The 115024-nt window shown below is 70.5% G+C and carries 98 protein-coding genes, 1 tRNA gene and 3 pseudogenes (2 of these 102 cut by a window edge); 64 read left to right on the forward strand and 38 right to left on the reverse strand.

Annotation, left to right across the window (positions count from 1 at the left end; all coding sequences use genetic code 11):
* The 5 genes from ACIPK3_RS11180 to ACIPK3_RS11200 form a co-directional block, all read left to right on the forward strand.
* On the forward strand, positions 1–157 hold the end of the coding sequence (locus tag ACIPK3_RS11180; RefSeq protein WP_402568339.1) for an acyltransferase. Its footprint begins 1043 nt before the window's first position; the window shows 157 of its 1200 coding nt (coding positions 1044–1200); its start codon lies off the left edge, out of view; the stop codon is at positions 155–157.
* 85 nt (positions 158–242) lie between these two features.
* A complete protein-coding gene (locus ACIPK3_RS11185; RefSeq protein WP_402568669.1) occupies positions 243–1670 on the forward strand; it encodes a sensor histidine kinase in 1428 nt (475 codons plus the stop codon).
* Positions 1667–2332 (forward strand): response regulator, encoded by a 666-nt coding sequence (locus tag ACIPK3_RS11190; RefSeq protein ID WP_402568341.1) that lies wholly within the window; start codon positions 1667–1669, stop codon positions 2330–2332. The genes ACIPK3_RS11185 and ACIPK3_RS11190 overlap by 4 nt, the downstream gene beginning before the upstream one ends.
* Positions 2333–2375: 43 nt before the next feature.
* Positions 2376–3599, forward strand: coding sequence for a cytochrome P450 (locus ACIPK3_RS11195; RefSeq protein ID WP_402568342.1), 1224 nt, complete (start codon positions 2376–2378; stop codon positions 3597–3599).
* 87 nt (positions 3600–3686) lie between these two features.
* Positions 3687–4289 carry a Uma2 family endonuclease gene (locus tag ACIPK3_RS11200; RefSeq protein ID WP_402568344.1) on the forward strand — a complete coding sequence of 201 codons (603 nt, stop codon included), beginning with the start codon at positions 3687–3689 and terminating at the stop codon, positions 4287–4289.
* Here the strand turns inward: ACIPK3_RS11200 and ACIPK3_RS11205 are convergent, their stop codons facing one another.
* Both ACIPK3_RS11205 and ACIPK3_RS11210 read right to left on the reverse strand, forming a co-directional pair.
* Complete coding sequence (locus ACIPK3_RS11205) at positions 4290–5864, reverse strand: ABC transporter permease (RefSeq protein ID WP_402568345.1); 1575 nt, start codon at positions 5862–5864, stop codon at positions 4290–4292.
* Positions 5861–6760: an ATP-binding cassette domain-containing protein gene (locus ACIPK3_RS11210; RefSeq protein WP_402568347.1), complete on the reverse strand. Its 900-nt coding sequence runs from the start codon at positions 6758–6760 to the stop codon at positions 5861–5863. The genes ACIPK3_RS11205 and ACIPK3_RS11210 overlap by 4 nt, the downstream gene beginning before the upstream one ends.
* Positions 6761–6833: 73 nt before the next feature.
* Between ACIPK3_RS11210 and ACIPK3_RS11215 the strand changes: the two genes are divergently transcribed.
* Complete coding sequence (locus ACIPK3_RS11215) at positions 6834–7310, forward strand: GbsR/MarR family transcriptional regulator (protein ID WP_402568348.1); 477 nt, start codon at positions 6834–6836, stop codon at positions 7308–7310.
* A gap of 24 nt (positions 7311–7334) precedes the next feature.
* Here ACIPK3_RS11215 and ACIPK3_RS11220 read toward each other — a convergent pair whose 3' ends face one another.
* Entirely contained in the window at positions 7335–8210 is an 876-nt protein-coding gene (locus ACIPK3_RS11220) for a diacylglycerol kinase (protein ID WP_402568349.1), read from the reverse strand.
* Between the two features lie 197 nt (positions 8211–8407).
* Here ACIPK3_RS11220 and ACIPK3_RS11225 point away from each other — a divergent pair, with 197 nt between their 5' ends.
* The 8 genes from ACIPK3_RS11225 (at position 8408) to ACIPK3_RS11260 (ending at position 16454) form a co-directional block, all read left to right on the forward strand.
* On the forward strand, positions 8408–9691 hold the full coding sequence (locus tag ACIPK3_RS11225; protein ID WP_402568350.1) for an adenylosuccinate synthase: 1284 nt from the start codon (positions 8408–8410) through the stop codon (positions 9689–9691).
* 33 nt (positions 9692–9724) lie between these two features.
* Positions 9725–9994 (forward strand): hypothetical protein, encoded by a 270-nt coding sequence (locus ACIPK3_RS11230; RefSeq protein WP_402568351.1) that lies wholly within the window; start codon positions 9725–9727, stop codon positions 9992–9994.
* Between the two features lie 157 nt (positions 9995–10151).
* Positions 10152–11534, forward strand: coding sequence for a hypothetical protein (locus tag ACIPK3_RS11235; protein WP_402568352.1), 1383 nt, complete (start codon positions 10152–10154; stop codon positions 11532–11534).
* Between the two features lie 17 nt (positions 11535–11551).
* Entirely contained in the window at positions 11552–12934 is a 1383-nt protein-coding gene (locus ACIPK3_RS11240) for a hypothetical protein (RefSeq protein WP_402568354.1), read from the forward strand.
* A gap of 20 nt (positions 12935–12954) precedes the next feature.
* Positions 12955–14364: a hypothetical protein gene (locus tag ACIPK3_RS11245; RefSeq protein WP_402568356.1), complete on the forward strand. Its 1410-nt coding sequence runs from the start codon at positions 12955–12957 to the stop codon at positions 14362–14364.
* Between the two features lie 126 nt (positions 14365–14490).
* Positions 14491–15483, forward strand: coding sequence for a helix-turn-helix domain-containing protein (locus ACIPK3_RS11250; RefSeq protein WP_402568358.1), 993 nt, complete (start codon positions 14491–14493; stop codon positions 15481–15483).
* 118 nt (positions 15484–15601) lie between these two features.
* On the forward strand, positions 15602–15898 hold the full coding sequence (locus ACIPK3_RS11255) for a hypothetical protein (protein WP_402568360.1): 297 nt from the start codon (positions 15602–15604) through the stop codon (positions 15896–15898).
* A 37-nt stretch (positions 15899–15935) separates the two neighbouring features.
* Entirely contained in the window at positions 15936–16454 is a 519-nt protein-coding gene (locus ACIPK3_RS11260) for an RICIN domain-containing protein (protein WP_402568361.1), read from the forward strand.
* A gap of 13 nt (positions 16455–16467) precedes the next feature.
* Here ACIPK3_RS11260 and ACIPK3_RS11265 read toward each other — a convergent pair whose 3' ends face one another.
* Both ACIPK3_RS11265 and ACIPK3_RS11270 read right to left on the reverse strand, forming a co-directional pair.
* A complete protein-coding gene (locus tag ACIPK3_RS11265; protein ID WP_402568363.1) occupies positions 16468–16710 on the reverse strand; it encodes a DUF397 domain-containing protein in 243 nt (80 codons plus the stop codon).
* The gene (locus tag ACIPK3_RS11270; protein ID WP_402568364.1) at positions 16707–17534 is read right to left on the reverse strand and encodes a Scr1 family TA system antitoxin-like transcriptional regulator; all 828 of its coding nucleotides are present in this window, start codon (positions 17532–17534) and stop codon (positions 16707–16709) included. Before ACIPK3_RS11270 ends, ACIPK3_RS11265 begins: the two co-directional genes overlap by 4 nt.
* A gap of 207 nt (positions 17535–17741) precedes the next feature.
* On the opposite strand from ACIPK3_RS11270, the gene ACIPK3_RS11275 reads away from it, so the two are divergent.
* On the forward strand, positions 17742–18113 hold the full coding sequence (locus ACIPK3_RS11275; protein ID WP_402568365.1) for a hypothetical protein: 372 nt from the start codon (positions 17742–17744) through the stop codon (positions 18111–18113).
* Here the strand turns inward: ACIPK3_RS11275 and ACIPK3_RS11280 are convergent.
* The 4 genes from ACIPK3_RS11280 to ACIPK3_RS11295 form a co-directional block, all read right to left on the reverse strand.
* Positions 18106–18756, reverse strand: coding sequence for a hypothetical protein (locus ACIPK3_RS11280; protein WP_402568366.1), 651 nt, complete (start codon positions 18754–18756; stop codon positions 18106–18108). The two genes, ACIPK3_RS11275 and ACIPK3_RS11280, sit on opposite strands and share 8 nt — an antisense overlap.
* Before the next feature lie 22 nt (positions 18757–18778).
* Positions 18779–21229 carry a dolichyl-phosphate beta-glucosyltransferase gene (locus tag ACIPK3_RS11285; RefSeq protein WP_402568367.1) on the reverse strand — a complete coding sequence of 817 codons (2451 nt, stop codon included), beginning with the start codon at positions 21227–21229 and terminating at the stop codon, positions 18779–18781.
* The gene (locus ACIPK3_RS11290; RefSeq protein WP_402568368.1) at positions 21226–21930 is read right to left on the reverse strand and encodes a GntR family transcriptional regulator; all 705 of its coding nucleotides are present in this window, start codon (positions 21928–21930) and stop codon (positions 21226–21228) included. Before ACIPK3_RS11290 ends, ACIPK3_RS11285 begins: the two co-directional genes overlap by 4 nt.
* A gap of 99 nt (positions 21931–22029) precedes the next feature.
* Positions 22030–23868, reverse strand: coding sequence for a serine/threonine-protein kinase (locus ACIPK3_RS11295; protein ID WP_402568369.1), 1839 nt, complete (start codon positions 23866–23868; stop codon positions 22030–22032).
* Positions 23869–24106: 238 nt separating this feature from the next.
* Between ACIPK3_RS11295 and ACIPK3_RS11300 the strand changes: the two genes are divergently transcribed.
* Positions 24107–25462 (forward strand): aspartate aminotransferase family protein, encoded by a 1356-nt coding sequence (locus ACIPK3_RS11300; protein WP_402568670.1) that lies wholly within the window; start codon positions 24107–24109, stop codon positions 25460–25462.
* Positions 25463–25694: 232 nt separating this feature from the next.
* On the opposite strand, the gene ACIPK3_RS11305 is transcribed toward ACIPK3_RS11300, so the two are convergent.
* Entirely contained in the window at positions 25695–26408 is a 714-nt protein-coding gene (locus ACIPK3_RS11305; protein WP_402568370.1) for an SLATT domain-containing protein, read from the reverse strand.
* Between the two features lie 234 nt (positions 26409–26642).
* On the opposite strand from ACIPK3_RS11305, the gene ACIPK3_RS11310 reads away from it, so the two are divergent.
* The 7 genes from ACIPK3_RS11310 (at position 26643) to ACIPK3_RS11340 (ending at position 32917) form a co-directional block, all read left to right on the forward strand.
* Complete coding sequence (locus ACIPK3_RS11310; RefSeq protein ID WP_402568371.1) at positions 26643–26987, forward strand: YbaB/EbfC family nucleoid-associated protein; 345 nt, start codon at positions 26643–26645, stop codon at positions 26985–26987.
* A gap of 58 nt (positions 26988–27045) precedes the next feature.
* On the forward strand, positions 27046–27645 hold the full coding sequence (gene recR, locus ACIPK3_RS11315) for a recombination mediator RecR (RefSeq protein WP_402568372.1): 600 nt from the start codon (positions 27046–27048) through the stop codon (positions 27643–27645).
* Positions 27638–28300 carry a DUF5063 domain-containing protein gene (locus ACIPK3_RS11320; RefSeq protein WP_402568374.1) on the forward strand — a complete coding sequence of 221 codons (663 nt, stop codon included), beginning with the start codon at positions 27638–27640 and terminating at the stop codon, positions 28298–28300. The genes recR and ACIPK3_RS11320 overlap by 8 nt, the downstream gene beginning before the upstream one ends.
* A gap of 177 nt (positions 28301–28477) precedes the next feature.
* Entirely contained in the window at positions 28478–29755 is a 1278-nt protein-coding gene (locus ACIPK3_RS11325) for an aspartate kinase (RefSeq protein WP_402568376.1), read from the forward strand.
* A 13-nt stretch (positions 29756–29768) separates the two neighbouring features.
* On the forward strand, positions 29769–30827 hold the full coding sequence (locus ACIPK3_RS11330) for an aspartate-semialdehyde dehydrogenase (RefSeq protein WP_402568378.1): 1059 nt from the start codon (positions 29769–29771) through the stop codon (positions 30825–30827).
* 345 nt (positions 30828–31172) lie between these two features.
* Positions 31173–31775: a SigE family RNA polymerase sigma factor gene (locus ACIPK3_RS11335; RefSeq protein ID WP_402568671.1), complete on the forward strand. Its 603-nt coding sequence runs from the start codon at positions 31173–31175 to the stop codon at positions 31773–31775.
* Entirely contained in the window at positions 31772–32917 is a 1146-nt protein-coding gene (locus tag ACIPK3_RS11340) for a hypothetical protein (RefSeq protein ID WP_402568380.1), read from the forward strand. The genes ACIPK3_RS11335 and ACIPK3_RS11340 overlap by 4 nt, the downstream gene beginning before the upstream one ends.
* Here ACIPK3_RS11340 and ACIPK3_RS11345 read toward each other — a convergent pair.
* Positions 32887–33681 carry an SURF1 family protein gene (locus ACIPK3_RS11345; protein WP_402568382.1) on the reverse strand — a complete coding sequence of 265 codons (795 nt, stop codon included), beginning with the start codon at positions 33679–33681 and terminating at the stop codon, positions 32887–32889. The genes ACIPK3_RS11340 and ACIPK3_RS11345 overlap by 31 nt on opposite strands.
* Positions 33682–33727: 46 nt before the next feature.
* On the opposite strand from ACIPK3_RS11345, the gene ACIPK3_RS11350 reads away from it, so the two are divergent.
* The gene (locus tag ACIPK3_RS11350; RefSeq protein WP_402568384.1) at positions 33728–35515 is read left to right on the forward strand and encodes a prolyl oligopeptidase family serine peptidase; all 1788 of its coding nucleotides are present in this window, start codon (positions 33728–33730) and stop codon (positions 35513–35515) included.
* An 18-nt stretch (positions 35516–35533) separates the two neighbouring features.
* Here the strand turns inward: ACIPK3_RS11350 and ACIPK3_RS11355 are convergent, their stop codons facing one another.
* Positions 35534–37459, reverse strand: coding sequence for an NAD-binding protein (locus ACIPK3_RS11355; protein ID WP_402568385.1), 1926 nt, complete (start codon positions 37457–37459; stop codon positions 35534–35536).
* Positions 37460–37633: 174 nt separating this feature from the next.
* On the opposite strand from ACIPK3_RS11355, the gene ACIPK3_RS11360 reads away from it, so the two are divergent.
* The 8 genes from ACIPK3_RS11360 (at position 37634) to ACIPK3_RS11395 (ending at position 46456) form a co-directional block, all read left to right on the forward strand.
* Positions 37634–38638, forward strand: coding sequence for a permease (locus ACIPK3_RS11360; RefSeq protein ID WP_402568387.1), 1005 nt, complete (start codon positions 37634–37636; stop codon positions 38636–38638).
* Positions 38635–39384, forward strand: a complete 750-nt coding sequence (locus ACIPK3_RS11365) for a TIGR03943 family putative permease subunit (protein ID WP_402568389.1) — start codon at positions 38635–38637, stop codon at positions 39382–39384. Before ACIPK3_RS11360 ends, ACIPK3_RS11365 begins: the two co-directional genes overlap by 4 nt.
* A 176-nt stretch (positions 39385–39560) precedes the next feature.
* The gene (locus tag ACIPK3_RS11370; protein WP_402568391.1) at positions 39561–40289 is read left to right on the forward strand and encodes a Crp/Fnr family transcriptional regulator; all 729 of its coding nucleotides are present in this window, start codon (positions 39561–39563) and stop codon (positions 40287–40289) included.
* A gap of 112 nt (positions 40290–40401) precedes the next feature.
* A complete protein-coding gene (locus tag ACIPK3_RS11375) occupies positions 40402–41136 on the forward strand; it encodes a hypothetical protein (protein WP_402568393.1) in 735 nt (244 codons plus the stop codon).
* Positions 41129–43429, forward strand: coding sequence for a hypothetical protein (locus tag ACIPK3_RS11380; RefSeq protein WP_402568394.1), 2301 nt, complete (start codon positions 41129–41131; stop codon positions 43427–43429). Before ACIPK3_RS11375 ends, ACIPK3_RS11380 begins: the two co-directional genes overlap by 8 nt.
* Positions 43426–44505 (forward strand): hypothetical protein, encoded by a 1080-nt coding sequence (locus ACIPK3_RS11385; RefSeq protein ID WP_402568396.1) that lies wholly within the window; start codon positions 43426–43428, stop codon positions 44503–44505. The genes ACIPK3_RS11380 and ACIPK3_RS11385 overlap by 4 nt, the downstream gene beginning before the upstream one ends.
* Positions 44498–45805 (forward strand): DUF4407 domain-containing protein, encoded by a 1308-nt coding sequence (locus tag ACIPK3_RS11390; protein WP_402568398.1) that lies wholly within the window; start codon positions 44498–44500, stop codon positions 45803–45805. The genes ACIPK3_RS11385 and ACIPK3_RS11390 overlap by 8 nt, the downstream gene beginning before the upstream one ends.
* A gap of 144 nt (positions 45806–45949) precedes the next feature.
* On the forward strand, positions 45950–46456 hold the full coding sequence (locus ACIPK3_RS11395) for a Pycsar system effector family protein (RefSeq protein ID WP_402568400.1): 507 nt from the start codon (positions 45950–45952) through the stop codon (positions 46454–46456).
* Positions 46457–46481: 25 nt separating this feature from the next.
* On the opposite strand, the gene ACIPK3_RS11400 is transcribed toward ACIPK3_RS11395, so the two are convergent.
* Positions 46482–47324, reverse strand: coding sequence for a DUF4365 domain-containing protein (locus ACIPK3_RS11400; protein ID WP_402568402.1), 843 nt, complete (start codon positions 47322–47324; stop codon positions 46482–46484).
* A gap of 77 nt (positions 47325–47401) precedes the next feature.
* Positions 47402–47467: pseudogene (locus ACIPK3_RS11405) on the reverse strand (flagellar motor protein MotB); the annotation flags it as partial.
* Between the two features lie 43 nt (positions 47468–47510).
* Between ACIPK3_RS11405 and ACIPK3_RS11410 the strand changes: the two are divergent.
* Positions 47511–47723: a hypothetical protein gene (locus ACIPK3_RS11410; protein WP_402568692.1), complete on the forward strand. Its 213-nt coding sequence runs from the start codon at positions 47511–47513 to the stop codon at positions 47721–47723.
* A gap of 324 nt (positions 47724–48047) precedes the next feature.
* Here the strand turns inward: ACIPK3_RS11410 and ACIPK3_RS11415 are convergent, their stop codons facing one another.
* From ACIPK3_RS11415 to ACIPK3_RS11450, 8 genes are all read right to left on the reverse strand, one after another.
* Positions 48048–48911, reverse strand: a complete 864-nt coding sequence (locus ACIPK3_RS11415) for a LysR family transcriptional regulator (RefSeq protein ID WP_402568404.1) — start codon at positions 48909–48911, stop codon at positions 48048–48050.
* 209 nt (positions 48912–49120) lie between these two features.
* Positions 49121–49495: a cupin domain-containing protein gene (locus tag ACIPK3_RS11420; RefSeq protein ID WP_402568406.1), complete on the reverse strand. Its 375-nt coding sequence runs from the start codon at positions 49493–49495 to the stop codon at positions 49121–49123.
* Between the two features lie 47 nt (positions 49496–49542).
* The gene (locus ACIPK3_RS11425) at positions 49543–50880 is read right to left on the reverse strand and encodes an MFS transporter (protein WP_402568408.1); all 1338 of its coding nucleotides are present in this window, start codon (positions 50878–50880) and stop codon (positions 49543–49545) included.
* A 174-nt stretch (positions 50881–51054) separates the two neighbouring features.
* A complete protein-coding gene (locus ACIPK3_RS11430; RefSeq protein ID WP_402568410.1) occupies positions 51055–51465 on the reverse strand; it encodes a VOC family protein in 411 nt (136 codons plus the stop codon).
* Positions 51466–51475: 10 nt separating this feature from the next.
* Positions 51476–51892 carry a cupin domain-containing protein gene (locus ACIPK3_RS11435; protein ID WP_402568412.1) on the reverse strand — a complete coding sequence of 139 codons (417 nt, stop codon included), beginning with the start codon at positions 51890–51892 and terminating at the stop codon, positions 51476–51478.
* Positions 51893–51932: 40 nt separating this feature from the next.
* A complete protein-coding gene (locus tag ACIPK3_RS11440) occupies positions 51933–53801 on the reverse strand; it encodes an FAD/NAD(P)-binding protein (protein ID WP_402568414.1) in 1869 nt (622 codons plus the stop codon).
* Positions 53798–54649: an N-acyl homoserine lactonase family protein gene (locus ACIPK3_RS11445; RefSeq protein WP_402568416.1), complete on the reverse strand. Its 852-nt coding sequence runs from the start codon at positions 54647–54649 to the stop codon at positions 53798–53800. Before ACIPK3_RS11445 ends, ACIPK3_RS11440 begins: the two co-directional genes overlap by 4 nt.
* A gap of 5 nt (positions 54650–54654) precedes the next feature.
* Positions 54655–56019: a KamA family radical SAM protein gene (locus ACIPK3_RS11450; RefSeq protein ID WP_402568418.1), complete on the reverse strand. Its 1365-nt coding sequence runs from the start codon at positions 56017–56019 to the stop codon at positions 54655–54657.
* Positions 56020–56275: 256 nt separating this feature from the next.
* Here ACIPK3_RS11450 and ACIPK3_RS11455 point away from each other — a divergent pair, with 256 nt between their 5' ends.
* The 4 genes from ACIPK3_RS11455 (at position 56276) to ACIPK3_RS11470 (ending at position 63804) form a co-directional block, all read left to right on the forward strand.
* Positions 56276–56905 (forward strand): hypothetical protein, encoded by a 630-nt coding sequence (locus tag ACIPK3_RS11455; protein WP_402568672.1) that lies wholly within the window; start codon positions 56276–56278, stop codon positions 56903–56905.
* A complete protein-coding gene (locus ACIPK3_RS11460) occupies positions 56902–58101 on the forward strand; it encodes an MFS transporter (protein ID WP_402568419.1) in 1200 nt (399 codons plus the stop codon). The genes ACIPK3_RS11455 and ACIPK3_RS11460 overlap by 4 nt, the downstream gene beginning before the upstream one ends.
* Positions 58102–58660: 559 nt before the next feature.
* Positions 58661–63514: an RICIN domain-containing protein gene (locus tag ACIPK3_RS11465; protein WP_402568421.1), complete on the forward strand. Its 4854-nt coding sequence runs from the start codon at positions 58661–58663 to the stop codon at positions 63512–63514.
* Positions 63511–63804: a hypothetical protein gene (locus ACIPK3_RS11470; RefSeq protein ID WP_402568423.1), complete on the forward strand. Its 294-nt coding sequence runs from the start codon at positions 63511–63513 to the stop codon at positions 63802–63804. Before ACIPK3_RS11465 ends, ACIPK3_RS11470 begins: the two co-directional genes overlap by 4 nt.
* Before the next feature lie 730 nt (positions 63805–64534).
* Here ACIPK3_RS11470 and ACIPK3_RS11475 read toward each other — a convergent pair.
* The 3 genes from ACIPK3_RS11475 to ACIPK3_RS11485 form a co-directional block, all read right to left on the reverse strand.
* Positions 64535–64608, reverse strand: a tRNA-Pro gene (locus tag ACIPK3_RS11475).
* 32 nt (positions 64609–64640) lie between these two features.
* Entirely contained in the window at positions 64641–65432 is a 792-nt protein-coding gene (locus tag ACIPK3_RS11480; RefSeq protein ID WP_402568425.1) for a Pr6Pr family membrane protein, read from the reverse strand.
* 67 nt (positions 65433–65499) lie between these two features.
* Positions 65500–66432: a metallophosphoesterase gene (locus ACIPK3_RS11485; RefSeq protein ID WP_402568427.1), complete on the reverse strand. Its 933-nt coding sequence runs from the start codon at positions 66430–66432 to the stop codon at positions 65500–65502.
* Positions 66433–66614: 182 nt separating this feature from the next.
* On the opposite strand from ACIPK3_RS11485, the gene ACIPK3_RS11490 reads away from it, so the two are divergent.
* Entirely contained in the window at positions 66615–67082 is a 468-nt protein-coding gene (locus ACIPK3_RS11490) for a GatB/YqeY domain-containing protein (protein WP_402568429.1), read from the forward strand.
* 119 nt (positions 67083–67201) lie between these two features.
* Here the strand turns inward: ACIPK3_RS11490 and ACIPK3_RS11495 are convergent, their stop codons facing one another.
* Complete coding sequence (locus ACIPK3_RS11495) at positions 67202–69535, reverse strand: transglycosylase domain-containing protein (protein ID WP_402568430.1); 2334 nt, start codon at positions 69533–69535, stop codon at positions 67202–67204.
* A 569-nt stretch (positions 69536–70104) separates the two neighbouring features.
* Between ACIPK3_RS11495 and wblA the strand changes: the two genes are divergently transcribed.
* Entirely contained in the window at positions 70105–70443 is a 339-nt protein-coding gene (wblA, locus tag ACIPK3_RS11500) for a transcriptional regulator WblA (protein ID WP_067046754.1), read from the forward strand.
* A gap of 213 nt (positions 70444–70656) precedes the next feature.
* Here wblA and ACIPK3_RS11505 read toward each other — a convergent pair whose 3' ends face one another.
* On the reverse strand, positions 70657–72036 hold the full coding sequence (locus ACIPK3_RS11505; RefSeq protein WP_402568432.1) for an ArsA-related P-loop ATPase: 1380 nt from the start codon (positions 72034–72036) through the stop codon (positions 70657–70659).
* Positions 72033–73010 carry an ArsA family ATPase gene (locus ACIPK3_RS11510; RefSeq protein WP_402568434.1) on the reverse strand — a complete coding sequence of 326 codons (978 nt, stop codon included), beginning with the start codon at positions 73008–73010 and terminating at the stop codon, positions 72033–72035. Before ACIPK3_RS11510 ends, ACIPK3_RS11505 begins: the two co-directional genes overlap by 4 nt.
* Positions 73011–73082: 72 nt before the next feature.
* On the opposite strand from ACIPK3_RS11510, the gene ACIPK3_RS11515 reads away from it, so the two are divergent.
* The 4 genes from ACIPK3_RS11515 (at position 73083) to ACIPK3_RS11530 (ending at position 75488) form a co-directional block, all read left to right on the forward strand.
* Entirely contained in the window at positions 73083–73238 is a 156-nt protein-coding gene (locus ACIPK3_RS11515; RefSeq protein ID WP_402568436.1) for a hypothetical protein, read from the forward strand.
* Positions 73235–73699 carry a RidA family protein gene (locus tag ACIPK3_RS11520; RefSeq protein WP_402568438.1) on the forward strand — a complete coding sequence of 155 codons (465 nt, stop codon included), beginning with the start codon at positions 73235–73237 and terminating at the stop codon, positions 73697–73699. The genes ACIPK3_RS11515 and ACIPK3_RS11520 overlap by 4 nt, the downstream gene beginning before the upstream one ends.
* A gap of 83 nt (positions 73700–73782) precedes the next feature.
* Complete coding sequence (locus ACIPK3_RS11525; RefSeq protein WP_402568440.1) at positions 73783–74661, forward strand: NUDIX hydrolase; 879 nt, start codon at positions 73783–73785, stop codon at positions 74659–74661.
* The gene (locus tag ACIPK3_RS11530) at positions 74658–75488 is read left to right on the forward strand and encodes an MBL fold metallo-hydrolase (RefSeq protein WP_402568442.1); all 831 of its coding nucleotides are present in this window, start codon (positions 74658–74660) and stop codon (positions 75486–75488) included. The genes ACIPK3_RS11525 and ACIPK3_RS11530 overlap by 4 nt, the downstream gene beginning before the upstream one ends.
* A 130-nt stretch (positions 75489–75618) precedes the next feature.
* On the opposite strand, the gene ACIPK3_RS11535 is transcribed toward ACIPK3_RS11530, so the two are convergent.
* Positions 75619–76293 carry a Crp/Fnr family transcriptional regulator gene (locus tag ACIPK3_RS11535; protein ID WP_402568444.1) on the reverse strand — a complete coding sequence of 225 codons (675 nt, stop codon included), beginning with the start codon at positions 76291–76293 and terminating at the stop codon, positions 75619–75621.
* Positions 76294–76629: 336 nt separating this feature from the next.
* Here ACIPK3_RS11535 and nth point away from each other — a divergent pair.
* The 3 genes and pseudogenes from nth to ACIPK3_RS11550 all read left to right on the forward strand — a co-directional run.
* Positions 76630–77421 (forward strand): annotated as a pseudogene (nth, locus tag ACIPK3_RS11540) (endonuclease III); the annotation flags it as partial.
* Positions 77422–77497: 76 nt separating this feature from the next.
* The gene (locus ACIPK3_RS11545; RefSeq protein ID WP_402568674.1) at positions 77498–78259 is read left to right on the forward strand and encodes an NUDIX hydrolase; all 762 of its coding nucleotides are present in this window, start codon (positions 77498–77500) and stop codon (positions 78257–78259) included.
* A 12-nt stretch (positions 78260–78271) separates the two neighbouring features.
* The gene (locus ACIPK3_RS11550) at positions 78272–79471 is read left to right on the forward strand and encodes a MarP family serine protease (protein WP_402568446.1); all 1200 of its coding nucleotides are present in this window, start codon (positions 78272–78274) and stop codon (positions 79469–79471) included.
* 49 nt (positions 79472–79520) lie between these two features.
* Here the strand turns inward: ACIPK3_RS11550 and ACIPK3_RS11555 are convergent, their stop codons facing one another.
* The 6 genes from ACIPK3_RS11555 to ACIPK3_RS11580 all read right to left on the reverse strand — a co-directional run bounded on the left by ACIPK3_RS11555 (position 79521) and on the right by ACIPK3_RS11580 (position 88139).
* Positions 79521–79700: a hypothetical protein gene (locus tag ACIPK3_RS11555; RefSeq protein WP_402568448.1), complete on the reverse strand. Its 180-nt coding sequence runs from the start codon at positions 79698–79700 to the stop codon at positions 79521–79523.
* A gap of 139 nt (positions 79701–79839) precedes the next feature.
* Positions 79840–80769 carry an alpha/beta fold hydrolase gene (locus ACIPK3_RS11560; RefSeq protein ID WP_402568450.1) on the reverse strand — a complete coding sequence of 310 codons (930 nt, stop codon included), beginning with the start codon at positions 80767–80769 and terminating at the stop codon, positions 79840–79842.
* Positions 80766–81269, reverse strand: coding sequence for a phage holin family protein (locus tag ACIPK3_RS11565; RefSeq protein ID WP_402568452.1), 504 nt, complete (start codon positions 81267–81269; stop codon positions 80766–80768). Before ACIPK3_RS11565 ends, ACIPK3_RS11560 begins: the two co-directional genes overlap by 4 nt.
* A gap of 112 nt (positions 81270–81381) precedes the next feature.
* Positions 81382–82833, reverse strand: a complete 1452-nt coding sequence (nhaA, locus tag ACIPK3_RS11570) for a Na+/H+ antiporter NhaA (protein ID WP_402568676.1) — start codon at positions 82831–82833, stop codon at positions 81382–81384.
* Between the two features lie 211 nt (positions 82834–83044).
* Complete coding sequence (acs, locus tag ACIPK3_RS11575) at positions 83045–85000, reverse strand: acetate--CoA ligase (protein WP_402568454.1); 1956 nt, start codon at positions 84998–85000, stop codon at positions 83045–83047.
* Between the two features lie 271 nt (positions 85001–85271).
* Entirely contained in the window at positions 85272–88139 is a 2868-nt protein-coding gene (locus ACIPK3_RS11580) for a SulP family inorganic anion transporter (protein WP_402568456.1), read from the reverse strand.
* 339 nt (positions 88140–88478) lie between these two features.
* Here ACIPK3_RS11580 and ACIPK3_RS11585 point away from each other — a divergent pair, with 339 nt between their 5' ends.
* Positions 88479–89747 (forward strand): hypothetical protein, encoded by a 1269-nt coding sequence (locus ACIPK3_RS11585; protein ID WP_402568458.1) that lies wholly within the window; start codon positions 88479–88481, stop codon positions 89745–89747.
* A gap of 3 nt (positions 89748–89750) precedes the next feature.
* Here ACIPK3_RS11585 and ACIPK3_RS11590 read toward each other — a convergent pair whose 3' ends face one another.
* Positions 89751–90731, reverse strand: coding sequence for an ATP-binding protein (locus ACIPK3_RS11590; protein ID WP_402568459.1), 981 nt, complete (start codon positions 90729–90731; stop codon positions 89751–89753).
* 100 nt (positions 90732–90831) lie between these two features.
* Here ACIPK3_RS11590 and ACIPK3_RS11595 point away from each other — a divergent pair, with 100 nt between their 5' ends.
* Positions 90832–91656 carry an oxidoreductase gene (locus ACIPK3_RS11595; RefSeq protein ID WP_402568461.1) on the forward strand — a complete coding sequence of 275 codons (825 nt, stop codon included), beginning with the start codon at positions 90832–90834 and terminating at the stop codon, positions 91654–91656.
* Positions 91657–92089: 433 nt separating this feature from the next.
* Here ACIPK3_RS11595 and ACIPK3_RS11600 read toward each other — a convergent pair whose 3' ends face one another.
* Positions 92090–92923, reverse strand: a complete 834-nt coding sequence (locus tag ACIPK3_RS11600) for an HAD family hydrolase (RefSeq protein ID WP_402568463.1) — start codon at positions 92921–92923, stop codon at positions 92090–92092.
* Between the two features lie 585 nt (positions 92924–93508).
* Between ACIPK3_RS11600 and ssd the strand changes: the two genes are divergently transcribed.
* The 7 genes and pseudogenes from ssd to ACIPK3_RS11635 all read left to right on the forward strand — a co-directional run.
* The gene (gene ssd, locus ACIPK3_RS11605; protein ID WP_402568465.1) at positions 93509–94612 is read left to right on the forward strand and encodes a septum site-determining protein Ssd; all 1104 of its coding nucleotides are present in this window, start codon (positions 93509–93511) and stop codon (positions 94610–94612) included.
* Positions 94609–95832, forward strand: a complete 1224-nt coding sequence (locus ACIPK3_RS11610; protein ID WP_402568467.1) for a TadA family conjugal transfer-associated ATPase — start codon at positions 94609–94611, stop codon at positions 95830–95832. The genes ssd and ACIPK3_RS11610 overlap by 4 nt, the downstream gene beginning before the upstream one ends.
* Before the next feature lie 31 nt (positions 95833–95863).
* A complete protein-coding gene (locus ACIPK3_RS11615; RefSeq protein ID WP_402568678.1) occupies positions 95864–96715 on the forward strand; it encodes a type II secretion system F family protein in 852 nt (283 codons plus the stop codon).
* A complete protein-coding gene (locus tag ACIPK3_RS11620) occupies positions 96712–97497 on the forward strand; it encodes a type II secretion system F family protein (protein WP_402568469.1) in 786 nt (261 codons plus the stop codon). The genes ACIPK3_RS11615 and ACIPK3_RS11620 overlap by 4 nt, the downstream gene beginning before the upstream one ends.
* Before the next feature lie 101 nt (positions 97498–97598).
* Complete coding sequence (locus ACIPK3_RS11625) at positions 97599–97799, forward strand: DUF4244 domain-containing protein (protein WP_402568471.1); 201 nt, start codon at positions 97599–97601, stop codon at positions 97797–97799.
* A 37-nt stretch (positions 97800–97836) separates the two neighbouring features.
* Positions 97837–98175 (forward strand): TadE family type IV pilus minor pilin, encoded by a 339-nt coding sequence (locus ACIPK3_RS11630; RefSeq protein WP_402568680.1) that lies wholly within the window; start codon positions 97837–97839, stop codon positions 98173–98175.
* Between the two features lie 173 nt (positions 98176–98348).
* A pseudogene (locus ACIPK3_RS11635) lies at positions 98349–98546 on the forward strand (Rv3654c family TadE-like protein); the annotation flags it as partial.
* Between the two features lie 40 nt (positions 98547–98586).
* Here ACIPK3_RS11635 and ACIPK3_RS11640 read toward each other — a convergent pair.
* A complete protein-coding gene (locus tag ACIPK3_RS11640; RefSeq protein WP_402568473.1) occupies positions 98587–101139 on the reverse strand; it encodes a DEAD/DEAH box helicase in 2553 nt (850 codons plus the stop codon).
* 82 nt (positions 101140–101221) lie between these two features.
* Here ACIPK3_RS11640 and bldG point away from each other — a divergent pair, with 82 nt between their 5' ends.
* From bldG to ACIPK3_RS11685, 9 genes are all read left to right on the forward strand, one after another.
* Positions 101222–101563, forward strand: a complete 342-nt coding sequence (gene bldG, locus ACIPK3_RS11645; protein WP_010986038.1) for an anti-sigma factor antagonist BldG — start codon at positions 101222–101224, stop codon at positions 101561–101563.
* A gap of 177 nt (positions 101564–101740) precedes the next feature.
* Positions 101741–102178, forward strand: a complete 438-nt coding sequence (locus ACIPK3_RS11650; RefSeq protein ID WP_402568475.1) for an ATP-binding protein — start codon at positions 101741–101743, stop codon at positions 102176–102178.
* Between the two features lie 303 nt (positions 102179–102481).
* Entirely contained in the window at positions 102482–104890 is a 2409-nt protein-coding gene (locus tag ACIPK3_RS11655) for a sodium-translocating pyrophosphatase (protein ID WP_402568477.1), read from the forward strand.
* A 231-nt stretch (positions 104891–105121) separates the two neighbouring features.
* The gene (locus tag ACIPK3_RS11660) at positions 105122–105694 is read left to right on the forward strand and encodes a small secreted protein (RefSeq protein ID WP_402568479.1); all 573 of its coding nucleotides are present in this window, start codon (positions 105122–105124) and stop codon (positions 105692–105694) included.
* Positions 105695–106131: 437 nt separating this feature from the next.
* Positions 106132–107661 carry a methyltransferase gene (locus ACIPK3_RS11665; RefSeq protein WP_402568481.1) on the forward strand — a complete coding sequence of 510 codons (1530 nt, stop codon included), beginning with the start codon at positions 106132–106134 and terminating at the stop codon, positions 107659–107661.
* Between the two features lie 211 nt (positions 107662–107872).
* The gene (locus ACIPK3_RS11670) at positions 107873–108070 is read left to right on the forward strand and encodes a hypothetical protein (protein WP_402568483.1); all 198 of its coding nucleotides are present in this window, start codon (positions 107873–107875) and stop codon (positions 108068–108070) included.
* Positions 108071–108313: 243 nt separating this feature from the next.
* Entirely contained in the window at positions 108314–111142 is a 2829-nt protein-coding gene (gene topA, locus ACIPK3_RS11675) for a type I DNA topoisomerase (protein ID WP_402568485.1), read from the forward strand.
* Positions 111143–111275: 133 nt separating this feature from the next.
* Positions 111276–114530 (forward strand): dTMP kinase, encoded by a 3255-nt coding sequence (gene tmk / locus ACIPK3_RS11680; protein ID WP_402568487.1) that lies wholly within the window; start codon positions 111276–111278, stop codon positions 114528–114530.
* A gap of 104 nt (positions 114531–114634) precedes the next feature.
* A protein-coding gene (locus ACIPK3_RS11685; protein ID WP_402568488.1) for a DNA polymerase III subunit delta' crosses the window boundary here: on the forward strand, positions 114635–115024 show its 5' end (the start). Its footprint extends 816 nt past the window's final position; the window shows 390 of its 1206 coding nt (coding positions 1–390); the start codon lies at positions 114635–114637; its stop codon lies off the right edge, out of view.

Here is a 115024-nt window from a genome sequence, read left to right on the forward strand (position 1 = left end):
GCTCCCGCTGTTCGCCGTCGGGCTCGCCGTATGCTGGGCAGCCTTCCGTGTCCACGAGCAGGGCCCCCGACGCACCGCGAACCGCAGGCCCTCGCGGGTGATCCGCCGCCAGGACCGTAATCACGTGGTACTGGCCGGGTCCCGGCGTAGTACCTGAGACGGACCCCCGAGAACCCCCCTCCGTGGTGACGCCTCCCGCACCACACCCGCCTACCTTTTTCCATGTGACGGAAGCGACCGAGATGACCGACCCGCAGCCGCGACCGCGCGGCGCAGCCAGAAGCACGGCGCACACCGAACGGCGAGGCACCCTGCGGACCACCACCGCCGACCGGCCCCCGGAGTTCCGGCTGGCCGCGGACGCGCTGGAGGGGCTGCGGCAGGACCTGTTCCACGACGTCTCCGCCTACCGTCCGCTGCCCCGCACGGAGCCGCACGGCCGCCTCGCCCGCCGGTTCCCCCGGGTGCGTGAGCTCGCGCCCTGGAAGCGGCACATCCTGGTCGTCGCCCTCGCGGGGCTGACGATGCTGATCGGCTTCGCGGGCGTGACCCCGGGCGAGGGCGGTCCGGCGTTCCCGCTGAGCGGGCTGCTGGCGGCGGGGCCGGTGCTGCTGACCCTGGTGCGTCCGGTGGCCGCGTTCTGGTTCTCGCTCGCCGCGACCACGGTCACCTCGGTGATCGACGGGGCGTACGGCATGGACTGGCCCTGGGGCATGGGCAGCTTCGTGTCCCACCTTCTCGTGCTGACGATCGTCGCCCTGCGCACCCGTCCGCGCACCGCCGGCTGGATGTGGGTGATGACCGCCCTCTACGGCTTCGTCTACGCGAGCGTCACGGGCCGGTACGGCTACGACAGTGACGTCACCCAGATGATGATCATCTCCGCGCTGATCCTGCTGGCCGTCACCGTCCGGCACGTCCGCACGGAGGCGCGCGAGGAGGTGACCGCCGCCCACCAGGAGGTCACCGCCCAGCTGACGGTGACCGAGCACGAGCGCTCCCGCCGCACCCTGCTGGAGGAGCGCACCACCATCGCCCGCGAGCTGCACGACGTGGTCGCCCACCACATGTCGGTGGTCGCCATCCAGGCGGAGGCCGCCCCCTACCGGGTGGAGAACCCGCCGCCGGAGCTGGAGAAGGCGTTCGTCACGATCCGGGAGAACGCGGTGGCGGCCCTGGCCGAGCTGCGCCGGATCCTCGGTGTGGTCCGCGCCGAGGACTACGAGGCGCCGGAGGCCCCGCAGCCGACCCTCGCCGACCTGGACGAGCTCATCGCCAACGTGCGGGAGACGGGTCTGGACGTGACGAAGACGGTGACCGGCGCGGTGCGCGAGCTGCCGCAGGGCATCGAGCTGTCGGCGTACCGGATCGTGCAGGAGGCGCTCAGCAACACCCTGCGGCACGCGCCTGGCGCGGTCGCGAGCGTCGAGATCGGATACGTCCTCGGCGGCCTGGGCCTGCGCATAGTCAACGGCCCGCCGCCCGCCCCGGACCTGATCAAACCCTCGCCCGGCGCGGGCCACGGCATCACGGGCATGCGCGAGCGCGTGTCGATGCTGGACGGCGAGATGACGGCGGCCGCCACGGCCGACGGAGGATACGAGGTGTCGGTGTTCCTGCCGGTGCGGGCAGCCGACGACCGCAGAGACGAAAACGAAGGTGCGGCATGACGATCCGCGTACTGATCGCGGACGATCAGATGATGGTGCGTGAGGGCTTCTCGGTCCTGCTGAACGCGATGCCGGACATCGAGGTCGTGGGCGAGGCCGTCAACGGCCGCGAGGCGGTCCAGCGGGTACGGGAGCTCGCCCCGGACGTCGTGCTGATGGACATCCGCATGCCCGAGCTGAACGGCCTGGAGGCGACCCGGGAGATCGTCGCGGCGGACGGCACGTCGAAGGTGCTGGTGCTGACCACGTTCGACCTGGACGAGTACGTGTACCAGGCGCTGCGCGCGGGGGCCTCCGGGTTCCTGCTGAAGGACGCGTCGGCGAGGCAGTTGGCCGACGCGGTGCGCGTGGTGGCGGCGGGCGAGGCACTTCTCGCCCCCTCGATCACCAAGCGGCTGATCACGGAGTTCTCCCGCCTGTCCGACACACCACGGCTGATGCCGTCCGCGCAGGCGGCGTACGGCGAGCTCACGGAGCGGGAGACGGAGGTCCTGGTCCTCATCGCGCAGGGCCTGTCCAACATGGAGATCGCCGAGCGGCTGGTGGTGGCGGAGTCCACGATCAAGACGCATGTGAGCCGGATCCTGGTGAAGCTGGGCCTGCGGGACCGTACCCAGGCGGCGGTGTTCGCCTACGAGGCGAGACTGGTCACGCCGGGCTGAGACCCCCCTGGTCAGCAGGGGGCCTGGCGGGTAGCGTCCGCCCATGGCAGCAGCAGCGACCGACCTCGCCTTCGATCCCTGGGACCCGGAGTTCCTCGCCGACCCGTACCCGGCCTACGCCGAACTGCGGGAGCGCGGCCGGGTGATCCACTACGAGGCGACGAACCAGTGGCTGATCCCGCACCACGCGGACGTCTCGGCGCTGCTGCGCGACCGCCGCCTCGGCCGCACCTACCAGCACCGCTTCAGCCACGAGGACTTCGGCCGCACCCCGCCCCCGGCGGAGCACGAGCCGTTCCACGTCCTCAACGACCACGGCATGCTCGACCTCGAACCGCCGGACCACACCCGCATCCGGCGCCTGGTCTCGAAGGCGTTCACCCCGCGCACGGTGGAGCGGCTGGTGCCGTACGTCCGCGAACTCGCCGGGGAGCTGGTCTCGGGGCTGGTGAAGGCGGGCGGCGGCGACCTGCTGACGGATGTCGCGGAGCCGCTGCCGGTCGCGGTGATCGCCGAGATGCTGGGCGTCCCGGAGGCGGACCGCGCGCCGCTGCGCCCCTGGTCGGCGGACATCTGCGGGATGTACGAGCTGAACCCGTCCGAGGAGACGGCGGCGCGGGCGGTGCGCGCCTCGGTGGAGTTCTCCGACTACCTCCGCGACCTGATCGCGGCCCGCCGCAGGGCTCCCGGCGACGACCTCATCTCGGGCCTGATCGCCGCCCACGACGAGGGCGACCGGCTCACCGAACAGGAAATGATCTCCACAGCGGTCCTCCTGCTGAACGCGGGCCACGAGGCCACGGTGAACGCCACCGTCAACGGCTGGTGGTCCCTGTTCCGCAACCCCGCCCAACTGGCCGCCCTCCGCGCGGACCACTCCCTCGTCCCGACGGCGGTGGAGGAGCTGATGCGCTACGACACCCCCCTCCAGCTCTTCGAGCGCTGGGTCCTCGACGACATCGACATCGCCGGTACGACGATCCCGCGAGGCGCGGAGATCGCCATGCTCTTCGGCTCCGCCAACCACGACCCGGCGGTGTTCACCGACCCCGACCGCCTCGACCTCACCCGCGAGGACAACCCCCACATCTCCTTCAGCGCGGGCATCCACTACTGCATCGGCGCCCCCCTGGCCCGCATCGAACTGGCGGCCTCGATGACCGCCCTGCTGGAACAGGCCCCCACCCTGAAACTCACGACAGAACCGCACCGAAAACCAAACTTCGTGATCCGGGGCCTGGAGGGTCTGAGCGTCGTCGTGGGGTGATCACCCGTTCGGATGATCACTGGATGATGCCGGCCCTTCGGTGTCGGCGGGTGGCCAAGCTGGTGCTCGCCTGCGGAGGGAGGCACCATGACGGTTATGGCAGAGCGCGCGTCGCAGACGTTCCAGATGTCGGTGGAGGAGTTCGAGCGGATCGCCCGGTTCGCGGCCAGGGAGACCGACGACGCCGTCAGGTTCGAGTTCATCAACGGACGGATCGGGGTCAAGAAGGTGGCCGACGGGGACCACGACACCATTGTCGTGTGGCTGACCAAGCGCTGCATGCAGGCCAGGCCCGACCTGGACATCTACCAGGGCCGAGGGCTGCGCGTCGAGAAGTACCGTGACGGCAGGGCCCGCCCGGATGCCGTGCTCGTACCCGAAGAACACTTCGCCGGGCACGGGGAGTGGGCCGACCCGAGCGGCGTGCTCCTGGTGGCCGAGGTCACGTCGTACGACTCCGACACCGACCGGAGGGACCGGCACGAGAAGCCCGTCGCGTACGGGGCGGCGGGCATCCCGTTCTACCTGCTGGTCGATCGGGACGCCTGCACGGTGACGTTGTACAGCGAGCCGGACCCGGGCATCGGGTACGGCGCGAGCCGGACGGTGCCCTTCGGGGCCGGGCTTCTGCTCCCCGCGCCTCTCGACATCGACCTCGACACGGAGAAGCTGAAGCAGTACGTCGACTGATCACCCACCCCCCAAGTCCCGTCGCCGCACCCCCGCCAGGCCTCCGGCCACCGCCACCCCCGCCAGCGCCGTGAGAGCGGTCACCGGGGCCCACCGCATCGTTCCGCCCGGCAGATCGGGCAGGTGGGTGAAGGGGGACAGGTCCAGGATCGGTTGAGGGGCGTTCAGGGCCGGGCCCACCCAGCCGATCAGCAGGACGGTCACGGCGTTGCCCCAGGCGGCGGGGGCGAGCCGGGGGGCCACGCCGTGGAGCAGGACCGCCGATCCGCCGACCGTCCACACCGCGGGGAGTTGCACCAGGCAGGCGCCCAGGACCGGGAGGACATCCTCGCCGTATCCGGCGGCCAGGCCCAGGCCCGCCAGGAGCAGGAGGAGGGCCGAGCCGCCGAAGGCGATCACGAGGTGGCTCGCGGTCCAGCGCAGCCGGCTCACCGCGCACGCCAGCACCGGTTCGGCGCGGCCCGAGGTCTCCTCGCCGTGCAGCCGCAGTACCGACGAGACGATGTACAGCGTCGCGACCAGCCCGAGCAGCCCCGTCATCGAGGCCAGGAACGCGTCCGTCAGGCTGCCCGGGCCGCCCATCCGCTCGACGATCTCCCGCGCCCGCTCGTTGTCGCCGACCAGGTCCGCCGCGCCGTCCGCGAGCCCGCCGAAGACGACACCGGTGAGGAAGAAGCCCGCCGACCAGCCGAGCACGCTCCCGCGTTGCAGCCGCCAGGCCAGCGCGCCCGCCGTACCGAGGCGGCCCTCGGCTGGTCCCGGCCGGGTGGGGAAGAAGCTCATGCCCACGTCCCGGCGGCCCGCCAGCACATGGGCCACCGCGCCCTGCGCGACGACGGCCGCCGCGAACAGCAGCAGCACCCACCACCGTTCGTCCGCGAACGACCGCTGCTCCTCCAGCCAGCCCAGCGGTGACAGCCAGGTCAGTAGGGAGGAGCCGTCGTCCGTCGCCGAGTCGCCCGCCGCGCGCAGCACGAACGCCGCTCCGAGTACCGCCGCCGTCAGGCCCCGGGCGAGACGCGCGCTCTCCGTCAGCTGCACGGCGATCGCCGCCGTCGTGGCGAAGACCATGCCGACGCCCGCCAGTCCGAGCCCGAAGGACACCGCCCCGGCGATCCCCTGTCCGGCCAGCCCCGCCGTGACCAGCACCGCCAGCACGCCGTTCGCCACGGCCGCCGTCAGCAGCGCGGCCGTGAGGGACGCCCGGCGGCCCACCATTCCGGAGGCCACCAGCTCGTGCCGGCCGCTCTCCTCCTCGTCCCGGGTGTGCCGTACGACGACCAGCACGCTGGTCACGGCGGCGAGCGCACCGGCGTACACGCCCACCCGCCAGACCGTCAGGGCGCCCAGCGAGGTGTCGAAGGCCGGGCCGATCAGGGCGCGGAGGGATGCGTTGGCGGTCAACTGGCCGACCAGATCGACGCGTTCGGCCTCCGTGCCGTACATGGACCTCAGCGTGCCCGGCATGGTGAGGATCATCAGCGCGTTCACCGCCACCCAGGCCGGGATCAGCGCCCGGTCCCGGCGCAGCGCGAAGCGCAGCAGGATGCCGGTGGAGGCCATGGGCGAGGTCATGAGCGTGCCTGGTAGTGCCGGAGGAAGAGTTCCTCGAGGGTCGGCGGCGACGAGGTCAGCGACCGCACTCCCGACTCACTCAACTGCCTCAGTACGGCGGTGAGTTCGGCGGTGTCGACCTGTAGCCGCACCCGGTTGCCGCGCACGTCGAGGCCGTGGACGCCGGGCAAGTGCGCCAACCCGTTGACGGGACCGGCCAGTTCGGCGGTCACGCTGGTCCGGGTCAGATGACGCAGTTCGGCGAGCGAGCCGGTCTCGACGGTACGGCCCCTGCGGATGATGCTCACCCGGTCGCACAGCACCTCCACCTCGCCGAGGATGTGCGAGGACAGCAGCACGGTCCGCCCCCGGTCGCGCTCCTCCTCGACGCAGCGCCGGAAGACCTCCTCCATCAGCGGATCGAGGCCCGACGTCGGCTCGTCGAGGATCAGCAGGTCGACGTCGGAGGCGAAGGCGGCGACCAGGGCGACCTTCTGCCGGTTCCCCTTGGAGTAGGTGCGGCCCTTCCTGGTCGGGTCCAGCTCGAAACGCTCGGTCAGCTCCGCCCGGCGGGCCCTGTCGAGTCCGCCGCGCAGACGGCCGTAGAGGTCGATGACCTCGCCACCGGTGAGGTTGCGCCACAGGGTGACGTCACCGGGGACGTAGGCGATGTGCCGGTGCGCCTCGACCGCGTCGGCCCACGGGTCGCGGCCCAGTATCCGGGCGGTGCCCGAGTCGGCGCGCAGCAGGCCGAGCAGGACGCGGATCGCGGTGGACTTGCCGGCGCCGTTGGGGCCCAGGAAGCCGTGCACCTCGCCGGCCTCCACCTCCAGGTCCAGGCCGTCGAGCGCGTGCGTCCGGCCGAAGGACTTGTGGAGCCCCGAGACGCTGATGGCCGCCGTCGTTGCCTTCGTCATGTTTCGGAACGTACGCTACTTTCAGAAATTTGTGAAGTTAAGGAAGCGTGAAAACCATCGATAGGATGGGCTCATGACGAAAGACGCCGAGGCCGTGTCGAAGTTCGTCGAGTCCTTCGCCGCGCAGCTGGTCGAGGCCGGGATGCAGCGGATGCCCGCCCGGATCTTCGCCGCGCTCCTCTCCTCCGACGAGGGCGCGCTGACCTCCGCCGAACTGGGCGAGCGGCTCCAGGTCAGCCCGGCCGCGGTCTCGGGCGCGGTGCGCTACCTCGCCCAGCAGCACATGGTCTCCCGCGAACGCGAGCCCGGCTCACGCCGCGAGCGCTACCGCGTCGACAGCAACCAGTGGTACGAGGCCCTGACCAGCCGCGAGGCCGTCATCAAACGCTGGGAGCGGGCCCTGCGCGACGGCGTCACCAGCCTCGGCCCCACCACCCCGGCCGGCCGCCGCCTGTCGGAGACCCTCGCGTTCTTCGAGTTCGTGGACGAGGAGATCGCGGCGATGATGGAACGCTGGCGCGTCCACCGCGAGAAGACCTTCGGCACCTGAGGCCGCGTGAGGGTGCGTATGGCCCTACGGCGAAGCCGACCCCGGCACCGTGAGCCCCCAAGCCCCCTCCACCACCCGCCAGGTGCGTCTGCGCACCGGGCCGGTGACCGCTGCGTCCGCGCGGTAGCGGAAGTCCGTGCCCGTCACGGTGACCGTGTGCCCCGAGGCCAGTAGCGGGGACGCCTCCGCGCCGACCGACACGGGCCGTACCTCGACCTCGGCCAGGCCGGAGCGGCCCGGGGTCACGGAGACCCCGGCGACCGGTTGGTCCAGGTCGACCACCGTCTCCCCGTCGACCTCCACCCGCAGCCGCGCGGGCGGCCCGGGAGCGGGCACCGGCAGGGCGGGCCGGGCGGCCAGGGTGCGCACCAGCGACCGGTACGTCGTACGCAGCCACGGACGCCCGGGAGCCCCCTCCGGGCCGCCCGCGCCACCCGCCCCGTCCAGCTCGGACTCCCGCACCGCGAGCGGCGGAATCCGCAGGCCGCCCAGCACCACCCCGTCGCTGTCGTCCACGAGCAGGTCCAGCCGCCGTTCGACGCCGTCCAGCACCGCCCGCGCGGCTGCCACCGCCCCCGTCGGCACCCCGAGGCTCCGCGCCAGCGCGAGCCCGCCGCCCACCGGCACCATCGACAGCACGCATCCGGCCAGCTCCCGCTGCCGGTGCAGCAGGGCCACCGCGCGGACCAGGGCCCGGTCGTCGCCGACCACCACCGGCCGCCGGGACCCGCGCCGCGCCAGCGCGCGGGCGAACTCGTCGGGCCCCTCCGGCAGGCACACTTTCGTCGCCGCACCCGCGCTGAGCACGTCTTTCACGATCCTGACGGACTCGCCGTCCGTCCGCCGTGCGACCGGGTCGATGACCACCAGCAGCTGATCGGACGTCGCGAAAGTCGCCACCTCGGTCCTGCCTCGCTTCCTCGGGTAGCATCTTTGTGCAAGAGCCCCTTGCGCTATTGCGCCAGGGGCTTCGTCTATTCCGGGGCATCCGGTCCGACGGTTGTGCGACCAACGGCGGTCGCTGCGGTGTGCGGCGCTGTACCTTACGCCCACGCCCCTGACCTTGGACATGCCCCGCCCGGAAGGGGTGTACGCGCGTGCCCGCACTTGTGCTGCTCGGTGCTCAGTGGGGTGACGAGGGCAAGGGGAAGGCCACCGACCTGCTCGGCGGCTCGGTGGATTATGTAGTGCGCTATCAGGGCGGCAACAACGCCGGCCACACGGTCGTCGTGGGCGACCAGAAGTACGCACTCCACCTCCTTCCTTCCGGCATCCTCTCGCCCAGCTGTACGCCGGTCATCGGAAACGGTGTTGTCGTCGACCCCTCGGTCCTGCTCTCCGAGCTGAGCGGTCTGAACGAGCGCGGCGTCGACACGTCGAAGCTGCTGATCAGCGGCAACGCGCACATCATCACGCCTTACAACGTCACTGTCGACAAGGTGACGGAACGCTTCCTCGGAAAGCGGAAGATCGGCACCACCGGCCGCGGCATCGGCCCGACCTACGCGGACAAGATCAACCGCGTCGGCATCCGGGTCCAGGACCTGTACGACGAGTCGATCCTGACGCAGAAGGTCGAGGCGGCGCTCGACGCCAAGAACCAGATCCTCACCAAGCTGTTCAACCGGCGTGCGATCGACGCGCAGCAGGTGGTCGAGGAACTGCTGGGCTACGCCGACAAGCTAGCCCCGTACGTCGCCGACACGGTCCTGGTCCTCAACCAGGCCCTGGAGGACGACAAGGTCGTCCTGTTCGAGGGCGGTCAGGGCACCCTCCTGGACATCGACCACGGCACCTATCCGTTCGTCACGTCCAGCAACCCCACCGCGGGCGGCGCCTGCACCGGTGCCGGTGTCGGCCCGACGAAGATCAGCCGGGTCATCGGCATCCTCAAGGCCTACACCACCCGCGTCGGCGCGGGCCCGTTCCCGACCGAGCTGTTCGACGAGGACGGCGAGGCGCTGCGCCGGATCGGCGGCGAGCGCGGTGTCACCACCGGGCGGGACCGCCGCTGCGGCTGGTTCGACGCGGTCATCGCCCGCTACGCCACCCGCGTGAACGGCCTGACCGACTTCTTCCTCACCAAGCTGGACGTGCTGACCGGCTGGGAGCAGATCCCGGTGTGTGTGGCCTACGAGATCGACGGCAAGCGCGTCGAGGAACTCCCGTACTCGCAGACCGACTTCCACCACGCGAAGCCCGTCTACGAGACCCTGCCCGGCTGGTCCGAGGACATCACCAAGGCGAAGTCCTTCTCCGACCTGCCGAAGAACGCCCAGAACTACGTCAAGGCGCTGGAGGAGATGTCCGGCGCCCCGATCTCCGCGATCGGCGTGGGTCCGGGCCGGGACGAGACGATCGAGATCAACTCGTTCCTGTAGGTGTGCCGGGCCCCCGTCACGGAGAATCGGAGCATGAGCGCTCTGTGCCGGGGGCCGTACGGCGGTGACGACGACCGGGACGGCCCGCACGGCCGAGGTGACCGGCACGACCGGGTCGACCGGTACGACCGGCCCGGCGGCACGGACTGCCGCGACCCGGCCGTCTTCGAGGTCGCCCGGCACCGGAAACCACCGCTGCGGGTGTGCCCGGTCCACCTGGGCCCTTCGCTGCTGATGGCGTCCGGCGTCCTCTGGCCCCCGGCCGTCACCCTCATCGCCCGCACACCCGGCCTGCGGCCGTAGCGGCCTTTAGCGGCTCACCCTCACCCGGACGGACCAACCAGCACGCTCGGGGTGCTGTTGTGCCCCATGTCTGGTTTGTGACTGTCTGTCAGGAGTTACGTATTCCTCGCCGTCCGGGCCGGACGGCGGCAGCCTCGTGCGGTGGAGGAATACGGCGATGAGAAGACGGATCTGTGCCGTGGTGGCCGGACTCCTGCTGGCGGGGATGGCGTCGGTCCCGGCGCACGCGGCGACGGACGTGGACTGCAATGAGCAGGCCCTGCGGGACGCGATCACGGGGTCGAACGGGTCGATGACCGGCGACACGCTGAACCTGACGCCGTACTGCGTGTACACGCTGACCAACGACAATGGCCAACTCCCCGAGGTCACCGCGCCACTGGTGATCCACGGCAGGCACGCCACGATCCGGCGTGAGCCGGGCGCCGCCAACTTCTACCGGGTCTTCCGGGTCGGTGCCGTCCCGCTGGCCTTGGACACGCTGAGCGTCATGAACGGCTCGGCCGTCGACAACGGAGGAGCCGTCTACCTCAGCGCCTCCGGCGCTTCCCTCACCGCCACCGACGTGGACTTCCTCGGGAACGCGGGCGACTTCGGCGGCGCGATCGCCACCGAGGACGGCGCGACGGTCTCCCTCACCCGGGGCACGGTCGGCGACAACCGCGCAGTCACCAACGGCGGCGGCCTCTACGCCGTCGGGACGACCGCGGTCACCCTGGACTCGGTCAAGGTGACGGGCAACCGCGCCAACGTCTACGCCGCGGGCCTCTACATCAGCACCAACGCACCGGCGATCATCAACAACAGCACGATCAGCCGGAACACGGCCAGGTTCGCCGCCGGCGGCATCTACTACACCGGCATCGTCTCGCTGGCCGTCACCGGCAGCACCATCGCGAACAACAAGGTCACCGACAGCCTCGAGAGCGGGGCCGGAATCCTGTACAACGCGAGTGCGGGCACCGGGACGATCACGGACTCCACGATCAGCGGCAACACCGTCACCGGCTTCACCACGGACGACACCGCCTCGAACGGAGGCGGCGGCATCACGATGGAGACCGGCCCGCTCACCCTGGACAACACCAGGGTCACCGGCAACCAGGTGATCGGTGCCTCCGCGCACGGCGGGGGTATCGCGGTGAACGCCATCTTCGGTACGCCCCCGCCCACCCTGACGCTCCAGAACAACACCAGGGTCACCGGCAACCTCGCCTCCGGCCGCTACTCCCAGGGCGGCGGGCTGTACGCCAACGCGCTCGCCGCCCCCGTGTCCGTCTCGGTGAGCGGTTCCCACATCGACGGCAACAAGGTCACCGGCACCGGTTCCGTCTCCGGCGGTGTGTACAACATCGGCGGCACGTTCTCGTTCGGCAGTGCTTCCAGCGTGAACAACAACATCGCCCCGAACGCCCCGGCCCCCGGCGGTGTGTACACCGACACGGCGATCACGACCGTGGACGGTGCGACCACGTTCACCGGCAACACGCCGACCAACTGCCTGCTGAGCCCGGTGGCGGTCACCAACTGCGTCAACTGACGACTAGGAGCAGGACGATGAAGAAGCGGAGTTTTGCCGTCACGGTGGCGGTGCTGCTGCTCGCGGGGGCCGTGTCGGCGCCGGCCGGGGCCCAGGCGCGTGCGCTGACGTTCGTTGGGTGTTCGGAGATGGCGCTGCGGAACGCGGTCACGGCGTCGAACGGGATGATGGGCGGCGACAGCCTGTCGCTGATGCCGTACTGCGTGTACACGCTCACAACCCCGCTGCCGACGCTCACCGAACCCCTCGGCATCGACGGTCATCACGCCACGATCCGCCGTGACCCGACCGTCGGCGCCTTCGGCATCTTCGACGTGGGCCCGGTCGGTCTGGGGATGCTGGACCTGACCGTCATGAACGGCAGCAACAGTGACGGCGGCGGCGCGGTGGCCCTCACCGTCCCCGGCGGCTCCCTCACCACCACCGACGTGGACTTCCTGGGCAACACGGGCGGCAGCGGCGGCGCGATCCTCGCCGGGGAAGGCACGATGCTCCACCTCACCGGCGGCACGGTCGGCGACAACCGTGGCGTCGTCGGCGCGGGCGGCATCGCGGCCAGCGGGGAGAGCACCACTGTCACCCTCCAATCCGTGACCGTGTCGGGCAACCGCAGCGCCGGCTACGGCGGCGGAATCTCCCTCGGAATCGGCGGCCAGACGACGCTTGTGAACACCACCATCCGCGCCAACACGGCGCAACAGGCCGCAGGCGGGATCTACTTCACCGGGGCCGGGCCCATGGTCGCCAGCAACGTGAGAATCACCGACAACCGGGTGAGCAACAGCGCGGAGGGCGGCGGCGGAATCCTCCTCAACACGGAGGGCACCGCGCCCACCGCCCAGTTCACCGACTCCACCATCAGCGGCAACACCGTCACCGGGTTCGGCACGGCCGACGATCTCAACAGCCGGGGCGGCGGCGTGTTCGTGGAGAACGGTGTGGTCGTCCTGGACGGCACCACGGTCGCCGGCAACCAGGTCATCGGCGCGGGCGGTGCCGGCGGGGGAGTCGCCGTACGGCCGACCGCCGGTCAGAACGCGCTCGCCCTGTCAGACAACAGCACGGTCACGGGGAACCTGGTCTCCGGCCGGTACGGCAAAGGCGGCGGCATCTTCGTCGACAAGGGCGCCTTCACGTCGTTCCTTTCCGTGGACACCTCCCACATCGACGGCAACAAGGTGACCGGCACCGGCTCGGTCTCCGGAGGCGTCTACAACATCGGCGGCACGTTCGCCTTCAACGCGGCCAGCGTGAACAACAACATCGCCCCGAACGCCCCCGCCCCCGGCGGCGTCTACACCGACACGGCGATCACGAACGTCACGACGACCACCTTCACCGGCAACACCCCCACCAACTGCCTGTACAGCCCGGTGACGGTCACCAACTGCATGAACTGAAGCGGAAGAGGAACAACACGATGAGCAAGCGGGGTTACGCCGTCGTGGCGACGGCTGGGATACTGCTGGCAGGGGTGGCGTCCGTCCCGGCGCATGCTGCGGACGTGGGCTGTTCGGAGATGGAGCTGCGGGACGCGATCACGGCGTCCAACGGCATGATGGGCGGCGACACCCTGGAGCTGACGTCGTACTGCGTGTACACGCTGACGGACGCCCACGGTTCGCTGCCGACGGTCATCGAGCCGCTGGTGATCCAGGGGCACAACGCCACCATCCGCCGCGACCCGGCGGCGGCCACCCAGTTCCGGATCTTCCAGGTCGGCGAGACCTCGCTGAAAATGGACACCCTCACCGTCATGAACGGCGATGCCGGCGGCGGATTCGGCGGCGGGGTGGAGCTGTCCACTCCCGGTGCGTCCCTGGACGCCACCGACGTGAACTTCCAGGGAAACGCGGGCGAATACGGCGGTGGGATCGAAGCGGGGCCGGGCACGACGCTCTCGCTCACCCGCGGCACGATCAGCGACAACCACGGCAACAGCGGAGGCGGCGGCATCGACAACACGGACGCGGACGCGGTCACCCTGGACTCGGTCACCGTGACCCGCAACCGCACCGGCACAGGCACCGGCATCGGCATCGGCGATGTCGGCGGCGGCATGTACCTCGACACCGTCACGTCCGCGGACATCACCAACAGTACGTTCAGCAACAACACCGCCGAGACCGGCGGCGGGGGTCTCTTCATCAGCGACACCACCTCGCTGTCCGCCGCCGGTGTCAAGGTCACCGACAACCGGGTCACCAACAGCACCGCCGGCGGCGGCGGGCTTCTGGTCGATCTGGATTCGACGTCGAACGTCCTCACGTTCACGGACTCTACGATCAGCGGCAACACCCTCACCGACAGCACCGGTGGCGTGGCGGAAGGAGACGGCGGTGGCATCCTCCTGGCAGGCGGCGCCATCACCCTGGACGGCAGCACGGTCCGCGGCAACAAAGTCGTCGCGGAAGGCGCGAGCGGCGGCGGGATCGGCGTACAGGGCGGCGACGGCGGCAGTCTGCTGACCCTCCGGAACGGCACCACGATCACCGGCAACCTGGCCTCGGGCCGCAACGCTCAGGGCGGCGGACTCCACGTCGACAACAGCCTCGGTGCCTCGACCGTGGACGTGAACTCCTCCCACATCGACGCCAACAAGGTCACCGGCACCGGTTCCGTCTCCGGGGGTGTGTACAACCACGGCGGCACACTCTCGTTCAGCAACGCCTCCAGCGTGAACAGCAACATCGCCCCCAACGCCCCCGCTCCCGGAGGGGTGTACACGACGGTGGCCATCCCGACTGTGGACGGTGCGACCACGTTCACCGGCAACACGCCGACCAACTGCCTGCTGAGCCCGGCGGCGGTCACCAACTGCACGAACTGAGCGGCGCTTCGAGCGCTCGCACGTGACGGAGACGACGACTCGCGACGCCACGCGGGAAACCCTGCGCCCACGGGGACCCGTCGCCGCATCCTGTACCCGACGAAGATCAATTCTGAGGGGGACACGATGTGGTCAGTGGCGTCGTCGAGCGAACTGCCCGCGAGAGAGCGCTTCGACTGGTTCGCCGACATGGTGTCGCGTGAGGTGGTGCCCACCGCGATCAGCAGCGAGCGCCCGGCCGAGTTCCAGGCCGAGGCCGCCGTGCTGGACCTGGGAGGGCTCCGTATGTCGAGGCTCGCCTACACACCCCTGCGCTCGTGGCGCACACCCGCGTTGATCGGGCGCGGTGACCCGGAGCAGTACCAGTTGGCCCTGGTGACCAAGAGCGCCATGCGGATGATCCAGAACGGCAACGACTGCGCTGTCCCCACGGGCGACCTCGTGCTGTGGGACACCTCCCGGCCCTCCGACGCCCAGTCGCCCTCCCGGGCGGGCGTGAGTGAGCTGCTGGTGCTGCAACTTCCCCGGACGAGCGTCCCGCTGCGCCCCCGCCACTTCGACCGTCTGCTCGCCCGCCGCATACCCGGCCGTCACTCCATGGCCGCGGTGCTGACCTCCTTCATGAAGTCCCTCCTGGACAACGGCGAACGCTGCACACCGGCTCAGCTGAACCACCTCGGCACCGTGGCCGCCGAGCTCGCGGCGGCCTGTCTCGCTCAGCAGCTCGACGCCGAGGAACAGCTCCCCGCCGAGGTCCGCGCGCAGGCCCTGCTGCGTCAGATCCACGCCTTCATCGAACACAACCTCAGCGACCCCGGACTGACCCCCGCCGTCATAGCGGCCCACCACAACATGTCGGTCCGCGGCCTCCACCAGCTCTTCCACGGCACGGACGACAGTGTCCACGCCCGGATCCGCCGGCGTCGCCTGGAGCGGTGCCGCTCCGACCTCGCCCGCCCCGACCTCCGCGCCCACCCGGTGCAGGCCATCGCCGCCCGCTGGGGCTTCAGCGGGCCGGCCGTCTTCAGCCGCTCCTTCCGCGAGGCGTACGGAATGAGCCCCACCGAGTTCCGTGCGCGGACGGTCAAGGAACCCTGCGCCGAGCGCACACCGCGGTGACGGCGCCTTTCCTAGGCTCGCCGGTGACCGATCAACCGCAGTACCGGGGGAGGACACCATCCTTACGAAGCGTCTTGCCGTCCATCTGACGGCGGGCCTGAGCCTGGCCGCCGCCGCGGTGCTGACCAGCACCGGAACGGCCGCCGCCGGTACCAACGGCCAGCAGGTGACCGTCTCGACCCGCTGGTCCGACCAGATCCGGATCTGCGGCCGCAACCAGGCCGACGAGGAGTCCTGCACCGGCTGGATCGCCTCCCCCGACGACTGGACCCCGCTGGCCGGCTGGTGGTGGAAGGGCGAGCTGGTGATCCAGGGTCTCCAGAACGAGAACGGGGAGTACCGCATCGGCTACTGCGACGTCCCGGCCTCCCAGCCCGGTGACTGGACCAAGTGCAACCTCTACGGCACGCTCTGACGCGCTTTCTGCCAGGGGAAACAGAAGGAGAACGAACATGAGTCTGAAGTCGAAGATCCGCAAGACCGCCGTCGTGGCCGCCGCCGTACCCGCGCTGGCGCTCGCCACGACGGGCAGCGCGCACGCCGACGGGCACGGCATCACCTGGGTACAGAGGGCCACCGACCACTGCCTCATGTGGCACCAGAGCAGCAGCGGCTACTCGCTCAGCGGCGACAACTTCTGCTGGAACGACGGCTCGGTGCAGGGCATCAAGTGGGACGACGTCACGAGCGGCCTGGAGAACCAGACCGGCGAGTACTGGGCGGAGAAGGTGACGAACACCGGCGTCTGCCTCACCGCCTACTGGGCGCCCTCCGGCTCCAACAAGGGCCCGGCGTACCTGGAGCCGTGCAGCGGCCCCGTCAACTACTACGAGCAGTGGAAGGAAGTCTCGGTCGGAAACGGCTTCCAGCTGGTGAACCGCATGACGGGCTGGTGCCTGGACGCCAACGGCTCCGGTGAGGTGTACACCATGCCCTGCCAGTCGGGCAACAAGTACCAGATCTGGTACTGACGGACGGCTCCCGTCACTCCGCCGCGTGGGCCAGGAACTCGGTCCACGTGGTGGAGGAGACGGTGAGGAGGGGGCCTTCGGGGTTCTTCGAGTCGCGGACGTGAACGACTGCGTCGAGGCAGGGCGCCACCTCGACGCACCGGCCCTCGCTGCTGCCGCTGTACGACGACTTGTGCCAGGAGTAGGCGGTTTCGAGGCACTGGCCGCCGCTGCTGCCGCTGTAGCTCGACTTGAACCACCGCAGGGTGCTGCTCATGGTTGTTCTTCTCCCGCCAACTTCCGGATGAGGCTCAGCGATTCGTCCGGGCTCAGAGCCTGTGCCCGGATCTTCCCATACCGGTGAGTGAGGCGAACCACCTTTCCGGGGTCGCTGATGAGGATGCTCTCGTCCTCGATCTCCAGGTACGCCAAGCGCTGGTGGCTCTTTGTCGTCACCAGCACCATGTTGCCCTCGGCGCCCGCGTGGTCTCCCCGCAGTCCCCGGTCCATCGACAGCACCTGGATGGTGACGTTGTCCCGCTGTGCGTCCGCTGCCAGTGAGAGCAACTGGGCTCGCATGATCTCCGGGCTGCCGATGGGCCGTAGCAGTGCCGACTCGTCCAGGATCAGCTCGATCACGGCTCCACCGTCGAGGAGCGCCCTCCGCGCGATACGCGCCTTGACCAGTTCCTCGACCTTCTCGTCGGACAGTTTGGGGAACCCGCCGCCGATCAGCGCCCGTGCGTACTCCGGCGTCTGAAACAGGCCGTCGATCACATACGTCTGGTACGAGGCCAGGGAGACCGCCTCCGCCTCCTCCATGGCGAAGTCCTTGAACTGCGGCGGGTACTTCTCCTTGAGCATGAGTTTGCGGCCGTCGTCGAAGCCCCCGCCCCCGAACTCGCGCTCCAGCGCCACCAGCATCTCGGGGCTCGCGGGCTGTGCGCAGGTCTCGGCCGCGCTGATCGCGGCGCCGCTGTAGCCGATCCGTTTGCCCATCTGGGGCTGTGTGAGTTTGAGCTTCTCGCGCGTGGTCTTGATGAGGGCGGCGACGAGTCGTGCCGTGGGACTCGCCGTTTCCTTGTTCTCGTTCCGCGCCATTGCGGTCACCCCCGAACTCAACCGAACTCAACCGGTCACTACCGTGTCCGGCCATTCCATACCGTCGCCGACCATCGACGGAGAGTCATGGAAAAGGTACCCGCCGCCACTGACACTGGTCCCATGAATACCCAAAGTCACGTTGGAATCGGATGGGTTCCACCCGACGGAATTCAACTCCGCAGGGCCGGAGTCCAATTCGACGCCGTGCGGATCGACGGCGAGCTCGGCCGGGAGGTCGCGGACCGGCTGGCCCGGATGACCGGGGGTGATCCGGGGCCGGTCGTGGAGTCGGACAGCGGGCGGCGCTGCGTGTACTTCCTCGTCGCGCCGGGCAGCACCGCACGCCACTCCTGGCCGCGCACGGTGACCCGGCTGGTCAGCGGGCCGTTCCAGGTCAGCTTCATCCCGGTGCCCGCGATGCGCGGCCTGACCTGGCCGCTGGGCTGGCGCTACCCGCCCAGCGCCGCCGACCGCCGGGTGCACACCCTGCTGCTGCGCAACGCCCTCAGTGAGGCGGGCGCCTTCGAGGGCGGCGCCTTCGAGGACGGCGTGGGAGACGGAGTCGAGCTCAGCTGAAGACGATCATCGAGCCCTGCGCCAGGCTCCGGGTCGCCGCCGCGTGCAGCCCGAGCCAGACGTGCCGCTCACGGGCGAAGGGGCTCGGGTCGTACGGCGCGGGCACCGCCGGCTCCTCCAACTCCGTCGGCGTGCGCGGCGGCTCCGGTGCCATGGGCGGGTTGGCCGGGTCGATGCCGATCGACGGCGCCACGTACTCCAGCTCCCGCAGCAGGGCCTGCGAGGAGCCCAGCGGGCCGCCGCCCGCGAGGAGTTCGTCGCTCGACAGGGGCTGCGGGAAGTCGACGGGGACGTAGGCGCCCGCGTGGTCGTAGTGCCAGACGAGATGCGACTGCTGGGCCGTCGTCTCGAACATCTCCAGCAGTTGCTCGTAGTCGCCGCCGAGGTCGTCCACCGGGGTCACCGGCAGACCGCACAGCTGCAACAGGTACACCCGGCGCAGGAAGTGCAGCGCGTCGTAGTCGAACCCGGCCACCGGGGCGACCTCGCCCGAAAGGCCTGGCATGTACTGATACACCGGCACCGGCGGCAGCCCGGCTTCGGCGAGCACCTTGTTGTACTGCGCGAGTTCCTCGGCGAACGGATTGTCGGGGGTGTGGCACAACACATCCACGAGCGGCACCAGCCACAGGTCACAGGCCAAGGAGGGCTCCTCACAGCAAGGCTCAGGGAACGGAAGAGTAGTCGGTGCGGTGCAGGTCCCATACCCATACTCCGCCCGTCCACCTGCCCGCCCGCCCGGTCAGTTTCTCCAGAGTCTCGCGCAACGCCCCGTCGTGGGTCTGTGGGGGCACCACCAGAACGCCCGCGTGCCAGTAGGAGAAGTCCCGCCGGGCCCGCTCCCGCCAGGTCTTGTCGATCATGGGCACCACGCCGTCGCCCGCCACCTGCCGCAGCATGTTGGAGGTGTAGCGGGGCGAGGCGCCGTAGATGCCGATACGGTCTTCGCCGTACGGGCCGTTGAAGTAGCCGCCGGGCAGTTTGAAGCCCAGGTGTGCCGCCGTCTGCCAGTGCAGCGCCTCCGCGACGCCCGGGTCGGGCAGCGGCACCGGGACCAGGGTCTCGCCGTCACCGACGTACTGCTTCCACATCCCGGCCGTGATGAACTCCGGCACCGGCGCCCGGTCCACGGCCTTCAGCGGCGCCGGGACGATCGGCAGCAGGGCGAGCGCGATGCCCACGAAGCCCAGGTACTGCGTGCCCGGCGACCGGGTCAGCGACAGCCGGTCCGCGCCGAGCGCCAGCAGCATGCCCAGCACCGGCGCGCAGATCATCGCCACCCGGCCCTCGATGACCGACTCGAACAGCGGCCGGTGCGCGAGCGCCGCCCACGGGCCGGGGAAGACGATGTCCGTGAGCGGAATGCGGATCCTCGGGCCGAGCGACAGCAGCGCGGCGGCCGCCCCGGTGAACGCCAGCGCCCTGGCCAACGGCCGCTCCCACAGCCGTACCGCGATCGCGAGGGCGACCAGCAGCAGCGGCCAGCCGTAGAACGCGTTCTGCTCGGTGGGGTTGGCGGAGAGCGCGTTCGCCGTCTGCTCGTCGCCCGCGAGCAGGGAGCGCTCCGCGAACGCCAGCAGGGAGAGGGGGCTGTTGCCCGCGTCGCTGTGCAGCACGCTTCGGTAGCTCTGCGGGCCCGCGAACTGCCAGTACAGCGGGTAGGCGACCAGCGGCAGGCAGACCGCCGCGCCGATCAGCAGCCCCTTGCCCAGCGGCCGCCAGGCGCTCCTCGCCACGTCGGGCCGTACGACGGCGTAGGCGGCCGCGAACAGCGTCATGCCGACGGCGGCGATGAGCAGCGGCTCCTCGCCGAGGAAGACCTGATAGGCGGCCATGAGACCGAGCACAACCCCGTCCCGCACCGGGCGGGTGCCCGCGCAGAGCCGGAGCGTCCGCTCGATGATCAACGGGACCATGAAGAGGATCACGAAGTTGGGGTGCGCGTTGGCGTGGCTGACCATCGGGGGCGCGAACGCGGCCAGCGCGGCGCCGGTGAACGCGGCCGGCCGCCAGGCCGTCACCCGGCGCACGATCAGCCGGTACCAGGCGGCCGCGGTCGCCGCCAGCCCCAGCGTCATGCACAGGCTCAGCGCGACCGCCGGGCCCGCGAGCAGGGTGACGGGTGTGAACGGCCCGGACAGGCCGAGCATGACCGTGTTGGCCATCAGGTTCACGCCGTCGGGGAAGCCCTGGAGGTCGCTGAAGAGCGGGTTGTGCAGATGGGCGATGTTGTCCGCGGTCACCGCGAAGAACCACTCCCACTGGTTCTGGTCCTGGAGGGAGTCGGGGAGATAGCGGTGGGACGGGTCGAAGAAGCGCCCCGAGTACAGGGCGACCGACATCAGCAGGAAGAGCGCGACCGCGAGGAGGTCGGCGGGCCGGATCCGGACGGCGCGTATCGCGCGGGCCCGGATCCGGACCAGGTCCCCGAGCACCCGGGCGTAGTCGAGCGGCCCCACCTTGGAGCCCGGCTGATGACTCCAGTGGACCGGGACCTCCGTGACCGTCCAGCCGGAACGGCGGAAGTGCAGCAGCACCTCCACGTCTATGCCCCAGCCGTCCAGCCGGGACGCGCCGAACGCCTCCCGCGCCTTGTCGCCGTCGAACAGCTTGAAACCGCACTGGGTGTCCCGTACACCCGGTACCGCCGTCGCCTGTATGAGGAGGTTCCCGGCCCGGCCGAGCAGCTCACGGACCCGGTGCTGGTGCCGCCCGATCGCCGCCCCCGGCACCGAACGCGAGCCGATCGCCGCCGCGTGCCCCTCGCTGAACGCCTTGTCGAGCCGCTCCAGCTCCTCGATCGGCGCCGCGAGATCCGCGTCGGTCACCAGCACCCGCCGCCCCCGGGAGGCCGCCACGCCGAGCCGCAGCGCGCTGCCCTTGCCCCGGTTGCGGTCGCCGGTGACGAGCCGGACACGCGGGTGCGTGAGGGCGGGGACGTCGCGGGTGCCGTCGGTCGACCCGTCGTCGGAGACGATGATCTCCCAGTCGCCCTCCCGGCTGCCCTCGTTCGCGTCGAGGTAGCCGGTGATCGCGTCGATGGTGGCCCCGAGCCGCTCCTCCTCGTTGAAGGCGGGGACGACCACGGAGAGGTCCACGGTGGTGCCGTCGCTCATCCGGCGGCCAGCGTCTCGATGAGCTCCAGGGAGTGCGCGTTGTAGGCGGCCACGACGTCCCGGGCCGCGCCGAAGTCCTGCCGCGCGAGCGCCTCGACCAGCTCGCGGTGCCCCGCCCACAGCCGCCCGCGCAGGTCGGTCAGGTCGGTCACCCGACGCAGGTGCTGCACCGCGCACACCCAGGACCGGACGCGCAGCCGGTGCAGGAAGTCCGCGAGGTAGGGATTGCCGAACAGATCGCTCAGCTCGCGCCAGAACCGCAGGTCATAGCCGATCAGCACGCTCACGTCCCCGGCGGCCGCCGCGCGCTGCGCCTCGTCGCCCCGCCTGCGGACGGCGGCGAGCGCGGCCGCCGTACGCGGGTCGTCCGGATCCCGGAAGGCCGGGTGCTGCCCGCCGAGGAGCGCGTGGAACATTCCGTCGGTGATCAGACTCCGTGCCTGGACCATGCCCCGGTAGTCGTCGAGGGAGTACTCGGGAACCTTGAAGCCCCGGTGCTGGTCGGCCGCCAGGATCCCCTGCGCGGACAGATCGACCAGCGCCTCCCGGACCGGCGTCGCGGACACCCCGTACTGCTCCGCGATCTCCTTCACCGTGAACTCCCGCCCCGGCTGGAGCCGGCCCGCGAGCACCTCGTCGCGCAGTGCGTCCACGATCTGCTGGCGCAGCGTACTGCGCGTCACAGCGCCGTTCCCGGGCATGGTCGCGGCCTCTCCTCACACGTTCGGGTGCGTACCCGCAAGTATCTGCGTATGTACGAGCACGACACCATACGCGTTCGAGGCGGACGTCCTGTGCCCTCAGCTGCGGTTGTACGTCAGGCTCTCCCCGCCCCCGCTGGTCTTCGACCTGCGCAGCTTGTCGTCCCCCAGGAGCGTCACTTCCGTGGCCTCGCCCGGGGAGCATGAGGACCGGGGTTCGCCGGAGGTGACGGTGGACGGGCCGATCCGGAGGGGGCCGCCGGCGGTGGGCTTCGCGGAGAGCTTGGCGGAGAAGGAGCAGTGGTAGGTGCCGCCGTCCTCGGTGGGGCCGTCGGCGAGCAGGGTGAGGACCGTGTCGCCGACCTCGCCCTGCCGGATGGTCAGCTCACGGGTGCTGGGGCCGCCGATCCTGCCGGTGCTGTCGAGCGAGGTGCGCCAGGTGCCCAGGAAGGCCGTCGGGACCGCGCCGGACGCGGGCGGGGACGTGGAGGGCGATGCGGAGGGGGACGGCGAGGGCGTCGGGTTCCCGGCGTCGCCCGTGACCGCCGGGGACACGCGTGCGGGCCCGCCGCCCTTGTCGTCGGTGTCGCCGCCGCCCTGCATCAGCGCGTACACCGAGCCGCCCGCGGCGAGCGCGACGACCGCCGCGACGGCCACCAGCAGCGCCGTGGACCGTCCGTTCCGGGCGGGCTCCGGCGGTGGGCCGTACAGCGTGTCCGCGGCCGGGACGGGGGGCGGGGTCGGGCCCTGACCGCCCGCGTACGGGTTGTACGGCGTGGGTTGCGGGTGCTGCTGCGGATAGCCGTACGCCGGGTGCGAGGGCGTCCGGCCCGCGATCAGGGTGGGCAGCGGGTGCGCCCCCGGCGCGGGCGGCTCGGCGGCGGCCGCGTGCTCGGGCGAGGACGACGGCGACGAGTGGTGCGACGACTGGTGCGGGGACTGGTGCGACGAGTGGTGTGAGGACGGGGGTGGGGACGAGGGCGGGGACTGCCGCTGGGAGTGGGGCGGGCCCGTGCCCTCCGGGTCCTCCGAGTCCAGGAGCCGTACCGCGTGCCGGCCGAGCGCGGCCACCAGGGCCCCCGGCAGCCACGGGTCGCGGGAGCGGCCACCGGCGACGGTGTCCTCGGCGCCGCTGCGCTCCAGGATGCGGGCCAGGGACGGCCGGGTCGCGGGATCCTTGCGCAGGCAGTCGCGGACCAGGTCGGCGACGCCCTCGGGCACGCCCGCCAGGTCGGGCTCCTCCTGGGCGATACGGAACATCAGGGCGTGCACCCCGCTCTGCGCGGCGCCGAAGGGCAGCTTCCCGGTCGCCGCGTAGGCGAGCACGGAACCGAGGCAGAAGACGTCGCAGGCGGGCGTGATCCGGTCGCCGCGCACCTGCTCGGGCGACATGAAGCCCGGCGAGCCGACCATCGAGCCGGTGCGGGTGAGCCAGTCACCGGTCAGGGTCTCCATCGCCCGCGCGATACCGAAGTCGATGACGCGCGGCCCGTCGATGGTGAGCAGCACGTTGGACGGCTTGAGGTCGCGGTGGACGATTCCGGCGGCGTGGATGTCGCCGAGGGCGTGCGCGAGGCCCGCGGCGAGGATCCGTACCGAACGCTCGGGCAGCGGCCCGTGGTCGCGGCCGACGACCTGCTGGAGGCTCGGCCCGGCCACGTATCCGGTGGCCACCCAGGGCACCGCGGCCTCGGTGTCCGCGTCCAGCACCGGGGCCGTCCAGTAACCGCCGACCCGGCGGGCGGCCAGCACCTCGTGCCGGAACCTCGCCCGGAACTCCTCCTGCGCGGCGAGCTCCGCGCGCACCAGCTTCACGGCGACGGTACGGCCCCGGTCGGACCTGGCCAGGTACACCTGCCCCATACCGCCCGCCCCGAGCCGCGCCAGCAGCCGGTACGCCCCGATCCGCTGCGGATCCCCCGGACCCAGCTTCTGCACCCCGCCCCGCCCTTCCCCGCCCCCCGACATGTGCGACGGATCGAGAATAATGCGGCCCTTCGGGAGTCGTACGCGGCAAGGTCTACCGGTTCCGTAACGGCGCCCGCGCGATGATCACCGCACCCCCGCCCCGACAACCTGTCGCGGAATCCCCCCGAGCACGGAACAGGACGCCGATACCGCGTCCGAATCGCGGACATCTACCCTCGCCCGCATGACGACCCCGATGACGCCCCCCATGTCTCCCCAGCCCGACCCCGCAGCCGGTGCCGCCGTGAAGGCCGCGGACCGGGCCCATGTGTTCCACTCCTGGTCCGCGCAGGAACTGATCGACCCCCTCGCCGTCGCCGGTGCGCAGGGGTCGTACTTCTGGGACTACGACGGCAGGCGCTACCTGGACTTCACCAGCGGGCTCGTCTACACGAACATCGGCTACCAGCACCCGAAGGTCGTCGCGGCGATCCAGGAGCAGGCCGGGCGTCTGACGACGTTCGCGCCCGCGTTCGCCGTCGAGGCCCGCTCGGAGGCGGCACGGCTGATCGCGGAGCGTACGCCCGGCGACCTGGACAAGATCTTCTTCACCAACGGCGGCGCGGACGCGGTCGAGCACGCGGTGCGGATGGCCCGGCTGCACACCGGCCGGACGAAGGTGCTGTCGGCGTACCGGTCGTACCACGGCGGCACCCAGCAGGCGGTGAACCTCACCGGTGACCCGCGCCGCTGGCCCTCCGACAGCGGCTCAGCCGGTGTCGTCCGCTTCTGGGCGCCGTTCCTCTACCGCTCCCGCTTCTACGCCGAGACGGAGGAGCAGGAGTGCGCCCGCGCGCTGGAGCACCTGGAGACGACCATCGCCTTCGAGGGGCCGGCCACCATCGCCGCGATCATCCTGGAGACCATCCCGGGCACCGCGGGGATCATGGTCCCGCCGCCCGGCTACCTCGCCGGGGTGCGCGAGCTGTGCGACAAGTACGGGATCGTCTTCATCCTGGACGAGGTCATGGCCGGGTTCGGCCGCACCGGTGAGTGGTTCGCGGCCGACCTCTTCGACGTCGTGCCCGACCTGATGACCTTCGCCAAGGGTGTGAACTCCGGCTACGTGCCGCTCGGCGGCGTCGCCATCTCCGGCGCGATCGCCGACACCTTCGGCAAGCGCCCCTACCCGGGCGGTCTGACCTACTCCGGCCACCCGCTGGCCTGCGCCGCCGCCGTCGCCACCCTCGGTGTCATGGCGGAGGAAGGCGTCGTCGACAACGCCAAGCTGCTCGGTACGTCCGTCGTCGAACCCGGGCTGCGCGCGCTCGCCGAGCGGCACCCCAGCGTCGGCGAGGTGCGTGGCGTGGGCATGTTCTGGGCGCTCGACCTGGTGAAGAACCGGGAGACCCGCGAACCCCTGGTCCCCTACAACGCGGCGGGCGAGGCCAACGCGCCGATGGCCGCCTTCGGCGCGGCCGCGAAGAAGCACGGGCTGTGGCCGTTCATCAACATGAACCGCACCCATGTCGTGCCGCCCTGCAACGTCACCGAGGCGGAACTGAAGGAGGGCCTCGCCGCCCTGGACGCCGCCCTCACCGTCGCGGACGAGTACACGGCCTGAGGCCCTGAGGCCCCGAGGCCTGAGGCCCTGGGGGCGCTGAGGGCGGCGCTTCGGACGGTGGCTCCGTCACCTCGGCTCGGGCGGCCGGGCCTGAGGGCCTGGGAGGCCTGAGGCCCTGGGGGTCCTGAGGGGCGGCGCTTCGGACGGTGGCTCCGTCACCTCGGCTCCGGTGGCCGGGCTTGAGGCCCTGGGGGCTTGAGGCCCTGGGGCCGGCGGCCCGGACGGTGCTCCGTCACCTCGGCTCGGGCGGCCGCTGGCGGGGCATGTTCGGGCGGGTCGGCGCGGGTCCCGGCGGGAGGGGGAAACGTCCCTGGAAAGGGGCCGTGTCCGCCCGGGGCGGTGACGCAACCGCGGACTGGATGCCGAGGGGCGCCGACCCGGTGCGGAACTCCACCATCCAGTCCGCCGTCTCCGTGCGGACCAGTTCCGTCACGTCCTCCGAGAAGCGCCGCAGCACGGCGAGGCACCGCTCCGTCGCCTCGCTCGCCGTGCCCTCCGCCGGGCCGAGAACCTCCCGGACGCACTCCGACGCCCAGTCGAACTGGAGCACCTGAAGCCTGCGCTGCACCGCCTGCGCCGTGGCCACGTCCCGCATCCAGCCGGACGTCAGCCCGAAGTAACGGTCCGCGGCGGCGCACGCCAGGCCGAGCGTCAGCGCCAGGTATCCCCACACCGAGGTCCCGTCCACCGCGCCGGTCAGCTCCAGCAGCGGCAGCGCCGCCCCCGACACCGCGCCCACCGCGGCGCCGACCCGCAGCACCCGCGCCGCCTGCCGCTTCCACACCCGGTCCGCGAGATACCAGGCCGCCGTCTCCAGTGCCCGGCGCTCCACCCAGCGGAACAGCTCGTCCAGCCGCTCGGCGGGCTCCCCCCAGTCCCCGAGCGGGAACGCCCGCCCGGTCAGATCACCCGGCGGACCCTCGGGCTGCATCTCCGGCTGACCCACCCGGCACTCCCTACTCAACGAACCCAGCGAACTCGACGACCCGCCCCCTTCCTACCGCCCAATGGGTGGCGAAGAAGTAGCTTTCCGCTCTTTTCCGCCCGATAGGGGGCCTTGATCAGGTATAGACCCCGTGAAGATCTCACTCGAAAGAGTGGCGGGGCGATGGCCGCGTGGACCACGTAGGCTCGTGCACAACGGAGGAAAAGACCTCAGACCGATCTTCAGGAGCTGATCGTGATTCCCGGTGGTGGCCAGCCCAACATGCAGCAGCTGCTCCAGCAGGCCCAGAAGATGCAGCAGGATCTCGCGAGGGCGCAGGAGGAGCTGGCCCGCACCGAGGTGGACGGCCACGCGGGCGGCGGACTGGTGAAGGCCACCGTGACCGGCTCGGGCGAGCTGCGGGCCCTGGCCATCGACCCCAAGGCGGTCGACCCGGAGGACACCGAGACCCTCGCCGACCTGATCGTCGCCGCCGTCCAGGCGGCCAACGAGAACGCCCAGACCCTCCAGCAGCAGAAGCTCGGCCCGCTGGCGCAGGGACTCGGCGGCGGCAGCGGCATTCCCGGTCTGCCTTTCTAAGACGGGCGGCGGCCAACTACGGTACGTACCGGAAGACTCCAGAAAGGGCGGCGGTCCGTTGTACGAAGGCGTGGTCCAGGACCTGATCGACGAGCTGGGGCGGCTGCCCGGCGTCGGTCCCAAGAGCGCGCAGCGGATCGCCTTCCATATCCTCCAGGCGGAGCCCACGGACGTACGACGGCTGGCCCATGCCCTCATGGAGGTCAAGGCCAAGGTCCGGTTCTGCGCGACCTGCGGCAACGTCGCCCAGGAGGAGCTGTGCGGGGTCTGCCGGGACCCGCGCCGCGACCCCTCGGTCATCTGTGTGGTCGAGGAACCCAAGGACGTCGTCGCCGTGGAGCGCACCCGCGAGTTCCGCGGCCGCTACCACGTGCTCGGCGGCGCGATCAGCCCGATCGAGGGCGTGGGCCCGGACGATCTGCGGATACGAGAGCTGCTGGCCCGCCTCGCGGACGGCACGGTCACCGAGCTGATCCTGGCCACGGACCCGAATCTCGAAGGCGAGGCCACGGCGACGTACCTCGCTCGCATGATCAAGCCCATGGGCCTCAAGGTCACCCGCCTGGCCAGCGGCCTCCCGGTGGGTGGCGACCTGGAATACGCGGACGAGGTCACCCTCGGCCGCGCCTTCGAGGGGAGACGACTCCTAGATGTCTGACGCCACGCTGCACGCCACGACGCAGAACCCGGACGACTTCGCGGTGCAGATCGCGGACCAGGTGGAAAGCTTCCTGGTCGCGGTCACCGAGGTCGCGAAGGGCGACGAGCCCGGCTCCGCGGTGCCCTTCCTCCTCCTGGAGGTCTCCCAGCTGCTGCTGGCCGGGGGCCGGCTCGGCGCGCACGAGGACATCGTTCCCGACGAGCGCTACGAGCCCGATCCCGGTCCCGAGCTGGACGTGGACCCGCTCCGGGAGAACCTGGCACGCCTTCTGGAGCCGGTCGACGTCTACTCGGAGGTCTTCGACCCCTACGAGCCGCGCACCGCGCCGGTCCCGGCCCGGATCTCCGACGACCTCGCCGACGTCATCGCCGACCTGCGGCACGGCATGGTCCACTACCGCGCGGGCCGTACCACCGAGGCCCTGTGGTGGTGGCAGTTCTCCTACTTCTCCAACTGGGGTTCGACCGCCTCGGCGACCCTCCGGGCGCTCCACTCGGTCCTGGCCCACGTCCGCCTGAACCAGCCCCTGGAGGAGCTGGACGGCCTGGACACCGACCAGGGCGTGGGCGACGAGACCCTGGAGTTCGAGGCCGGACGGGTGATGGAGCAGGAGATCGCCGAGCCGCTGGGTATGCAGCACCCGGGCCGCTGACCGGCACTGACGTCTACGTCACAGTCGCCACAGTCTTCACCCGCGCCACTTTGGGCAGGGGAGTCTCCGAGCGGGAACCGCGACGTTACGACGATGTCTCACGATGCGGTATCCCGAAGGCAACATTCGGACGCTCGATAGACTGAGCGCACAACGACGGACGAGCGAGGAGCGCACGTGGGCCTTGTCGTGCAGAAGTACGGAGGCTCCTCCGTAGCCGATGCCGAAGGCATCAAGCGCGTCGCCAAGCGAATCGTGGAAGCGAAGAAGAACGGCAACCAGGTGGTTGTCATCGTTTCCGCGATGGGCGACACGACGGACGAGCTGATCGATCTCGCCGAGCAGGTGTCACCGATGCCTGCCGGACGCGAGTTCGACATGCTGCTGACCGCCGGAGAGCGGATCTCCATGGCCCTGCTGGCCATGGCGATCAAGAACCTGGGCCACGAGGCCCAGTCCTTCACCGGCAGCCAGGCAGGTGTCATCACCGACTCGGTCCACAACAAAGCGCGGATCATCGACGTCACGCCGGGCCGCATCCGGACCGCCCTGGACGAGGGCAACATCGCCATCGTCGCCGGTTTCCAGGGCGTCAGCGCCGACAAGAAGGACATCACCACCCTCGGGCGCGGCGGATCCGACACCACGGCGGTGGCCCTCGCGGCCGCGCTGGACGCCGAGGTCTGCGAGATCTACACCGACGTCGACGGCGTGTTCACCGCCGACCCGCGCGTGGTGAAGAAGGCGAAGAAGATCGACTGGATCTCCTTCGAGGACATGCTGGAGCTCGCCGCCTCCGGTTCGAAGGTGCTGCTCCACCGCTGTGTGGAGTACGCCCGCCGCTACAACATCCCGATCCACGTCCGCTCCAGCTTCAGCGGACTGCAGGGCACGTGGGTCAGCAGTGAGCCGATTCAGCAAGGGGACAAGAAGGTGGAGCAGGCCATCATCTCGGGTGTCGCACACGACACCTCCGAGGCCAAGATCACCGTCGTCGGCGTACCGGACAAGCCGGGCGAGGCCGCCGCGATCTTCCGGGCCATCGCCGACGCCGAGATCAACATCGACATGGTCGTGCAGAACGTGTCCGCCGCCTCCACGGGCCTGACGGACATCTCCTTCACCCTCCCGAAGACCGAGGGCCGCAAGGCCATCGACGCCCTGGAGAAGAGCCGGGTCGGCATCGGCTTCGACTCACTGCGCTACGACGACCAGATCGGCAAGATCTCGCTGGTCGGCGCGGGCATGAAGACCAACCCGGGCGTCACCGCCGCCTTCTTCGAGGCGCTGTCCGACGCGAGCGTGAACATCGAGCTGATCTCGACCTCCGAGATCCGCATCTCGGTCGTCACCCGCGCCGACGACGTGCCGGAAGCCGTCCGCGCCGTGCACACCGCCTTCGGCCTCGACTCCGACACCGACGAGGCCGTGGTCTACGGCGGCACCGGCCGCTGAGGGAGATCCACTGATGGAGTCGACCGTCCGTCCGACGCTCGCGGTCGTGGGAGCGACTGGTGCCGTCGGCACGGTCATGCTCCAGATCCTTTCGCAGCGCAAGGACATCTGGGGTGAGATCCGCCTGATCGCCTCGCCGCGCTCGGCCGGCCGCAAGCTGACCGTGCGCGGCGTGGAGGTCGAGGTCGTGGCGCTGTCGGAGGAGGCCTTCGACGGCGTCGACGTCGCCATGTTCGACGTACCCGACGAGGTGGCCGCGCAGTGGGCGCCGGTCGCCGTGGCGGCCGGCGCGGTGGTGATCGACAACTCCGGCGCCTTCCGGATGGACCCGGACGTGCCCCTGGTGGTGCCCGAGGTCAACCCGCACACCGCGCGGGTACGGCCACGGGGGATCATCGCCAACCCCAACTGCACCACGCTCTCCATGATCGTCGCCCTGGGCGCGCTGAACGCCGAGTTCGGGGTGCGCGAGCTGGTGGTGTCCTCGTACCAGGCGGTCAGCGGCGCCGGACAGGCCGGCGTCGACACCCTGCGCGCCCAGCTGTCCCTGGTCGCGGGCACCGAGCTGGGCACCAGCCCCGGCGACGTACGGCGCGCCGTCGGCGACAACACCGGGCCGTTCCCGGAGCCGGTCGCGCTGAACGTCGTACCGTGGGCCGGGTCGCTCCGGGAGGACGGCTGGTCCTCGGAGGAGATGAAGGTGCGGGACGAGACCCGCAAGATCCTCGGCCTGCCCACCCTGCCCGTGGCCGTCACCTGCGTCCGCGTCCCGGTGGTCACCACGCACTCCCTCACCGTGCACGCCCGCTTCCAGGGCGAGGTCACCGTCGACGGCGCCCGCGAGATCCTCGCCACCGCGCCCGGCGTCGTCCTCTTCGACAACCCGGCCGCGGGCGAGTTCCCCACCCCCGCCGACGTGGTCGGCACCGACCCCACCTGGGTCGGCCGGGTGCGCCGGACCCTGGACGATCCGACCGCGCTCGAACTCTTCGTCTGCGGCGACAACCTGCGCAAGGGCGCGGCCCTCAACACGGCCCAGATCGCCGAACTGGTGGCCGCGGAGCAGTCCTGACCCCGCGTGCGACGCCGATGTGAGCCGCATGTGACGGTGTATGTGGTGGGGACCATGGTCGAATCCACTTGTACCCGGCACCTTCCACGTTCGAAGATTTCACTTCCCGCACTCCGCAACCAGCGCAGCGCGGGAAGCGTCTTCGCGTACGCCCTTGACCGGGGCCCCGGAGCCGCGACGACCGGGCGTGGGGACATGGAAAACAGTGGAAGAGCGGGGACGCATGACGGAAACACCGTCGGTGACGCCCGGCGCGTACAACCCTCACGGGCACAAGCGCGTCCAACTGACGTGGCACAGGTACTCGAACTCAGTGCGCCGCCCCGCGCGGTGCTGCGGCCCCGCATGCCCGGTGTCCCCGGCGGCATGCCGGTGATCGCGCCGATGCCCGCAGCGCGGCCCGCCCGCATCCCCAGCCAGCGCGACGGCGCCGAGGAGTCCGCGTCCGCGGTGGCCGGCACGACCGTCGACCACCTCACCGAGACCTACCGGACGCACTACCGCTCGCTGCTCGGCCTCGCGGCCCTCCTCCTCGACGACACCGCCTCCTGCGAGGACGTCGTCCAGGAGGCCTTCATCCGCGTCCACTCGGCCCGCACCCGGGTCCGCGAGCCCGAGAAGACCCTCGCCTACCTGCGCCAGACCGTCGTCAACCTGTCCCGCTCCGCGCTGCGCCGCCGCATAGTCGGCCTGAAGCTGCTGTCCAAGCCGATGCCGGACATGGCGAGCGCCGAGGAGGGCGCCTACGACCAGCTGGAGCGCGACTCCCTCATCAAGGCGATGAAGGGCCTGCAGCGCCGCCAGCGCGAGGTCCTCGTGCTGCGCTACTTCGCGGACATGACGGAGGCCCAGGTCGCCGAGACGCTCGGGCTCTCGCTGGGCTCGGTCAAGGCGTACGGCTCACGCGGCATCGCCGCCCTGCGGGTGGCCATGGAGGCCCCGGCATGACCGGCGGCGGCACGATCGAGGGCGCCGGGGGAGGCGAGCCCGATGAACGCCACACGCACGAGCACACGCACTCGCACGCTGGGAACGGAACTGTGAACCACGGCCCCGACGGCAAGGGCCCCGAGGAGCTCGGCTCGGACGAGCTGGCCCTGCGCCGGATGCTGCACTCGGCCGTCCAGGACATGGAGCCGCGCGACGGCACCCTGGACCATCTGCGCCGGGCGGTGCCCGCGCGCCGGGCCCGCAGGCGGCACGCGGCCGTCGGCATGGCGGCCGCCGCCGTCCTCCTCGCCACCGCCGTCCCCGCCCTGGTGCACGTCACCCACTCCGGCGACTCCGACCCCAACACCTCCATGGCCGGCCAGGCCTCCCAGGCGCACGACGGGACGAGCCACGGCACGGACCAGGACGGCTGGTCCGGCACCGGCGACGGCTCCGGCGACCAGCCCTCCGGCCAGGACAGGAGCGACCTGAAGGGCGGCGGCAAGAGTGACGCCGACGGCGCCGGCACCACCGGACCCACCGACGGCGCCCACTCCTCCGCCTCCGCCGGCAGCCGCTTCCCCGGGTGCACCGCGACCCAGTTGGGCTCCCCGGTGGCGACCGTCGACGCCCCCGACTCGGCGGGCGTCGTCTACGGCACCTTCCGCGTCGCCAACGTCTCCACCACCGCCTGCGGTGTCGGCGGCGCGGGCAACGTGAACGTCCAGGCGCAGGGAGCCGCCGACGCGGGCAAGGTCAGCGCGGTACGGCACACGGCCGGGGACGCGGCGGCCGGACTGCCCACCCCCTCCGAGGAGGCCACCGGCCTGACGCTGAAGCCCGGCGAGGCCTACGAGGAGAAGTTCGCCTTCGTGCCCGCCCAGAGCTGCCCGGCCGACGGCGGCGGCGACAACGGCGGCACCGGCCCCGGCGAGCCGTCGTCCGACCCGACCCCCAGCCCGGACACCGGCGCCGGCACCGACGCGGGCAACGGCGTGGCGGGCGACTCTCCCCAGCTGACCCGGAAGGACGGCAGCCCGGTCGACGGGAGCGTCGTGGTGTCCCACACGCCCGAGGCGGGTTCCCCGACCGGCACGGCCACGGTGACCGGCGCGTGCGCGGGCACGGTCTACTGGACCGGAGTCCTCTCGGCCTCGTAGGCCTCGGCCGTGGGCAGGCCCAGCGCCGCGTCCCGGAGGAACTCCACCTCGCGGCGCAGCAGCCGGAACCACATGAAGACGACGAAGCCCGCGAAGACGAACCACTCCCCGGTGTAACCGAGGTTCTGGAACGCCTTCAGGTCAAGACCGGAGCCGGCGGGCGCGCTCGCGGGTACGGCCCGCATCCCCGAGTCACCCTTGTCCAACGTCATCCACGCGTCGTACATCCGGTACGGCACCAGGTTGACGAGGGAGGACGAGCTGATCGCCGCCGTCTGCCCGGACGGCAGCCCGCCCCGCGCGCTGACCCCGTTGTCCCCGGGTGTCTCCGAGGCCTGGAGCACGCCGGTGACGGTGACCTCGCCGGACGGCGCGGCCGGCGCCTTGGCGGCGTCCGCGCGCCCCGGCAGCCAGCCGCGCACCACCGGCAGCGCCCGGCCCGCGTCGGTGCGCAGCAGCGTCAGCACGTAGTAGCCGCTTTTGCTGTGCAGTTCCCGGTCGGGGACGAGGAGCTGCTCGCCGTACCGGCCGGTCGCGGTGACCCGCCGTCCCACCGTGGACTTGTCGACGGGCAGCAGCTCGGCCAGCGGCCGGGCCGCCTCCGTCCGCACGGACGCGGCCCGCTCGGTCGCGGTCCGGTGGTCCTGCACCCGGCCCTCGAACCGGCCGAGCTGCCACGACCCCATGAAGACGCAGAACGGCACGGCGAGCAGCACGAAGACGTTGATGCCCCACCAGCGGGGAGTCAGCAGAAACCGGTACACGACGACAACGGTACGGCGGCCGGGAACCGCCCCCCACAATGGGGCCATGAGTGAGAGCAGCATGCCGGAGTGGGAGAAGCGTTTCCGGGCGCCGAGGGTGTCCCTGCCGGACTGGGCCGAGGACGCGCCGCACCGCTCCCTGTTCGTGTCGAACGCGACCGGGACCTACGAGCTGTACGCGTGGGACCGGACGACGGGCGCGCAGCGGCAGGCGACCGACCGGCCGAACGGCACGACCGACGGGACGCTGTCCCCGGACGGCGCGTGGATCTGGTGGTTCGACGACAAGGACGGCGACGAGTTCGGCGTGTGGCGCCGCCAGCCGTTCGCGGGCGGCGCGGACGAGCCCGCCGTACCCGGTCTCGCCCCCTCCTACCCGGCGGGCCTGGCCCTGTCCCGGGACGGCCGCACGGCGGTCGTGGGCCGCTCCACGGACGAGGAGGGCACCACGCTGCACCTCACCCGCGACGGCGCCGACCCGGTCGAGTTCTACCGCCACCGCGAGTCGGCCTACGTGGGCGACATCTCCCACGACGGCACGCTGATCGCGATCGAGCACACCGAACACGGCGACGCGATGCACTCTGCGCTGCGCGTCCTGCGCCACGACGGAACCCAGGTCGCCGAACTCGACGACTCCAGGGGCGGCGCCGAGGCACTCGGCCTGGAGGTGCTGGGCTTCGCCCCGGTCGAGGGCGACACCCGGCTGCTCATCGGCCATCAGCGGCGCGGCCGCTGGGAGCCGCTGGTGTGGGACGTGGCGACCGGCGCCGAGACCGACCTGGCCCTCGACCTGCCGGGCGACGTGAGCGCCGAGTGGTACCCGGACGGCTCCGCCCTGCTGATCGCCCACGGCTTCGAGGCCCGCAGCGAACTGTTCCGCCACGACCTCGGCACGGGCGAGCTGTCGGCCATCCCGACCCCGCCGGGCACCGTCTCCGGCGCCACCGCCCGCCCCGACGGCAGCGTGGAGTTCCTCTGGTCCTCCGCCGCCGAGCCGCCCGTGGTCCGCTCCACCACGGGCAAGGTGGTCCTCGACCCGCCCGGCATGAAGTGCCCCGGCTCGGTGCCGGTCGAGGACGTGTGGGTGGAGGGCCCCGGCGGCCGCATCCACGCCCTGGTCCAGAAGCCCGCGGGCGCGACCGGCCCCCTGCCGACCGTCTTCGACCTGCACGGCGGCCCCACCTGGCACGACAGCGACGCCTTCGCCGCGGGCCCCGCCGCCTGGGTCGACCACGGCTACGCGGTCGTCCGCGTCAACTACCGCGGCTCCACCGGCTACGGCCGCGCCTGGACCGACGCCCTGCGCCACCGAGTCGGCCTCATCGAGCTGGAGGACGTCGCCGCGGTCCGCGACTGGGCCGTGTCGTCGGGCCTGGCCGACCCCGCCCGGCTGGTCCTCACCGGCGCCTCCTGGGGCGGCTACCTCACCCTCCTCGGCCTCGGCACCCAGCCGGAGGCGTGGGCCCTGGGCATCGCGGTGGTACCGGTCGGCGACTACGTCACCGCCTACCACGACGAGATGGAAACCCTGAAGGCGATGGACCGCACCCTCCTCGGCGGCACCCCCGAGGAGGTCCCCGAACGCTTCGAGGCGTCCTCGCCGCTCACCTACGTCGACCAGGTCAAGGTGCCCGTGTACATCTCGGCGGGCGTCAACGACCCCCGGTGCCCGATCCGCCAGGTCGAGAACTACGTGGACCGGCTCGCGGAGCGGGGCGCGGTGCACGAGGTGTACCGGTACGACGCGGGGCACGGGTCACTGGTGGTGGAGGAGCGGATCAAGCAGGTGAGGCTGGAGATGGACTTCGCGGGGAGGCACTTGGCGGGGTAGCGCTCATACTCCCTGGGCCTACCGGGACGGCTGGGAGGGTGGGAAAGCGGGGTCCGGGGGCGGAGCCCCTGGCGGGGTCCGGGGCGGCGCCCCGGGACGTCCGAGCAACTCGGCCAGCCCCCGCCGGGTGGCGGCGAGAACGACCCGCTCGCCACCCCGCAGCACATGCCCCGCCGGCACCGACAACCGCCCCTCCAACGCCAGCACCCGCCACGCCCCGGCACGGAACGCGTCCCCCACCGTCCGCCCCTCCAACTCCGGATGCCCGCTCACATCCAGCGCGGCGAACAGCAACACCCGCCGCTCCACGGGAATCGCCCCGAGAATCTGCCGCCCCTGCATCGCCCCGGCGAACGCGGGCGCGGCCAGATGGGACACACTCCGGCTCCGCGTCACCGCCCGCGGATGCGCCGCCCGCAACGTCCGGTACACGGCGTTCGCGAAGTCGTCGTCGTACAGCCGCAGCACCACCCTGAGGTCCGGCCGCACGGACCGCGCGTAGAGCACCGCCTCCAGATTCGTCGTGTCCGCGCTGGTCACCGCGAGCAGTACATGGGCCCGATGGATCTTGGCGGCCTCCAGCACCCCCTCCTGGGTCACGTCACCCAGCACCACCGGCACCCGCAGCCGCCGGGCGGTGGCCAGGCCCCGGGCCTCGGGGTCGGCCTCCACGCACACCACGGGAATGTGCAGTTCCCGCAGCCGGGTCAGCACCCGCGTGCCGATCTTCCCGAGTCCCAGCAGCACCACATGCCCGCCCAGTCCGCGCGGCGGCTTGCGCAGGGCGGACGCGGTCCGGAAGGTGCCGAGTCCTTCGAGGACGGCGGCCAGCAGTACCGGCAGCAGCAGTAAGCCGACCAGCCCGGACAGCAGTTGAAGGATCTGCCGGCCGAGCGGAGCCCCGAGCGCCGGATCGTCGATGGCGAACAGGTCCAGCAGCGTCAGATAGAACGCCCCCAGCGGATGGATCCCGGTCACCAGCGACAGCGCGACGGCGAGCGCGATCACGCACCCCGCGAGCCCGGCGAGGGACCACCGCAGCCGCCGGGAGAACAGCGACGCGAACGGTGGCACGATCCCGGTGCGCCCCGCGGGCATCGGCGGCCCGGCGGCGTACGACACCTGCTCCAGTACGACGGTGCCCCGCCCGTCGGCGGCCCGCACCTCCGCGTCGTCGGGCAGCAGCCGCGGCCCGCGCTCCCCGCTGCCCTCGGCGCCGTCCGAGCCCGCGGGGTCGCTGCTGGTCGCCGACAGCAGGGCCAGTGTGCACAGCCCCGGTTCGGTGGGCAGCCCCACCCGGGCGGGCGGCCGCTCCACCGCCTGCAGCAGCAGTCCGTCCGTCTGGACGACCTTGCTGGTCCCGGCGACCGAGGTGGCGGCCAGCGCGGGCGCGGCGGTGTCGGCGTCGGACAGCACGGTCGTGGAGGCGCCGTCCCCGCCCTGCCCGTCCCCGTCCCCGGCGGCCAGCGTGGCGGCCTGGTCGAGGAGTTCCTCGATGTGCTGGCCGAGGCGCCGGTTGTAGAGGCGCAGGACGAGCCGCAGGCGGGGGTTGAGGCGGCGGGCGGTGAGCGCGGCGCGGATGTTGGTCTCGTCGTCGTCGTACACGAGCGCCAGCGCGGCGGCCCGCTCCACGCCCGCGACGGCGAGCACGGCCTCGGTCGGCTCGGCGGCCTCCAGCAGCCGTTCGCCGCGCCCCGTTTCCCCGGAGCCGTTGCCGCCGCCATTGCCACTGCCGTTGCCGTTGCCGCCCGCCGTGCCCCGCCCCACGGCCGCGCTGACCATCCGGTCGAGCAGCGCCGCGGAGGCGGCCCGGGCCCGCCCGACCGCTGGTGGCCGTGCCGTACGCTCACCCGGCGGCACGACGAGCGTCACCTGCTCGCCGTACACTCCGCGCAGTTCGGCGGCCAGCCGATGGGCCAGCCCGTCGTCACCGCACACCACCATGTGCTCCGGTGCGCCACCATGTCCGCCTTGATAAGGAACGCTCCCCACAAGGGCAAAGACTGCCCCAACAGCACGAGCGGTTCCAGTGCCCGGCTGAACGCGGGTGCCGGAACGGCCGTACCGCAGGGGAGGGAGCACAGCGAAGCAGCGCCGTACGCCGGAGGTACGCGACCCGTGGCCGTAACCGAAGAAGCCCCGCCCGCCACCGAACGGCGGCCGGAGCGGGACGGCTGGCACCTCAACTCCCCGCTGGCGCTGACCCTGCTGCTGGTCCTGGTCGTGGCGTTGCAGGGCCCGGTCCGCGGGGCACTGGGCACACCGGTGATGCAGAGCTGGATGACGGTGTTCGTGGCGGTGGTCGTACAGGCGCTGCCCTTCCTGGTCCTCGGTGTGCTGCTGTCCGCGGCGATAGCGGTCTTCGTCCCCCCGTCCTTCTTCGCCCGCGCGCTGCCCGCCCGTCCCGCCCTGGCCGTGCCGGTCGCGGGGCTCGCGGGCGCGGTGCTGCCGGGCTGCGAGTGCGCGTCCGTGCCGGTGGCCGGGGCGCTGGTACGGCGTGGAGTCACGCCCGCCGCGGCCATCGCGTTCCTCCTCTCCGCCCCCGCGATCAACCCGATCGTGCTGACGGCGACGGCGGTCGCCTTCCCCCGGAACCCCGAAATGGTGCTGGCCCGTTTCGCCGGGAGCCTCCTGGTGGCGTGCGCGATGGGCTGGCTGTGGCAGCGCCTCGGCCGCACCGACTGGCTGCGCCCGCCGACGCACCACGGACCCGAGGGCCGGACGAGGGCGGAGGCCTTCTGGGACTCGGTACGGCACGACATGGTGCACGCGGGCGGCTTCCTGGTGCTCGGCGCGATGGCGGCGGCGACCCTGAAGGCGGTGGCCCCGGCGAGCTGGCTGCGCACGGCGGCCGACAACCCGGTGTTCTCGGTGCTCGCGCTGGCCGTGCTCGCCGTGGTGCTGTCGATCTGCTCGGAGGCGGACGCGTTCGTGGCGGCGTCGCTCACCCAGTTCTCGCTCACGGCCAGACTGGCGTTCCTGGTGGTCGGCCCGATGATCGACCTGAAACTGTTCGCGATGCAGGCGGGCACCTTCGGGCGCGGCTTCGCGCTGCGGTTCGCCCCCGCCACCTTCGCGCTGGCCGTCACGGGCGCCGTCGTGACCGGGGCGGTGCTGCTGTGAACCGGCAGGCGCAGTCGGCGGTCCTGTTCCTGACCGGCGCGGCCCTGCTGCACGCGGGCTTCACGGACCTCTATCTGCGGTATGTGAAGGCGGGCCTGCGCCCGCTGCTGCTGGCGGCGGGCGCGGTACTGATCGTGACGGCGCTGGCGACGGCCTGGTACGAGTGGCGGCGGGCCCGTCGCGGTGGCGGGGCCGGTCGCGATCACGGTCACGACGGCGAACAAGGTCACGCCCATCGGGAGCCCCGGGTCTCCTGGCTGCTGGTCCTGCCGCTGCTCGCCCTCATCCTGGTGGCCCCGCCCGCACTGGGCTCGTACAGCGCGACCCGTACCGGCACGGCCCTGCAACAGCCCTACGGCTACGCCAAGTTGCCCACGGGCAACGGCACGATCCCGCTCAGCCTGGCCGACTACGCGGGCCGCGCGGTATACGACCACGGCCGCTCCCTGCACGGCCGCCCCGTACGGATCACCGGTTTCGTCGCCCTGGACGGCGCGGGCAAGCCCTATCTCGTCCGCATGGCCCTCAACTGCTGTGCCGCGGACGCCCAGCCGGTGAAGATCGGCCTCACCGGAGAGGTCCCGCCGGTCCTGCGCCCGGACGGATGGCTGGAGGTGACGGGCACCTACACCACCGAGCAGACCCGGGACCCCGTCAACAACGGCCCGATTCCCTACCTCAGGGTCACCGCGTCCCACCCGGTGTCGGAGCCGAGGGACCCGTACGACGAAACATGGAACAACTGACGTAACAGCCAACCGCTCCGACGACCGCTCCGACGGGTCCGTATGTTCGATCAATTTGAGCTGCGGTGCGCGTAAACAGGCCATGTTGTCCGACGGTGTCATGCCGGCCGGGTCGCGAAGGCAGCATGGACGGGTCACCTGGCGGCGTATTCCGCCGCGGAATGTGATCTTCGGGGGTGCCGGTGAATTACCAGGTGTGTGACGACTGGCCGCCGTCCACTTTTCTCAGCAGGCTCCGGCGGGAGACCCGGGACGAACTGCTCCGGCAGGGAGTCGAGAAGACCTATCTGCCGCATCAGCCTCTTCTGCAACAGGGCGATTCGAGCCGCCATGTCCTGCTGCTCACCAGCGGGGTGGTCAAGGTGGCGGCCACCTCGGAGAGCGGCGAGGACGTGCTGCTCGCCATACGAATCGCGGGCGATCTCGTGGGCGAGATGGCGGCGTTCGAGGAACTGCCCCGGTCCGGCACGGTGCTTGCGTGCGGGGACGTGACGGCCAGGATCATCCAGCTGTACGCCCTGGAGGACTTCCTGACCCGCCATCCCGAGGCGATGAAGGCCGTACTGCGCATGCTGAGCGCCCGGCTGCGCTGGGCCAACCGCCGCCGGATCGACTACCGGGCATACGACGCGGTCACCCGGTTCGCCCGGGTGCTGGCCGAGTTGGGCCAGACGTACGGCAGGCCCGCGCGGCCGGGTGACCGGACCCGGTGCGTCCTGAGTGTCACTCTGTCCCAGAAGGAGCTTGCGTCCCTGGCCGGCCTCGCCCTGCCCACGGCCGAAAGAAGCCTGGCCACCCTGACAGGACTGGGTCTGGTGCAGCGCAGTTACAGAAAAATAACCATCTGTGACGTTCCGAAGTTGCTGGAATTCGCCAAACTCGCAGGCGAGATTCCGTACTCGTAGGGGATTGGATCCAGCCGACTCTCCTAGCCTCTGGTCAGCTTGCCTTGCCTGCCCAGAGAGGAATGATCGGGTGGCTGAGTGGCCCGGGTTTTACCCCTGCACCTGTTTCGCCGTGGACGTACAGTCCTACGGGAGCAAGAACGATCGAGCGCAGTCAGAAACGCAACACGATCTGCCAAGACTTCTCGATGAAGCGGCCAGGAAATGCGGACTCGACCGCACGTCCTGGCACATCCAGTCCAAGGGCGACGAGCAACTCGCCGTCACCCCCATGAACGGCGACGAACCGCGTCTGGTGGACGACTACGTACGGCACCTGGTGGCCGGGCTCGGCCACTACAACGCGCAACGCGTCCCGACGGCCCGTATGCGACTGCGCGCCGCCCTGCACCACGGCCCCGTCGCCCTCGCCGACAACGGCTTCGCCGGCACCGCCGTGGTCGTCACCGCCCGGCTGCTCAACTCCGGGCCGCTGTACGGCGCGCTGGACGCACACCCCGAGGCCGACCTGGCACTGATCCTGTCCGACGACATGTACCGCTCCACGGTGGCCGGCGGCCACACCACGCTGGTGCCCTCGGACTTCAGCCGGGTGGCGGTCAGCGTGAAGGAGTACGAGTCGGCGGCGTACATCACCGTCCCCACGCTCGGCGCCCCGGCCGCCACGGGCAACTCCCTAACGGGCACGACAGGTACGGGCACGACAGGTACGGGCACGACAGGTACGGGCACGACAGGTACGGGCGCCGGTCACGACTACCGCGCCGACCGGATCAACGTCACCCACATGAACGGTCCGGTGGACGCGCGCGGCGCCGTGTTCGGGTTCGGGAGCGCCGATGCCTGACCAGGACGAGAGCGACAGCGCCGTACCCCCCCTCCCGCCGGAACCGGCGGCCGAGGAACCACCCGACCCGGGCGAGCCGCCTGTGCAGGACCGGAACGGGCGCAAGGACAAGGAGAGGGGAGGAGCAGACGGAGCAGAAGGGGAGGACGGCAGCGGGTACGACGACCTGCGCAAGGCCCAACAGCAGGTCTACAACAACTTCTACGGCTCCGTGGACGCCGCGGGCGCGGCCTTCGGCTTCGGCACCCGCCCGGCGACGCCCGGACTCGCCCCGGGCCTGGTCGCCCCCGAGGCCGTCGCCGCCGCGCTCCGCTTCCACCTCCGCCCCGAGCCCTGCTTCACCGAGGCACTCGGCCGGCTGCGCGCCGAGCACCTCGTCGTCCTCATCGGCCCCGACGGCTGCGGCCGGGGCGCCGGCGCCCTCGCCCTGCTGCGGCGGACCGCGGGCGAGGGCATCCCGCTGCACAGCCTCTCGCCCGCCAACGCCCTGGCCGACCTCGCCACGACGGCCCACATCAAGGAGGGCCGGGCGTACGTCATCCGCGACTACGTCGGCGAGGCCAACGTCGAGGCCGTCCAGGCCTACGAGATCGGCCGCCTGAGCGAGGAACTGCGCCGAAAGAACGCGTACTTGGTGATCACCGCGGACGAAGGCACCCGTCTGCGGCTGGCGTTGAAGGACCGCTGCGTGCAGTGGCACGCCCCGGAACCGGTGGAACTGTTCCGCCACTGCCTCGGCCTGCTGCCGTCCAGCGGCACGGCACAGCCGGGGCCGGGGCCGGGGGCGGGGCCGGAGACGGAGCCGGGGCCCGAGCTGCTCGCGAGCGTGGCCGAGCAACGCCGGCCCGCCGACGTCGTGGCCGCCGCGGTCGCGTTCGCCAAGGACCCGGCCGCGGCCGTCGAGACCCTCCGCGACCGCGACAGCGAGAGCGTGCGGGACTGGTTCCGGGTGAAGCCGTCCGCCGACGACCTGGTGCCCCTGGCCGCGCTCGCGTTCCTGGAGGGCGTCCCGGAGCGGACCTTCGAGAGCGCCTGCGCACTGCTCTTCGCCCATGTGCGCAACTGGGAGCTGCACGGGGAGACACTCGCCGAGACACCCGCCGCCGAGCCGGAGAGCACCGCCGCCACCGGCACCTCCCGCGGCTCCGCCTTCGAACAGTCCCGGGCCCGCTGGAACGACCGCGCGGTCGGCCTCGTCCACGTGGAACGCCGCCCCGGCCCGGGACAGGACGCCGACCGGGGCGAACGCCGCCTCGTCTTCGCCTCGCCCCGCATCCGCGAACTGGTCATCGGCGAACTGCACGGCCTGTACGGCTACGAGCTGTGGTACCCGCTGCGCCAGTGGCTCGGCGACCTGTCCCGGCTCAGCGACCTCGACGCCCGCCTGGAACTCGCCCGCGGCACGGCCGTACTCGCCCGCTACGCGCTCACCGAGGTCGAGGAACACCTGCTGCGGGTCTGGGCCGACGGGCTCACCGGCCAGCGGGTCACCGCCGCGCTGACCCTCCAGTTCATGTGCGAGGCCGAACACCTCGCGCCGCAGGCGCTGAACATCGCCCTGCGCTGGGCGGATAGGGACAGACCCAACAGAGCCGTCACCACCGCCATGGCGTTCACCGGCCGCCTCGGCTCCCTCTACCGACTGGAGGCGCTCAACTGGATCTGGTTCCTCATCGGCCGGGGCGAGCGCATCGCGTTCGCCGCCCGCCGCTCCCTGGTCCTGCTCCTCCAAACCGCGGAACAGGAACCGGAACGCGCCCTGCTCACCCTGCGCTACGTCCGCACCCGCGTCGAGTCGGCCTCCCGGCGCTCCGCCGAACGCCACGCCGCGCTGCTCCCCACCGTCCAACTCCTCGAAGCCGAAAGGCTGGAGGGAACCTCCCCGGTACCCGCCGCACTCCTGCGGAACATCCCGGAGAGCGCCCGCCACCTGGGTGCCCTGTGGACGGCGGCACTGCTCAGCCCGTTCCGCGGCCGCGCGGTCACCGCGCTGTGCCGCACCCTGGTCGACCTGCGCGAGGACCCCGCCGCCACCGACGTCGTGAGCCGTCTCGGCGAGGCCATGCAGTCCGCGATGAACGACACCGAGTGGCGGGCGCTCAGCCACGCCCTGAGCACCGCGCTGCGCAACCCCGACTTCGCGATACCCGGCACCCGGGAACTGGCCCGGGTGCTGGTGGGAGCGCTGCGCGGCGGCCGCCCGGGCCCCCTCTCCCGGACCGACTCCGTCTCCCGGCCCAACTCCGTCTCCCAGCCCGGTCCGCTCTCTCTGCGAGGAGGCAGAAGCAAGTGAACTACCCCGTCATCACCGAACAGGTCCTGGACCGGGTCGAGGGCAGCTGGTGGTCCCGCCGTCGGCGTCGCGACGACGTGCCGTCGCTGCCGCCCGGCGCCGTCCACGTCTTCCGGGTCGGCGGCAACTACCGCGCGTTCCCGGAGGGGATGGTCTTCGACCCGGCCCACCCCGACGTACTGGACGCCTCCTCGGTCACCCTGGTGGACACCCGGGCGCGCCTGGTGGAGGTCGAACGCACCCTCCCCTCGGTGAGCGAGGCCGACACCTTCAGCGTCCGGGTCTCCTTCACCTGCCAGGTGAGCGACCCGGCGGTCGTCGCCCGGCAGGGCGTCATCGACGTCGCCGTACCGCTGCACGCCTACCTGCTCGGCGACACCGACCTGCCGAAGGCCGGCGCGGGACACCGGGTGGAGGAGATCAACGCGGTCCGGGACGAGGTGGCCCGCCGAATGATCGCGTACACCGCGGTGGTTCCGCCGCGCGTGCCCGGGATGAGCGTGGAGTACGTCAGCGCCGAGGTGAAGGTCTCGGAGAGCCTGCGGGCCTGGGAGGAGACCCTCCGCAACGAGCGCCGCACCAGCCAGCTCACCCAGTTCAAGCTGGACCAGGAGACCCAGACCGCCGCACGGATCGCCGAAGTGTTCGCCCAGGGCTCCAACCACGTGGACGCGCTGTCCGTGGCACGCCAGGAGACCGAGGTCAACCAGGTCGCCGCCCGTATCCACCGCATCGAGCAGGAGGAGACGACCCGCCGGCACGACGAACGGACCGCCGACCGGACGCACGCGCGCGGGATGGAGGTGGCGGCGGCCCAGATGCGGCGCGACACGGTGCTGGCCCTCCTCCGCCAGATGGGCGGCAGCGGGGACTACGTCGACTACCACCAGGTCCTCGAACAGGTCCTGCGGGACACCGGCGGCGGCAGCACCGGCCTCACCTCCGGACTGTCCGACGCCCCCATGGTGGAAGCGGGCCCGTCCGGCCACCCGGAACCCGAACAGCGCCACCGGGGCAAGCAGTCGCAGGACCGGCGCGACGGCTTCGTACAGAGCGAGGAAGATCTTCTTGACTGAGCACCGTTCGACCGAGCACCGTACCCACCGCGCACCATCACTGTCCCGCCGGCTGCGCACGCTCAGTGGTGTCAGCGAGGAACTCCTCGACCGGATCCCGCACGAGCGCGCCCGCTACACCGCCCTCGGTGGCGTGGTGTTCGGCACCTCGGTGATCGCCGCGTTCTCCATGTGGAACTTCGCCACCGAGGCGATAGGCAGGACGTCCCTCCTCGCGGTCGTACCGACCGTGATCTGGATGCTGTTCGTACTGAACCTGGACCGCCTGCTGGTCACCCCGCAGCCGAACGCGCGCCGGCAGGCCGGTCCCGTCGCGCTGCGCCTGCTGATCGCGCTGATGCTCGGCGTCGTGATCGCCGAACCGCTCGTCCTGAGGATCTTCTCGACCGCCGTCGAGGAGCACGTGACCGAGCAACGCATCGACGACATCGATGAGCTGAGATCCAACCTGGTCCGCTGCAACCCGGTGCCGGACGGTACCGGGGCCACCACACCGAAGGGCTGCGCCCGCTCCTACGTCCTGTCCTTCTCCGCGACCCCCGGCGGCCGGTCCGGCGAACTGGACGCCCTGCGCAAGGACACCGCCGACCTCCAGAAGCGCGTCGACGCGGACACGGCCAAGCTGGAGGCGATCGACACGGACGTGCGCGCCGAGTGCCGCACCCTGATCCGCAACGCCACCACCGGCCTGTACCAGCGCACTTCGGAATGCCTGCGCCTGCGCGCGAAGGCCAAGGACTACCGCAACACCCACCACACCAAGCAGAACGAGACCCTGCTGGCCGGCATGAACACGCACGTCCAGCAACTGGAGGGCGGCGTCGCCACCGCACGCGACGACTTCCAGAAGTCCCTGTCCGCCCGCATCGACAAACGCCTCGCGGACGAACGGGCCAAGCAGAAGGAGATCGGCGTCCTGGAGCGCATCAAGGCGCTGGACGAACTCGCGGCGGACAACATGGTCGTCCTCGTGGGCATCTGGATGATCCGGCTGCTCTTCGTGCTGCTCGACATGCTCCCGGTGCTGGTGAAGTTCCTCGGCCGGGAGAACTCCTACGACCAGATGCTCACCCTCCACAGCAACAGCGCGGTCCGCGTCTACGGCGAACGGGTGCGGCTCGACGAACGCCGCGCCCTGGCCGACTTCGAGATCGCCCAGGACGCCATCGAGCAGAAGATCCGCCAGAGCCGCGCCGAGTCGGAGGCGGCGCTGCGCGAGCACGCGGCCGCCATGAACATCCGCGTCCGGCAGGCCGTGAACGCCCTGGAAGAGGAACTGCGCCGAGGCTCCGGCGTCTGACGCCGACGCGCAGTCCGCTCCCGGGGACACCGGGGGAGGGGCCGTGACCCGGCACGGGGGTCCGGGTCACGGCCCCGCACAACACAGCGCACCCCGCGCACCGCGCACCCCGCACACTCTGCACTCGAAGGGAGAACCAAGAAGATGAGCGAGGCCACACCCCCCACCCAGGACGCCCAACTGGCCCGCACCCTCCTGACGGAGGCCCGCGAGGAACTGCTGAAGGCCGACAACAAGGCCGGCTTCCTGCTCGCCTCCCTGGGCGCGGCACTGACCGCGCTGATCGGCGCGATAGCCACCGGCGTCGTGGAACCGCGCCGCTATCCCGCCGTCGCGCAGATCCTGCTCTGGTCCGGCTGCGCCACCTGCCTGGCGTCACTGGCGATGCTCGGCCTGGCCATGACCCCGCGCGTCGGCAGCCGCCGCCACTTCCGCGCCCACTACTTCGGCGACGCGCTGGCCACCACGTCCGTCAGTCAGCTGAAAGCGGCCGTGAGACGCACGGACCCCCTCTCCCGCGACCTCAGCCAGCTGACCGTCCTGTCCCGCACGGTGTGGATCAAGTACCGCTGCATCCGCCACGCGATGGCCTGGAGCGCCGCGTTCGTCACCCTGACGGTACTCGGCATCCTGACCGGCACACCGCACTGAACCGGGCTCGCCGCGACCGTACGCGCTACTGAGCCGCTGCCGCGTCCCCCGTCCCCCGGCGCGCCCACTGCGTGGCGGAGAAGCAGGAGGCCAACCACAGGGCCTCGGGCATGTTCAGGATCACGTTGCCGATCACCGGGAACGGGATGCCTCGCTGGAGTTCCTCGGGGAAGTGGCTGCCGAACTCGAGCCCCGGAGGCGAGCCGCCCGGGATGAGCAGTCCGCCGGGAGTGATCGGGACCGGGTCCCAGCCGAGGTCACTGTGGAGAAGGGTCGCGTGCGACTGCCCGGGACGCTGCCAGAAGATCAACTGCTCGTCGAACTCGTTGACCCAGTGCAGGACATGGTCGGAGGGCCCGAAGGTCACCCCGGCCATCTCCCCGAGGTGGGCCAGGACGGCGTTCTTGCCCCGGTACCCGCCCACGTACGCGCGGGCCGTGTCCACGAACCGTGCCAGGGTCGAGTCGTCCAGAACGGCCGTCGCGGGCACCTTGACGGTGCGTGCCCGACGGGACTCCCTTACTGCTCTGCGGAGTTGCTCGGTGGCGTTCGCCCAGTGCAACCGCTCCGTGTCCGGATCGAAGACGACACAGAACACGGGCACGTTCCCGTTCGCCCAGGTCTCACCGTGCTGCCGAACCGGTACGCCGTACCCGTAGGACCGCCGCCACGAGGTACCACCCTTGACCTGAACCTTGATGACATCGTTGGTCACCCGGCCCGCCTCGGCGAAGGTGACGAAGAGATCCTCGCCGTAGTCGTTCTGCCCGGAGATCTCCTCCACGACGTGGTCATGCGCCTGCAAAAGCGCCCGCAGCGCGTTCACAGCCGCCTGCTCCACCCGCCGCCCCCTGGGAATCCTGGTCAACGCCCCCTCCTTCACCGCACCTCGACGCCGGCCCGCTCCCCACGGAGAGCGGGCCCCATGTTCACGCTCGCGCCTGCCTACCTGTAGAAGACGTCGACGCCTCCATGGTGCGAGCAGGCACCTTGGTGGTGGGCGGCGTAGGAGTAGGTGCCGTCATTGCACCGGGCGGTGGCGCCGTTTCCGGTAGTGCTGGAACCCCCTGACGAACTTGAGCCGCTGCCTCCGGATGTCCCCCCGGACGAACCACCGCTGCTTCCCGAACCCGCGGTGACCGCCTTCGCGGTGACGGTCACCTTCACCTTGACGGTCTTCGTCGCCGTCACCGTCACCGTCGGAGCAGGCTCGGGTGTCGCGGTCTGCGTCGCCGTGGCCGTCGCGGTGACCCTGGCGGTCGGCTGAACCTTCTCGGCCGCGGCCTTCGCGTCGTTCCCGTTCTCGTGTCCACCGCCGCCGGCGCCGACACCGAGGAAGAAGGCGAGACCGAGCGCCGGGAGCACGTACCGCTTCCGCGCCCATTTCGGAGCCGTTGAGACGGGCGGCTGCGGTGGCATGGCGTACGGATTGGTCATATGTCCCCCCAGGACGTGTTGGAGCGCCGACCGTAATGCCGGCTGTCGCGCCCGGGGCCCGGTTTCGCTTCAACCTTCATCTATTCGTGACGTGTCCCGGGGCACCACCCGAGTCGTCGGGCGACAGAGGTTCGGTGGACAGCCGTGAACCGCGTCAGGGCGACTGATCCGTGCTCGTTGCAGCCTGAGCCATAGCGACGAAGCGTGGTGTCAGAGGGTGTCCACCATGCTTCAAGTAGACCAGGTTGAGCGGAACAGGCGGGCCGTCCGGGACAGTGAGGAACGATACGAAGGAATGAATGTGCTGGCGCCCGACGAATTCCGGTACCACGCCAACGCCCTTGTTCGCTGCGACAGCTTCCAGCCACTCGTCGAAGTTGCGGCAGACGGCGGAAACGTTGGGGCGACGACCTTCAGGCCATTGGGTCAAGTCGGTGGTTCCGCTCACCTCGTTGAGGACCAGAGAATGGTCGGCGATATCCTGCCAACGGATCTCTTCCTGCTCTGCCAGTTCAGAACGTGTGGATACCGCGACAATTCTCCGTTCATGCAGGAGCGTGACTGACTCCATACCGGGGGGCACCTGTATACGTCCCCTCAGAATGGCCACGTCGGCTTCGCCCTGGTCCACTCCTGCGAGCTTTGCGTCTTGCCGGTGCACCTTCACCGGTATGCCGGTCTTGATCTCGAATGCTGCGATGACCTCCTGTGGCCACCCCGTGGGAAAGCCCCACGCGAAGCCCACACGGAACGCCTCTTCCTCCGAGCCGGGGTGCAGTGCCGCCTCCAAGCGAGGGATGAGAACGCTGAGTTGGTCGTACAGCGTCACGCCGGCCGCAGTGAGGGCGACTTGACGTGTGGACCGTTCCAGCAGGCGTCGTCCGAGCAGCTCCTCCAGGCGTCGTATGTTGCGACTGAGTGTTGGCTGTGACACACCCATCCGCTGGGCGGCCCTGGTGAAGTGCTTTTCCTCCGCCAAGGCCAGGAACCCGCGTAGGTGGTGCAGCTCGATACTCATGGACAGAAGCATATGCAAAGCTGCGAAGGGGCTCGCATTACTGCCGGAGAGGTCTCCGCTCTCGGGTGGCGCGCGCACCTGAGCCCTGTCCTATCTCCCGGGAATCGCTTCCTGCCGCCCTGTATCTGCGCTCTGTCCGTGCAGTGAACAATTCGACATGAAGGACCCGGTGAGTCCGCGTCCTTCATGCAGGTCGCCCATGTGTGGGCTCAGTCCTGGTACTCCTCGTCCGTCACGTGCTCCTTCCACTCGGTGGGGCCATCGGTGACGGCGATGTGCGTCATGAAGGTGCGTGGTCCTGCGCCGTGCCAGTGCTCCTCACCGGGGTGGCAGACAACGGTGTCGCCCGCCCTGATCTCCTGGCGCTCGCCGCCTCGATACCCCACGACACCCACACCTTCGGTCACGTGCAGTACCTGACCGGCAGGGTGCCGGTGCCATGCGCTGCGGGAGCCGGGCGTGAACAACACATTGCGCACTTCGGTGTTGGCTGTGGCACCGATGCGCGGCCAGAGCCAGACATCACCGAAGAACCGCTCTTCGGGCCCCTTGGTCGCATCGCCAGGGTGACGTATGACGTCCATGGTGTGTTTCTTCCTCTCTTCGTGACTTTCAGGTGATGGGTCGTTGACTACGGATGACGGGAGTTCGACCGAGTCCTTCCCGCGAGCAGGATCAGTGCGGAGGCGGCGACCGAAACGACAGCCAGCGCCGCGTTGGTGGTGCTGAAAGCGTCCTGCGGAGCGCTGCCCGGTTTGGCGAGCCCCAGATAGACAGTGCCGAAGACGGCTACTCCCATGGTTCCGCCGACCTGCAGAGTCGTGTTGAACAGGCCACTCACATCCGGCGCGTACCGGGCTTCGACGGACTCCGTGAGGTGGGCCAGCGTTCCGCTGAAAGCCGCGCCGTAGCCAACGCCTCCGATGCCGAGGAGCACGATCAGCCAGCCGGTGCTCTGCGCTCCGGCCGCCATGGCTGCAAAGGCGATCGCCATCAGGAGGCTCCCCGTGGGGGCGGCAAGTCGTCGGCCGAGTGGGCCGGACCGGCCGAGGATGGGGCCGACCAGAGCGAAGGTCGCCACCCACGCGATGGGAACCAGGCCCGCATACACCGCGCTCTTGCCCAGCCCTTGCTGCAGATACAGCGCGAGGACGAACAACAGGGCGAAGTAGCCTGCCCGGGTGGCGGCTTGGGAGACCAACGCCAAAGCCACCGGCCTGCGTGCGAGCAGTGCGACATTCATCAGCGGGTCGCCCCCGCGGCGGGTGATGCCTCGCTCCACCACTGCGAACACGGCGAAGATCGGGAGGGACGCGGCAATGCAGCCCCACGTCCATGGAGCCCATCCGGCGTCCTGCCCCATCACGAGCGGTGTCACCAGCAGAAACAGCGCGACGGACAGGAGCCCTACGCCTCGCAGGTCCAGCTTCTTCTGCCCGGTGCCCTCATCGGCGGGCAGGAAGACGAAGGCGGCGACCACCAGGAGGACGCCGATCGGTACGTTGATCAGGAAAATGGGACGCCATCCCGTGCCCAGGATGTCGGCCGACACCAGAACACCGCCCAGCGCCTGCCCGATGACGGAACTCACCCCGAGGACACCGGTGTAGGCGCCGAGAGCCCGTCGGCGTGCCGGTCCTTCGAAGTTGACCTGAATGCCTGTCAGCACCTGCGAGACCATCAGGGCAGCGCCGATTCCCTGGACCACGCGGGAACCCACGAGGGTGCCCCCGTTCGGTGCGAGGCCGCAGGCCAGCGAGGAGGCCGTGAATACGACCAGCCCCAGCAGGTAGGTCCAGCGGCGTCCACGGATCTCACCAAGCCGGGCGCCAGTGATCAGCAACATGGCATAGGCGAGGGTGTAGCCCGAAACGATCAGCTCCAGCTCGCTGCCGGTCGCGTGCAGGCGATCTCGGATCGACGGGATCGCGACGTTGACCACCGCAATGTCCACGTTTCCCAGGAACATGCCGCCGAGCAGCGAGGCGAGCAGCCACGCCTGTCGCTTCTCCCGAGGGGCGGGGCCCTCTTGTCGTGCTCCGGGTCGTGTTGGCTCGTGCGCAGGAGATGTCTTCAAGGAGTCACACCTCGGTCGATAGCTGACGGTTCGAACAGCCGGCGACGCCGCTCACCCCGGGCGCCGCTAGCCTTGCTGGACGGCATCCCGCTGGACCAGTTGGAACTGGACTCCGTTGGACGTGTGAGACTCCGTCCATGCGTTCAGGTTCGGACCGACCGGGACCGGTGCGCTGGTGGTCAGCTCAACGCCGAGTCCTTGGACCGCCTTCATGATGGCGGGCACGTTGTCGACCTCGACGCCGATGTGCTCGATCCGGGCCTCGTTGCCCTCGCCCAGCCTGCGCCGACGGGCTTCCTCCGTCGTCGGCTCGATGAGCTCGATCCGGCCGTCCCCACAGAAGTAGAAGGCGATCTTCACGTTCCGTTCCGGGACCTCCTGAGCCCGCTCCAGTCGCATTCCCAGGCTTTCCAGGAAGGCCCTCGCCGCTGCGAGGTCGTCCACCACCACACCGATGTGATCTATTCGCTTGAACATGCTTCCTCCGCTACTGCTGCTCGTTCTGGGCGTCCGCCGACACACATTCCTTGGAGAACTTGTTGTGCAAATCGGCCAGTTGAGGCAGGTTCGACATATTGAGCAGCAGGAGGTCGACGCCCGACTCGTTGTTCTCGAAGTGATGCACGTGCCAGGCGGGAATCAGCATGATGTCGTCGCTGCTCACCTTGACGGATTCCTCGGTCTCGTCAAAGACCAGGACGCCGGAGCCGGTACGTACGAAGTAGAGGTGCCACCAGGAGTGCGTATGCGGGGTGGTGTGTTCACCTGGCCGCACGGACTGGAAAGTCATGGATGTGCCCGGAACGACCTGGTGGTCGCCATCGGGCGTGGCAAGTGTCAGGGTGCCGTATTCCGTGTGATCGGCTGTCGCCAGCTCCTTGGCCAGGTTCTCCCACTGCCACACGATCGGAGCAGGGCGCTCCTGGACATGCCGTCTGCGGAATTCAGGGTACGGAAACTGACTTCCGGTCCGAACCGGCATCTTCGTCCTCCGAGGTGGTGTTGTGTCGGTCATTGATGTCCGCGACCATGTCGCGCACGGCCATGTCCGCGTCGAGCGTGAACTGCGAGGCCATCGCCTGGCGGGGCAGCGCGTGCGTGTAGAACCGCGGCCCCTCGACGAGGTAGCCGACCGCCCACGCGGAGTTCAGTGGCTCTCCTACCGCCGTGACCGGGCGCCCTCGTTCGTCGATGTCGATGCCGCCGGGCTTGAACGTGCCGTTCGAGTAAGGCCGTACGAGTCCCCGCTCAAGAAGGTTGGCGATCAACGGCGACCGGTCGCTCTCGGGGTGGAACGCGTCGAGGCGGGCCACGACCAGTGCGTCGACGTGATGGAGCTCGGGCCCGTCCGGGTAGTCGGTGCGGACGGTGAACCGTGCCGCCTCCGAATCGGGGACGACCCGACTGCCAGGGCCGCCGGCCAGGCTCACGATCCCAGCGCGCATCAGTGCGAGAAGTTGATGGTTGCGGTGCCGTGGCGGGCCGAACGAGACCCGGTTCATGACCGGCACGTACGTGCTGTTGAACACTTCGTGGGATTCGGGTGTGAGACCGGAGAACTCCACGGCCTCCCGCAGGCTTGCCCGAGTGTCACGGATGACGTCGGTGGCGGCCTTCACAGGACTCGTCGCATTGCCAAGTTCCGCGTGCTCCAGGTCACTGACGATGTAGTCCACGAAGAATTTCGCGAACGCTTCCTGGTTCGAGAACTGCTTCCCGTGCAACGGGTTGAGGATTTCTTCGAGCACGCGACGGTCGCCCGTGGTGAGCTCGTAGTCCTCCGGAGGAATGGCACGCTGTTCCTCCGCCGATCGGTAGGCGTACCCCATCTCCCGCAGCAGGAGCGGAAGGACCTCTTCTGCGAAGTCGAGTCTGGGATCACCCCGGCGGTGGAGTGCCGCTTGCCGAAGCTGTCGTACGGAGTCCTTGGTGAAGAACTGCGGCTGATGGGCTCCGGTGATCCCCTTCTGGTTCACCCCACGTGCGCTGAAGGGCAGACACTGGCGGGAGAACAGCCGGATCCGAGGTTCGCGCCCGGAGGCCCGGTATTCCGTGTCGAGTCCGGAGCCGTGGAAGGTGCCACCTCTGCCGACCGTGAGCTCGGAGATCACGTCGTGTGCGGTCAGCCCGAATCCCTGGACGGCAACCGTGGAGCCGGGGGCGACCTGCTGAAGCCGGTTGACCGGGTATGGAGTGGAGCAGTATCCGAGCCGGGGATTGCGGTTGGCGCTACCCCGTGCGAACTCCTCGTACGCCCGGTCCTCCTCGGTCGGGGTCCGTTCGCAGTGTCCTGTGGTCAGGAACAGGTAGTCGCTGAGCACCACGAAGCCCTTCTCAAGGCGGATGGCGAAGCGGCGGGCGTCCCTCTGCTCGATGTCCACGGCGCGGTCGCGGTGATGGACGATGCGCACGTGCGGTGGCAGCCCGTTGACCGTCTGATCGAAGGCCCAGCTGAGGTAGGCCCCGAGGAGCTGACGCGGCAGATAGGCGTGCTCCCCGACGGGCTCACCGGATTCATCACCTGTCGGGTGGAACGCGTCGCCGTACTGCCGGTAGCCGCTGCTTGCAGCCCATTCGGTGAATGAGGGGCCCTGGCCCTCGGCGAACATCGTCACCTGACTGGCGACGGTGTTGGTGAGCAAGTGTCCGGGCTGTTGAGTGGAGTGCACGCCCTGGCCGCTGTCGCCGGGGTCGATGAGATGCACATCCAGCGAGCATCCTGGGGGCAGTTCGGCCGCGAGTTCGGGGATTCGCTGCAGAACGCTCAGGCCGCGCGGCCCCACACCGACCACGGCCACCTGGAGAGCGGTCATGGCGCGGCTCCAGCGGTCGCCGAGGTGGCTTCGATCCCGTCGAGCACAGGTTCGTGGAGGCAGACCCAGTCGGGCGCCCCTTCGAGGCGCGGGAAGCGCAATGCCACCTGGGGGTCGTGCCCGGGGATGATGTGGTCGTCGCCGTCCGCCAGGGCTTCGATGCGGTCGTACCCCTCGAGCATCGGCGTGAGGTGGTCGAGGATCGGGAACGGGCTGCGCAACCGGATGTTGGCCCACAGGTGCGTGGCATCACTCGCCAGCACGACCCAGCCGCGCTCGGTGGGAACCCGTACCACTTGGGTGCCCGGCGTGTGGCCCGGGACCGGGTGCACCGTGACTCCGGGGATGATCTCGGATGGCCCTGAGTGGAGGACGAGTTGATCCTCGAACAGACCCTGCACCGCGGTCTTGATGTTGACCGGTTCGAAGGGCTTGCGTACGACATGGTGGCGCATGGCAGGCCCGGTGCAGAACTTGAGCTCGTCCTCCTGCAGATGGATCCGTGCGTGCGGGAACCGGTCCAGGTTCCCCGCGTGGTCATAGTGCATGTGCGTGATCACGACGTCGGAGACGTCTTCGGCTGTTGTGCCGAGATCGGTCAGCGCATCAACCGGGTCGCGGAACAGGGTGCGTCCCCGGCGTCGGGCCATCTCCTCCGGGAATCCCGTGTCCACGAGGAGGAAGTGCCGGTCGCTGCGAATCGCCCAGAGGTAGAAGTCCATGGGCATCTCGCTGCCCGGAGTGAACTGGCCCTCGTCGACCAGGAAGTTGTCCCGCGCAGGCCGGTCGGCATGCGTGCCGAATCGAAGTGCCAGGATTTCGTAGACCGGACGTGTGTCCTCGGCCACGCGGCTCACACCCCCACGAGGTCGAGCGGCTTGCCGAGCGCGGAGCCGGCGACCGCGGACGGCCCTTCCTCGAAGAGGAACCTGCTCTCCCCGAAGGCAGGTACGAGCTGGTCGAACCAGGTCGTTTCGGGGTCGAACTTCGCGTAGAACGGCTGGCGCACGAGGCCACCCCGCCGTGCCTGGAGGAGTTGCAGAGCGAAGACCTTCTCGCCCCGGATCGTCGGAACACCGTCGATGAGCACCTTCCCGGGGAACGCGCTCATCGAAGGCCCACGCACAGTACGAGACAGACCGGAGACGCTCGAGTAGGCCGTGCGGAAGATGTCATACGCCTCGACCAGCGGCAGCTCGAAGTAGGACCGCGCACCGGTGTCCCGCTCGACGAACATGTAGTACGGGACGGCTCCCAACTTCACGCCCTCGGTCCACAACTCGTGCCAGGCGGCCGGATCGTCATTGATGTGCCGCAGTACAGGTGACTGCATGCGTACGACGGCGCCGGTCGCGGAGATGCGACGCAGGGCGTCCTGCGCGATGGCCGGGCGAAGCTCGGCAGGGTGGTTGTAATGGCCCATGAGCGCGAGGTGCCTGCCTGCGCCCACCACGCGCTCGAACAGGCGCAACAGGTCATCGGCGTCCGGATCACCGACGAACCGCTGCGGCCAGTAGCCGACGGCCTTCGTTCCGATCCTGATGTTCTGGACGTGGGCCAGTTCGGGCACCAGGAGCGGTTCAAGGTATCGCTCCAGTGTGGCCGTACGCATGATCATGGGGTCACCACCGGTGATCAGCACGTCGGTGATCTCGGGGTGCCGCTTCAGGTAGGCGGCCAGGCCCTCGGCATCACGAGCCGCGAATTTCAGGTCCTCCTCACCGACGAACTGCGGCCAGCGGAAGCAGAACGTGCAGTAGGCGTGACACGTCTGGCCGGCGCTCGGGAAAAAGAGGACCGTCTCCGCGTACTTGTGCTGGATGCCCGGGACGGTCTCACCGTCCAGCTCCGGCACGTTGTGCGACTGCTGGCCGGCCGGGTGCGGATTCATACGTGACCGGACCACGTGGATCTGCTTGGCCAGCTGCTGCTTGTCATCCGAGCGCAGCAGGTCGCGCAACGTCAGGTAGTCGTCCGGATCAAGCATGGACTGGTGCGGAAAGTTGAGCCGGAATATTGGATCGTCTGGAATGTTGCCCCAGTCTATTAGTTCATCGAGTACGTACTGGTTGGTTCGAAAAGGCAGGACGTGGGAAACCACATCGACCGCCTCGCGCAGATCGGCCGGAATGAGCTCCCACTGCGGTGCACGACGAACGGACGAGCGGTTGTAGGGCTTGTACTTCGGCGAGTTGCTGATTCCGCTTGAATTATCCATGCGAACTCCCGTCAGGGTTGCGATTGTCGCCGGTCCATGAATTTAGTCATGGGTTTGGCGAGTGGGAAATAGACGTGAGCACTCATTCATGCGCTGGATGCATCAATCGATTCATAGCTCGTTTGCATGGATGCCTCGCTGATCGCATGAATGCTCGTTCGCCGGGGCCTTACGCTCAGCAGCTGTTCGTGAGAGGCCAGGGGGGAACAGGGGAGCGGAGGTTCTACCGTTGAACGGTCGGCTTGGCGTGGGCATCGTGGGCGCCGGACCGCGAGGACTCGCCGTCGTGGAGCGGTTGTGCGCCAACGCGGCGGCTCACCCGGATGCCGGGCCTGTGACAGTGCACGTCGTCGCCCTTTCCACCGGGCCGCCCGGACTCCGCATCGCGGAGACGGCAGCGGTCATCCGCGCCGGTGTGTTGGAGCCTGTGGGGCCAGCGATGCGCGTTGTCCCCGAAGAGGATGGAAGTGGCTTTTCGGTCTCATCGACCAGAGTGCCAGGACCGCTCAGGTCGGTCACCACCGTCATCGAAGCGCGTATCCAGGATCCGGACATCCGCAGGACCACCGATCCGCTCCTGCGGCATCTCCTCGACACCGGGCAGGCGGCCCCGTACCGCTTACCCAACCCGGACGGCAGTTGCTACGAGACCGGTGGTCTTGCGGTGACGGAACGACCGAGTCGCGTTGTGGACGCGTACGGCCGGCCTCACCCCCACCGGTTCGCGCTCGGCGTTCCCACCGAAGGTGCGCATTGGGCGACGGCCGCAGGCGTTCGGCCAGGGGGCGACTCCGTGACACTGGGGGATGCGGACGCGATTGCACGAGCGGCGCTCGGTCATGGTGCGGCGCAGCAGTCCGGCCGGGTGGAGCCGCGTATCCGATGAACACGCTTGTCTCCGCGCGCGACCACGCCGCGACATCCTCCACCGGCCGTTCCCCTTCGGGCCTGCCCACCGCCGCGGGGGTGGCCGCGGTCACCGTTCTCACGTCGCTGCCCGTGTTCCTGCCAGGGGCGGCGAACGGTCTGATCTCCGCCGAGTTCGGTTGGAGTTCGGCGCGTATGGGAGCCATCCTGGCCGCGTACTGGCTGGCCTCCTTGGCGGGCGCCTTCGTCAGCAAGAGGGCCGCGCTTCCCTCCACGATCGAACGCACCTTGGCCATCGCACTTGGGGCCACCTGTCTCGGACTGCTGTGTGCAGCGGCGGTACCAGCCGCGGGTCTGTGGCTCTCCTCTGCCATGGGTGGTTACTCCTACGGCTACACCCAGCCCCACACCAACGCCCTGCTCATGCGACGATGCACGGCTCGACTGCGGGCATTCGCCTTCGGCCTCAAGCAGGCCGCGGTTCCCGCCGCGACCCTGCTCGCCAGCATGGCAATGCCGACGCTGGCCGGTCCGGCCGGCTGGCGGCCAGTGTTCGCCGGCACGGCGGTGCTGTGTGGCGTAGCCGCTGTCGTCTCGACGCGGTCTGATACCTCGGCTGGTCGGCTCGCGACTGCACGGCGCGACAGAGTGCCACCACTGCGCGGAGATGCCTTTCTGCTGGCCTTGAGCGGTGCCGGGTTCTTCGGCGCAATGGTGGGAAACGGCCTGGGCGGTTTCCTGGTTCTGTCGCTGACCAGCCGAGGCACGTCCCTGTCAGTCGCCGGAGTGGTGGCAACAGCGGGCGCCGCGCTGAATATTGCCGTCCGCTTGATCGCCGGCTGGCTCATCGGTCGAGTGCCTCATGCCGCATGGGCGGCGCTGATCGGGATGTTTGCGACTGGAGTGGTCGGCGTCGCCCTCCTGACGCGTGCATCGCTCGCACTGATGACTGCGGGCGCCTTGCTCGCATACGGAGGCGGATGGGGCTGGGCCGGTCTGCTCCACTACGTCATCGGACTGCCCTATCCGGGCCGAGAGCAACGAGCCACCGCCTACAGTCAGATGGGGGTGTCGCTAGGTGCGGCTACCGGACCAATGGCATGCGGGCTGCTGTTCACGGTGAACTCGGTCATTGCCTGGTGGATGCTGATGGTCGCCGGTTTGGCCGCGATGGTCTGCGTCGCCATCGCCCGGGGGAGGGGCGGCCGGACCTGACACGGAAGCTCGTCGGGTGCCTGGGCGAGGTTGATGTGGAACTCCATCCACTCGACGCCGGCAACGCTGGATCCGGCACCAACGTTGGCGGACGCGATGCCTTCGAACTCCTGATGTGTACCCGATTCGAGAAGGGGCGAACGCACAGGTCCGTGCCCCGTGGACCGGGGCGGTTGGCGGATTGGTCACAACTTCTGGCCGACGAGCCGGTCCGTGGCCGCCGCCTCCGGCTGCTGAGCCGGGGTGATGCGGTCTGGTGGGGTTGTCTGTCGACCCATGAGGGGGCTTTGCAGGTTCTGCTTGTGCGCATAAGGTGCACACGAAGTGTGCGCGCATGAGCAAACTTTGACCAGTTCGTGTGCGCGCTCACTGATCGGTGATCGGGGGCACCATCACTCGGGGGAATGGGTGCGTCGTCGTGACGGCGCACCCGGGGTCTGACTGTCCATCAGTTATGGGTTCGTCTTCCTGCTCTTCTCGGGCTCCGGAGGTTCTTCCGGCACGCAATCCCCTTGACGAAGACAAGGATGCTTCTTTGCGTTCCACACGATGGTTTGGCATGGCCAGATCCAGATCCAGATCCCGGGGCTCAGGGCTTGTGACCGCTTCGGCGGTCGCGTTGGCGGTGGTGGCCGGACTGGGGGTTCAGCCCGGTGCGTCGCCGTTGCGGGCCGAGCCGGCGAGTGACTCGTACCCCTGGTACGAGGACACGGCTGCTGAGCAGTTGCGTCAGGACCAGTGCCTGATGGCCCATGTGTTGCGTCTGGGCGGTACGTCGATGGCGGCGACCGCCAAGGACGGCCTGAACCAGACTCCGGAGAAGCTGCATGTCGCGGCGAACCGGGAGAGCTGGGAGCAGACGCCGCTGGCCATCGCCTACAAGGCGGACAGGGACGCGGCGGGCAAGGAGGGTGCGGCGCTGTCCGCGCTCCAGGACTCCTGGAAGAAGCCGCTGGACGGTCTGGAGACGCCGGGCGGGTTCAGCGTGACCGGGTTCCACTGGCCGCCGGGCACCAGTGGTGACGGCAAGCAGTCCTTCTACGCGCAGACCGGTCTGACGTCGTGGATCTCCGACCGTTACTGGCAGTCCGACTACGACTTCTACAAGGACGAGACCCCGGCGGCCGACGCGAAGATGCTCGCGGCCGTGGACCAGGTCGGCAATCCCCTGTACGGGAAGGATCCTGATCCGTCGGGTACGACGCAGCAGGAGTGGAACCGGGCGCTGGCCGAGCGTGCCGCGTTCGAGTGGATGCACGGCGGTCCGAGTGCGAACCCGGGTGCGGACGATGCCCGGATCTTCCTGTCCTCGGGTGGTTTCCCACGCAGTGCGCCGCAGCCGGGCACGCCGGAGTACCGGATCGCGGTGGAGGACGTGAAGTCCCGCTTCGCCGCGTGCGGTTGGCGTGACCCGCTGGATCCGGACGGTGTGCTGGGTGACATCACCTCGGCCGCGGCCGGTGAGTGGCAGCAGGAGGTGTCCTCGCAGGCCGTCCAGCGCAACCAGATCCTGGACGCGAACAAGACCGCGGTCGACGCGCTGACCAAGGGCACCAAGGCGCTGGGCGAGATGCTCGGGCACTCCTGGGTCGCCGACCACGCCACCCGCTGGCAGGACTACTGGAGCGCGGGCGGCATCGGCTACATCGGGGATGCGCCGCTGACCATCCAGATTCCGGGTGCGTCGGGCAAGTGTCTGGACGTGGAGGGCGGCGGCACGGCCAACGGCACCGCGGTCCAGGTCTACACCTGCAACGGCAGCTCGGCGCAGGAGTGGAAGCTGCTGGGCTCCTACGACGGCGGGTACACGCTGGTCAACACCAAGGCCTTCAAGTGCCTGGACGTCTCGGGCGGCAATAGCGCTGACGGGACGAAGATACAGATCTGGAACTGTTCCAGCTCGAAGAATCAGCAGTGGACGTTCGATGTCCGTGCGTCGGACGAGCTCCGCAACGCCGCGACCGGCAAATGCCTGAATCTGCCGTCGTTCGACAACAGCAAGAACGCCACGCTGCTGACCTGCAACAACGCGTCCGCGCAGAAGCTGCGCATCGTGCCCAAGGGGCACACCGGTGACGGCAAGCCGAGCTACCCGGGCAAGGCGCAGTTCACCAAGGCGAGTACCAGCATCACCGCCGCTCGTGCCGGTTCCGTGAAGCAACTGGCCGTGATCAAGGCGCAGCTGGCCGACGCGCAGAAGGCCGCGACCGGTTCGGACGCCGCCATCCAGGCCGCCTACGCCACCGCGGACGCCAATGGTGCGCCGCGGGGCCGGGGTCTGCTGGTGGGCCAGCAGAAGGCTCAGGTAACCAAGGGCGCCGTCGCCGCTCTCACCGCGTTGGTGAAGGCCGGTGAGACGGCCGACGCCGCCACCCGTGCCTCCGCCGGGGACAGTGCGACGATCGCGCAGCGTGCGCTCGCCCAGGCCGCGCAGGCCAAGGCGGAGTTCCGCAAGGAGGCCGCGAAGACGGCGGAGTGGCAGGCGAAGTCCGCTGCCGATGCGGCCAAGGTGCACCGCGACAACGCGAAGAAGGCCAAGGAGCTCGCGGAGGCCAAGCTCACCGAGGCGCTGAAGGCCGAGGGGGATGCGAAGGCGGCTGCCGCCGACGCGCACGCCAAGCGGCTGACCGCGGAGGCCGAGGCGCTGACGGCCAAGTCCGAGATGGAGACGGCCGCCGCGAAGCAGGCCGAGGCCGCCCAGCACAAGACCAACGCACAGGCCGAGGCCACCAAGGCAAGCGAGGCCAAGGGCCGCGCCGAGAGCGCGGAGAAGACCGCCGAGGACCGCCGCGACGACGCGGTCAAGGCCAGCAACCACGCCCGCGACATGCGCGACGACGCCTGGGACGCCAAGCAGAAGGCCGACGCCGCGCGCGCCAAGGCCGACGCCAAGACCGCCTACGCCGACGCCATGGACTCCCACGACGGCGCCGACGCCGCCCGTGCGGCAGCGAACGTGGCGGACAAGGCAGCCGACGACGCGGAGAGCGCGGCGGGCAAGGCCCGTTCCGAGGCTGATGCCGCCACCCAGGCCGCAGCCGAAGCTGATGCGGCCGCGACCCGCGCCGAAGCAGCGGCCAAGCGCGCCCGTGCCGCATCCGACGCGGCGCAGGCGGACAAGCTGAAGGCCGACGCCGCGGTACGGACCGCGACAGCCGCGGTCGCCGACGCCATCAAGGCGTCCCAGGACGCCTCCGCCGAGGCCAACGCGGCGGTCAAGCTCGCCGACGAGGCCGAAGCACACGCCAAGAACGCCAAGACCCAGGCCAACGCAGCCCAGGCAGAAGCCACCAAGGCCCTCGCCGCGTCCGCGAAGGCCGCCGGTTTCGCACACGTCACCGCACAGGCCGCCGTCGACGCGGGCAAGGCAGCCGAACAGGTCGCCGCGCCCGCCAACGACGCCATCCAGCTCGGCTCCCCCTACGTCGACACCGACTCCGCCGCCGGCCTGGTCGTGCTGACCGGACAGGCATCGAAGTCGATCGCCGACCAGCAGCAGGCCGTCGCCGACGCCCACGCCAAGAACGCCGCCGCCGAGGCGCAAGCCGCGAAGAACCTCGCCGACCAGGCACAAGGTGATGCCAAGGAGGCCTACCAGCACGCGGCGAACGCCGCCCAGTACGCCGCCGACGCCCGCACCTACTCCAAGGAAGCCCTCGGCTACGCCGCCGACGCCGCAACCGCAGCCTCCAAGGCATCCGCCTCACTGGCCCGCACCATCGAGTACGACCAGCAGGCCACCGAAGACGCCGCAGCCGCCGACCGAGCAGCCGGAAACGCCGAAGGCTACGCCACCCAGGCCCGCGCCTCCGCCGACCAGGCCGAACTCGACGCCCAAGCCGCCCGCGCCGCGGCCTCCCAGGCCGAACAGGACGCCAAGGACGCCCGCGCCGCCGCCACCCGCGCCGACGCCGCAGCAACCGAAGCCGAACAAGCCGCCAAGGACGCCGACAAATACGCCAAGGAAGCCCAACAAGCCGCCACGGAAACGGAGGCAGCGGAGGCCAACAAGGCAGCATCCCAAGGGGACGGTACCGGCATCCCCGGTGTGTTCTCCGTCCCGGACCAGTCCACCGTCGAGATCGTCAGCTCCAAGCAGATCGGCAAGTGCCCGGGGATGCCGGAAGCAGCCTTCAACGGCTGCAACGCGACGTACGACCTGGTCGTCACTTACGAGGCCGACTTCTACCTCTGCACCGACGACAAGGCCCAGGCCACCGCGGAGGGATGCCCGAAGGCAGCGTGGCAGTTCCTTCAGCGGGCCACGCTGAAGAACGTCAAGATCGAAGGCTGGACGCACAAGTTCACCGGTGAGCAGATCGTTGAAGCCGGATGGCAGGGCCTCTTCGGTGAGAAAGCCGGAGCAATCCTCTTCGAGTTCTTTGCCGCGGACCTGCTGAAGTGCTGGCACGGCAACAAGACTGCCTGCGCCATGAGCATCGTCACGTACGTCCCGGTCGAAAGTTTTCTCGCCCCTATTGCGCGGGCAGTCAAGGGGCTCACCGCCGCGGCCATAAAGGGAATCGGCATCGAGAACGCTTTGAAGGCCTTGCGTGCTCTCCCGATTTCCAACGAGGCTCTTGCCGGCATCATAGCCAAAGTCAAAAATATCTTTGTCAAGGCGTGTACGCGCAACAGTTTCCCCGGCACCACACGTGTGCTGATGGCTGACGGCACGACCAAGCAGATCCAGGATCTCCGGGTCGACGACGCGGTCCTTGCCACCGATCCAGAGAGCGGCCGCACCGAAGGCCGCGCCGTCACCGACACCATCTACACGCCGGACGACACCGACTTCGCCGACATCACGGTCAACGTCGGCCATGCACGGATCACCGCCACCCAGCACCACCCCTTCTGGTCGCCCAGCGCCCACCGCTGGATCGACGCAGGCGACCTCAAGTCCGGCCAGACCCTGCGCACCAGCAGCGGCAAGACCGTCACCGTGGTAGGCGTCCACCGCTACCACCGGCTTCACTCCGCCTACAACCTCACTGTCGATGACCTGCACACGTACTATGTGCTGGCCGGTAATACGCCTGTACTCGTTCACAACACTGATCCCGCCTGCGATGTGTCGATTTTCAAGGCGCCCGGTAAGGGATTGACGGACAAGATCATGAAGGATGGATTCGATCACGCAGACTTCCCTGGAACTCCGGGAGATATGTATGCGGATGGAAGTGCCTACTTCGGCATGCAGGAAGAAGGGAAGGAGATAGCCTTGGATTACGCGAGTCGTGGATACTGGGACTCGAATGTGATCGAGATCAAGATCCCCAAGGCTGACTTCGACAAGTACTTCTTGGAGCACGTCGCGAAGTATGACGGCCGCCCAGGAGCCCAGGTGATCATCCCGTATACGCTGTTCGAACAGCTGAACAAGTACCCGAGAACGATTGTGGGGCAATGAGCAACGACGACAACATGCAGGTCGGCGAGTCGGAGCGGGCGCTCATCGGCACTGTCGTCGACGGGACGGTCGAGGCCGTCTTCCGATGGGGAGTCATTGTCGACCTTGGGTTGTCCCATGTCGGCTTCATCGATGCCCTGTACGTGGACGACGAAGAGCACTATGAAGTAGGCGGCAAGGTGAGCGCCTATCTCAGCTGCTTCGATGCTCGCCAGAACAAGTTCTGGCTTCGCCCCCCAGGGCAGATTCCTGTTTCGGAACGGCTGAGGGAAAAAGGCTTCGAAGTATAGCCGCGATACGCGGCGGTAATGAATTCTAGTCGCCGTGAACTGTGAGGCCCCACCGGATTTGATTCCGGTGGGGCCTCCGTTTCGTCAGACGCAGCGCTCCGCACGCTCTCGCCCTGCTTGCCGACGTGCAGGCGGTACGCGCGGTGATCGCCGGACATGATTCAGGCCGGGCGCTGCACGGGAGCGCTGGTCTGGCTCCTGCTCAGCAACGCTGGCCCACACATGGCCCACACACCCGGGGAAGCGTGGTGGCCCGCACTGTTCGTGCGGGCCATCGGTCATGCGCGTGGACTGGCTGATGGGCGGGCCGTAGCGCAGGACCCAACCGGGGCTGGGGCGGTGAACAGTGACCAGGAGAAGCGCGAACGCAACGTCCCCCATACGCGGCTACCAGCATCAAGACGTGGAGGGCGACCCTGCACTTGAACCTCGCCGACGCTGTTGATGAGGGGTTGCGTGACTCCAACCCGGCAACCAAGCGCCGCTCGGATGAGGCAGACGCTGATGCTCGCGCTCACGGGGATGTGGGAGGAGGCGTTGGACGCGCGCAAGGTGATGAGTCCTGGCTCGCCCGTGGCGGCGCTGGACGCGTGGCTCAGGGCTCGCGGCCAGGGCGTTGGTCTGGAGACGATTTCCAAGATCTCCTCCAGCATTCTCCAGAGAGTCCCCGAGAAACAGGTCAGGCCCGGTGCTGACTTCTCAGCACTGGGCCTGACCTGTTGTTTCACTGTCGGGGTGGCGGGATTTGAACCCACGACCTCTTCGTCCCGAACGAAGCGCGCTGCCAAGCTGCGCTACACCCCGATGTCGCTGCTGTCGCGGCGACGACGTTTACTTTAGCCCACCGGTGGCCGGAGACGAAATCCGGTTCTGGTGCGGCGGCGGATCGGGTTCGGGCGGGTGTGGTCCAGGGCTGTGAGGAGGACCCCCAGGGCGTAGATGGCGAGGCCGACGAGGAGGGCGTTGGCGAGGATGCTGCGGTAGCCGCGCTGCTCCGCGTCCAGGAACGGGTAGAGGTAGGTGCCGGGTGTGCCCGGCATCAGCAGCTCGCCCCGGACCAGGATGAACACCAGGTAGGCCAGGGGGTAGGCCAGCCAGGCCGCGGCCTGACGCAGGTGCATGCGGCCGGGGGCGGTGAGCAGGAGCCAGTCCAGTACCGCCGCGGCCGGGGCGGCCTTGTGCAGGAGCTGCACGGCGAGCCACTGGCCGTGCCAGGGCACCGGTGGCGTTGTCGCACCCGTCATGGAGAAGGGGGGTGTCGTGTGGGCCAGCAGCAGGTGGTAGACGAGGGCCGACACCACGGCGTAGAGCAGTACGGCGCCGGTCACGGCCGATGGCAGGGGGCGGCGGGCCGTCCACGCGCGGTGGGCGGAGAGCAGGAACACGAGTGCCAGCAGGGCGCTGCTCTGGACGCTGAAGTAGCTCATCACCCGTGTCGTGCTGCCGAGGAGGAGCTCCAGGGCCACTCCGGCGGCGGCCGTCAGGGCGCCCAGGAGGCGGAAGGCCGCTGCCAGGGGGCGGTGGACCGGGGGGACCACCGCCCCGGGCGGAACATAGGAGGGCGGCAGCGAGGGGCTGCGCTGGACCGCGGGGAGGTCCGGGATGTCCCTGGGTATCGGGCCGATCATGCCTTCACGCTAGGCAGAACGGGCGAAACGGGCGATCCGGGTGGGCCGGACGGGTGAGTGGGCGGGGCTACTGCTCCGGGCTCACCAGCGTCAGTAGTGTCGCCTCCGGCGGGCAGGCGAACCGGACCGGCGTGTAGCGGCTGGTGCCGCAGCCCGCCGAGACGTGCAGGTAGGACGTGCGGCCCTCCGCCGTGTGCGTGGACAGGCCCTTCACCCGGTCCGTGTCCAGGTCGCAGTTGGTGACCAGGGCGCCGTAGAAGGGGATGCAGACCTGGCCGCCGTGCGTGTGCCCGGCCAGGACCAGCGGGTAGTCGTCCGCGGTGAACGAGTCCAGCACCCGCAGGTACGGCGCGTGCACCACGCCCATCGAGAAGTCGGCCGTGTCCGAGGGGCCGCCGGCCACCTGGAGGTAGCGGTCGCGCTTGATGTGCGGGTCGTCCACGCCCGTCAGCTCCACCGACATGCCGCCCTCGACCTTCAGCACACCCCGGGTGTTCGTCAGGTTCAGCCAGCCCGCCGCGTCGAAGCTGTCGCGCAGGTCCTCCCACGGGTTGTGGATCGCGCCCACGACCGGCGGGTTGCCGTTCAGACCGTGGCGGCCGCTGGTCCTCTCCAGCAAGTAGCGGACGGGGTTGCGGGGTTTGGGGCCGTAGTAGTCGTTGGAACCGAAGACATACGCGCCCGGGAACTCCATCAGGGGGCCCAGCGCGTCCAGTACCTCCGGCACGCCCTGCGGGTCGGAGAGGTTGTCCCCGGTGTTGATCACGAAGTCGGGGCGCAGGCCGGCCAGTGAGCGCAGCCAGCGCTGCTTCTTGCGCTGACCGCTCACCATGTGGATGTCGGAGACCTGAAGGACACGCAGCGGGCGCATCCCGGCGGGAAGCACCGGGACGGTAACCCGTCGGAGCCGGAAGGAGCGGGCCTCGAAGCCAGCCGCGTACAACAGTCCGGCGGCGCCTGCCGCCGCGATTCCTACAGGTACTCCGTATCGAGCGCGCATACGACCATCGTGTCAGACGACAGGCGTGGACCGACCCACAGCCACGGGACCGTCACCGGCCCGGCCAGAGCTCAGCCACCGGCCCGGCCCGACCCCAGCCGCGCGCCCGGTCACGGCCCGACGGTCACTGTCCGCATAAAACGAAGGGCATCCGCCCCCGTGCACCTGCGACAATCGTGGCCATGACCACCACCCTCAAGTCCAAGCTGAAGGACGACCTCAACGCCGCGATCAAGGAGCGCGACGAGCTCCGCTCCTCGACGCTGCGGCTGACGCTCACCGCGATCACCAAGGAGGAGGTCGCGGGCAAGGAGAAGCGTGAGCTCTCCGACGACGAGGTCCTCAAGGTGATCACCAAGGAGGCGAAGAAGCGCCGTGAGGCTGCCGACGCGTTCGCCCAGGGTGGTCGTGCGGAGCAGGCCGAGCGGGAGAAGGCGGAGGGCGAGCTCCTCGCCGGCTACCTGCCCAAGCAGCTCTCCGACGAGGAGCTGGAGCAGCTCGTCGCCGCTGCCGTCGCGGAGGCCAGGGCGGCGGGCGCCGAGGGACCTCGGGCCATGGGCGCCGTCATGAAGATCGTGAACCCGAAGGTGGCCGGCCTGGCCGAGGGCGGGCGTGTCGCCGCCGTGGTCAAGAAGCTGCTTCAGGGCTGATCGGCTGATCCCGGGGTGTGCCGTACGCCGCGCGGCGTACGGCACCCTCAGCTCACGGCCTGTGGCTCACGGACCCGTAGGTCACGGGCACGTAGCTCACGGCCTGCACGGCCCGCTTCTCAGCGGCGCGTCCCGCCGTTCGCGTTACCACCGTTCCCGTTCCCGCCACCGCCGTTGGCCCCGCCGTTGCCCTGCCCCTGGAAGACGTTGCCCGGGAGGGTGAAGCCGGGCTTGGGGAAGGTGTTGCCGCCGTTCGGGCCGGCCGTTCCGCCGCCGTTCGTCAGGCCTCCGAACAGCCCGCCGAACAAGCCGCCGCCGTTGTTGCCGGTGCCGCCGTTGTTCCCGTGGTCGCGGTCATGGCCGTGGTCGTCGCTGCCGTCGCTGCCGTCGGGGATGTCGACCAGGTTGAAGGACTGGGACGGCTTGCCCTGGAGGGCGCCCGCCATGGCGTCCTTCCAGATCGGGCCGGGGACCTCACCGCCGTAGACGAGCGAGCGGTAGACGCCGCCGATGGTGATGTTGGTCATCTTCACGTTCTGCCGGGCGCTGCCGACCCAGACCGCGCCGGCCATGTTCGGCGTGTACCCGACGAACCAGGCGTTCTTGCGCTCGTCCGTCGTACCGGTCTTGCCGGCGCTCTCGCGGTCGCTGAGGCCGGCCTGCTGGCCCGTACCGGAGTCGACCACGCCGCGCAGCAGGGTGTTCACGGTGTCGGCGGTCTGCTCGCTCATGGCCCGCGAGCAGGTCGACTTCGGCACAGGGAGGGACTTCTGCTCGTACCCGATCTTCTGGGTGATCGACTCGATGGCGACCGGCGTGCAGTACTTGCCGCGGGCGGCGAAGGTGGCATAGGCGCCGGCCATCGTCAGCGGGGAGATGCCCTTGGAGCCGAGCGCGATGGCCGGCACCTCGGGGAGCTTGTCGCCGTTGCCCTGAACCACGTGCAGCGCGTCGGTCATCTTCACCACCGGGCACATGCCGACATCGGAGATGAGCTGCACGAAGTAGGTGTTGACCGACTTGGCCATCGCCTCCTTCATGGCGTACGGGCCCTTCTCGGACTCGCTCTCGTTCTCGACCTTCTCGTGGTCGGTGTTGACCCACTGCTTGCCGCCACAGGTCTGCACGGGGCTCGGATACAGCATCGAGTACGGCGCCGAGTACTCCTGCGTCGCGGGCTTGCCGCCCTCGATGGCGGCCGCGGCCACGAACGGCTTGAAGGTCGATCCGGTCGGGAACCCGAAGTTGGAGCCGCCCAGGTCACGGTCGACGGAGAAGTTGTACTCGGTCTCGTCCTTGCCGTAGCCGTACGGCTTCGACTGGCCCATGGCCAGGACCTTGCCGGTGCCGGGCTGGACCAGGGTGGCGGCCGCGGCGACCTTGTCGGACTTGTTGATGTGGTCCTTGAGCGAGGACTGGACCGATTCCTGGGCCTGCGGGTCGAGCGTCGTGCGGATCGTCATGCCGCCGCGGTTCCAGATCTTGGTCCGCTCCTCCTTGGTCTTGCCGAAGACCGGACTGGTCAGGAAGACGTGCTCCACGTACTTGCAGAAGAAGCCGGCGCCCTTGGTGGCGGTGATGCAGCCGTTCTTGGGCCGGCTGACGTGCAGTCCGAGCGGCTTCTGCCTGGCCTCGTTGGCCTCTCCCTGGGAGATGTCGCCGAGCTCGGCCATGCGCTCCAGGACGGTGTTGCGGCGCTTGGTGGCCTCCGCCTCGTCGTTCACCGGGTCGTAGCGGCTCGGGGACTGGACGACGCCGGCCAGGAGCGCGGCCTCCTGGAGGTTCAGGTCCTTGGCGTGCTTGGAGAAGTAGCGCTGGGAGGCGGCCTCCACGCCGTACGCCTGCTCGCCGAAGAAGGTGATGTTGAGGTAGTTCTCGAGGATCTTCTTCTTGCCGAGCTTGTCCTCGATCTGGATGGCGTACTTCAGCTCGCGGATCTTTCGGCCCAGCGTCTGCTGGGTGGCCTCGGCGACCTTCGTCGGGTCGTCGCCGGCCTGTTCGATGTAGTAGTTCTTCACGAGCTGCTGGGTGAGCGTGGAGGCGCCCTGGGCGACCCCGCCGCTCTGCGCGTTCTTGTTCAGGGCGCGCAGGACGCCCTTCAGGTCGACCGCGCCGTGCTGGTAGAAGCGGGAGTCCTCGATCGCGACGATCGCCTTCTGCATGTACGGCGAGATGTCCTTGAGGTCCACCACCGTGCGGTCACGGGAGTAGACGGTCGCGATCTGGTTGCCCGCGCTGTCCAGGATCGAGGTGCGCTGGCTGAGCTGCGGGCTCTTCAGATTGGCCGGGATCTCGTCGAAGCCCTGGACCGAACCCTTGGCGGCCAGCCCGAGCGCACCGGCGGCGGGCAGCGCGATGCCGGCCATCACGGCACCCGCGAGGACACTGACACCGACGAACTTGGCGGCCTGCTGTGTTGCCGACAGACCACCGCCCGAGCGCTTCTTTGCCATGTGGGCAGCCTAATCCGTAGTCCTGAGCGTTCCGGTGGAGCGGGGGTTTGTCGGGATGTTCGAGTACCGGATCGTGACCTGGGCGGCATTTCGGACATCTCGATGTGGCGGTCCGGGGTGAACCGCGGGCTGCGGGCCGCGGGCGGTGTCGCGTGTCGTGCCGGGCGTCTGTGTTGCTCTTATTCGCCGGACACGCGTATATGCCTTGGCCTAAGCTGCTCTCAACTGTCACAGCAGCACGGTCACGTATCAATACGTCCGGCGACCCCGAATCGTTCCGGATACCGCTCGGTTTCTTGAGTGCGGCGTGTCCGAATCGGCCTCGTGTGTCATCCGGTGTCCTGTGTGGCGCACCATAGCTGTACCGCTTTGTCGGGTTGATCACGCATGTCGTCAGCTCACTCCCGCGGGTGATCTGCCGCTTACCCATAGTCCGTTCGGGCCATTCAAGATTGGGCCCGAAGGGGGTGTTGCCCTGTGTCCGCCTTCCGTAACGTCCTCAACTGGCGGCGGTGAATATGCCGCTGCCGCCGTGGGGGAGCCTCGATTCGGGAGAGGACGGCGCCGGTATGGGCTGGGTAACCGACTGGAGTGCGCAGGCCGCCTGCCGCACTACCGATCCGGATGAACTGTTCGTTCAGGGAGCGGCGCAGAACAGGGCCAAGGCGGTGTGCACCGGATGCCCGGTACGCACCGAATGCCTGGCGGACGCGCTGGACAACCGCGTCGAGTTCGGCGTGTGGGGAGGCATGACGGAGCGGGAGCGCCGCGCTTTGCTGCGTAGGCGACCCACCGTGACGTCCTGGCGCAGGCTGCTGGAGACCGCGCGCTCGGAGTACGAGCGTGGGACCGGCATTGTGCCTCTCGACAGCGACGAGGTGTACGAGCACTACGCGGCGGTGAGCTGAGGGGCCCGCCTTCGGGCACCTCCGGGCACCCCTCACGGGCTCCCAGGGCTCTTTCGCGGCCCTTTCCCGGCATGCGCTTCCGGGCATGCGCGCAGTCCACCTGTGGCATGCCTACGGCACAGCCGTTCGCCGCCGCCGGCCCTGCGCGTCGCCTCGCCGTACGCGACGCAGGCGTCGTCCGCCACGACGTCCACGCCCGCCGGTCGCGATCCGCTACGCCGGCTCACGCCCGCCGTTCGCGAGTCGTACCCCGATGTCCCGCAGCCCCGTCAGGTCATGCACATCGCCGGGCAGAGCGGCCACCTCCACCACGGCCACCTCGGGGTGGCGCGCGGTGAAGCGGTCGCGCGTGCGCTGCTCGCGGGAGAGCAGCCGCATCCGCTCGGCGTGCAGCCTCAGAAGGCCTGCGGTGAGTTGAACGACGGGTCGCTCCGGGTCCGTGGAGGCGGGGGAGCCTTCAGACGGTGCCGGTGCAGGATCCTGTGTCTGTGCCGCGGAAGAGGGGGGTTCGGAAGCCGGCGATTCGGGAGCCGGGGATTCTGAACTGCCGTACGTGTCGGGAGAGTTACGAACTCCAGCTTTCCCGTCCCCCTGATCCACAATGCGGGGTTCCTCAAGATTTTCCGCAGCGGCCAGCGCACGCTCGGCGGACAGCTGACCGGCGCCGCTGCCATGGACCCGGTTGAGCACCAGACCGACCAGCGGCATGTCCTCGGCGGCCAGCCGCTGCACGAAGTACGCGGCCTCGCGCAGCGCGTCCCGCTCCGGGGCGGCCACCACCACGAACGCCGTGCCGGGAGCCTGCAGCAGCTTGTACGTGGCGTCCGCGCGCGTGCGGAACCCGCCGAAGGTGGTGTCCATCGCGGCCACGAAGGTCTGGACGTCCTTCAGCAGCTGACCGCCCAGCAGCTTGCCCAGGGTGCCGGTCATCATCGACATGCCGACGTTGAGGAACGCCATGCCCGCGCGTCCGCCCAGCTTCGCCGGAGCCGTCAGCAGCCGGATCAGCCGCCCGTCCAGGAAGGAACCGAGCCGCTTCGGCGCGTCCAGGAAGTCCAGCGCCGAGCGGGAGGGCGGGGTGTCCACCACGATCAGGTCCCACTCGTCGCGGGCGCGCAGCTGACCCAGCTTCTCCATCGCCATGTACTCCTGCGTGCCCGCGAAGCCCGCCGAGAGCGACTGGTAGAACGGGTTGGCCAGGATCGCGGCCGCCCGCTCGGAATCCGCGTGCGCCTCGACCACCTCGTCGAAGGTGCGCTTCATGTCGAGCATCATGGCGTGCAGCTCGCCACCGCCCTCGGTGCCCTTCACCCGTCGTGGCACGTTGTCCAGGGAGTCGATGCCCATGGACTGGGCGAGCCGCCTGGCCGGGTCGATGGTCAGCACGACCACCTTCCGGCCGCGCTCGGCGGCGCGCAGCCCCAGGGCCGCCGCGGTCGTCGTCTTGCCGACGCCCCCCGACCCGCAGCACACCACGATGCGGGTCTTCCGGTCGTCGAGCAGCGCGTCGACGTCGAGCACGCGCGCGGGGGAGAGCCGGTGGCGGGCGGCGTCCTGCGCCTGCTGCTGTGTCCGGGGCCGGTCCGGGCTCATGCGATCTCCTGCTTCCGCAACTCGCTGGCCAGTTCGTACAGGCCCGCCAGGTCCATGCCCTCGGCGAGCAGCGGCAGTTCGTGCAGCGGCAGGTCGAGGCCGCTGAGGACCGCGCGCTGCTCGTGCTCCAGCGCGTACCGCTCCGCGTACTCGGCGGCCTGGTCGAGCAGGGGGTCCACCAGCTGCTCGGCCTTCCCGCCGCGCCGCGCGCCGCCGAGCCCGGCGGCCGACAGCGTCTGGGCGACCGCGGTGCGCGGCACGGTCCGTACGAGTTCCAGGCCGGCCGCGTCCAGCAGCTCGGGCCGCACCATGTTCACGATGACCCGGCCCACCGGCAGCCGCGCTGCCCGCAGCTCCGCGATGCCGTCCGCGGTCTCCTGGACCGGCATCTCCTCCAGGAGCGTCACCAGGTGCACGGCGGTCTCCGGAGACTTCAGCACCCGCATCACGGCCTGCGCCTGATTGTGTATCGGGCCGATCTTCGCCAGCCCCGCCACCTCGTCGTTGACGTTCAGGAAGCGGGTGATGCGGCCGGTCGGCGGGGCGTCCATGACGACGTAGTCGTACACGAACCGCCCGCTGCGGTCCTTGCGCCGCACCGCCTCGCACGCCTTGCCCGTCAGGAGCACGTCCCTGAGGCCCGGCGCGACGGTGGTGGCGAAGTCGATGGCGCCGAGCTTCTTCAGGGCACGGCCCGCACCGCCCAGCTTGTAGAACATCTGGAGGTAGTCCAGAAGGGCCAGTTCGGGATCGATGGCGAGGGCGAAGACCTCGCCGCCGCCCGGAGCGACCGCGATTTTCCGCTCCTCATAGGGCAACGCCTCCGTTTCGAAGAGCTGTGCGATGCCCTGCCGACCCTCGACCTCCACGAGAAGCGCGCGCTTCCCCTCGGTCGCGAGGGCCAGCGCGAGGGCGGCGGCGACCGTCGTCTTTCCGGTCCCGCCCTTGCCGCTGACGACCTGGAGCCTGCTCACGTCTTCGAGACTAACCAGTTCATCGACGGGCTACGCGGGAGGCTGTGGATAACAGGGGCTACAGTCGGCCACATGACCAAGTGGGAATACGCAACCGTGCCGCTGCTCGTCCATGCCACGAAGCAGATTCTGGACACCTGGGGCGAGGACGGCTGGGAGCTCGTCCAGGTCGTGCCCGGCCCCAACCCCGAGCAGCTCGTCGCCTACCTGAAGCGGGCGAAGGGATGAGCGCCGCCGAGGAGCGGCTCGCCGAGCTCGGTCTGCGCCTGCCCGCCGTAGTACCGCCGCTGGCCGCCTATCAGCCCGCCGTGCAGTCCGGCGTCTACGTGTACACCTCGGGCCAGCTGCCGATGGTGGACGGCAAGCTGCCGGTCACCGGCAAGGTGGGCGCCGAGGTCACCGCGGAGGAGGCCAAGGAACTGGCCCGCACCTGCGCGCTGAACGCCCTGGCCGCCGTGAAGTCCGTCGCCGGTGACCTGGACCGCATCGCGCGCGTGGTGAAGGTCGTCGGATTCGTCGCCTCGGCCGCGGACTTCACCGGTCAGCCCGGGGTCATCAACGGCGCCAGTGAACTGCTCGGTGAGGTCCTCGGCGACAGGGGCGTGCACGCCCGCAGCGCGGTGGGTGTCGCCGTGCTGCCGCTGGACGCGCCCGTCGAGGTCGAGATCCAGGTCGAGCTGCTGCCGTAGGGCCGTTGCGCGAGCACCTCGCCCAACCCCGGCTCTCACTGGCAACTCTCGAACATTCGCGCACATCGGGATAGCCTCCGCCCATGGTGAATGGGCAGTGGTACCCCCCGGAGTGGCCGGACCGCATCCGCGCGCTCACGGACGGCACCCTCACCCCGGTGTCCCCCCGGCGCGCGGCCACGGTGATGCTCCTGAAGGACACCCCCGCCGGTCCCGCCGTGCACATGCTGCGCAGACGCGCCTCCATGGCCTTCGCCGGAGGCGCGTACGCGTACCCCGGCGGCGGTGTCGACCCGCGTGACGACGACCACCAGGTCCGCTGGGCGGGCCCCACGCGCGCGTGGTGGGCCGGTCGGCTCGGTGTCGACGAGGCCGGCGCGCAGGCGATCGTCTGCGCGGCCGTACGGGAGACGTACGAGGAGGCGGGCGTCCTGCTCGCCGGACCGGACCCCGACTCGGTGGTCGGCGACACCACGGGCGAGGACTGGGAGGCGGACCGCGCCGCCCTGGTCGCCCGTGACCTGTCCTTCGCCGAGTTCCTGGACCGCCGCGGACTGGTGCTGCGCTCCGACCTGCTGGGCGCCTGGACCCGCTGGATCACCCCGGAGTTCGAGGCCCGCCGCTACGACACCTGGTTCTTCGTGGCGGTCCTTCCCGAGGGCCAGCGCACCCGCAACGCCTCCACGGAGGCCGACCGCACCGTGTGGACCCGCCCCGGGGAGGCGTCCGCCGCCTACGACGCGGGCGAGCTGACGATGATGCCGCCCACCATCGCGACCCTGCGCCAGCTGCTGCCGTACGCCACCGCCGCCGAGGCGCTCGCCGCGGCCCCCGCGCGCGACATGACACCGGTGCTGGCCCGCGCGCGTCTGGTCGACGGCGAGATCGTGCTGTCCTGGCCGGGGCACGACGAGTTCACCAAGCACATCCCGACCGCTCCCGCGGGGGGCGGTGCCGTATGACGGACGCGGCGGCCCTGCCCGGCCAGCCCCGGGGCGGTGTCCTCTCCGGACCCGCCACCGCGCGCGCGGTCAACGTCCTGGCGCCCAACGCCTCCGCGATGACCCTGGACGGCACGAACACCTGGATCGTCGCGGAACCGGACTCCGATCTGGCCGTGGTGATCGACCCGGGACCCCTGGACGAGGGCCATCTGCGGGGCGTCGTCGACACGGCGGAGAAGGCGGGCAAGCGGGTCGGGCTGACCCTGCTGACCCACGGCCACCCCGACCACGCGGAGGGCGCGGCCCGATTCGCCGCGCTGACCGGCACCAAGGTGCGCGCGCTGGACCCGGCGCTGCGGCTCGGTGACGAGGGCCTGGCCGCCGGGGACGTGGTGACCGTCGGCGGCCTCGAGCTGCGGGTCGTACCGACGCCCGGGCACACCGCGGACTCGCTGTGCTTCCACATCCCGGCCGACCGCGCGGTGCTGACCGGCGACACGATCCTCGGGCGCGGTACGACGGTCGTGGCCCACCCCGACGGCCGCCTGGGCGACTATCTGGACTCCCTGCGGCGTCTGAGGTCGCTCACGGTGGACGACGGCGTGCACACCGTCCTGCCGGGCCACGGGCCCGTCCTGGAGGACGCCCAGGGCGCCGTGGAGTTCTACCTCGCGCACCGCGCCCACCGCCTCGCCCAGGTGGAGACGGCCGTGGAGAACGGCCGTGGCACCGCCGCGGAGGTCGTCGCGCACGTGTACGCCGACGTGGACCGCTCCCTGTGGCCGGCGGCGGAGCTGTCGGTGCGGGCGCAGCTGGAGTACCTCCGCGATCATGGCTTGATCTGACCGGAGCCGGCCGGTCGCGGAGTGGCGATCACCGGCCGGAAGCCGCGCGGGCCGCGGGCCGGTGACTTCGCGCGCGCTCAGCGGCCGGTGACCTTCACGTGTGTTCAGCGGCCGTGATCTTCGCGCGCGCTCAGCGCGAGCGCTTCGCCAGTCGCTCCACGTCCAGCAGGATCACGGCCCGCGCCTCCAGGCGGAGCCATCCGCGCTGGGCGAAGTCCGCGAGTGCCTTGTTCACGGTCTCGCGGGAGGCGCCGACCAGCTGGGCGAGCTCCTCCTGCGTCAGGTCGTGGACGACGTGGATGCCCTCCTCCGACTGCACACCGAAGCGGCGGGAGAGGTCCAGCAGGGCGCGGGCCACGCGGCCGGGGACGTCGGAGAAGACCAGGTCGGACATGGCGTCGTTGGTCTTGCGCAGACGGCGCGCGACGGCGCGCAGCAGGGCGCCCGCCACCTCGGGGCGCGCGTTCAGCCAGGGCTGGAGGTCGCCGTGGCCGAGACCGAGGAGCTTGACCTCGGTGAGGGCGGTCGCGGTCGCGGTGCGCGGGCCCGGGTCGAAGAGCGACAGCTCGCCGATGAGCTCACTGGGGCCCACGACGGCCAGCATGTTCTCGCGGCCGTCGGGTGAGGTGCGGTGCAGCTTCACCTTGCCCTCGGTCACGACGTAGAGCCGGTCGCCCGGGTCGCCCTCGTGGAAGAGCGAGTCACCACGCGCGAGGGTCACCTCGGTCATGGAGGCGCGCAGCTCTGCGGCCTGCTCGTCGTCAAGAGCCGCGAAGAGCGGGTTGCGCCGCAGAACGTCGTCCACGAGTTCTCTCCTTGTCGTCCTGCTCAGGGGATCTTGCTCCCCCTTGGTACCAGGGGACCGTGTTCCCCGTTTTGGCGGACGGTCCAAACAGTGTGATCTGTCACAAGGATGCCGCACACGTGTCCCGAGGTAAGCGGCAGGGGTCCAATTGGGGGCTGATCTTCGGGGTCCGGGGCGGATGTCGGTGCCGGGCTCTAGGCTGGCCGGGTGTCCAAGTCGCCGGTGAGAGCACAGGCCAAGGGGGCTGCGCGGGTGGTTGTACGACGTGATTCCGCTGTGGGCGAACAGGATTCTGGTGATAGTGCGAAAGTCGTAAAAGCAGCTAAAAAGGCAGCCGCGAAGAAGGTGCCCGCCGACGAGTCGCACACCGCTCTGGTCCGCCGCGCCCGCCGCCTCAACCGCGAGCTGGCCGAGGTGTACCCGTACGCCCATCCGGAGCTCGACTTCGAGAACCCCTTCCAGCTCCTGGTCGCCACCGTCCTGTCGGCGCAGACCACGGACCTCAGGGTCAACCAGACGACTCCGGCCCTGTTCGGGAAGTACCCCACGCCCGAGGACCTGGCCGCCGCCGTCCCGGAGGAGGTGGAGGAGATCCTCCGCCCCACCGGCTTCTTCCGGGCCAAGACCAAGTCCGTCATGGGCCTGTCCAAGGCGCTCGTGGAGCGGCACGACGGTGAGGTCCCGGGGAGACTGGAGGACCTCGTCAAGCTCCCCGGCGTCGGCCGCAAGACCGCGTTCGTCGTGCTCGGCAACGCCTTCGGGCGGCCCGGCATCACTGTCGACACACACTTCCAGCGGCTGGTGCGGCGCTGGAAGTGGACCGCCGAGACCGATCCCGACAAGATCGAGGCCGCCGTCGGAGCGCTCTTCCCGAAGAGCGAGTGGACGATGCTCTCGCATCACGTGATCTTCCACGGCCGCCGCATCTGCCACGCCCGTAAGCCCGCCTGCGGCGCCTGCCCCGTCGCCCCGCTCTGCCCGGCGTACGGCGAGGGCGAGACCGACCCCGACAAGGCACGCAAACTCCTGAAGTACGAGAAGGGCGGCTTCCCGGGCCAGCGACTCAAGCCCCCGCAGTCCTACCTCGACGCCGGCGGCAGGCCGGCCCCGCCGCTGGGGTCCGCATGACGGAACGATCCGGGCACCGTCCGGCGTTGGACACGGCAGATCGGGGGTGGCGATGACCCACACGAGTGAGACACACATGGGCGGCACGCACGCGAGCAGCACGCACGCGGGCGGCAGGCGCGCGAGCGACACGCATACGGGAGGTGCGCCCGTCGGTGCCGCGCGGGGCGGCCCGGTGACGCTCAGCAAGGAGGGGCTGCCGGAGTGGCTCGACCCGGTGGTGAGCGCTGTCGAGACCATCGAACCGCTCCAGCTCAGCCGCTTCCTGCCGCCCGAGAACGGGGCGGGGCGGCAGTCCGCCGTGCTGATCCTGTTCGGCGAGGGCGAGCGCGGACCCGAGCTGCTGCTCATGGAGCGCGCAGGGTCGCTGCGCTCGCACGCCGGGCAGCCCTCCTTCCCGGGCGGCTCCCTCGACCCCGAGGACGGCGACCCGGCGGCCGACGGGCCGCTGCGGGCCGCGCTGCGCGAGGCCGAGGAGGAGACCGGGCTCGACCCCGCTGGTGTCCAGCCCTTCGGCGTCCTGCCCAAGCTCTACATCCCGGTCAGTGGGTTCGTCGTCACCTCCGTGCTCGGCTGGTGGCGGGAGCCGACCCCGGTCGGCGTCGTCGACCCCAACGAGACCGCGCGCGTCTTCACCGTCCCCGTGGCGGATCTCACGGACCCGGCGAACCGCGCCACCGCCGTCCACCCGAGCGGCCACGCGGGCCCGGCATTCCTGGTCGAATCGGCCCTCGTATGGGGTTTCACCGCGGGCATCATCGACCGGCTGCTGCACTACGCGGGCTGGGAGCGCCCATGGGACCGGGAGAAGCGGGTCCCACTCGACTGGCGCTCATGACAGGGTGAACCCGTGAATGTGCTGGACATCCTTCTGCTGGTCGCCGCCGTGTGGTTCGCGATCGTCGGCTACCGCCAGGGGTTCGTGGTCGGCATCCTCTCGGTGATCGGTTTCCTCGGCGGTGGCCTCGTCGCGGTCTACGCGCTGCCCGTCATCTGGGACGCCGTGACCGACAAGGCCGAGGTCAGCACGACCGCCGCGGTCGTCGCGGTGATCATCGTCATCGTCTGCGCCTCGGTCGGCCAGGCCCTGACCACCCACCTCGGCAACAAGCTGCGCCGGCACATCACCTGGTCCCCCGCCCGTGCCCTGGACGCCACCGGCGGCGCCCTGGTCAACGTGGTGGCGATGCTGCTGGTGGCCTGGCTGATCGGCTCGGCCCTGGCCGGCACGACCCTGCCGACGCTCGGCAAGGAGGTCCGCAGCTCCAAGGTGCTCCTGGGCGTCTCCCGGGCGCTGCCCGCTCAGGCCGACACCTGGTTCGCGGACTTCTCCTCGGTCCTCGCGCAGAACGGCTTCCCGCAGGTCTTCAGCCCCTTCGCCAACGAGCCGATCACCGACGTCCGGCCGCCCGATCCGGCCCTGGCGGGCAGCACCGTCACCGCCCGCGCCCAGAGATCCATCGTGAAGGTCATGGGCACCGCGCAGAGTTGCGGCAAGGTCCTGGAGGGCAGCGGCTTCGTCTTCGGCGAGCGGCGCGTCATGACCAACGCGCACGTGGTCGGCGGCGTGGACGAGCCCACCGTGCAGATCGGCGGCGAGGGCCGCAAGTACGACGCCACGGTCGTGCTCTACGACTGGAAGCGCGACATCGCCGTACTCGACGTACCGGACCTCAAGGCGAGCGCCCTGCGCTTCGCGTCCGAGGACGCGAACAGCGGCGACGGCGCGATCGTCGCGGGCTTCCCGGAGAACGGCTCGTACGACGTCCGCGCGGCGCGGGTCCGCGGCCGCATCACGGCCAACGGACCGGACATCTACCACCGCGACACCGTCCGCCGTGACGTCTACTCGCTGTACGCGACCGTCCGCCAGGGCAACTCCGGCGGCCCGCTGCTCACGCCCGAAGGCAAGGTGTACGGCGTGGTCTTCGCGAAGTCCCTCGACGACGCCGACACCGGTTACGCACTCACCGCGGACGAGATCCGGGAGGACATCGCCAAGGGGCGTACGGCGAGCGAGCAGGTGGGTACCGACAGCTGCGCCCTGTGAGGGGTCCCGAGGGGCAAGGGGTCCCAGGGGGCCGGGGCCTGGCGGTCGGTCAGCCGCGCGGATGACGCAGCCGTACCGACACCCAGCGGGCTCGGCGGCGCAGAATGCGCGGAATACCCACCCGGAGGTCCGTGCCCGGCAGTCGCGGGGCACCTCGCCGATGGGAGATCAGCCCGCTCGCGGTACGGCGGTCGCGGGGTGCGTCACTGTAGTCGTGCGTCCAGCCCATACCCCGACGTCTGCCCCCGCCGCATGGTCCATAACCGCCTCCAGGCCCCTCAATTGGCCTATGCGTCAGGCATGTGGCCGCTCGCGAGACAAACGTTCAGAACTGGACGCAGAACCGGACACAGAGCGCACCCGATCGGTCACCGATCGGGTTCCGGGTCCTTCAACCAGTTGATCAGCTCGGCCGAGAACGCCGCCGGATCCTCCTCGTGCGGGAAGTGCCCGAGCCCGTCGAAGAGGCGCCAGCGGTACGGCGCCTCGACGTACTCGCCGGAGCCCGCCGCACTCCGGGTCCGCATCACCGGGTCCAGGGAGCCGTGCAGATGCAGCGTCGGCACCCGCACCGGGCGCTTCATCCGGCGGTTGAACTGGATGCCGTCGGGACGGGCCAGCGACCGCACCAGCCAGCGGTACGGCTCGATCGAACAGTGCGCGGTCGACGGGATGCACATCGCCCGGCGGTAGGTGTCCACCGTCTCGTCGTCCGGCAGCCGGGGCCCGGACCACTCCCGGATCAGCCGGCCCACCAGCGCGCCGTCGTCGGCCACCAGCCGCCGCTCCGGGATCCACGGCCGCTGGAAGCCCCAGATGTACGAGCCGGCGGCCGTCTGCCGCGCGTCCCGCAGCATCGCCGAGCGCCAGCGCCTCGGGTGCGGCATGGAGACGACCGCGAGCCGCCGCACCAACTTGGGCCGCATCGCGGCCGCCGTCCACGCCAGGTAGCCGCCCAGGTCGTGCCCGACCAGTGCCGCGTCCGGCTCGCCGAGCGAGCGGATCACACCGGTGACATCCAGGGCCAGGTTGGCCGGGTCGTACCCGCGGGGGGTGCGGTCGCTGCCGCCCACGCCCCGCAGGTCCATCGCCACGGCCCGGAAACCGGCGTCGGCGAGCGCGCTCAGCTGGTGCCGCCACGACCACCAGAACTGCGGGAAGCCGTGCAGCAGCAGCACCAGGGGGCCGTCGCCCAGCTCCGCGATGTGGAAGCGGGCGCCGTTGGCGGCGACATCCCGGTGGGTCACCCCCTCGGGGACATCCAGGCGTACGACCGATGGGGCGGCGGGATCCGTCATGACGTCGAGCGTCCCACAGCTTCGATGGCCTCGGGCACCCGTGCCTCCAGCGCCGGGAGCTCGGGGCGCTCGGGGCGGGGGTGCGGCTTGGCGTTCTGCAGCACGCCGGCCGTCTCCTTCATCGAGGCGGCCACCTTCTGCGGGCCCTGGCTCTTCTTGGCCTTCTTGGCGAAGACCACACCGATCAGTGTCAGTACGACGGCCACCAGGACGTTCGCAGCGAAGGACAGCAGGAAGCAGATCGCGAGGTTCCAGCCGGTCCAGGTCCGGATGCCGTACGCCAGCGCGAAGTTGAGCATCGGCAGGGAGAACAGCAGCAGCATGCCGGCCGCCGAGAACGCGCCGCCGCTCGTCGCACCGCGCTTGACGTCCTGCTTCAGCTGGGCCTTGGCCAGCGCGATCTCGTCGTGCACCAGCGCCGACATTTCGGTCGTCGCCGAGGCGAACAGCTGGCCGATGCTGCGTTCGGCGCCGACCGGGCTGCCGTCGGGTGCGCTCATCGCGGGTCTCCCTCTCCGTCTTCCGTATGGGTTCGCACATGACACGTGTGCGCTCGCATGACACGTGTGCGCTCGTTCTTGTGCCGTCTCGTCTTTGTACCGTCTCGTCAGATCATGCCGGACGGCCGCCCTCCTCGCCTGCCCCGCCCGGTACTTCGGCAAGCCCCTGGCCCCCCGCGGCCATCTCCCGGGCGATCCGCCGGTGCTCGGCGGCCTTGCGGTCGTAGATCTCCGCCATGCGCAGGTGGTACGCGGGCTCGTCCTGCCGGTAGACGTCCGGGACACCGTCGAGGTCCTCGTCCCGCTCCTCGTCCTCGACCAGCCTGCGATACCTGACGTTGCGGATCTTCAGCAGAACGGTCGCGCAGACGGCCGCGATCAGCGAACCGCACAGCACCGCCGCCTTGACCTCGTCGGTCAGCAGCGCATCGCCCTCGAAGGCCAGTTCGCCGATGAGCAGCGAGACGGTGAAGCCGATCCCCGCCAGGGACGCCACGGCGAAGACGTCCGCCCACTCGAGGTCCTCACTGAGCGACGCCCGGGTGAAGCGGGCGGTCAGCCAGGTGCCGCCGAAGATACCGACCGCCTTGCCGACGACGAGCCCGAGGACCACACCGAGGGTCTCCGGTCTGGTGAACACGCCGAGGAGGGCCCCGCCGGCCACCGGGACACCCGCGCTGAACAGCGCGAACAGCGGCACGGCGAGCCCCGCCGACAGCGGGCGCACCAGATGCTCGATGTGCTCGCCGGGGGAGCGCTGCTCGCCCTCGTGGGTGGTGCAGCGCAGCATCAGGCCCATGGCGACACCGGCGATCGTCGCGTGGACGCCGCTGTTGTACATCAGCGCCCAGATGACGAGGGCGAGCGGGACGTACACGTACCAGCCGCGCACCCCCTTGCGCAGCAGCAGCCAGAAGACGAGCAGCCCGGCGAACGCCCCGCCGAGCGCGGCGAAGTCGATGTGACCGGTGAAGAACACCGCGATGATCAGGATGGCGAACAGGTCGTCGACGACGGCGAGCGTCAGCAGAAAGGCGCGCAGCGCGCTGGGCAGCGAGGTCCCGATGACCGCGAGCACGGCGAGCGCGAAGGCGATGTCGGTGGCGGTCGGCACCGCCCAGCCCTGGACGGATCCGCCGCCGGTGACGGCGGTGAGGGTGTAGACGAGCGCGGGTACGGCCATCCCGCACAGCGCCGCCACCACGGGCAGCACGGCTGCCTTCGGGTCCCTCAGGTCACCTGCGACCAGCTCGCGTTTGAGTTCGATCCCGGCGACGAAGAAGAACACGGCGAGCAGTCCGTCGGCGGCCCAGTGCGCCACGGAGAGGTTCAGCCCGAGGGCCCCGGGGCCGAGGGTGAGATGGCTGACGGTCTCGTAGCTGTGCCGCAGCGGGGGGATGTTCGCCCAGAGCAGCGCGGCGACGGCGGCGAGCAGCAGGAGCACCCCACCGACGGTCTCGGTCCGCAGGGCGTCCATGACGAAGGTCCGCTCGGGCAGGGACAGACGTCCGAGCACCTTGCGGGCGGGGGCGGGGGCGGTGCGGTCGGAGCGGGGCGGGGACACGGGGGAGACCTCCGGGTGGTGGGCAGGGCGGAGCACATGCCGACCAGACTTCCCGGCGCACCTTGAGGATCTTGCCGCGTCATTGACGCTTTACTTAGCTTACCTAAGGTTGATGGTGAGTGCACCGGTGATTCCGGATTCCACGGTAGGCGCGAAAGGGGCGCCCCGCCGTCGCGCGGGGCGCCCCTCACCTGCGTGCCTCTCGCCGGGCTCAGTCCTCGCTGGGTGCCGCGGGCAGCTTGGACTGGATGAGGTCCATGACGGTCGAGTCCGTCAGCGTCGTCACATCCCCGAGCTGCCGGTTCTCGGCGACGTCCCGGAGGAGACGACGCATGATCTTGCCCGAGCGGGTCTTGGGCAGCTCCGCCACCGGCAGCACACGCTTCGGCTTGGCGATCGGGCCGAGCGTCGCGCCGACGTGGTCGCGCAGCTCGCCGACGAGCGCCTCGTCCTCGGAGGCGGTGCCGCGCAGGATGACGAACGCGACGATGGCCTGTCCGGTGGTCTCGTCCGCGGCACCCACGACGGCCGCCTCGGCGACGGAGGGGTGGGAGACGAGAGCGGACTCCACCTCGGTGGTGGAGATGTTGTGTCCGGAGACGAGCATGACGTCGTCCACCCGGCCCAGCAGCCAGACGTCCCCGTCGTCGTCCTTCTTCGCGCCGTCACCGGCGAAGTAACGGCCCTCGAAGCGGGACCAGTAGGTGTCCAGGAACCGCTGGTCGTCGCCCCAGATGGTGCGCAGCATCGACGGCCACGGCTCGGTCAGCACCAGGTAGCCGCCGCCACCGTTGGGCACCTCGCGGGCCTCGTCGTCCACGACGGTGGCGGAGATTCCGGGCAGCGGCCGCTGGGCGGAGCCGGGCTTGGCCTCGGTGACGCCCGGCAGAGGCGAGATCATCATCGCCCCGGTCTCGGTCTGCCACCAGGTGTCCACGATCGGCGTCCGGTCGGCGCCGATGTGCTTGCGGTACCAGATCCACGCCTCGGGGTTGATCGGTTCGCCCACCGAGCCGAGCACCCGCAGGGAGGACAGGTCGAACTTGGCGGGGATGTCGTCGCCCCACTTCATGAACGTACGGATCGCGGTCGGCGCCGTGTACAGGATCGTCACCCCGTACTTCTGCACGATCTCCCAGAACCGGCCCTGGTGCGGGGTGTCCGGGGTGCCCTCGTACATCACCTGCGTCGCGCCGTTGGCCAGCGGCCCGTACACGATGTACGAGTGGCCCGTGACCCAGCCGACGTCCGCCGTGCACCAGAACACGTCGGTCTCCGGCTTCAGGTCGAACACCGCCCAGTGCGTGTACGCGGCCTGCGTCAGATAACCGCCGGACGTGTGCAGGATGCCCTTGGGCTTCCCGGTCGTGCCGGACGTGTACAGGATGAACAGCGGGTGCTCCGCCTCGAAGGCCTCCGGCGTGTGCTCGGCGGACTGGCGGCCGACGGCGTCGTGCCACCACACGTCCCGGCCCTCGCTCCAGGCCACGTCCTGCCCCGTACGGCGCACCACGAGGACGTGCTCCACATTGCCGGCCTTGGCGGCCGCCTCGTCCACGGCGGGCTTGAGTGCGGACGGCTTGCCACGGCGGTAGCCGCCGTCCGCGGTGATGACGACCTTCGCGTCGGCGTCCTGGATACGGGTGGCGAGCGCGTCCGCCGAGAACCCGCCGAACACCACCGAGTGCGCGGCGCCGATCCGGGCGCAGGCCAGCATCGCGACCGCCGCCTCCGGGATCATCGGCAGGTAGACGGCGACCCGGTCACCGGCCCGCACACCCAGCTCCAGCAGGGCGTTGGCGGCCCGGGAGACCTCGTCCTTCAGCTCGGCATAGGTGATCGCGCGGCTGTCGCCGGGCTCGCCCTCGAAGTGGATGGCGACCCGGTCGCCGTGCCCGGCCTCCACATGGCGGTCCACGCAGTTGTACGCGACATTGAGACGCCCGTCCTTGAACCACTTCGCGAACGGCGGGTTCGACCAGTCCAGCGTCTCGGTCGGCTCCTGGGCCCAGGACAGCCGACGCGCCTGCTCGGCCCAGAAACCGAGCCTGTCAGCCTTGGCCTGTTCATACGCCTCCGCCGTGACGTTGGCGTTCGCGGCCAGCTCCGCCGGCGGTGCGAACCTGCGCTCCTCCTTGAGCAGGTTGGCCAGGCTTTCGTTGCTCACGACATCTCCCATTCCGAGGGTTCCGGGTGCGGTGCCCGTTGTGTCCCAGGCCACACCTCATCAGACCTGGGGGCGGAATGACAAGGGCCGCCCCACAATTGGTTTAGACCTTTCCCGTCGCGGCGACGGGATCCCTCGGGGAGAAGACGGAATCTTCCGGGACGAAGTTGGGTGCGCGGCCGACGTCCACCCGACCGCACACCCTTTTCTCACGCCCCTTCCATCTCTCCGGGTGTGCTCACGCCGGTTCCTCTCGGTTCCTCCGGATCGCTCACGCCGGACTGGACAGCTCCTCCGCCCCCGTCACAGGCGTGAACACCAGCTCGCCCGCGCCCGGTTCCCCGAGCAGATAGGCCTGCGTCTCGCCCACGTGGAAGTACATCCCGTGCAGCTCCAGCGCCCCGTCGGCCAGCGCCCGCCCCACCGAGCCGTGCGCCCGCAGATGCTCCATCTGCTGCACCACGTTGGTCAGGCACAGCTGCTCCACCACGTCGGCGGCCGACCGCCCGGTCAGCCGGGGCGAGGACCCGGTCGCCTCCGACAACCGCTCCAGGCTCGGCAGACCGTGCCTCAGCCACCGCCTGAGCGGCGTCGGCTCACCACCGGGCTCGGAGCCGAGCAGCGCCTGCATCGCCCCGCACCCGGAGTGCCCGCACACGGTGATGGACCGCACCCTCAGCACGTCCACCGCGTACTCGATCGCGGCCGCCACCGAGTCGTCCCCGCCCTCCTCGCCCGGCAGAGGCACCAGGTTGCCGACATTGCGGACGACGAAGAGATCACCGGGACCGCTGGAGGTGATCATCGACGTCACGAGCCGGGAGTCGGCGCAGGTGATGAAGAGCTGGGACGGCCGCTGCCCCTCCCGGGCCAACCGTGCCAGCTCACCCCGTACCAGCGGGGCCGTGTTGCGCTGGAACGCTCCGATGCCGCGCGCCAGTTCATGCCCACTGGAGCCGGGGGCAGAGCTGGAGCCAAGGCCGGAGCCGAGGCCGGGGACTGTGGCGGCACCGGCGGTGGGGGACCCAGGGGCCGGGGCCGGGGCCGGGGCCGGGGTCGGGGCCGGAGCGGAGGTGGAGGACGTATCCATGCCCGAGTCCGTTTCTGTGGCCGATGCGGAGGCGGCGCCGGCGAGGGAGCCGGAACCCCTGTGGGATCCGGTGGTCGAGCCGGAGCCGGTGTGGGATCCGGTGGTCGAGCCGGAGCCGGTGCGGGATCCGGTGGTCGAGCCGGAGTCGGTGTGGGATCCGGTGGTCGAGCCGGAACCAAGGCCGGAGTTGGAGCCAGAGTTGGTGGCGGAGCCTGAGTCGGATTCGGAGCTGGTGGCGCTGGCGCCGGCCGACCCGGGTCCGGCTGCGGTGCCTGGGGCCGCGTCGGCGGCACCCTCGGTGCTGCCTTCGCTTCCGTCGGGCGGCCGAAGCCCGGTCACCTCGGATCTCGCCCGGCCGTCAGCCCCGGTGCCCGGCAGCCCGCCGGACGGCAGGACGCACTGGTGGTTGCGCCACGGTGTCCACGGTCGGCAGCGGCAACCGGCGGGCGCCGTCGGCGGTCCGGTGCTCAGTCCGGTCCGTCGGCCGGTCAGTTCGGCGGTGCCGCCCTGCGCGGTGTGTCCGCTCTGCCAGTCGTGCAGTGACTCGTACGCCGCGTGGTCCATGAACGAACCGTCCAGTTCCACGACGGCGTGGGCGCCATGGGGTACGAGATGCAGGGCTCGGCTGAGCCGGGGAACCGCGAGGAACGTCAGCTGTCCGCTTACCTGTACGCGATGGACTCCTTCCGTCTCTTCGTGCGTGATGCGGGTGTGCGCGAGGCGATTCAGGGCGACCGCGACGGCCACGGCGACCCCGAGCGCCACCCCCTCCAGGACGCCGATGAAGGCGACGGCGAGAGTGGTGACGGCGTAGACCAGTACTTCTCGGTGGCGGGTCACCGTGCGGATGTGGTGCAGGGACACCATCTGGATGCCGACGGCCATCACCAGGGCGGCGAGCGAGGCGAGCGGGATGAGCTCCAGGAGAGGGACCATCAGCAGCGCGGCGGCTACTACGAAAACGCCGTGCAGCATCGTGGAGTTCCGGCTCACGGCACCGGATCGCACATTCGCCGAACTTCGCACGGCCACCCCCGCGACCGGCAGTCCGCCGAGTGCTCCGGAGACGATGTTGGCGGTGCCCTGCCCGAGCAGTTCCCGGTCCAGGTTGGAGCGCCCGACGCGGGCCCGTAGCCCGGGGCGGGTGGCGACCAGCTTGTCCACGGCGACGGCGCCGAGCAGGGACTGCACGCTGCACACCAGCGTGGTGGTGAACACGGCGGCGGCGATGCCGAGGGTCGGGCCCTCCGGCAGTCCTGCCAGGGCGTGGCTGCGCCAGGACGGCAGCTCGACCTTGGGCAGGGTGAGCCCGGCGAGTGAGGCGGTCGCGGTGGCTCCGGCGACGGCGACGAGCGCGGCCGGGACCTTGCGCAGTGCGATGCCGGGGCGGCCGGGCAGTCTTGGCCAGACGAGCAGCAGGGTCAGGGTCAGTGCGCTCATCGACACGGCGGCGGGATGCAGGGCCGCCAACTGCGCGGGCAGCGCGAGAAGGTTGTCCAGGACGGAGCTCTGCGGGGTGCCGCCGAGGACGATGTGCAGCTGGGCGACGGCGATGGTGAGGCCGATGCCCGCGAGCATGCCGTGCACCACGGCCGGGCTGACGGCCAGAGCGCCTCGAGCCACGCGCAGGCAGCCCAGGCCGAGTTGGGCGAGGCCGGCGAGGACGGTGATGCCGCATGTCGTCCGCCACCCGTAACGGTGGATGAGATCGGCGGTGACGACGGTGAGTCCGGCGGCCGGGCCGCTGACCTGGAGCGGGCAGCCGCCGAACCGTCCGGCGAGGATTCCGCCGACGGCGGCGGCGACGAGTCCGGCCTGGAGCGGTGCGCCGGTGGCGAGGGCGATGCCCAGGGACAGGGGAAGGGCGATCAGGAAGACGGCGATCGACGCGGACAGGTCGGCGCCCGCGATGCGGAAGCGATGGGGCGGTGCCGGTGGCGGACTGTGCGGTTGGTGAGGGTGTTTGGTGCGGGCCGGGTCGGCGGTGTGGGGCCGGGCCGCTCGGTCGACGCCGAGCGGGTGGGGCCGTGGCGGTACGCAGGCTGACATGTTTCCCGTCTCCTCCGGGGCAGCGCGGTCGCGGAACAAGGGGTGCCCCCGTGTGATGCCGGGGGCGGCTCGCGGCCGTGGGTCACGGCGTGCAGCGGCGGGATGAACCAATATTCGGTAAATGAATCGTAATGCAAGGTAAAGCCCATGCCTGGACTTTCGGTGCAAATGGTCCATATATTCACTCGGCTGGATGAACCGAGCATTTCATCGGCTTGTCGTATTAATTCCCCTCTTGGCCCTATGCGACCTTGGCGGCGCGGACGGCACAGCCCGACGCATCACCAGAGAACGCCCTTACCGGCGTTGGCCTGAGAGAAGGAAGAAGGTGGACGGAACATGGCCGCCACCCAGAGGATCGCCGCGGGCGCCATGGCCGCCGTGGCCTGTGCGGCGTCACTCGCCGGCTGTTCGGCCGGCTCCCAGCATGCGAAGGAAGGAGCGCCCGGGCCTGAGCAGGGCGCACCGGCGGCACCCAGGGGCCTGGTCCGCCTGATCGGCGACGGCTCCACCGCGTTCACCGGGGGGCAGCCGCGCCTCCCCAGACCCGCGCGGCTGGCGCCCGGTGAGAAGCCCCCGCAGTTCGTGGTCTTCTCCTGGGACGGCGCCGGCGAGGACAGTCAGAAGCTGTTCTCCCACTTCCGTAAGGTCGCCAAGGCCAACCACGCGACCATGACGTACTTCCTCAGCGGTGTGTATCTGCTGCCCGAGGAGAAACGTGACCTCTACCGGCCCCCGCAGCACTCACCGGGCCGTTCGGACATCGGTTTCAACGACGAGAAGGGAATCACCGACACCGTCAAGCAACTCCGGCTCGCCTGGCTGGAGGGGAACGAGATCGGAACCCACTTCAACGGCCACTTCTGCGGCAGTGAAGGCGGCGTCGGCCAGTGGTCGGTCGACGAGTGGAAGAGCGAGATCTCCCAGGCCAAGCAGTTCGTGAAGTCCTGGAAGACCAACACGGGTCTGAAGAAGGCCCCGCCGCTGCCCTTCGACTACGACAAGGAACTCGTCGGCGCCCGCACCCCTTGCCTGGAGGGGCAGAAGAACTTCATGAAGGCAGCCAGCGAGCTGGGCTTCCGCTACGACACCAGCGGTGTCAACGACCAGATCTGGCCGAAGAAGCGGTACGGACTGTGGGATCTGTCGATGCAGTTGGTGCCCTTCCCCGGGCACACCTTCGAGCAGTTGACCATGGACTACAACTTCATGGTCAACCAGTCCGGCACCTCGACCCAGGGTGACCCCGACAAGTACGACTACTGGGGTGACCAGATGAGGGACGGCCTGCTCCAGGGCTTCACCCGCGCCTACAACGGCAACCGCGCGCCACTGGTCATCGGCAATCACTTCGAGTCCTGGAACGGCGGCACCTACATGCGCGCCATCGACGAGGTCATCGAGCAGGTGTGCAACAAGCCCGAGGTGCGCTGCGTCTCCTTCCGGCAGCTCACCGACTGGCTCGACGCCCAGGATCCGCAGACCCTGTCGAAGCTGCACAGCCTGAAGGTCGGCGAGGCGCCCAAGCAGGGCTGGGCGTCCTTCCTGTCGGGCCGCTCCGCCCCGGCCCCCAAGGGGGTACCGGGGGCGCCGGCGGTCGGGCGGTAGCCGTCAGACGGAAGCGGCGACGTTCTCGCTGAGCACGAACCCGGGGTCGACCTGCGCCGCCAGGTCGACCCCGGTGCGCTCATTGCCCCAGGACAGGGCGTTCTTGAGGTGGAAGTGGACCATCTGGCGGGTGTAGCGCTCCCAGTCGCGCAGCTCGTGGGTGGCGTCGGCGGCGACCTGGAGGGCGTACAGGGCCCGGCTGTTGAAGTCCTCCAGCAGGTCGAACCGCGGTGGCCGCCCCTTCTCCATGGCCCGCACCCAGTCCGAGTGCCCCACGGTCACCAGCAGATCGTCCCCGACCTCCGCGCGCAGGAAGTCGATGTCCTCCTGGCCCTGGACCTTGTTGCCGACGACCTTCAGCGTGATGCCGAAGTCGTGGGCGTACTGCTTGTACTGGCGGTAGACGGAGACCCCCTTCCGGGTCGGCTCGGCCACGAGGAAGGTGATGTCGAAGCGGGTGAACAGCCCGGAGGCGAAGGAGTCCGAGCCGGCGGTCATGTCGACCACCACGTACTCGTCGGGGCCGTCGACCAGGTGGTTCAGGAACAGCTCCACCGCTCCGGTCTTGGAGTGGTAGCAGGCGACTCCCAGGTCGGCGTCGGTGAAGGAGCCGGTGACCATCAAACGGACGGCGCCGCCGTCGAGTTCCACCGGTCGCGCGCAGGCGTCGTACACCGGATTGGGTTCCCGTACCCGGACCAGCCGCGAGCCCTCACCGGGGGGCGTCGTCTTGATCATCGTCGCGGCCGAGTCGATGCGTGGGTTGGAACCACGCAGGTAGTCCTTGATCACCGGGAGCCGGTCGCCCATGGCGGGCAGCGCGGCCGAGTGTCGCTCGTCGAGACCGAGCGCGGCCCCGAGGTGCTGGTTGATGTCGGCGTCGATGGCGACGACCGGCGCACCGGAAGCCGTGAGATGGCGGATGAAGAGGGAGGAGAGCGTGGTCTTGCCGCTGCCGCCCTTCCCGACGAAAGCAATTTTCATGTTCACGAAGCGTAGCGTCGCGATTGCCGCGTGTGTTGTACGAGGTGAAGAAGACCACTCCTTCGTGGGGTGTGGCCGGGGGGTGCGTAGTGTCGTACCCATGAGTACGACTGGTGCGACCGCCGATCCGCTCGCGGCCCTGGGTGCGCTGCCCGGTGTGAGCGAGTCGGTGGAATCCGTGCGCAAAGCCGTCGACCGGGTCTACGGACACCGGATCATGCGGCGCCGCAGCAACGCGATCACCTCCGAGGCGGCGTTGCGCGGCGCCCGGGGGTCCGCGGCCCTGTCCGGTGCGGACTGGGCCCTGGAGGAAGTGCGGCGGCGCACCGACTTCAGCGGTGACGACGAGGCGCGCGTCGTTGGCGCGGCCCTGCGGCTGTCGGCCGAGGCCGGCCAGCTGCTGTCCATCTGGCGGCAGTCGCCCCTGCGCGTGCTGGCCCGCCTGCACCTGGTGGCCGCCGCGAGCGACGGTGACGAGACCGGCCGGCCCCGCCGTGCCGGTGAGGCGGTCGACGAGCCGCTGCTCGAACTGCCGCTGCCGGGCGCGGACGAGGTGTCCGGCAGGCTGGACGGCCTGGCACGGCTGGTCGTCGAGGGAAGCTCCGCGCCCGCGCTGGTGACGGCGGCCGTCGTGCACGGCGAGCTGTTGGCGCTGCGCCCCTTCGTCTCCCACAACGCACTGGTGGCGCGCGCCGCCGAGCGGATCGTTCTGATCGGCAGCGGTCTGGACCCGAAGTCGGTCTGCCCGGCCGAGGTGGGCCATGCGGACCAGGGCCGGGCGGCGTATCTGGCGGCTCTCGACGGCTATGTCTCCGGCACTCCGGAGGGTATGGCGGCCTGGATCGCGCACTGCGGCCGGGCGGTCGAACTGGGTGCGCGCGAGTCGACCGCGGTGTGCGAGGCGCTTCAGCGCGGCGCGGCGTAGAAGGCCGAGCGGCGGGCGGGGAAGCGGGAGGCCCGTAGGAAACGGGACCCGTGGAAACGTGGAAAAGGGTTGCGGCGGTACGAGGGCTCGTACCGCCGCTGGCATGCTCGCCGTGTTACCAAGCGTCCTCGATGTGTCGCCCATCAGGTCGGGTACTTTGCCCGTCACCTGGTGCGGCTGGCCCGTAATCGACGGGTCGACGTCGCGTGGGTGCTCGACGGTCATGCGCGGTCCGAGGGGCCAAATGCGTTATAAAGGTGATCCTTTCGGATGTCCTTTGGTCTCGCGGGCCGTTAAATCCTTTGTACTGCAACCCCGGAGGAAGCGGAACCCCTGGCTGCACTTCTTTACTTTTATGTTCAAATGCGGACTAAATGCGGCCGGGTGATCCGCCGGGGACTCCCGGAATCCGCGAGGGCGGTGAACGGCCAGGTCAGGCGGCAGAACTCCGGCGGCGGCTGGCGTACCAGACGAGTCCCGCGGTGGCGGCCGCGGCGCCTATGGCCGCCGCCGCGACGAGAGCCGGGCGCGGTGGCACGGACAGGGTCGGCAGTCGTTGCTTGAGCCGGACCGGGCGGTGGAAGTCCAGCACCGGCCAGCCGCGCGAGAGCGCCTCACGGCGCAGGGCCCGGTCCGGGTTCACCGCGTGCGGGTGCCCGACGGCGCTGAGCATCGGCAGATCGGTCAGTGAATCGCTGTACGCGTAGCAGCGGTCGAGGTCGTAGCCCTCCGATTCGGCGAGTTCCCTGATCGCTTCGGCCTTCGTCGGGCCGTACGCGTAGTACTCCACCTCTCCGGTGAAGCAGCCGTCGTCGCCCACGACCATGCGGGTGGCGACCACCCGGTCGGCGCCGAGCAGTTCGCCGACCGGCTCGACCACCTCGGCCCCCGAGGTGGACACGATCACGACGTCGCGGCCGGCCGTGTGATGGGCCTCGATGAGGGAGGCGGCCTCGTCGTAGATGATCGGGTCGATCAGGTCGTGCAGGGTCTCGGCGACGATCTCCTTCACCTGCTGGACGTTCCAGCCGCGGCACATCGCGGACAGGTACTCGCGCGTCCGCTCCATCTGGTCGTGGTCCATGCCGCCGCCCATGAACAGGAACTGGGCATACGCGGTCCGCAAGGCGGCCCTGCGGTTGATCAGTCCACCTTGGTAGAACGACTTGCTGAACGTGAGTGTGCTCGACTTCGCAATGACCGTCTTGTCCAGGTCAAAGAAGGCAGCTGTGCGGGGCAAGGAGTGGTTTTCCACGACCCCGAGCATAGGCGCCCACCATTCGGCGTAAGGTGGGGCGCGTGGGTTTGCCTGAGAGGGCTCTCGGGTACACCATGGAAGTCACGGATCGTTCGCGACCGTGCTAACCCGGCCCGACTCCTCCCCCCCCGAGTCGGCCGTGGGGACGACCCCCGCTCTCCCCCCCGGCGGGGGTCGTCGCATGTCCGGGTGGGTTTTCTCCCCAACTCCAGGCGGTCACGGAGTCGCGACTTAGCGCTCCGGCCGCCTTTCTTGTGCGTGCAAGATCCGTCACGGAACGTAACGCTAGGGCTGCTCTGCGGACATCGCACAGGAACCGTGCACGGGTCACCGGTATGAGTGACGGCGATATTCACAGCCCCTGAGTTGTCCACGGTTTTTCACCAAGATCCACATGATTTCCCGGATCGCTGCACCGTGATTCAAGCGCGCCCCGCTCGTGGCGAGTTCATGGCCGGTTCCGTTTGTCGGCGGCGCGTATGACCGGCCCGTATCGGCCGTCCATATGGAGGCCGCATGCCGGTTCTTCACACGTCTGGGAATCGCGTGGCCGCAGAGGCGCCACGCGGGAGATGCAGCAAAGGGGGCACACACGTGGCCGGAACTGTCACCCACGATCCGCCGCCCGCCACCGGAGGGCGGCCGGGACGGCCGCTGATCGTCACCGAGGACCCCGGGCTCCTCGACGATCTGCTGCGCCTGTGCGCGGCGGCCGGCGCGACACCCGAGGTCCACCACGGGGTACCGGAGCGCGGAGGCCGCTGGGAGGCGGCGCCCCTCGTCCTGGTCGGCGACGACGCGGCACGCCGCGTGCGCGGAGCCGCGCGCAGACGAGGAGTGGTCCTCGTCGGCCGTGACCAGGACGATCCGGACGTCTGGAAGCGGGCCGTCGAGATCGGCGCCGACCACGTCCTGATGCTGCCCGACGGCGAGCAGTGGCTGGTCGACCGCATCGCCGACGTCGCCGAGGGTGTCGGCCGCCCGGCCCTCACCGTGGGCGTGATCGGCGGCCGTGGCGGAGCCGGCGCGTCCACGCTCGCCTGCGCGCTCGCCGTCACCTCCGCGCGTGAGGGAGTTCGCACACTGCTCGTGGACGCGGATCCACTGGGCGGCGGACTCGACGTACTCCTCGGCGGCGAGACGGCCGAAGGACTGCGCTGGCCCGCCTTCGCCGCGTCCCGCGGCAGGGTCGGCGGCGGCGCCCTGGAGGAGTCGCTGCCCGAACTGCACTCGCTCCGGGTGCTCAGCTGGGACCGCGGCGACTGCGTCTCCGTACCGCCCCCGGCGGTGCGGGCGGTCCTCGCGGCCGCCCGGCGGCGCGGTGGCACGGTCGTCGTCGACCTTCCCCGGCGCCTGGACGGCGGGGTCGCCGAGGCTCTGGCCCAGCTCGACCTCGCGCTCCTCGTGGTCCCGGGCGAACTGCGCGCCGTCGCCGCGGCCGGACGAGTGGCGTCCGCCGTCGGCATGGTCCTGCGCGACCTGCGGGTGGCGGTGCGGGGCCCGTACGCGCCAGGGCTGGACGACCGCGAGGTGGCCAGGCTGCTCGGACTACCCCTGGCCGGAGAGGTGCCCGTCGAGTCGGGACTGCTGCGCCCGTCCCAGGGCGGCAAACCGCCCGCCGCGACCGGCCGCGGACCACTGTCCCGGTTCTGCAAGGGCTTCTGGGAACGGACCCTGGTCGAAGCGGGTGGCGTATGACGACGGCTCCCGGACTCGACGCGGCGGACGGCCCGGAACTGCTTGACGGCGTGCGCCGGTGGCTGGCCGAGAGCGGCGCCGAACCGACGCCCGCGCGCGTGGCACAGGCGCTGCGTGAGCAAGGAAGGGTCCTCGGCGACGCGGAAGTCCTCGGCGCGGCCGCCCGGCTGCGGTCCGAACTGGTCGGCAGCGGACCACTGGAGACCCTGCTCGCGGACCCAGCGGTCACCGACGTCCTGGTGGTGGCCCCCGACCGGGTGTGGGTCGACCGCGGAGGCGGCCTCGAACTGACCCCGGTGACCTTCCGCGACGCGGCGGCGGTACGACGTCTCGCGCAGCGCCTGGCAGCGGTGGCCGGACGCCGCCTGGACGACGCCCGCCCATGGACCGACGCCCGGCTGCCCGACGGGACGCGGCTCCACGCGGTGCTGCCCCCGGTGGCCGTCGGCTGCACCTGCCTGTCCCTGCGGGTGGTGAGGCCACGGGCGTTCACCCTCGAAGAACTGGTCACGGCGGGCACGGTGCCGCCCGGCGGCGACCACATCCTCCGCGCGCTGCTGCGCGCCCGGCTGTCCTTCCTCGTCAGTGGCGGGACCGGAAGCGGCAAGACCACCCTTCTGACCGCGTTGCTCGGACTGGTCGGACCGGGCGAACGGATCGTGCTCGCCGAGGACTCGGCGGAACTGCGCCCCGATCACCCGCACGTCGTACGGCTGGAGACCAGACCGGCCAACCAGGAGGGCGCGGGTCTGGTCACGTTGGAGGACCTCGTGCGGCAGGCGCTGCGGATGCGTCCCGACCGGCTGGTCGTGGGCGAGGTGCGCGGACCGGAGGTCGTCCATCTGCTGGCCGCGCTCAACACCGGCCACGAGGGCGGCTGCGGCACCGTGCACGCCAATGCCGCGGGGGACGTACCGGCCCGCCTGGAGGCTCTGGGCACGGCCGCCGGGCTCGACCGGGCCGCCCTGCACAGCCAGTTGGCGGCCGCCCTGTCGGTCGTGCTGCACCTCGTGAGGGATCCGTCGGGCCGACGGCGGATCGCCGAGGTCCATGTGCTGGAGCGCGACCCCAACGGGCTGGTGCGGACGGTTCCGGCGCTGCGCTGGGGCAGCGGGGCGTTCCTGCCGGAGCGCGGCTGGGAGCGGCTGCGGGGGCTGCTCGCGAGTGGTGAGGAACGTGTCGGAAGTGACGAATGCGATGGCCGGAGCAGCGATGGGTGACATGGCGGTGGGCGAAGTACTCGTGGGTGGAATGCCGGCCGGCGCTGCCGTCGTGTGCGTGGGGGCGGCCGTCTGGCTCACGGCCGGGTGGCATCGGGGGAGTCGGCGGGCGCGGCTGCTGCTCGCCGGTGGCGGAGTCGTGGGGGTCGGACCTCCGCCCTGGGAGCGGGCCGTCGACGAACTGCGGCGGCTGCGCGGCCGGGTGCCGGGCGAATGGTGGTCGCTGGCCGCGGGGCTGGTGCTGGGGCTGCTGGGCGCCTCGGTGGTTCCGCTCGTCGCGGGTGCGGCCGGGGTTCCGGTGCTGCGACGGGTACGGCTGACCGGGCAGCGACGGCGGGCGCGGGAGCGGCGCGCGGACGCGGTCATCGCGTTGTGCGGCGCGCTGGCCGGGGAGGTGCGGGCCGGGCGGCAGCCGGGGGAGGCGCTGCTGCGGGCGGCGCGTGACTCCGGCGGCCTCGCGGACGCGCAGTCGGCAGTGCTCGCGGCGGCCCGGTTCGGGGGTGACGTGCCGGGCGCGCTCACCATGGCCGCACGTCGGCCCGGTGCCGAAGGGCTGTTGGGGCTCGCGGCGTGCTGGCGGGTGGCCGTTGACCAGGGCGCGGGGCTCGCGGCCGGACTCGACCGGCTCGACGAGGCGCTGCGTGCCGAACGAGACCGGCGCGCGGACCTGCGGGCCCAGTTGTCCGGCGCCCGGGCCACCACCGTGATGCTCGCGGTCCTGCCCGCGCTGGGCCTGCTTCTCGGCACGGCCATGGGCGCCGACCCGCTGCATGTGCTGCTGCACACCGGGGCGGGCCTCGGCTGCCTGGTGCTCGGCGGACTGCTGGAGGCCGCCGGGATGTGGTGGGCGGCTCGAATCGTGCGGGGAGCGGAGGCGGCATGAGCGCGGAGTTCATCCACAGGCTGGGGACGGCCGCTGTCGTGACCCTGCTGCTCGGCTGGCCGGCCTGGCGGCTGGCCGAGGAGCGGCGCCGGCGCCGGGCGCGGCGCCGACTGGCCGAACTGCTGGACCTGAAGGTGGCGGACCCCGGGAAACCCTTCGTCGTACCGGCCGCCGCACGGTGGTGGCTGCCGCAGGCCGCGGTGGTGGGCGCCGGGTGGGTGCTGGTCGGCGGGCCTGTCGGAGTCGTCGTGGGGTTGGGCGGGGCCGCGGGGTTGTGGCGGTGGCGGCGACGACAGGAGGCCTCCGGCCGGGCGGAGCGGTTCGACGCGGCTCACGCGGAGCGTCAACTCCCGCTCGCCGCAGATCTCCTGGCGGCCTGCATCGCGGCAGGGGCGGGTCCGGTCGTCGCCGCCCAGGCCGTCGGGGACGCTCTCGCGGGCCCGGTGGGGGACGGGCTGGCACGGGGTGCGGCGGAGGTACGGCTCGGCGGTGAACCCGCCCATGCCTGGCGGCGGTTGGCCGAGCTGCCGGGGGCCGCGCCGCTGGCCCGGCTGCTGGAGCGCGCCGACGAGTCGGGGCTCCCCGCGGCCGGCCCCGTGGCCCGGCTCGCCGCCGACGCCCGTGCGCGGTGGGCGCGGACCGCGACGGCACGGGCCCGCCGGGCGGCCGTCCTGGTCACCGCGCCCGTCGGACTCTGCTTCCTGCCCGCCTTCGTCGTGGTCGGCGTGGTGCCCGTGGTGATCGGGCTGGCGGGTGGCGTGCTGGGAGGGGGTGGTGGATGAACGGACCCGTGCTGTGCGCGTTCGGATGATCAACAAGGTGGTCAACAAGGCGGATCAGAAGGAGATTTCAGGTGAAGAAGGTTCAGGCGAAGAGGAGTCGGATGTCCGCGACGCTCGGGACGGCGCGGGCGTGGTGGCAGGTGCTCAGGCGGCGGGACGGGGGCATGGTGACCTCCGAGTACGCCATGGGGATCGTCGCCGCGGTGGGATTCGCCGTGCTGCTCTACGAGGTCGTGACCAGCGGTCAGGTGAGGGCGGAACTTCAGGCCATCGTGAAACGAGCCCTCAGTGCGCGGATGTGAACGCGGAAAGCGGGCTGTGGGCGGGGACGCGGGGTTCGTGACGGCGGAGGCGGCGGTCGCGCTGCCCGTGCTGGTGGCCTTCTCGATGGCGCTGGTCTGGGCGCTGTTCGTGGTGACGGCACAGATCAAGTGCGTGGACGCGGCGCGCACCGGCGCCCGTGCGGCGGCACGCCAGGACCCGCCCGGCGCGGTCGTGGCGGTCACCCGGGAGGCCGCACCTGGCGGCGCGCGCGTCAGCGTCGCCCGCGAGGGGGACCAGGTTCGGGTCACGGTGGTGGCCCGCCCACCGCTGCTGTCCGGCCTGCCTTTCGAGGTACGGGAGGAAGCCGTGGCGTCGGCGGAGGAAACGGTGGCCGGGACGGAGGCGCGGCCGTGAGCCGCTGTCCGCGCCGACTCGCGGATCACTGCCGGTGCCGGTTCCCGTACCTCCGCCCGCGCTGGGTCCCGAACCTCCGCCCGCACCGACTCGCGGGCCTCCGCCCGCGCCGGTTCTCCGACCGTGGGTCCGCCACCGTCTGGAGCATCGGAGCCGTCGCCGTCCTGTGCGTGGTGTTCGGAGCCGTATTCGCGCTGGGGCAGGCGGTCGTCGCCCGGCACCGCGCGGCGGGCGGGGCCGATCTGGCCGCGCTCGCGGCGGCGGACCACTGGCCGGAGGGCACCGCGGCGGCGTGCGCCCGCGCGGGCCGGGTCGCGGCGGCGCAGAGGACGCGGCTGCTTCGGTGCGCGATCGTCGGCGACACCTCGGACGTCACGGCGGCAGCCGGACGGGGGCCGTTGGCGGCGGAGGTCAGAGCGCGGGCGGGGCCGGCGCGCCCGGCCCAGGAGACCCAGCCCGCTCCGCCCGGTGCTCTCCGTCCGGATCCTCCTCGGTCGGCGGCTCCCTCGGCGGCTCCGTCGGCGCCTCCCGCAGCAGCACCGTGAGCAGGCGTACGGCCCCCCGCTTGTGCAACGGCTCGTTCCCGTTGCCGCACTTGGGGGACTGGACACAGGACGGGCAGCCGGCGTCGCACTCGCAGGAGGCGATGGCCTCACGGGTGGCGGTGAGCCAGTCGCGGGCGGTGTGGAAGGCGCGCTCGGCGAAGCCCGCGCCGCCGGGGTGGCCGTCGTACACGAAGACCGTCGGGAGGAGGGTGTCGGGGTGCAGCGGGACCGAGACACCGCCGATGTCCCAGCGGTCGCAGGTGGCGAAGAGGGGCAGCATGCCGATCGAGGCGTGCTCGGCGGCGTGCAGGGAGCCGCCGAGGATCTCGGGGGCGATCCCGGCCTGGTCGAGCTGGTCCTCGGTGACCGTCCACCACACGGCCCGGGTGCGCAGGGTGCGGGGCGGGAGGTCGAGTTTGGTCTCGCCCAGCACCTCACCCGTGATGACGCGCCGACGCAGGAAGGAGACGACCTGGTTCGTGACCTCCACGGAGCCGTAGCACAGACGTCCGGGCCCCCAGGGAACCTCGATGTCCGTCTCCAGGACGGAGACCGCCGTGGTGTCGCGGGCGACCGTCGAATACGGCGGCTCCGCCTGCTCGACCAGGGCGACCGAGTCCTCCAGGTCGAGGGAGCGCACCAGGTACGTACGGCCCTGGTGCAGGTGCACGGCGCCCTCGTGCACCGTCGAGTGCGCGGCGCCCTCGTCCACCGTGCCCAGCAGGCGGCCCGTCCCCTCCTCGACGATCTGGACGGGCCGGCCGCCGGCGCCGCGGATGTCGGTCAGGTCGGCGGCCCGTTCCCGTCGTGTCCAGTGCCAGGCCCTGGTCCGGCGGCGCAGCAGCTTCGCGGCCTCCAGCTGCGGCAGCAGCTCGGAGGCGGCGGGGCCGAACAGCTCCAGGTCGTCCTCGGTCAGCGGGAGCTCCGCCGCCGCGGCGCACAGATGCGGTGCCAGGACGTACGGGTTGTCGGGGTCGAGGACGGTGGATTCCACCGGTTGGTCGAACAGGGCCTCGGGATGATGGACGAGGAACGTGTCCAGTGGGTCGTCGCGGGCCACCAGCACCGCGAGGGCGCCCTGGCCGGAGCGGCCCGCCCGGCCCGCCTGCTGCCACAGGGAGGCGCGCGTGCCCGGGTATCCGGCGATCAGTACGGCGTCCAGCCCGGAGACGTCCACGCCCAGCTCCAGGGCCGTCGTGGCGGCCAGGCCGAGGAGTTCGCCGGAGTGCAGGGCCCGTTCCAGGGCGCGGCGCTCCTCGGGGAGGTAGCCGCCGCGGTAGGCCGCCACCCGCCGGGCCAGGGAGCGGTCGACCTCGGCCAGCCTCTCCTGGGCGATGACGGAGATCAGCTCGGCGCCACGCCGGGAGCGCACGAAGGCGACCGAGCGCACGCCCTGCACGGTGAGGTCGGTCAGCAGGTCGGCGGTCTCGGCGGTGGCGGTACGGCGGACCGGGGCGCCCTTCTCGCCGTGCAGCTCGGTGAGCGGCGGCTCCCAGAGGGCGAACACCAGTTCACCGCGTGGGGAGGCGTCGTCGGCGATCTCGACCACCGGGAGGCCGGTGAGGCGGCGGGCGGCGAGGGCGGGCTCGGCGGCCGTCGCGGAGGCCAGCAGGAAGACGGGTGACGCGCCGTAGCGCGCGCACAGCCTGCGCAGCCGGCGCAGCACCTGCGCCACATGTGAGCCGAAGACGCCCCGGTAGGTGTGGCACTCGTCGATCACGACGTACTTGAGCGACTTCAGGAAGGAGGACCAGCGGGGGTGTGACGGCAGTATGCCGCGGTGCAGCATGTCGGGGTTGGTGAGGACGTAGTTGGCGTACTGGCGTACCCAGTCGCGTTCCTCGACCGGCGTGTCGCCGTCGTACACGGCGGGGCGGACGGATGTGCCCAACGGCTGGGCGAGTTCCTTCACCGAGCGGCGCTGGTCGGCCGCCAGAGCCTTGGTGGGGGCCAGGTACAGGGCGGTGGCGCCGCGGCCGCCCGGCGCCTCGGAGCCGTCGAGGAGGGTCGACAGGACGGGCACGAGGTACGCCAGGGACTTGCCGGAGGCGGTGCCCGTGGCGACGACCACCGACTCGCCGTCCAGGGCGTGCTCGGCGGCCAGGGCCTGGTGGGCCCAGGGGTGCTCGATCCCGCACTTCTGCACGGCCACGATCACTTCCGGGCGAATCCGGTCCGGCCAGACGGCATGGCGACCCGCCCGCGGGGGCAAGTGCTCCGTATGAGTGATGCGCGCAGCCCGGCTCGGTCCCGCGGTGAGCCGGGCCAGTACCGTGCCCGGGGAACAGCGGGACTCGGTGTCCGCCGGGGTTCGGTCGGATCGGTGATTCTTGGCCATCGGCACCGAGTGTGTCACCGGAGTGACGGACAATGGAGCCAAGGCGTCGTGCACGCCTGCCGGTAAGTGATTGAATGCCATCGCGGCTGGCGAACGTTCCCGGGGACCGCAAGCCGCGGTGTCCCGAGGGGCGACCGCTCGATAGCAAGGTGCTGGAGGATCCGTGGACCTGTCCCTGTCGACCCGTACCGTCGGCGATCGTACGGTCGTCGAGGTCGGTGGCGAAATCGACGTATATACCGCGCCCAAGCTGCGCGAGCAGCTGGTCGAGCTGGTGAACGACGGGAATTTCCACCTCGTCGTCGACATGGAGGGCGTGGACTTCCTCGACTCCACCGGGCTCGGCGTGCTGGTCGGTGGCCTGAAGCGCGTGCGTGCCCATGAGGGCTCGCTGCGCCTGGTCTGCAACCAGGAGCGCATTCTCAAGATCTTCCGAATCACCGGCCTGACCAAGGTGTTCCCGATCCACACTTCGGTCGAGGAAGCGGTGGCGGCCACCGACTGATTCCGGTCTGTCGCCGACCGTGTTCCGGGCCGCCGAGATCGGGCCCGGAACGCCGGTGGGCTCCGTCCCGGGCCGGTTGGCCGGGGCGGAAGAAGTTTCAGGAAGAAGTTCACCAGGCGGTCCGGGCTTCGGCGGCCCGGACCCCCTACCGCACGCCCGAAGTCGCGAGGGGGATGCATGGCCACCGTTGAACTCCGCTTCAGCGCGCTGCCCGAGCACGTCAGAACCGCCCGGCTGGTGGCGGCGGCGGTGGCGCGCAGGGCCGGAGTGGACGAGGCCGCACTCGACGAGGTGCGGCTCGCCGTCGGCGAGGCCTGCTCCCGTGCCGTCGGACTGCACCAGAGCGCCGGTATCGCCGCGCCCGTACGGGTGGCGCTGATCGAGGAGGAGAAACAGTTCTCCATCGAGGTCGGCGACGAGGCGCCCCGTTCGGCTCCGGGGGACCGGGCGCCCGGCGGCGCCACGGAGGAGGCGGACGCGGAGGCCGAGGAGGACGAGATGGGCCTCGCGGTCATCAGCGGACTCGTTGACGACGTGGAGGTGACCGCCGGGGAGCACGGCGGTCTGATCCGCATGACCTGGCCGGCCACACCGCCGGCGGCCACGCTCCCCTGAGCGTCGCGCACGTCCCGCATCATCCGAAGGGCCCTGCTGAGCAGGGCCCTTCGTGTTTTTGTCGTCCGACCATCCGAATTCGTGAAGAAATTCACGATCATTCGGCGGATAATTCGATCAAGAGTCAATGCGGTCGTCAATGCCTTTGAGGCGTTACCGCTTTCGGGTTCCGTCGTGAGGTGCCGATCATTTGCTGAAGAGCGGTTGAAGGCTAATTCCGTTTACCGCGTACTGTTTTGATCAGGTTCCGCTACCTACAATCCGTCCACATCTTGAGCTCAGCCCAAGCGTCAAGGAGGACGAATGGCGGGGCTTTCTACCCCTCATGAGTTGGATCAGCACACAACCTTCGCGGCCGCGGTCCTGACCGACGACAACCGGATCCTGGTGGCGGTGATCGCGGCCGTCGCGCTGGCGGCCCTCGTGGTCGCCGGGATCCTGGTGCGTCAGGTGCTCGCGGCAGGCGAGGGCACCGACAGCATGAAGAAGATCGCGGCGGCGGTCCAGGAAGGCGCGAACGCCTATCTGGCCCGGCAGTTGCGCACACTCGGCGCATTCGCCGTCGTGGTGTTCTTCCTGCTCCTGCTGCTGCCCGCGGACGACTGGAATCAGCGCGCCGGACGGTCGGTGTTCTTCCTGATCGGTGCCGCGTTCTCGGCGGCCACCGGCTATATCGGCATGTGGCTCGCCGTACGCAGCAATGTGCGCGTCGCCGCCGCGGCCCGGGAGGCCACCCCGGCGGAAGGCGAGCCGCAGAAGGATCTCACCGCCGTCTCGCACAAAGCCATGAAGATCGCTTTCCGCACGGGCGGCGTCGTCGGCATGTTCACGGTGGGGCTCGGCCTGCTGGGCGCCGCCTGTGTCGTGCTGGTGTACGCGGCCGACGCGCCGAAGGTGCTCGAAGGCTTCGGCCTCGGGGCCGCCCTGATCGCCATGTTCATGCGTGTCGGCGGCGGCATCTTCACCAAGGCCGCCGACGTCGGCGCCGACCTGGTCGGCAAGGTCGAGCAGGGCATTCCGGAGGACGATCCGCGCAATGCCGCGACCATCGCCGACAACGTGGGCGACAACGTCGGCGACTGCGCCGGTATGGCAGCCGACCTTTTCGAGTCGTACGCCGTGACCCTGGTCGCCGCGCTGATCCTCGGCAAGGCGGCGTTCGGCGACTCCGGTCTCGCCTTCCCGCTGCTCGTGCCCGCGATCGGCGTGTTGACCGCGATGATCGGCATCTTCGCGGTCGCCCCGCGCAGCAGCGACCGCAGCGGCATGTCCGCCATCAACCGCGGCTTCTTCATCTCCGCGGTGATCTCGCTCGTGCTCGTGGCGGTGGCGGTCTACACCTACCTGCCGGCGAAGTACGCCGACCTGGACGGAGTCACCGACGCGGCGATCAAGGCCAAGGACGGCGACCCGCGGATCCTCGCGCTCGTCGCGGTCGCCATCGGCATTCTGCTCGCCGCCGTCATCCAGCAGTTGACCGGCTACTTCACCGAGACCAACCGCCGTCCCGTGATGGACATCGGAAAGACCTCGCTGACCGGCCCGGCCACCGTGGTCCTCGCCGGCATCTCGGTCGGGCTCGAATCGGCCGTCTACACCGCCCTACTGATCGGCCTCGGCGTCTACGGGGCGTTCCTGCTCGGCGGTACGTCCATCATGCTGGCGCTGTTCGCGGTCGCGCTCGCCGGTACCGGTCTGCTGACCACTGTCGGCGTCATCGTCGCCATGGACACCTTCGGCCCGGTCTCCGACAACGCCCAGGGCATCGCCGAGATGTCCGGTGACGTCCAGGGGGCGGGCGCCCAGGTGCTCACCAACCTGGACGCGGTCGGCAACACCACCAAGGCCATCACCAAGGGCATCGCGATCGCCACCGCCGTGCTCGCGGCCTCGGCGCTCTTCGGGTCGTACCGCGACGCGATCACCACCAACGTCCAGGAGGTGGGTGCGAAACTGACCGGCCCGGGCTCGCCGCTGAGCCTGTCCATGGACATCTCGCAGCCCAACAACCTGGTCGGCCTGATCGCGGGCGCGGCGGTCGTCTTCCTCTTCTCCGGACTCGCCATCAACGCCGTGTCACGGTCGGCGGGCGCGGTGGTCTTCGAGGTGCGCCGACAGTTCCGCGAGAAGCCCGGGATCATGGACTACTCGGAGACGCCGGAGTACGGCAAGGTCGTCGACATCTGCACCAGGGACGCCCTCAGGGAGCTGGCCACGCCCGGTCTGCTCGCCGTCATGGCGCCCATCTTCATCGGGTTCACGCTCGGTGTCGGCGCGCTCGGCTCGTTCCTCGCGGGCGCGATCGGCGCGGGCACCCTGATGGCGGTGTTCCTGGCCAACTCCGGTGGTGCCTGGGACAACGCGAAGAAGCTCGTCGAGGACGGGCACCACGGTGGCAAGGGCAGCGAGGCCCACGCCGCGACCGTCATCGGTGACACGGTCGGCGACCCGTTCAAGGACACGGCCGGGCCCGCCATCAACCCGCTGCTGAAGGTGATGAACCTGGTGTCGCTGCTGATCGCGCCGGCGGTCATCAAGTTCTCCTACGGCGAGGACAAGAACATCGGCGTACGGATCGGCATCGCGGCCCTCGCGCTGCTCGTGATCGTCGTCTCGGTGTACGTCTCCAAGCGGAAGGGCATCGCGGTCGGCGACGAGGACGACAACGCCGAACGGGTGACCAAGTCCGCCGATCCCGCGGTGGTTTCGTAGGCCGCCTTACGGAGGTCCGTCCAACGGGCGGGCGGGTGGCGCGCACTGACGCGCCGTCCGCCCGCCCGTCCGTGTGTGCGCCCCCGCCGTGAGCCTTGTCTCGCGCCTCTCTCGGCCTCCCCGTTGGTGCAAATGGTCATAAAAAGTGCCTTACCGTATGTTCGGCACGCGACTGTCACCCATCCGGCGTGTAAGGTCCGGGGGCCGAGAGCCAGGGAAAGGGACCGATCCGTGAACACGAAGCTCGCGGCCGTGCTGTCCGGCAGCGCGGTACTGGTGTCGGCGCTTGCGGGATGCAGCGGCGGCGGAAGCGAAAACAACGAGAAGCTGGACGCCTGGGCCAAGCAGGTCTGCGACGCGGTCCAGCCGCAGGCCAAGAAGATCGCGGCCGCCAACGCCGCGATCCAGAAGGAGACCTCGGACAGCAGCGCGCCCGCGGACGTCCAGAAGACCGACGCGAAGGCCTTCCAGGACATGTCCGACGCCTACCAGGCGATCGCCGCCGCCGTGAAGTCGGCCGGGGCCCCGGACGTCGACGGCGGGCAGAAGAAGCAGCAGGACGCCGTCAAGGAGCTCAACGACATCGCCACGTCGTACACCACCCTCAAGAAGCAGGTGGATGGGCTCGACACCAAGGACCAGGCCAAGTTCGCCGACGGCCTCAAGGGCATCGCGACCCAGCTGGACAAGCTGAGTTCGAACGGCAACGACGCGCTGAAGAACCTTGAGGCGGGCGACGTCGGCAAGGCGATGGCCAAACAGCAGAGCTGCAAGTCGGCCTCCGCACCGGCCACGGCGGGCTGATCAGGCAATGGCGGTCTGACCCGGCCGCGGCGGCCTGATCCGGCGGCCGCGGTCGGAGACGACGGCGGCAGGCGGAGATCGGCGGCCGCGGTCGGGGACCGGCGGCGGCAGGCGGAGACCGGGAGCCGCGGGCAGAGACCAGCTGGCGGCAGGCGGAGGCCGGGGGTCGCAAGGCGGAGACGGCGGGCGGCAGGCGGAGACCGGGGGTCGCAAGGCGGAGACGGCGGGCGGCAGGCGGAGACCGGCGGCCGCGGGCGGACACGGCGGTAGCAGTCGGAGACCGGGAGCCGCGGGCGGAGACCGGCGGCCGTGGCTGGAGACCGGCGGCCGTGGGTGGAGAAGGTGGCGGCGGTCGGAAACCGGCGGAATCCGGTGGCGGTGGACGCGGGGCTGGTTCGGATACGTGCGATGTCGGTCCGAGCGGACACAATGGGGGCGTGAGTAACACCACCCACGCCACCCTGTCCCCCCTGCCGTCCCCCGACCGTCCCGACGTCGCCGGCCGGCTCCGCGCCGCCCTGCTCGGCGCGGACTTCACCGCCGACGGGCTGCTCGAACTGCTCGGCGCCCCTGCGTACGCGGCACTGGCCCGCAGCGAGACCGTGCCCGCCCTCCGGGCCACCCGCGGGGACACACCGCTGGAGACGCTCGTACGGCTGTTCCTGCTCCAGCAGCCCGCGCCGCAAGCGCGCGTGGCCGACGTGCTGCCCGTCGCCGAGTGCCTGGACAGCGGCTGGCTCACGCGCGTGGGCGGCGACGAGGTCGCGGCCACCGTGGACGTACGGCCGTACGGCGGACCGGACGGCGAGGACTGGTTCATCGTGTCGGACCTCGGCTGCGCGGTCGGCGGCGCGGGCGGCATCGGCAGCCACGCGGAAGGGGTGGTCCTCGGCGTCGGCGGGGCCTCCACCACGCTGGCCGGCATCACCGTCCGTACCCCGGTCGCCGCCGCGCTCGACCTCGGCACCGGCTCCGGGATCCAGGCCCTGCACGCCGCGCGGCACGCCACCCGCGTGACGGCGACCGACGTCAACCCGCGTGCGCTGCACATCACCGCGCTGACCCTCGCGCTGTCCGGCGCACCGGCGGCCGATCTGCGCGAGGGCTCGCTCTTCGAGCCGCTCAAGGACGACGAGACGTACGACCTGATCGTGTCGAATCCGCCGTTCGTCATCTCGCCCGGCGCCCGGCTCACCTACCGCGACGGGGGAATGGGCGGGGACGATCTGTGCCAGTCGCTCGTTCACGGTGCGGGAGAGCGGTTGAACGAGGGCGGGTTCGCGCACTTCCTCGCCAACTGGCAGCACGTGGAGGGGGAGGACTGGCAGGACAGGATCAGATCATGGGTGCCGCGCGGGTGCGACGCCTGGGTCGTGCAGCGCGAGGTGCAGGACGTCACGCAGTACGCCGAGCTGTGGCTGAGGGACGCCGGTGACCACCGTGGCGATCCGGCGGAGTACCAGGCGCGCTACGACGCCTGGCTGGACGAGTTCGAGGCGCGCAAGGTCAGGGCGGTGGGCTTCGGCTGGATCACCCTGCGCAGGACCGCGGCCGCGGAGCCGTCGGTCGTCGTGGAGGAGTGGCCGCACCCGATCGAGCAGCCGCTCGGCGAGACGGTCCGCGCGCACTTCGCCCGCCTCGACTACCTCCGGGCGCACGACGACGCGGCGCTGCTCGACGGCCACTTCAGACTCGTGGCCGAGGTGGTCCAGGAGCAGGTCGGGCTGCCCGGTGCCGAGGACCCGGAGCACGTGGTGCTCCGGCAGAACCGTGGCATGCGCCGGGCCACCAGGGTGGACACGGTCGGCGCCGGATTCGCGGGCGTCTGCGACGGCACACTCAGCGCGGGCCGGATCCTGGACGCCATCGCCCAGCTGGTGGGCGAGGACCCGGTCATCCTGCGTGACCGCACGCCGGCCCAGATCCGCCTGCTGGTGGAGCAGGGGTTCCTCGAACCGGCGGGGTGACCGGGCGCGGCTCGCCGGGAGGACGGGCGGAGGAAAAAGGCCGGAAAAATATCTTCACCGACGTCGGCGGCAGGTCGCCAGACGGTGATTCGAACGGATGTTCGCCATATCGGCGGCCCGGCGTTCACCTCGGGTTCGCCCGGGCGCCGTCCGTGCGTGGCAGTCTCGCGCTGCTCGGCGGTCATGGACGGCGAAGCGGAGCGAGGGAGTCATGGAGAGCGGACCGGCGATCTTCGCGGGGGCGGTGTTCGCCCTGTTCGGAGGCGCGCTGCTGGTGTGGACCGGCGCCCGCGTCCGGCACCGCGAACCGGTCGCCCAGGGTGTGAACCAGGTGGCGTCGGCCACTCTCGCCGGCCTCGCGGCACTGGTCGCGCTGTGCCTCGGGACGTACTGCCTCACCCGCCTCTGACGGCCGTGCGCGTGCTGTCGTAAGGGGCACGGGACCGTCACCCTCAGGACAGAGCGGTCCGGGAAGCCGGATACTCCGGGCGGCAGGAATGGCGGTAGTCGGGTTACCGTTCGAGTGGCCGTTGCGGGCTTTTCCCGTTTGACACGGGGACGGGATGTACCGTCACACTCCGCAGCGTCACACGACACGACCCCGGGAGCACTGCCCGGGAGGCCCCAGCGTCGACCGGAGAGAAGAGCGAAGTTGTCCCCGACCAGCGAGACCGCACAGGGCGGCCGCCGACTCGTCATCGTCGAGTCGCCTGCCAAGGCGAAGACGATCAAGGGCTACCTGGGCCCCGGCTACGTAGTCGAAGCGAGCGTCGGGCACATCCGCGACCTTCCCAACGGCGCCGCGGAGGTGCCGGAGAAGTACACCGGCGAGGTCCGCCGCCTCGGCGTGGACGTCGAGCACGACTTCGAGCCGATCTATGTCGTCAACGCCGACAAGAAGGCCCAGGTCAAGAAGCTCAAGGACCTGCTCAAGGAGTCCGACGAGCTCTTCCTCGCCACCGATGAGGACCGCGAGGGCGAGGCCATCGCCTGGCACCTCCAGGAGGTGCTGAAGCCGAAGGTCCCGGTCAAGCGGATGGTGTTCCACGAGATCACCAAGGACGCGATCCAGCAGGCCGTGCGCAACCCGCGCGAGCTGAACCAGAAGCTGGTCGACGCCCAGGAGACCCGCCGCATCCTCGACCGCCTCTACGGCTACGAGGTCTCGCCGGTCCTGTGGAAGAAGGTCATGCCGCGCCTGTCGGCAGGCCGCGTCCAGTCGGTCGCGACCCGGCTCGTCGTGGAGCGGGAACGCGAGCGCATCGCGTTCCGTTCCGCTGAGTACTGGGACCTGACGGGCACCTTCGCGACCGGCCGCGCAGGCGATTCGTCCGACCCGTCGTCGCTGGTCGCCCGTCTGCAGACCGTCGACGGCAGGCGGATCGCACAGGGCCGCGACTTCGACTCCCTGGGGCAGCTCAAGAGCCAGCAGATCCTCCACCTGGACGAGGCGAACGCCCGCGCCCTCGCCGCCGCGCTGGAGAACACCCGGTTCGCGGTGCGCTCGGTCGAGTCCAAGCCGTACCGCCGCTCGCCGTACGCCCCGTTCCGTACGACGACGCTTCAGCAGGAGGCCAGCCGCAAGCTCGGCTTCGGCGCCAAGGCGACGATGCAGGTCGCCCAGAAGCTGTACGAGAACGGCTACATCACGTACATGCGTACGGACTCCACGACGCTGAGCGACACCGCCGTCGTGGCCGCCCGCACCCAGGTCACCCAGCTCTACGGCGCCGACTACCTGCCGGAGAAGCCGCGCACGTACGCCGGGAAGGTCAAGAACGCCCAGGAGGCGCACGAGGCGATCCGCCCCTCGGGCGACCGCTTCCGCACCCCCGCGGAGACCGGTCTGACCGGCGACCAGTTCAAGCTGTACGAACTGATCTGGAAGCGGACCGTCGCCTCCCAGATGAAGGACGCGACCGGCAACAGCGTCACCGTCAAGATCGGCGGCACCGCGGCCGACGGCCGCGACGTCGAGTTCAGCGCCTCCGGCAAGACGATCACCTTCCACGGCTTCCTGAAGGCCTACGTCGAGGGCGCCGACGACCCGAACGCCGAGCTGGACGACCGCGAGCGCAGGCTGCCGCAGGTCGCCGAGGGCGACGCGCTGACCGCCCAGGAGATCACGGCCGACGGCCACGCCACCAAGGCCCCGGCCCGCTACACCGAGGCCTCCCTGGTCAAGGAGCTGGAAGAGCGCGAGATCGGCCGCCCGTCGACGTACGCGTCGATCATCGGCACGATCCTCGACCGCGGCTATGTGTTCAAGAAGGGCACGGCCCTGGTGCCGTCCTTCCTGTCCTTCGCCGTCGTCAACCTCCTGGAGAAGCACTTCGGCCGGCTCGTCGACTACGACTTCACCGCCCGCATGGAGGACGACCTCGACCGCATCGCACGCGGCGAGGCCAAGGCCGTGCCGTGGCTCAAGCGCTTCTACTTCGGTGAGGGCAGCGACACCGGCGCCGCCGCCGACGCCGGCAACGGCGACGGCGACCACCTCGGCGGCCTCAAGGAACTGGTGACCGACCTGGGCGCGATCGACGCGCGCGAGGTGTCGTCGTTCCCCGTCGGCAACGACATCGTGCTGCGCGTCGGCCGCTACGGCCCCTACATCGAGCGTGGCGAGAAGGACACCGAGCAGCACCAGCGCGCGGATATCCCCGAGGACCTCGCCCCGGACGAGCTGTCCGTCGAGCTCGCCGAGGAGCTGCTCGCCAAGCCGAGCGGCGACTTCGAGCTGGGTACGGACCCGGAGAGCGGCCACCAGATCGTCGCCAAGGACGGCCGCTACGGCCCGTATGTCACCGAGGTGCTCCCCGAGGGCACCCCGAAGACCGGCAAGAACGCCGTCAAGCCGCGTACGGCCTCGCTGTTCAAGTCGATGTCACTGGACACGGTGACCCTTCAGGACGCGCTCCGGCTGATGTCGCTGCCGCGTGTCGTCGGCACCGACGCGGACGGCGTCGAGGTCACCGCGCAGAACGGCCGCTACGGCCCGTATCTGAAGAAGGGCACGGACTCGCGTTCGCTGACCTCCGAGGACCAGCTCTTCACGATCACGCTGGAGGAGGCGCAGGCGATCTACGCCCAGCCGAAGCAGCGTGGCCGGGCGGCCGCCAAGCCGCCGCTGAAGGAGCTTGGCGAGGACCCGGTCAGCGGAAAGCCGGTCGTGGTCAAGGACGGCCGCTTCGGGCCGTACGTCACCGACGGCGAGACGAACGCGACCCTGCGCTCGGACGACAGCGTCGAGGCGATCACCCCGGAGCGCGGCTTCGAGCTGCTCGCCGAGAAGCGCGCGAAGGGGCCCGCCAAGAAGACGGCGAAGAAGGCGCCCGCGAAGAAGGCCACGGCCAAGAAGGCCACCACGAAGACGGCTGCGGCCAAGACCGCCGCCAAGAAGACGACCGCCGCGAAGAAGACGACGGCCAAGAAGACGGCCGCGAAGACCGCGGCCAAGAAGACCACGGCCGCGGAGGACTGAGACCCCGTAGGGGTCACCGGACCTTCACACCCGCGTCGCGGAACGCACGCCCCGGCACCACATGTGTGCCGGGGTGTGCGCACGTACGGACCGGCCGGGGCGCTCTGTCAGCGCCTGCCGATAGGCTGAACGCATGATGCGAGCCGACCAGCCAACGGCCACCTCCACCACACCTGACGACACCCTGCTCGCGGACTCCCGCGAGCGTGCCGTCCGCGCCCTGCTGCGCCGGCCGCAGCTGAAGCGCTTGTGGAGCGCACAGCTCGTCAGCGGCGTGGGGGACGCCCTCGCGCTCCTGGTGCTGGTCCTGCTCGCCCTCCAGGCGGCGATCGCCGAGGGCTCGTTCGGCGGGGGCTACCGGGGCGTGGCCTTCGCGGTGGCGACCGTCTTCGCCGCACGCGTGGTGGCGACGCTGCTCTTCGGCGCCGTACTCCTCGGCCCGCTCACCTCCCTGACGTCGCAGGACGGTCCGCTGGACCGCCGCTGGACCATGGTCGGCACCGACGGACTGCGCGCCGTGCTGCTGATCATCGCGCCGCTGTGGATCGACTGGACACCGGGCAACGCCCTGCCCGTTCTGCTGGTGACCGCCTTCGTGACCGGAGTCGCCGAGCGCCTCTGGTCGGTGTGCCGGGAGAGCGCGGCCCCCGGCCTGCTGCCGGCCCCGCCGCCCGAGGGCGCCACGGTACGACCGCTGCCCGACCACCTGGACGCCCTGCGCCGCCTGTCGCTGCGCACGGGCTTCGTCGCCGTGCCCCTGGCGGCCGCCGCCCTGGCCGTCGCGTCACTGCTGAACAACCTGCTCGGCACCGTGAGCGCCTGGTTCGACCAGCACCAGGCGGCCCTCGGGTCGTATGTGGCGGCGGGCCTGTTCGCCGGCTCCCTGTCCGTGGTGACCTTCCTGGAGTTCTCCGCCGCGCGCACCCCGCGCCCGCGGTCCCCGCTCGAAGGACTGCGCCGCCCCCGTACGGGCACCGGCGTCGACACGGGCCGCACAGGGGCCGTTCCGCTGCTCGTCCTGGCCTGCGCGGCCGTCGCCGGGGCGATCTCCGCCGCCGTCGCCGTGTCCGTGCTGCACGCCAAGGACCTCGGCGGCGGCCCGGTGCTGTACGGCCTGCTGGTGCTCGGCCTGACCGGCGGAGTCGTCGTCGGCATCCGCACCGCCCCCGCCGTCCTGCCGTCGCTCTCGCGCCGCCGGCTGCTCGCGCTCGCCATCGCCTTCACCGGTATCGCGCTGCTGGCCGCCGGACTCGTCCCGGACGTCACCAGCGTGCTGCTGATCGTCACGCTGGCCGGTATCGGCGCGGGCATCGCCGCCAACACCGGACACGCGCTCATCGACCAGGAGACCGAGGACCACCGGCGCCCGCGCACCACCGAGCACCTGCACGCGGTCGTCCGGGTCCTCGTGGCACTCGGCGCGCTGATCGCGCCCGTGGTGGCGGCCCTCATCGGCCCGCACCGGATGGAGAACGGCAGGTTCGTGTTCGCGCACGGCGGAGCCGCCTTCACCCTGATGCTGGTCGGCGCGCTGCTGCTGCCGGTGGCCGCGCTGGTCCTGGCCAAGATCGACGACCGGTCCGGCGTGCCGCTGCGCCACGACCTCCGGGACGCGCTGCTCGGCGGCGACGACCCGGCCCAGAAGCAGACCGCGAACGGCTTCTTCATCGCCCTGGAGGGCGGCGACGGCGCCGGGAAGTCCACCCAGGCCGAGGCCCTCGCCGAATGGATCCGGGGCAAGGGACACGAGGTGGTCCTCACCCGCGAGCCGGGAGCCACCCCCGTGGGCAAGCGGCTGCGCTCGATCCTGCTGGACGTGTCGTCGGCCGGCCTCTCGCACCGCGCGGAGGCGCTGCTGTACGCGGCGGACCGCGCCGAACACGTCGACACGGTCGTACGGCCCGCGCTGGAGCGGGGAGCCGTCGTCATCTCCGACCGTTACATCGACTCCTCCGTGGCCTACCAGGGGGCGGGCCGCGACCTGTCCCCGACCGAGATCGCCCGCATCAACCGCTGGGCCACCGACGGACTCGTCCCGCACCTGACCGTGCTGCTGGACGTCTCGCCCGAGGCCGCCCGCGAGCGGTTCACCGAGGCCCCGGACCGGCTGGAGTCGGAGCCCGCCGAGTTCCACGCGCGCGTGCGGTCCGGATTCCTGACGCTGGCCGCCGCCGACCCCGGTCACTATCTGGTCGTGGACGCGGGCCAGGAGCCCGAGGCCGTGACCACCGTGATCCGGCGCCGCCTCGACACCGTGCTGCCGCTGTCCGAGGCCGAGGTGAAGGCCGCCGAGGAGGCCCGCAGGGCCGCCATCGAGGAGGCCCGCCGCAAGGCCGAGGAAGAGGCCGCGCGCAAGGCCGAGGAGGAGCGCCTGGAGCGCGAGCGCCAGGAACAGCTCGCCAAGCTGCGCGCCGAGGAGGAGGAGCGCAAGCGGCGCGAGCTTGAGGAGGCGCAGCGGCGCGAGGCCGAACGGCAGGCGGAGGAGGCGCGGCAGCGTGCCGAGGAAGCGCGCCGGCGCGCCGAGGAGGAGCGCGTCCGGCTGCTGGCGGAGGAGGAGGCCAGGGCCGCCGAGGAGCAGCGGCGCAGGGCCGAGGAGGAACGGCGGCGCAAGCAGGCCGAGGAGGAGGCCAGGCTGCACGCCGAGGCCGAGACCCGGCGGCTGGAGAAGCAGCGCAAGGCCGAGGAGGCGCTGCTGCGCGCGGAGGAAGCCAGGCGCCAGGCCGCCGCGGCGGCGGCCGCCGCCGACGTGGCCGCGCGGCAGCCCGTGACACCGAGGCCGACGGCCCCGGCCACTCCGGCCCCCGCAGCCCCTCCGGCGGCCCCCGCGGCCTCGCAGGACGCGGCGACTGTGACTACGCCGATTCCGGGGTCCGCAGCTGGTTCCGGTTCGGGTTCGCGTTCGGGTGCTGAGTCCGGTTCAGGTTCCGAGTCCGAGGTCACGGCGGAGCTGCCGCAGCCACCCGCGCCGTCGGGTGCGGCGGACGAGACGGCGGTGCTGCCTCCGGTGCGGCCGGGTGCCGCGGACGAGACGGCCGTACTGCCCCGGGTTCCGTCCGGCGCGGCCGACGAGACCGCCGTACTGCCCCCGGTGCGGGACGGGGGCCCGGTCGACCGGGTGCCGCAGGGTTACTTCCGGGACGAGCGGCCCGCCGCGCGCCCCGACAGCGCGGACGACCGCACGCGTGAACTGCCGCAGGTCGAAGCCGACGGCGCGGGGGCGCGCCGGCCCCGGCCCGACTGGGCCGAGGAGACACCGCTGGACGACCTGCCGACGCTGGCGGACGAACTGCTGGGGTCGTACAACGACGACGACCATGCCGACAACGACGGCAACGACGACGAGCACGGCGAAGGCCGGGGTCGTCGTGGGCGGGGCCGCCGGGGCTGATCGGGGCTGATTGTCAGTGGGCGCCCGCACAATGGACATCGGACCAGATACCGGACTGTGAACGTGACGGGCGTGACGGGTGTGACGAAAGGGCGGCGTGACCCATGACCGTGTGGGACGACCTCGTCGGTCAGGAGAAGGTGAGCGAGGCGCTCGGCGCGGCCGCGCGTGACGCCGATGCCCTCGTCACCGCTGTCGCCGCCGCCGAGCCGCTGCCCGAGGCGTCGAAGATGACGCACGCCTGGTTGTTCACGGGGCCGCCCGGAGCGGGCCGCGACCAGGCGGCGCGGGCCTTCGCCGCGGCCCTCCAGTGCGTGAGCCCCGACCGCGCGCTGGGCGGAGTACCCGGCTGCGGCTTCTGCGACGGCTGCCACACCGCGCTGGTGGGCACCCACGCGGACGTCACCACGGTCGCCGCGGTCGGCTCCGAGATCCTGGTCAAGGACATGCGGGACACGGTCCGCAAGTCGTTCACCTCACCGGCGAACGGCCGC

Source organism: Streptomyces sp. NPDC086787 (genome assembly GCF_044745865.1).
GTDB lineage: Bacteria > Actinomycetota > Actinomycetes > Streptomycetales > Streptomycetaceae > Streptomyces.

Excerpts from the sequence above, each read along its gene's own strand:
- ACIPK3_RS11355 (WP_402568385.1), bottom strand. The coding sequence starts at position 37,459 with ATGGTGGTGTGCGGTGACGACGGGCTGGCCCATCGGCTGGCCGCCGAA.
- ACIPK3_RS11545 (WP_402568674.1), top strand. The coding sequence starts at position 77,498 with ATGGGCGGCACGCACGCGAGCAGCACGCACGCGGGCGGCAGGCGCGCG.
- ACIPK3_RS11565 (WP_402568452.1), bottom strand. The coding sequence starts at position 81,269 with ATGAGCGCACCCGACGGCAGCCCGGTCGGCGCCGAACGCAGCATCGGC.
- ACIPK3_RS11245 (WP_402568356.1), top strand. The coding sequence starts at position 12,955 with ATGAGCAAGCGGGGTTACGCCGTCGTGGCGACGGCTGGGATACTGCTG.
- ACIPK3_RS11350 (WP_402568384.1), top strand. The coding sequence starts at position 33,728 with ATGAGTGAGAGCAGCATGCCGGAGTGGGAGAAGCGTTTCCGGGCGCCG.
- ACIPK3_RS11515 (WP_402568436.1), top strand. The coding sequence starts at position 73,083 with ATGACCAAGTGGGAATACGCAACCGTGCCGCTGCTCGTCCATGCCACG.
- ACIPK3_RS11190 (WP_402568341.1), top strand. The coding sequence starts at position 1,667 with ATGACGATCCGCGTACTGATCGCGGACGATCAGATGATGGTGCGTGAG.
- ACIPK3_RS11380 (WP_402568394.1), top strand. The coding sequence starts at position 41,129 with ATGCCTGACCAGGACGAGAGCGACAGCGCCGTACCCCCCCTCCCGCCG.
- ACIPK3_RS11290 (WP_402568368.1), bottom strand. The coding sequence starts at position 21,930 with ATGCCCGGGAACGGCGCTGTGACGCGCAGTACGCTGCGCCAGCAGATC.
- ACIPK3_RS11650 (WP_402568475.1), top strand. The coding sequence starts at position 101,741 with ATGGCCACCGTTGAACTCCGCTTCAGCGCGCTGCCCGAGCACGTCAGA.
- ACIPK3_RS11235 (WP_402568352.1), top strand. The coding sequence starts at position 10,152 with ATGAGAAGACGGATCTGTGCCGTGGTGGCCGGACTCCTGCTGGCGGGG.
- ACIPK3_RS11590 (WP_402568459.1), bottom strand. The coding sequence starts at position 90,731 with ATGAAAATTGCTTTCGTCGGGAAGGGCGGCAGCGGCAAGACCACGCTC.
- ACIPK3_RS11480 (WP_402568425.1), bottom strand. The coding sequence starts at position 65,432 with ATGATCGGCCCGATACCCAGGGACATCCCGGACCTCCCCGCGGTCCAG.
- ACIPK3_RS11460 (WP_402568419.1), top strand. The coding sequence starts at position 56,902 with ATGAACACGCTTGTCTCCGCGCGCGACCACGCCGCGACATCCTCCACC.
- ACIPK3_RS11200 (WP_402568344.1), top strand. The coding sequence starts at position 3,687 with ATGACGGTTATGGCAGAGCGCGCGTCGCAGACGTTCCAGATGTCGGTG.
- ACIPK3_RS11520 (WP_402568438.1), top strand. The coding sequence starts at position 73,235 with ATGAGCGCCGCCGAGGAGCGGCTCGCCGAGCTCGGTCTGCGCCTGCCC.
- ACIPK3_RS11415 (WP_402568404.1), bottom strand. The coding sequence starts at position 48,911 with ATGAGTATCGAGCTGCACCACCTACGCGGGTTCCTGGCCTTGGCGGAG.
- ACIPK3_RS11270 (WP_402568364.1), bottom strand. The coding sequence starts at position 17,534 with ATGGCGCGGAACGAGAACAAGGAAACGGCGAGTCCCACGGCACGACTC.
- ACIPK3_RS11600 (WP_402568463.1), bottom strand. The coding sequence starts at position 92,923 with ATGCTCGGGGTCGTGGAAAACCACTCCTTGCCCCGCACAGCTGCCTTC.
- ACIPK3_RS11300 (WP_402568670.1), top strand. The coding sequence starts at position 24,107 with ATGTCTCCCCAGCCCGACCCCGCAGCCGGTGCCGCCGTGAAGGCCGCG.
- ACIPK3_RS11655 (WP_402568477.1), top strand. The coding sequence starts at position 102,482 with ATGGCGGGGCTTTCTACCCCTCATGAGTTGGATCAGCACACAACCTTC.
- ACIPK3_RS11485 (WP_402568427.1), bottom strand. The coding sequence starts at position 66,432 with ATGCGCGCTCGATACGGAGTACCTGTAGGAATCGCGGCGGCAGGCGCC.
- ACIPK3_RS11555 (WP_402568448.1), bottom strand. The coding sequence starts at position 79,700 with ATGGGCTGGACGCACGACTACAGTGACGCACCCCGCGACCGCCGTACC.
- ACIPK3_RS11420 (WP_402568406.1), bottom strand. The coding sequence starts at position 49,495 with ATGGACGTCATACGTCACCCTGGCGATGCGACCAAGGGGCCCGAAGAG.
- ACIPK3_RS11585 (WP_402568458.1), top strand. The coding sequence starts at position 88,479 with ATGGCCGCCACCCAGAGGATCGCCGCGGGCGCCATGGCCGCCGTGGCC.
- ACIPK3_RS11620 (WP_402568469.1), top strand. The coding sequence starts at position 96,712 with ATGAGCGCGGAGTTCATCCACAGGCTGGGGACGGCCGCTGTCGTGACC.
- ACIPK3_RS11505 (WP_402568432.1), bottom strand. The coding sequence starts at position 72,036 with ATGAGCCCGGACCGGCCCCGGACACAGCAGCAGGCGCAGGACGCCGCC.
- ACIPK3_RS11250 (WP_402568358.1), top strand. The coding sequence starts at position 14,491 with ATGTGGTCAGTGGCGTCGTCGAGCGAACTGCCCGCGAGAGAGCGCTTC.
- ACIPK3_RS11215 (WP_402568348.1), top strand. The coding sequence starts at position 6,834 with ATGACGAAAGACGCCGAGGCCGTGTCGAAGTTCGTCGAGTCCTTCGCC.
- ACIPK3_RS11430 (WP_402568410.1), bottom strand. The coding sequence starts at position 51,465 with ATGTTCAAGCGAATAGATCACATCGGTGTGGTGGTGGACGACCTCGCA.
- ACIPK3_RS11210 (WP_402568347.1), bottom strand. The coding sequence starts at position 6,760 with ATGACGAAGGCAACGACGGCGGCCATCAGCGTCTCGGGGCTCCACAAG.
- ACIPK3_RS11340 (WP_402568380.1), top strand. The coding sequence starts at position 31,772 with ATGACCGGCGGCGGCACGATCGAGGGCGCCGGGGGAGGCGAGCCCGAT.
- ACIPK3_RS11185 (WP_402568669.1), top strand. The coding sequence starts at position 243 with ATGACCGACCCGCAGCCGCGACCGCGCGGCGCAGCCAGAAGCACGGCG.
- ACIPK3_RS11595 (WP_402568461.1), top strand. The coding sequence starts at position 90,832 with ATGAGTACGACTGGTGCGACCGCCGATCCGCTCGCGGCCCTGGGTGCG.
- ACIPK3_RS11260 (WP_402568361.1), top strand. The coding sequence starts at position 15,936 with ATGAGTCTGAAGTCGAAGATCCGCAAGACCGCCGTCGTGGCCGCCGCC.
- ACIPK3_RS11240 (WP_402568354.1), top strand. The coding sequence starts at position 11,552 with ATGAAGAAGCGGAGTTTTGCCGTCACGGTGGCGGTGCTGCTGCTCGCG.
- ACIPK3_RS11470 (WP_402568423.1), top strand. The coding sequence starts at position 63,511 with ATGAGCAACGACGACAACATGCAGGTCGGCGAGTCGGAGCGGGCGCTC.
- ACIPK3_RS11335 (WP_402568671.1), top strand. The coding sequence starts at position 31,173 with ATGCCCGGTGTCCCCGGCGGCATGCCGGTGATCGCGCCGATGCCCGCA.
- ACIPK3_RS11560 (WP_402568450.1), bottom strand. The coding sequence starts at position 80,769 with ATGACGGATCCCGCCGCCCCATCGGTCGTACGCCTGGATGTCCCCGAG.
- ACIPK3_RS11230 (WP_402568351.1), top strand. The coding sequence starts at position 9,725 with ATGAGCGCTCTGTGCCGGGGGCCGTACGGCGGTGACGACGACCGGGAC.
- ACIPK3_RS11450 (WP_402568418.1), bottom strand. The coding sequence starts at position 56,019 with ATGGATAATTCAAGCGGAATCAGCAACTCGCCGAAGTACAAGCCCTAC.
- ACIPK3_RS11615 (WP_402568678.1), top strand. The coding sequence starts at position 95,864 with ATGCCGGCCGGCGCTGCCGTCGTGTGCGTGGGGGCGGCCGTCTGGCTC.
- ACIPK3_RS11580 (WP_402568456.1), bottom strand. The coding sequence starts at position 88,139 with ATGTCAGCCTGCGTACCGCCACGGCCCCACCCGCTCGGCGTCGACCGA.
- ACIPK3_RS11320 (WP_402568374.1), top strand. The coding sequence starts at position 27,638 with ATGTCTGACGCCACGCTGCACGCCACGACGCAGAACCCGGACGACTTC.
- ACIPK3_RS11670 (WP_402568483.1), top strand. The coding sequence starts at position 107,873 with ATGGAGAGCGGACCGGCGATCTTCGCGGGGGCGGTGTTCGCCCTGTTC.
- ACIPK3_RS11610 (WP_402568467.1), top strand. The coding sequence starts at position 94,609 with ATGACGACGGCTCCCGGACTCGACGCGGCGGACGGCCCGGAACTGCTT.
- ACIPK3_RS11285 (WP_402568367.1), bottom strand. The coding sequence starts at position 21,229 with ATGAGCGACGGCACCACCGTGGACCTCTCCGTGGTCGTCCCCGCCTTC.
- tmk (WP_402568487.1), top strand. The coding sequence starts at position 111,276 with ATGATGCGAGCCGACCAGCCAACGGCCACCTCCACCACACCTGACGAC.
- ACIPK3_RS11440 (WP_402568414.1), bottom strand. The coding sequence starts at position 53,801 with ATGACCGCTCTCCAGGTGGCCGTGGTCGGTGTGGGGCCGCGCGGCCTG.
- ACIPK3_RS11525 (WP_402568440.1), top strand. The coding sequence starts at position 73,783 with ATGGTGAATGGGCAGTGGTACCCCCCGGAGTGGCCGGACCGCATCCGC.
- ACIPK3_RS11495 (WP_402568430.1), bottom strand. The coding sequence starts at position 69,535 with ATGGCAAAGAAGCGCTCGGGCGGTGGTCTGTCGGCAACACAGCAGGCC.
- ACIPK3_RS11530 (WP_402568442.1), top strand. The coding sequence starts at position 74,658 with ATGACGGACGCGGCGGCCCTGCCCGGCCAGCCCCGGGGCGGTGTCCTC.
- ACIPK3_RS11625 (WP_402568471.1), top strand. The coding sequence starts at position 97,599 with ATGTCCGCGACGCTCGGGACGGCGCGGGCGTGGTGGCAGGTGCTCAGG.
- ACIPK3_RS11330 (WP_402568378.1), top strand. The coding sequence starts at position 29,769 with ATGGAGTCGACCGTCCGTCCGACGCTCGCGGTCGTGGGAGCGACTGGT.
- ACIPK3_RS11465 (WP_402568421.1), top strand. The coding sequence starts at position 58,661 with ATGGCCAGATCCAGATCCAGATCCCGGGGCTCAGGGCTTGTGACCGCT.
- ACIPK3_RS11205 (WP_402568345.1), bottom strand. The coding sequence starts at position 5,864 with ATGACCTCGCCCATGGCCTCCACCGGCATCCTGCTGCGCTTCGCGCTG.
- ACIPK3_RS11425 (WP_402568408.1), bottom strand. The coding sequence starts at position 50,880 with ATGTTCCTGGGAAACGTGGACATTGCGGTGGTCAACGTCGCGATCCCG.
- wblA (WP_067046754.1), top strand. The coding sequence starts at position 70,105 with ATGGGCTGGGTAACCGACTGGAGTGCGCAGGCCGCCTGCCGCACTACC.
- ACIPK3_RS11195 (WP_402568342.1), top strand. The coding sequence starts at position 2,376 with ATGGCAGCAGCAGCGACCGACCTCGCCTTCGATCCCTGGGACCCGGAG.
- ACIPK3_RS11395 (WP_402568400.1), top strand. The coding sequence starts at position 45,950 with ATGAGCGAGGCCACACCCCCCACCCAGGACGCCCAACTGGCCCGCACC.
- ACIPK3_RS11490 (WP_402568429.1), top strand. The coding sequence starts at position 66,615 with ATGACCACCACCCTCAAGTCCAAGCTGAAGGACGACCTCAACGCCGCG.
- ACIPK3_RS11640 (WP_402568473.1), bottom strand. The coding sequence starts at position 101,139 with ATGGCATTCAATCACTTACCGGCAGGCGTGCACGACGCCTTGGCTCCA.
- ACIPK3_RS11265 (WP_402568363.1), bottom strand. The coding sequence starts at position 16,710 with ATGAGCAGCACCCTGCGGTGGTTCAAGTCGAGCTACAGCGGCAGCAGC.